This window comes from Variovorax humicola, from assembly GCF_037889915.1.
GTDB lineage: Bacteria > Pseudomonadota > Gammaproteobacteria > Burkholderiales > Burkholderiaceae_C > Variovorax > Variovorax humicola.
Genome location: NZ_JBBKZV010000016.1, coordinates 1 through 115,343 on the forward strand (window position 1 = coordinate 1; position 115,343 = coordinate 115,343).

At 67.3% G+C, this 115,343-nt stretch carries 89 protein-coding genes and 1 pseudogene (1 of these 90 running past the window's edge); 59 read left to right on the forward strand and 31 right to left on the reverse strand.

Translation table 11 applies throughout. The features are described from left to right. Window positions 1-123: 123 nt before the first annotated feature. Window positions 124-5,712, forward strand: a complete 5,589-nt coding sequence (locus tag WKW80_RS22175; protein ID WP_340365738.1) for a two-partner secretion domain-containing protein — start codon at window positions 124-126, stop codon at window positions 5,710-5,712. Here the strand turns inward: WKW80_RS22175 and WKW80_RS22180 are convergent. From WKW80_RS22180 to WKW80_RS22195, 4 genes are all read right to left on the reverse strand, one after another. Next, complete coding sequence (locus WKW80_RS22180) at window positions 5,709-6,497, reverse strand: hypothetical protein (RefSeq protein ID WP_340365739.1); 789 nt, start codon at window positions 6,495-6,497, stop codon at window positions 5,709-5,711. The two genes, WKW80_RS22175 and WKW80_RS22180, sit on opposite strands and share 4 nt — an antisense overlap. A gap of 7 nt (window positions 6,498-6,504) precedes the next feature. Further along, window positions 6,505-8,472 carry a hybrid sensor histidine kinase/response regulator gene (locus tag WKW80_RS22185; protein WP_340365740.1) on the reverse strand — a complete coding sequence of 656 codons (1,968 nt, stop codon included), beginning with the start codon at window positions 8,470-8,472 and terminating at the stop codon, window positions 6,505-6,507. Beyond that, window positions 8,469-9,515: an ABC transporter substrate-binding protein gene (locus WKW80_RS22190; protein ID WP_340365741.1), complete on the reverse strand. Its 1,047-nt coding sequence runs from the start codon at window positions 9,513-9,515 to the stop codon at window positions 8,469-8,471. Before WKW80_RS22190 ends, WKW80_RS22185 begins: the two co-directional genes overlap by 4 nt. Before the next feature lie 196 nt (window positions 9,516-9,711). Next, window positions 9,712-11,565, reverse strand: coding sequence for an ATP-binding response regulator (locus WKW80_RS22195; protein WP_340365742.1), 1,854 nt, complete (start codon window positions 11,563-11,565; stop codon window positions 9,712-9,714). Window positions 11,566-11,819: 254 nt separating this feature from the next. Here WKW80_RS22195 and phnD point away from each other — a divergent pair, with 254 nt between their 5' ends. From phnD to WKW80_RS22210, 3 genes are all read left to right on the forward strand, one after another. Next, window positions 11,820-12,854: a phosphate/phosphite/phosphonate ABC transporter substrate-binding protein gene (phnD, locus tag WKW80_RS22200; protein ID WP_422822950.1), complete on the forward strand. Its 1,035-nt coding sequence runs from the start codon at window positions 11,820-11,822 to the stop codon at window positions 12,852-12,854. Between the two features lie 57 nt (window positions 12,855-12,911). Next, window positions 12,912-13,361: an SRPBCC family protein gene (locus WKW80_RS22205; RefSeq protein ID WP_340365744.1), complete on the forward strand. Its 450-nt coding sequence runs from the start codon at window positions 12,912-12,914 to the stop codon at window positions 13,359-13,361. Window positions 13,362-13,846: 485 nt separating this feature from the next. Continuing rightward, window positions 13,847-14,230: a hypothetical protein gene (locus WKW80_RS22210; protein WP_340365745.1), complete on the forward strand. Its 384-nt coding sequence runs from the start codon at window positions 13,847-13,849 to the stop codon at window positions 14,228-14,230. A gap of 78 nt (window positions 14,231-14,308) precedes the next feature. Here the strand turns inward: WKW80_RS22210 and WKW80_RS22215 are convergent, their stop codons facing one another. Further along, a complete protein-coding gene (locus tag WKW80_RS22215) occupies window positions 14,309-14,560 on the reverse strand; it encodes a DUF3297 family protein (protein ID WP_340365746.1) in 252 nt (83 codons plus the stop codon). 83 nt (window positions 14,561-14,643) lie between these two features. Next, entirely contained in the window at window positions 14,644-15,273 is a 630-nt protein-coding gene (locus tag WKW80_RS22220; protein ID WP_340365747.1) for an SOS response-associated peptidase family protein, read from the reverse strand. Window positions 15,274-15,801: 528 nt separating this feature from the next. Here WKW80_RS22220 and WKW80_RS22225 point away from each other — a divergent pair. Then, window positions 15,802-17,280: an ABC transporter substrate-binding protein gene (locus WKW80_RS22225; protein ID WP_422822946.1), complete on the forward strand. Its 1,479-nt coding sequence runs from the start codon at window positions 15,802-15,804 to the stop codon at window positions 17,278-17,280. Window positions 17,281-17,313: 33 nt separating this feature from the next. On the opposite strand, the gene WKW80_RS22230 is transcribed toward WKW80_RS22225, so the two are convergent. The 9 genes and pseudogenes from WKW80_RS22230 to WKW80_RS22275 form a co-directional block, all read right to left on the reverse strand. Continuing rightward, on the reverse strand, window positions 17,314-19,428 hold the full coding sequence (locus tag WKW80_RS22230) for a S8/S53 family peptidase (RefSeq protein WP_340365748.1): 2,115 nt from the start codon (window positions 19,426-19,428) through the stop codon (window positions 17,314-17,316). 86 nt (window positions 19,429-19,514) lie between these two features. Further along, window positions 19,515-20,864: a phosphatase PAP2 family protein gene (locus WKW80_RS22235; protein WP_340365749.1), complete on the reverse strand. Its 1,350-nt coding sequence runs from the start codon at window positions 20,862-20,864 to the stop codon at window positions 19,515-19,517. 34 nt (window positions 20,865-20,898) lie between these two features. Next, window positions 20,899-22,695 (reverse strand): adenylate/guanylate cyclase domain-containing protein, encoded by a 1,797-nt coding sequence (locus WKW80_RS22240; protein WP_340365750.1) that lies wholly within the window; start codon window positions 22,693-22,695, stop codon window positions 20,899-20,901. Window positions 22,696-23,227: 532 nt separating this feature from the next. Then, window positions 23,228-26,731: a pyruvate carboxylase gene (locus WKW80_RS22245; RefSeq protein ID WP_340365751.1), complete on the reverse strand. Its 3,504-nt coding sequence runs from the start codon at window positions 26,729-26,731 to the stop codon at window positions 23,228-23,230. Window positions 26,732-27,082: 351 nt separating this feature from the next. Further along, window positions 27,083-27,271 (reverse strand): DUF2970 domain-containing protein, encoded by a 189-nt coding sequence (locus WKW80_RS22250; protein WP_340365752.1) that lies wholly within the window; start codon window positions 27,269-27,271, stop codon window positions 27,083-27,085. A 103-nt stretch (window positions 27,272-27,374) separates the two neighbouring features. Further along, window positions 27,375-28,580 (reverse strand): annotated as a pseudogene (locus WKW80_RS37360) (transporter substrate-binding domain-containing protein). A gap of 108 nt (window positions 28,581-28,688) precedes the next feature. Continuing rightward, the gene (locus tag WKW80_RS22265; RefSeq protein WP_340365755.1) at window positions 28,689-29,939 is read right to left on the reverse strand and encodes an NAD(P)/FAD-dependent oxidoreductase; all 1,251 of its coding nucleotides are present in this window, start codon (window positions 29,937-29,939) and stop codon (window positions 28,689-28,691) included. Window positions 29,940-29,971: 32 nt separating this feature from the next. Further along, complete coding sequence (amaB, locus tag WKW80_RS22270; RefSeq protein WP_340365756.1) at window positions 29,972-31,477, reverse strand: L-piperidine-6-carboxylate dehydrogenase; 1,506 nt, start codon at window positions 31,475-31,477, stop codon at window positions 29,972-29,974. Window positions 31,478-31,635: 158 nt separating this feature from the next. After that, on the reverse strand, window positions 31,636-32,769 hold the full coding sequence (locus WKW80_RS22275; RefSeq protein WP_340365757.1) for a saccharopine dehydrogenase family protein: 1,134 nt from the start codon (window positions 32,767-32,769) through the stop codon (window positions 31,636-31,638). A gap of 152 nt (window positions 32,770-32,921) precedes the next feature. On the opposite strand from WKW80_RS22275, the gene WKW80_RS22280 reads away from it, so the two are divergent. Genes WKW80_RS22280 through WKW80_RS22290 form a run of 3 tightly spaced genes read left to right on the forward strand, consistent with a single transcriptional unit; the run spans window position 32,922 to window position 34,428 of the window. Continuing rightward, the gene (locus WKW80_RS22280; RefSeq protein WP_340365758.1) at window positions 32,922-33,203 is read left to right on the forward strand and encodes a hypothetical protein; all 282 of its coding nucleotides are present in this window, start codon (window positions 32,922-32,924) and stop codon (window positions 33,201-33,203) included. Window positions 33,204-33,255: 52 nt separating this feature from the next. Next, entirely contained in the window at window positions 33,256-33,717 is a 462-nt protein-coding gene (locus tag WKW80_RS22285) for an Lrp/AsnC family transcriptional regulator (protein WP_340365759.1), read from the forward strand. Window positions 33,718-33,732: 15 nt separating this feature from the next. Then, window positions 33,733-34,428 (forward strand): aspartate/glutamate racemase family protein, encoded by a 696-nt coding sequence (locus WKW80_RS22290; RefSeq protein ID WP_340365760.1) that lies wholly within the window; start codon window positions 33,733-33,735, stop codon window positions 34,426-34,428. On the opposite strand, the gene WKW80_RS22295 is transcribed toward WKW80_RS22290, so the two are convergent. From WKW80_RS22295 to WKW80_RS22315, 5 genes are read right to left on the reverse strand one after another with little or no spacing between them, the layout of a single operon-like run. Next, window positions 34,409-35,623: a CaiB/BaiF CoA transferase family protein gene (locus WKW80_RS22295; RefSeq protein WP_340365761.1), complete on the reverse strand. Its 1,215-nt coding sequence runs from the start codon at window positions 35,621-35,623 to the stop codon at window positions 34,409-34,411. The genes WKW80_RS22290 and WKW80_RS22295 overlap by 20 nt on opposite strands. 2 nt (window positions 35,624-35,625) lie before the next feature. Next, window positions 35,626-36,756 carry an acyl-CoA dehydrogenase family protein gene (locus tag WKW80_RS22300; RefSeq protein WP_340365762.1) on the reverse strand — a complete coding sequence of 377 codons (1,131 nt, stop codon included), beginning with the start codon at window positions 36,754-36,756 and terminating at the stop codon, window positions 35,626-35,628. After that, window positions 36,740-38,347: an AMP-binding protein gene (locus WKW80_RS22305; protein ID WP_340365763.1), complete on the reverse strand. Its 1,608-nt coding sequence runs from the start codon at window positions 38,345-38,347 to the stop codon at window positions 36,740-36,742. Before WKW80_RS22305 ends, WKW80_RS22300 begins: the two co-directional genes overlap by 17 nt. 19 nt (window positions 38,348-38,366) lie before the next feature. Next, the gene (locus WKW80_RS22310; RefSeq protein WP_340365764.1) at window positions 38,367-39,533 is read right to left on the reverse strand and encodes an acyl-CoA dehydrogenase family protein; all 1,167 of its coding nucleotides are present in this window, start codon (window positions 39,531-39,533) and stop codon (window positions 38,367-38,369) included. 46 nt (window positions 39,534-39,579) lie between these two features. Beyond that, window positions 39,580-40,398 (reverse strand): IclR family transcriptional regulator, encoded by an 819-nt coding sequence (locus WKW80_RS22315; protein ID WP_340365765.1) that lies wholly within the window; start codon window positions 40,396-40,398, stop codon window positions 39,580-39,582. An 87-nt stretch (window positions 40,399-40,485) separates the two neighbouring features. Between WKW80_RS22315 and WKW80_RS22320 the strand changes: the two genes are divergently transcribed. The 21 genes from WKW80_RS22320 (at window position 40,486) to WKW80_RS22420 (ending at window position 65,865) form a co-directional block, all read left to right on the forward strand. Beyond that, window positions 40,486-41,697: an acetyl-CoA C-acetyltransferase gene (locus WKW80_RS22320; protein WP_340365766.1), complete on the forward strand. Its 1,212-nt coding sequence runs from the start codon at window positions 40,486-40,488 to the stop codon at window positions 41,695-41,697. A gap of 33 nt (window positions 41,698-41,730) precedes the next feature. Beyond that, the gene (locus tag WKW80_RS22325) at window positions 41,731-43,869 is read left to right on the forward strand and encodes a 3-hydroxyacyl-CoA dehydrogenase NAD-binding domain-containing protein (RefSeq protein ID WP_340365767.1); all 2,139 of its coding nucleotides are present in this window, start codon (window positions 41,731-41,733) and stop codon (window positions 43,867-43,869) included. Between the two features lie 24 nt (window positions 43,870-43,893). After that, a complete protein-coding gene (locus WKW80_RS22330) occupies window positions 43,894-44,871 on the forward strand; it encodes a Bug family tripartite tricarboxylate transporter substrate binding protein (RefSeq protein WP_340365768.1) in 978 nt (325 codons plus the stop codon). A 587-nt stretch (window positions 44,872-45,458) separates the two neighbouring features. After that, complete coding sequence (locus WKW80_RS22335; RefSeq protein WP_340365841.1) at window positions 45,459-46,439, forward strand: Bug family tripartite tricarboxylate transporter substrate binding protein; 981 nt, start codon at window positions 45,459-45,461, stop codon at window positions 46,437-46,439. A 39-nt stretch (window positions 46,440-46,478) separates the two neighbouring features. Then, window positions 46,479-47,294, forward strand: coding sequence for an SDR family oxidoreductase (locus WKW80_RS22340; RefSeq protein ID WP_340365769.1), 816 nt, complete (start codon window positions 46,479-46,481; stop codon window positions 47,292-47,294). Between the two features lie 24 nt (window positions 47,295-47,318). Then, window positions 47,319-47,861 (forward strand): cupin domain-containing protein, encoded by a 543-nt coding sequence (locus WKW80_RS22345; RefSeq protein ID WP_340365770.1) that lies wholly within the window; start codon window positions 47,319-47,321, stop codon window positions 47,859-47,861. Window positions 47,862-47,872: 11 nt separating this feature from the next. Continuing rightward, a complete protein-coding gene (locus tag WKW80_RS22350; RefSeq protein WP_340365842.1) occupies window positions 47,873-48,742 on the forward strand; it encodes an alpha/beta fold hydrolase in 870 nt (289 codons plus the stop codon). Between the two features lie 19 nt (window positions 48,743-48,761). Next, window positions 48,762-49,598, forward strand: coding sequence for an IclR family transcriptional regulator (locus WKW80_RS22355; protein WP_340365771.1), 837 nt, complete (start codon window positions 48,762-48,764; stop codon window positions 49,596-49,598). A 22-nt stretch (window positions 49,599-49,620) separates the two neighbouring features. Then, the gene (locus WKW80_RS22360) at window positions 49,621-50,460 is read left to right on the forward strand and encodes an SDR family oxidoreductase (protein WP_340365772.1); all 840 of its coding nucleotides are present in this window, start codon (window positions 49,621-49,623) and stop codon (window positions 50,458-50,460) included. Continuing rightward, a complete protein-coding gene (locus tag WKW80_RS22365) occupies window positions 50,453-52,162 on the forward strand; it encodes a thiamine pyrophosphate-binding protein (RefSeq protein ID WP_340365773.1) in 1,710 nt (569 codons plus the stop codon). The genes WKW80_RS22360 and WKW80_RS22365 overlap by 8 nt, the downstream gene beginning before the upstream one ends. Before the next feature lie 10 nt (window positions 52,163-52,172). Further along, a complete protein-coding gene (locus WKW80_RS22370; RefSeq protein ID WP_340365774.1) occupies window positions 52,173-52,973 on the forward strand; it encodes an aspartate dehydrogenase in 801 nt (266 codons plus the stop codon). Window positions 52,974-53,010: 37 nt separating this feature from the next. Further along, window positions 53,011-54,489: an aldehyde dehydrogenase gene (locus WKW80_RS22375; RefSeq protein ID WP_340365775.1), complete on the forward strand. Its 1,479-nt coding sequence runs from the start codon at window positions 53,011-53,013 to the stop codon at window positions 54,487-54,489. 145 nt (window positions 54,490-54,634) lie between these two features. Further along, a complete protein-coding gene (locus WKW80_RS22380) occupies window positions 54,635-55,606 on the forward strand; it encodes a VOC family protein (protein WP_340365776.1) in 972 nt (323 codons plus the stop codon). 11 nt (window positions 55,607-55,617) lie between these two features. Beyond that, on the forward strand, window positions 55,618-56,610 hold the full coding sequence (locus WKW80_RS22385; protein WP_422822948.1) for a Bug family tripartite tricarboxylate transporter substrate binding protein: 993 nt from the start codon (window positions 55,618-55,620) through the stop codon (window positions 56,608-56,610). A 55-nt stretch (window positions 56,611-56,665) separates the two neighbouring features. Next, a complete protein-coding gene (locus WKW80_RS22390) occupies window positions 56,666-56,884 on the forward strand; it encodes a recombinase-like helix-turn-helix domain-containing protein (protein ID WP_340365777.1) in 219 nt (72 codons plus the stop codon). Between the two features lie 36 nt (window positions 56,885-56,920). Next, window positions 56,921-57,958: a Rieske 2Fe-2S domain-containing protein gene (locus WKW80_RS22395; RefSeq protein WP_340365778.1), complete on the forward strand. Its 1,038-nt coding sequence runs from the start codon at window positions 56,921-56,923 to the stop codon at window positions 57,956-57,958. A gap of 98 nt (window positions 57,959-58,056) precedes the next feature. Further along, the gene (locus tag WKW80_RS22400) at window positions 58,057-59,025 is read left to right on the forward strand and encodes a PDR/VanB family oxidoreductase (RefSeq protein WP_340365779.1); all 969 of its coding nucleotides are present in this window, start codon (window positions 58,057-58,059) and stop codon (window positions 59,023-59,025) included. Between the two features lie 34 nt (window positions 59,026-59,059). Continuing rightward, a complete protein-coding gene (locus WKW80_RS22405; RefSeq protein WP_340365780.1) occupies window positions 59,060-60,181 on the forward strand; it encodes a porin in 1,122 nt (373 codons plus the stop codon). Window positions 60,182-60,211: 30 nt separating this feature from the next. Then, window positions 60,212-61,501, forward strand: a complete 1,290-nt coding sequence (locus WKW80_RS22410; protein WP_340365781.1) for an MFS transporter — start codon at window positions 60,212-60,214, stop codon at window positions 61,499-61,501. 63 nt (window positions 61,502-61,564) lie between these two features. Further along, window positions 61,565-64,759: a bifunctional cytochrome P450/NADPH--P450 reductase gene (locus WKW80_RS22415; protein ID WP_340365782.1), complete on the forward strand. Its 3,195-nt coding sequence runs from the start codon at window positions 61,565-61,567 to the stop codon at window positions 64,757-64,759. A 116-nt stretch (window positions 64,760-64,875) separates the two neighbouring features. Next, window positions 64,876-65,865, forward strand: a complete 990-nt coding sequence (locus tag WKW80_RS22420; protein WP_340365783.1) for an ABC transporter substrate-binding protein — start codon at window positions 64,876-64,878, stop codon at window positions 65,863-65,865. Window positions 65,866-65,972: 107 nt separating this feature from the next. Here the strand turns inward: WKW80_RS22420 and WKW80_RS22425 are convergent, their stop codons facing one another. Further along, window positions 65,973-66,956: an ABC transporter substrate-binding protein gene (locus WKW80_RS22425; RefSeq protein ID WP_340365784.1), complete on the reverse strand. Its 984-nt coding sequence runs from the start codon at window positions 66,954-66,956 to the stop codon at window positions 65,973-65,975. An 87-nt stretch (window positions 66,957-67,043) separates the two neighbouring features. Next, window positions 67,044-67,733: a dioxygenase family protein gene (locus tag WKW80_RS22430; RefSeq protein WP_479694159.1), complete on the reverse strand. Its 690-nt coding sequence runs from the start codon at window positions 67,731-67,733 to the stop codon at window positions 67,044-67,046. A 136-nt stretch (window positions 67,734-67,869) separates the two neighbouring features. On the opposite strand from WKW80_RS22430, the gene tssK reads away from it, so the two are divergent. The 28 genes from tssK to WKW80_RS22570 all read left to right on the forward strand — a co-directional run bounded on the left by tssK (window position 67,870) and on the right by WKW80_RS22570 (window position 104,704). Continuing rightward, complete coding sequence (gene tssK / locus WKW80_RS22435; RefSeq protein ID WP_340365785.1) at window positions 67,870-69,201, forward strand: type VI secretion system baseplate subunit TssK; 1,332 nt, start codon at window positions 67,870-67,872, stop codon at window positions 69,199-69,201. A gap of 12 nt (window positions 69,202-69,213) precedes the next feature. After that, on the forward strand, window positions 69,214-70,527 hold the full coding sequence (locus tag WKW80_RS22440; protein WP_340365786.1) for a DotU family type VI secretion system protein: 1,314 nt from the start codon (window positions 69,214-69,216) through the stop codon (window positions 70,525-70,527). Next, window positions 70,524-74,126, forward strand: a complete 3,603-nt coding sequence (tssM, locus tag WKW80_RS22445; protein ID WP_340365787.1) for a type VI secretion system membrane subunit TssM — start codon at window positions 70,524-70,526, stop codon at window positions 74,124-74,126. The genes WKW80_RS22440 and tssM overlap by 4 nt, the downstream gene beginning before the upstream one ends. After that, window positions 74,123-74,752: a type VI secretion system-associated protein TagF gene (tagF, locus tag WKW80_RS22450; protein ID WP_340365788.1), complete on the forward strand. Its 630-nt coding sequence runs from the start codon at window positions 74,123-74,125 to the stop codon at window positions 74,750-74,752. The genes tssM and tagF overlap by 4 nt, the downstream gene beginning before the upstream one ends. Window positions 74,753-74,977: 225 nt before the next feature. Continuing rightward, window positions 74,978-76,885 (forward strand): protein kinase domain-containing protein, encoded by a 1,908-nt coding sequence (locus WKW80_RS22455; RefSeq protein ID WP_340365789.1) that lies wholly within the window; start codon window positions 74,978-74,980, stop codon window positions 76,883-76,885. 69 nt (window positions 76,886-76,954) lie between these two features. After that, complete coding sequence (mltA, locus tag WKW80_RS22460) at window positions 76,955-78,625, forward strand: murein transglycosylase A (RefSeq protein WP_340365790.1); 1,671 nt, start codon at window positions 76,955-76,957, stop codon at window positions 78,623-78,625. A 179-nt stretch (window positions 78,626-78,804) separates the two neighbouring features. Next, window positions 78,805-79,560: a hypothetical protein gene (locus WKW80_RS22465; protein WP_340365791.1), complete on the forward strand. Its 756-nt coding sequence runs from the start codon at window positions 78,805-78,807 to the stop codon at window positions 79,558-79,560. Continuing rightward, entirely contained in the window at window positions 79,553-80,749 is a 1,197-nt protein-coding gene (locus WKW80_RS22470; protein WP_340365792.1) for a hypothetical protein, read from the forward strand. The genes WKW80_RS22465 and WKW80_RS22470 overlap by 8 nt, the downstream gene beginning before the upstream one ends. After that, window positions 80,746-82,746 carry a caspase family protein gene (locus tag WKW80_RS22475; RefSeq protein WP_340365793.1) on the forward strand — a complete coding sequence of 667 codons (2,001 nt, stop codon included), beginning with the start codon at window positions 80,746-80,748 and terminating at the stop codon, window positions 82,744-82,746. The genes WKW80_RS22470 and WKW80_RS22475 overlap by 4 nt, the downstream gene beginning before the upstream one ends. A 48-nt stretch (window positions 82,747-82,794) precedes the next feature. Next, window positions 82,795-83,352: a type VI secretion system tube protein Hcp gene (locus WKW80_RS22480; RefSeq protein ID WP_340365794.1), complete on the forward strand. Its 558-nt coding sequence runs from the start codon at window positions 82,795-82,797 to the stop codon at window positions 83,350-83,352. A gap of 20 nt (window positions 83,353-83,372) precedes the next feature. Next, entirely contained in the window at window positions 83,373-84,236 is an 864-nt protein-coding gene (locus WKW80_RS22485; protein WP_340365795.1) for a type VI secretion system accessory protein TagJ, read from the forward strand. Then, window positions 84,226-84,738 carry a type VI secretion system baseplate subunit TssE gene (gene tssE / locus WKW80_RS22490; protein ID WP_340365796.1) on the forward strand — a complete coding sequence of 171 codons (513 nt, stop codon included), beginning with the start codon at window positions 84,226-84,228 and terminating at the stop codon, window positions 84,736-84,738. Before WKW80_RS22485 ends, tssE begins: the two co-directional genes overlap by 11 nt. Before the next feature lie 17 nt (window positions 84,739-84,755). Continuing rightward, a complete protein-coding gene (gene tssF / locus WKW80_RS22495) occupies window positions 84,756-86,657 on the forward strand; it encodes a type VI secretion system baseplate subunit TssF (protein ID WP_340365797.1) in 1,902 nt (633 codons plus the stop codon). Further along, on the forward strand, window positions 86,633-87,718 hold the full coding sequence (gene tssG / locus WKW80_RS22500) for a type VI secretion system baseplate subunit TssG (RefSeq protein WP_340365798.1): 1,086 nt from the start codon (window positions 86,633-86,635) through the stop codon (window positions 87,716-87,718). Before tssF ends, tssG begins: the two co-directional genes overlap by 25 nt. A 40-nt stretch (window positions 87,719-87,758) precedes the next feature. Further along, on the forward strand, window positions 87,759-90,527 hold the full coding sequence (tssH, locus tag WKW80_RS22505; RefSeq protein ID WP_340365799.1) for a type VI secretion system ATPase TssH: 2,769 nt from the start codon (window positions 87,759-87,761) through the stop codon (window positions 90,525-90,527). Between the two features lie 33 nt (window positions 90,528-90,560). After that, window positions 90,561-91,484: a hypothetical protein gene (locus tag WKW80_RS22510; RefSeq protein ID WP_340365800.1), complete on the forward strand. Its 924-nt coding sequence runs from the start codon at window positions 90,561-90,563 to the stop codon at window positions 91,482-91,484. A gap of 35 nt (window positions 91,485-91,519) precedes the next feature. Continuing rightward, the gene (locus WKW80_RS22515; protein WP_340365801.1) at window positions 91,520-92,884 is read left to right on the forward strand and encodes a tetratricopeptide repeat protein; all 1,365 of its coding nucleotides are present in this window, start codon (window positions 91,520-91,522) and stop codon (window positions 92,882-92,884) included. 65 nt (window positions 92,885-92,949) lie between these two features. Continuing rightward, window positions 92,950-95,358 (forward strand): type VI secretion system Vgr family protein, encoded by a 2,409-nt coding sequence (locus tag WKW80_RS22520; protein WP_340365802.1) that lies wholly within the window; start codon window positions 92,950-92,952, stop codon window positions 95,356-95,358. Between the two features lie 16 nt (window positions 95,359-95,374). Continuing rightward, entirely contained in the window at window positions 95,375-95,911 is a 537-nt protein-coding gene (locus WKW80_RS22525; RefSeq protein WP_340365803.1) for a DUF6484 domain-containing protein, read from the forward strand. 14 nt (window positions 95,912-95,925) lie between these two features. Beyond that, window positions 95,926-96,978 carry a DUF2169 family type VI secretion system accessory protein gene (locus tag WKW80_RS22530; RefSeq protein ID WP_340365804.1) on the forward strand — a complete coding sequence of 351 codons (1,053 nt, stop codon included), beginning with the start codon at window positions 95,926-95,928 and terminating at the stop codon, window positions 96,976-96,978. Between the two features lies 1 nt (window position 96,979). After that, the gene (locus WKW80_RS22535) at window positions 96,980-98,044 is read left to right on the forward strand and encodes a beta-ketoacyl synthase N-terminal-like domain-containing protein (RefSeq protein WP_340365805.1); all 1,065 of its coding nucleotides are present in this window, start codon (window positions 96,980-96,982) and stop codon (window positions 98,042-98,044) included. Further along, a complete protein-coding gene (locus WKW80_RS22540) occupies window positions 98,045-98,911 on the forward strand; it encodes a DUF4150 domain-containing protein (protein WP_340365806.1) in 867 nt (288 codons plus the stop codon). 11 nt (window positions 98,912-98,922) lie between these two features. Beyond that, window positions 98,923-99,849 carry a type VI immunity family protein gene (locus WKW80_RS22545; RefSeq protein ID WP_340365807.1) on the forward strand — a complete coding sequence of 309 codons (927 nt, stop codon included), beginning with the start codon at window positions 98,923-98,925 and terminating at the stop codon, window positions 99,847-99,849. 20 nt (window positions 99,850-99,869) lie between these two features. Beyond that, window positions 99,870-100,634, forward strand: a complete 765-nt coding sequence (locus WKW80_RS22550; RefSeq protein WP_340365808.1) for a hypothetical protein — start codon at window positions 99,870-99,872, stop codon at window positions 100,632-100,634. 3 nt (window positions 100,635-100,637) lie between these two features. Next, window positions 100,638-101,909 carry a TIGR02270 family protein gene (locus WKW80_RS22555; RefSeq protein WP_340365809.1) on the forward strand — a complete coding sequence of 424 codons (1,272 nt, stop codon included), beginning with the start codon at window positions 100,638-100,640 and terminating at the stop codon, window positions 101,907-101,909. 5 nt (window positions 101,910-101,914) lie between these two features. After that, the gene (locus WKW80_RS22560; RefSeq protein ID WP_340365810.1) at window positions 101,915-102,097 is read left to right on the forward strand and encodes a hypothetical protein; all 183 of its coding nucleotides are present in this window, start codon (window positions 101,915-101,917) and stop codon (window positions 102,095-102,097) included. 4 nt (window positions 102,098-102,101) lie between these two features. Further along, complete coding sequence (gene tagH, locus WKW80_RS22565) at window positions 102,102-103,913, forward strand: type VI secretion system-associated FHA domain protein TagH (RefSeq protein ID WP_340365811.1); 1,812 nt, start codon at window positions 102,102-102,104, stop codon at window positions 103,911-103,913. A gap of 38 nt (window positions 103,914-103,951) precedes the next feature. After that, entirely contained in the window at window positions 103,952-104,704 is a 753-nt protein-coding gene (locus WKW80_RS22570; protein ID WP_340365812.1) for a PP2C family protein-serine/threonine phosphatase, read from the forward strand. A 509-nt stretch (window positions 104,705-105,213) separates the two neighbouring features. On the opposite strand, the gene WKW80_RS22575 is transcribed toward WKW80_RS22570, so the two are convergent. The 4 genes from WKW80_RS22575 to tssA form a co-directional block, all read right to left on the reverse strand. Continuing rightward, the gene (locus WKW80_RS22575; RefSeq protein ID WP_340365813.1) at window positions 105,214-105,699 is read right to left on the reverse strand and encodes an Hcp family type VI secretion system effector; all 486 of its coding nucleotides are present in this window, start codon (window positions 105,697-105,699) and stop codon (window positions 105,214-105,216) included. A 129-nt stretch (window positions 105,700-105,828) separates the two neighbouring features. Beyond that, entirely contained in the window at window positions 105,829-107,325 is a 1,497-nt protein-coding gene (gene tssC / locus WKW80_RS22580) for a type VI secretion system contractile sheath large subunit (RefSeq protein WP_340365814.1), read from the reverse strand. A gap of 37 nt (window positions 107,326-107,362) precedes the next feature. Then, complete coding sequence (tssB, locus tag WKW80_RS22585; RefSeq protein ID WP_340365815.1) at window positions 107,363-107,881, reverse strand: type VI secretion system contractile sheath small subunit; 519 nt, start codon at window positions 107,879-107,881, stop codon at window positions 107,363-107,365. A gap of 46 nt (window positions 107,882-107,927) precedes the next feature. Then, window positions 107,928-108,965, reverse strand: coding sequence for a type VI secretion system protein TssA (tssA, locus tag WKW80_RS22590; RefSeq protein ID WP_340365816.1), 1,038 nt, complete (start codon window positions 108,963-108,965; stop codon window positions 107,928-107,930). 71 nt (window positions 108,966-109,036) lie between these two features. On the opposite strand from tssA, the gene tssJ reads away from it, so the two are divergent. Then, on the forward strand, window positions 109,037-109,561 hold the full coding sequence (gene tssJ / locus WKW80_RS22595; RefSeq protein ID WP_340365817.1) for a type VI secretion system lipoprotein TssJ: 525 nt from the start codon (window positions 109,037-109,039) through the stop codon (window positions 109,559-109,561). Window positions 109,562-109,674: 113 nt separating this feature from the next. Here tssJ and WKW80_RS22600 read toward each other — a convergent pair whose 3' ends face one another. Both WKW80_RS22600 and WKW80_RS22605 read right to left on the reverse strand, forming a co-directional pair. Then, window positions 109,675-110,706, reverse strand: coding sequence for a type VI secretion system protein (locus WKW80_RS22600; RefSeq protein WP_340365818.1), 1,032 nt, complete (start codon window positions 110,704-110,706; stop codon window positions 109,675-109,677). A 1-nt stretch (window position 110,707) separates the two neighbouring features. After that, on the reverse strand, window positions 110,708-112,039 hold the full coding sequence (locus WKW80_RS22605) for a DotU family type IV/VI secretion system protein (protein WP_340365819.1): 1,332 nt from the start codon (window positions 112,037-112,039) through the stop codon (window positions 110,708-110,710). A 230-nt stretch (window positions 112,040-112,269) separates the two neighbouring features. Between WKW80_RS22605 and WKW80_RS22610 the strand changes: the two genes are divergently transcribed. Beyond that, window positions 112,270-112,950 carry a response regulator gene (locus WKW80_RS22610; protein ID WP_340365820.1) on the forward strand — a complete coding sequence of 227 codons (681 nt, stop codon included), beginning with the start codon at window positions 112,270-112,272 and terminating at the stop codon, window positions 112,948-112,950. A gap of 463 nt (window positions 112,951-113,413) precedes the next feature. Here the strand turns inward: WKW80_RS22610 and WKW80_RS22615 are convergent, their stop codons facing one another. The 3 genes from WKW80_RS22615 to WKW80_RS22625 form a co-directional block, all read right to left on the reverse strand. Continuing rightward, entirely contained in the window at window positions 113,414-114,595 is a 1,182-nt protein-coding gene (locus WKW80_RS22615; protein ID WP_340365821.1) for an amylo-alpha-1,6-glucosidase, read from the reverse strand. Continuing rightward, window positions 114,592-114,921 carry a hypothetical protein gene (locus WKW80_RS22620; RefSeq protein WP_340365822.1) on the reverse strand — a complete coding sequence of 110 codons (330 nt, stop codon included), beginning with the start codon at window positions 114,919-114,921 and terminating at the stop codon, window positions 114,592-114,594. The genes WKW80_RS22615 and WKW80_RS22620 overlap by 4 nt, the downstream gene beginning before the upstream one ends. An 83-nt stretch (window positions 114,922-115,004) precedes the next feature. Beyond that, window positions 115,005-115,343: the 3' portion of a LysR family transcriptional regulator gene (locus WKW80_RS22625; protein WP_340365823.1), read on the reverse strand. 624 nt of this gene lie beyond the right edge of the window; 339 of the gene's 963 nt are visible here — the last part of the coding sequence; the start codon falls outside the window, past its right edge — the gene reads right to left on this strand; its stop codon occupies window positions 115,005-115,007.

A 115,343-nucleotide genomic window follows, 5' to 3' on the forward strand; every position in this document is an offset into this window, starting at 1 on the left:
AACTTCTCGATCAACGCCACCGTCGCGTGGCGCGACGGCACGCCGCGGGCCACGACCGACGGCGGCGGGCATGACCCGCAGTTCTTCGTGCAGGCGCAGAAGAGTTTCTGAAGAAGGCCAGACATGAAGCAATTCAACAAGACTCCGGCGCTGCGGCCGCTCGCAATGTCACTCGTCTGCATGGGATGCGGATCGGCGTTCGCGCAGATCCCGTCGGGCTTTTCGACGACCTCGCCAAACCTCTCGATCGCGGGTGCCAACACTTCTGCGATCGTCGTCACGCAGCAGGGCACAAACGGTGGGCGCGACGTTGCGCAGTGGGCCACTTTCTCGATCGGCGTCGGCGGGTCGGTGGTGTTCAACCAGCCCGGCCCGAAGAGCGTGATCCTGAATCGCGTTCTGGGTGGCGGCGAGTCCAACATCATGGGCACGCTGCGGTCCAACGGCATCGTCTTCCTGGTGAATCCGAGCGGCGTGACGTTCTCGAAGAACTCGACCGTCAACGTGGGTGGCCTGGTGGCGTCGACATTGGCCATCAGCGACACGGATTTCCTGGCCGGCCAGTACAAGTTCGGTGGCGCCGCGGACAGCACCGGGATCGTGACCAACAGCACCACCATCAATGCCGGCTCCAGGGGCACCGTGGCGCTGATCGGCGCGGAGGTGCACAACGACGGCGTCATCAACGTGGCGCAGGGCTCCATCGGTCTCCTGTCGGGGCGCACGGCCCAGATCGGGATCGACGCGAATGGCGACGGGCTGACGACCTTCGCGGTTTCGGCGGACGCGGCCAAGGCGCTGGTCGAGAACAAGGGGACACTGCAGGCCGATGGCGGGCGCATCCAGCTGGTGGCCGGGGTCGACCTGAACGCGGTGGCGCAGACGGTGGTCAACCAGACCGGCACCGTACGCGCGCAGTCGATGAGCGTGCGCAACGGGGAGATCGTGCTGGACGGCGGCACGCAGACCGTTGCCGTCGGCGGCACGGTCGATGCGACCGGGGCGTCGCCGGGGACCAAGGGCGGCACCATCAACATCAACGGCGGCCCCGTCACGGTGACGGGGGTTGTCGACGCGAGCGGTGCGGCGGGCGGGGGCGCGGTGACAGTCGTCGGCAACACAGTGACCGCGGCAGAAGGCAGCAAGCTCAGGGCCGATGCGCTGGCCACGGGCAATGGCGGCACCATCGACGTGATGGGCGTCGATGGCGCTGGCGAAGGCGCCTTTGGCCACGTCGCAGCACACGGCACGATTTCCGCCAAGGGCGCTGGCGATGGCAACGGCGGTGCGATCACCACCTCGGCTTTCCAGGTGACGATCGGCAGCGATGCAGACATCGCGGCGAGCGGCGCCGGCGGGGGCGCCAACGGAAGCTGGAAGGTATCCGGTCAGGGCGACCTGCTCGTGCATCCCGACACGCAAGCGGTGAATCCCACGATCCTCAGTACCGTGGCGGTGGGCACGGTCGGGCGCGCCTTGGGCCGGGGAACCGACGTGACGCTGGAATCCCAGGCCACTGCCGGCCTCGACTCCCCGGGCTTCGGCGTGACCTTCGCGAACGGCACCAACCTGCTCAAGGATGCCGGCGGCACGGCCACCTTCACCGTCAACTCGAAGCGCAGCATCGTGATGAATGACAACACGAGCATCGTGTCGACCAAGGGCGCGCTGAACGTGAACTTCAACTCAGACTCGGCGGGGACCGCCGATCCTGACGTGATCGGGGCTTTTGGCGAATTGCCGCGGCGTGGCGCCATCGTGCTTGGCAGCCAGGTCGGCCCGGGCACGGACTTCGGCACGCCGGGTCCGGCCATCTCGACCAACGGCGGCAACATCAATTTCTATGGCCAGAGCGATCCGGTGAAGGGACGTGCCGTCAGCGACGTCATCCAGGCGGAAGGCGACGTGGCGACCGGTGCCGGGCGGCTGGCTTCGGGCATCGAACTGAATCGCGCCAACCTCTCGACCTGCACTTCCGGCCAGGACGCCTGCGGCGGCAGCGGCAGCATCAGCATGCGCGGCGAAGGCTATACGCGTGTGGCTTTGGCCGACAACGAGAGCACGTTCATGGAGGGCGGCTTCGGCGTCGCATCCTATGGCAGCACGCTCACCACCGGTGCCGGCGCGATCGACATCACGGGGCGCGGCGGCATCAGTGCCGTGGGCGTGGGCTTCACCTCGTTGTTCAACGGCGAGGGGACCGTGGCATCGACGGTGCGCTCCGGCAGCGGCGACATCAACCTGGTCGGCAGCTCGCGCAGTTGGCTCGCGAACGATCCGGTGGCCGACAGCATCACGGTGGGCCCCGGCATTTCCCTCAACAACACGACTGTCGCCACCGGCAGCAATGTCAGGATCGAAGGAACCGCCAGCGACAACAGTGCGCTGATGCTCAACCAGGACTACCTGCAGCGGATCGCGATACCGCCGCCCGAGGGCAACCCGCCCGCCAGCGGGTTCGCTGGCGTCCAGCTTTTCCGCAGCGACATCTCGGCCGGCGTGGGCAAGACGCTGACCGTAACAGGCCAGGCGGGCAGCCGTGACTTCTTCGCGGTCCTGCAGCCCGGCGAGGCGCCGCCGGTGGTGCAGCAGTTCGGCAACCCGACCGCTGTCACCGTGAACGGCGGCAGCTTGACGGCCGAGAGCGGGACGCTGACGATCAACGGGAAGGATGGCAGCGTCCTGTTGCGCGCCGTGTGCTGCAACGCAACCGGCGAAGACAACCCGCCGGGCCTGTCGCTGAGCACGGCGAGCAGCACCGGCCGCGGCGGCGACATCGACATCACGGGCCGAAACATCCAGATCGCGGGCGGGAACGGCGAAGGCTCCGCACCCCTCGTGGTCGACAGCAGCGGCGCCACGGGGGGCGGCACCGTCAACGTCCATGCCAATGCATTCGGCGACGCGCAAAGCAGCGGCGTGCTGGAAATCGACGACCTGAGTACGCTGCGCGTCAACGCCACCGGCGCGGTGGGCAATGCCGGCAGCATCTTCGCGAAGGGCGACAACACCATCAGGGCTTTCGGCACGTTCGAAGCCAAGGGCGGGGCCAACGGCGGCAACGGCGGCATGATCGAAACCTCGGGCGGCGCTTTCGAGGTCGCAGGCATCCGCGTCGATGCCTCCGCGCCGAAGGGCACGGCGGGTACCTGGCTGGTCGACCCCTACGATGTGACCATCAGCCCAGGCGTGGGCACCGGCACGCTGACGAATGGTGAGTTCACCCCGACGGCCGCGTCATCCATTCAGGATACGGACATCAGCAACGCGCTGAACGGCGGCACCGACGTCACGATCAACACGGGTACCGGCGGCCTTGCGATCGACGGCAACATCTTTCTGAATGGCGCGCAGATCCTCTACACCGGCGCCGGCACGCGCACGTTCACGCTCAATGCCAATCGCAGCATCCTCGGCTTCGGCAGCACCATCGCCTCTGCCGACACTGGCGGCCCACTGAACGTCGTGTTCAATGCCGATGCCAACAACAGCGCGGCAACCACGGGCGGCGGCCAGGTCAACTTCGGAGGGTCGATCTACAGCAACGGCGGCAATGTCACGATGAAGGGCGCGTGGGGCCAGCAAGGGAACTTCAATTGCGCCGTCTGCCTCGACTTCGCGCTGATCGACACGCGCGGCGGCAACCAGTCGATCATCGGCACCAACCTCTACACCGGTGGCACGGATGCCAACCCTGGCGGCAACGTGCAGCTGACAGGCCGTAGCGTGGTGCCGGGAAATGATTTCGCCCAGGTCACCGGCGCGGTCGACATCAACGGCACGATCATCTCCACATCGACCGGAAACGTCGACATCTTCGGCAGCAGCCTTTCCAGCAGCGGCATCGCGCTCTACGCCAACGACAACCCAACGGGCATCTTCACCACCAGCGGCGGCATCAGGCTCACGGGCATCGGCAGCTACACCCCCAACAGCTTTGCCGCGCCCGGCCATGGCGTGGTGGTCGGCGGGGTATTCAACACGACCACGCTTGAAACCGTCGATGGAGACATCGACATCAGCGGGCTGCGGCTGGCGGGCGGCGCCCTGTCGGGCGACGGCGTGCACGTCGGTGCCCGGGGATCGATCACCACCACCGGCGCCGGCAACATCACCATCACCGGCGAATCGCAGGGCAACGGTGCCGGCGTGGCCATCGAGCCGGCGGTACCGAACCCGTTCGCCGAGGGGCCGCCGCTGTTCATCGACGGCGGGCGCGTGACCGGCCACAACGTCGTGGTGCTGCGTGCCGCGAACGACGGCAGCACGGACGCGCTGCAGGTGGGCGCGCAGGTCCCCGGCCCCACCGTGAGCGCGGCGACCGTGCTGAACCTGCGCCCCGGCGGCGTCGACCTGCAAGGCCTGCCCGAGGCCTACGTGGCCACGCCGGTCGACCGCACCACCCTCCCGATGTTCCTGGGCGGCACGGCCGCGCAAGGCTTTGCGGTGGGAGCGGACGATCTCGCGTTGCTGCAAGCGCCGACCATCGTGGCGGGCAGCAATGCGCACGCTGGCGACATCAACGTGGTGGGCCCGTTGCTCCTGGCATCGAACCTCACGCTGCAGAACGGTGGCGGCGGCAACATCAACCTGACCGCGCCGGTGTCGGTGCCGCAACTCGGCCTCATCAGCGGCGGCAACATCACGCAGACCGCCGGCGCGCCGATCACGGCGAACAAGCTGCTGGCGACGTCGAGCGGCGGCAACGTGGTGCTGGACAACACGGCCAACAACGTCAGCGCCGACACGGTAGGCGGCGGCGCCGCGGGCAGTTTCACCTATGTCGATGCCGACAGCGTGGCGATCGGCGCGGTCACGGTCACGGGCTTCGATGCGGCCGGCAACCTTCCACAGCCGTTCGCCGCGACCTCGATGGCGGCTGACCAGGTGCTGGTGCGCACCCTGGCTGGCGACCTCGTCCTGGCCACCAATGTGAGCAGCACCACGTCGGCCGACCTGGTCGCCGCGGCCACCTTCCAGAACGCAGGCAGCTTCACCCTCAGCGGCGCGCCGTGGCGCATCTGGGCCAACTCCTGGGTCGGCGAAACGCGCGGCGGCCTGGCCGGATCCGGGCCGCGGCCCAACTACTACAACTGCGCCTACCTCGGCCTGTGCAAGGTGACGGTGTCGCCGACCGACAACCACTTCGTCTACACGCAGCAACCGACGGCCACTGTGATCATCGACAACGCGTCGCGCCAGGCCGGCACGGACAACCCGCCGTTCACGTTCAGCGTGACAGGGCTCATCCTCGGCGATACCAACGCGGCGTTCAGCGGCAACGCAAGTTCAGCGGCCGACCGCACCAGTCCGGCCGGTCTCTATTCGATCGACGGCATCAATTTCGTATCGCTTGCGGGATATGCGTTCAGCGTCGTGCCGGGCCAATTGACGGTGACGCCGGCACCACCACCGCCACCAGTGGAACCACCACCGCCACCCGCGAGACCACCACTGGCGCCGGTCGTCATACGGCGGACGGACTTCACGGCGCTGCCCAAGCCGGACGTGCTGCGCGAGGAACCCACCACGTATGTCTACGACCGCAACCTCGGCCAGGCGCCGATCTGCCTGGCCACCGGCCCGCTCGACGCCGACCGTGCGGAACAGGGCGGCGACATGCTCGCACGCGAATGGTCACGCGTGCGCTCGCGGCCCAACTTGCTGAACTGCGTCAGCACGGAGCGGCGCAACGGCTGCGCGGATTTCTAGACTCGTCCAGCGCGCACCTCGAGCGCGCGCTGCAGGTCGCCTGTGTACGTGCGCAACCCCTGGTGCTCCAGACGCGAATGCGTGTCCGCGAACACGCTGCCGCCGATCGATTGCCAGCGCCGACAGAACGCATAGTCCTCGGTCAGGTAGCGCCCGTTGCCGGGCTCGGCCATCACGTCGAAGAAGCGGTAGTGCGGCCAATCGGCGGCGCGCGTGTCGAGCGAACGGTCGGGCGTGTAGCGCAGTTCCGGCATGGCCGCGGCCAGCCGCGTGAACACCGAGCGCTCGATCAGCATGAAGCCCGTGGGCGCATCCAGCACCTCGACAAAGCCATCCGCATCGACCGTGCGGGCCTGCGCCAAGGCGTTGAGCGGGAACTGCGCGTGCGTCGCTTCGAAGTCGGCGCGCGTGCTGCCCGCGGGCAACGGCGCCTGCAGGCCGTCCACAGGCCATCCATCGGTCTTGAAGGGATAGATGCCGGCCACCACCTCGCGGCCGGCCCTCAGCAGGCGCAATGCAGCCTCGGGCTCGAAGCCGATGTCGGCGTCGATCCAGAACAGATGCGTCCATCGCGTGTCGGCCATGAACTCGGCCACCAGCCTGTTGCGCGCCCGCGTGACCAGGCTGTCGCCGTCGAGAAAGCGCGTCTGCATCGAGAAGCCATGGGTCCACGCCAGGTTGCCCAGCCCGAGCAGGCTGCGCACGTAGATCGACGTGAGCATGCCGCCGTAGTTGGGCGTGGCGATGAAGGGGCGGATGCCTTGGAGTGCGTTCAGGGGGAGCATGCGCCGATCATGCCGACACCGCGACCCGCCGCGTCGACAACAGCGCGCGCAGCTTCGCCGGCGCCACCGGCTTGGTCAGCAGCAAGACGCCTTCCTGGCGCAGGCGCTGCAGCACGTCGGGGCCGGTGGCGCCGGAGATCAGCACGGCCAAGGCTCTGGGCTGCAGGTTGCGGGCGCTGCGGATCACGGTCATGCCGTCGTCGTCGCCGGCCAGTTGCAGGTCGCACAGGATGGCGTCGAACGGGTTGCCGGGCTTGGCCAACAGCGCTTGCGCCTCGGCCGCGGTGGCCACGCAGTCGACGACGCAGCCCCATTGCGACAACAGCGTGCGGCTGCCGTCGAGGATGACCGGGTCGTCGTCCAGCACCAGGCAGTGCAGGCCGGCGAGCGGCGCCGGCGGCTGCGCCTCGGGTACGCGCACCGGCACGGCGACGGCTTCGGCACGCGGCAGCTTGAGCGAGAAGGTGCTGCCGGCCTGCAGGGCGGAGCGCAGCGAGATGCGGGTGCCGAGCAACGCGGCGATGCGCGCGCAAATCGCCAGGCCCAGGCCGAAGCCCTGGCGCCGGTCGCGCTCGGTGTTGGCCACCTGGTAGAACTCCTCGAAGATGCGCGCCTGGTGGATCGGCGCAATGCCCACGCCGTTGTCGCGCACCTCGATGGCAACGCGCTCGCCGCGGCGGCGCGCGACGACCATGACGGTCCGCTCGGGCGCATGCCGGATCGCGTTCGCGACGAGGTTGCCGAGCACGCGCATGAGCAAGGCCGGGTCGCTGCGCACGGCCAGTCCGCGCGGCTTCCAGATCAGCCGCACGTGCGCCTCGGCGGCCTGCGCCGCGTGCTGTGCCGCCAACTGGTCGAACAGCGCCTCCAGCGGCACCGTGGCCATGCTCGGCGTCAACACCTGCGCGTCGAGCCGCGAGATCTCGAGCAAGTCGTCCAGCAGCACGCCCATGAAGCCGGTGCTCTCCTGCAGCCGTTGGATGGCGGGGCGCTGGGAGGCGGTTGCCGTCGGCATCAGGCCGTCGATGAACAGGCCCATGGCATGCAGCGGCTGGCGCAGGTCGTGGCTGGCCGCTGCCAGGAAGCGGGCGCGGGACAGCGCGGCCTGCTCGGCTTCGGCCATGCGCTCCAACGCGACCGAAGTGGCCTCGCGCACGCGTTCCTCGCTGATCTGCTGGTTGCGCTGCAATCGTTCGGCAAGGCGGTTGATGTCATGTGCCAGCCACGCCAGTTCATGCCCGCGCGTGGGCGACTCCTTGCTGCCGACGACTTCGCAGCGCGCGTCGAATTGCCCGGCTTCCAGCTGCGCCACCGTGCGCGAGATGCGGCGCAGCGGGCGCGTCACGGTGCGCGCCATGTGGCGCACCGCGGCCCATGCCAGCAGCAAGGTCAGCAGTGCGATGCCGATGCCTGTCATGAGCGAAATAATCCGTTCCCGCGTGTAGGCGGTGGTGTCGCGGAAGGCCTGCACCAATCCGATCGGGGCCTGCCCGGCCGTGGTCGCGCCTGCGGGCGAGAAGGCCGCGGCCCGCGATGCTTCGCGCAGGGTGACGGGCGCGGTATAGACGCGCAATTGATCGACCGCAGCCGTGTTGCGCCCGGCACTGACGTAGACGCCGGCGCTGTTGCTGATCTCGATGCGCGTGACCTGGCCGCCGCGCAGTGCGGCGTTGGCGACGTTCTGCAGCGCCGGCATGTCGCCCGCGTAAAGGCTCAGGTCCGACATCGCGGCCACTTGCAGTGCCACGGCCTGGCCGTCGGCATTGAAGGCGGCGTCGAGCGCCGAGAGCCGGCTCTGCGTGAACCAGGTGGTGAGTGCCAGCGCGGCGACGGCGCAAGGCACCAGGCCCAGCCGCAGCAAGTCGTGCTGCAGGTTGCCGCGCACCTCCAGCGGCGTGCGCTGTTGCTGCAACGTCGCGGATACGGTGTTGTTCGCCGCGGCGCGGGCGGCCCGGGCGGGGCTGCGGGCCATCATCGAACCGCCAGGACACGTTCGGTCAGCTCGCGCTCGTCGGGCAGGCGCAGGCCCAGCGCCCGCGCAACGGTGGTGTTGACCCGCACCGTGGCCGGCGTGGCAGGTTCGACCAGCGCGGCGCCGCTGCCGCCGCCTGCTGCCACCTTGTTGCCCAGGGCGCGTGCCTGCTTGGCGAGCAGGGTGGGTGTCGATACCGCGGCCGCAAGGCCGCCGGAGCGCACCAGTCCATCGCTCGCGCCGAACACCGGCACGCCGGCCGTCGCGGCAGCGCGCAACACGGCGAGCGTGGCGGCCTGGTCGTTGCCGATCAGGTCGGGCAGTACCAGCAGTGCGTCGCTCTTCGGCAGCAGCGCCTTGATTGCTCCGGCGACCGAGCGTGCATCGGGCGCGTATTCGATCTGCAGGTCCCATCCCGGCGCGGCCCGTTGCACTTCGCGCAGCAAGGGGTCCGATTCGCTCGTGGCGACCATGCCCAGCCGGCGCTTGCGCGGCAGCACCGCGTCCACCAGTGCGATCTGGTCGGCCATGGCCGGGTCGCGCAACAACACGCCGACGCGGCGGTCGATCCGGCGCAGCGCAGGATGGCCCTTGAGGCCTTCATAGTCGAGGCGGCTCAGCATCGCGAGCACCAGCGGTTCAGTGCCGGGCCGGTCCAGCGCGGCCTTTGCGGCATCGAGGCCCACCGCGACGCAGATCGAATCGACCAGGCCGCTGCTGCTGCCATTGGCGTTGGCGTTGCTTCGCGCGCCGCGCGTGCGCACGCCGGCGAGCATCCGGTCGTCTTCCGCACTCGCGGACACGTCGGAGCTCGCGGCCGCGATGGCGACGGCCTCCGCGCCCACGCGCTCGAGCGCGAACCGGCCGCCCGGTTCTTGCGAGTCCTTCAACTGCCGCACAAACTCCGTGTGTGCCGGCAAGTCATCCGCCTGCAATACCGTGATCCCCATTGCGCGCGCCCGCATCGCGGGCAGCGAAGCCAAGGCCAGGCACAGCAACGTGAGCCATACCTTGCAACCGGCCGCGGTAATGGGTTTGGGGAACATGAACTGCACAGCAGTGGTAGTTAAACCCAATGTAAGGAGCGCACTGCGGTTGCGCGATAAGGCAGAGGAGTTATGTCTGCAAGCCCCAAGTTGGGCACCCTGCGGCAGCTTGAAGAAGCATCGGCCAATGGACCTATGGCCAACGCACTAGGGCACGCAAACCCCCTGTATCTGGTCAGCGCGTGGTCAGTCGACGTCAGTGGTCGGCGGCGCTTGCCAGGGCTGCAAGCTGCGCCGCGATGGCCTGCCGCAGCACGCGCGGCGACACCGGCTTGTAGAGCACCGCGACGCCCGCGCTGGCCACCTCGCGCAGCCGGTCGGGCTTGGTCTCGCCGGTCACCAGCAGGCGGGCTGTGCCCACGCCGATGCCGCGTGGATGTCGTTCCAACGCCGCCAGCACATCGAGTCCGTTGTCGCCCTCGCGCAGCAGCAGGTCGCTCACCACCACGTCGGGCGGGCGGTCCCAGTGGTCGGCCAGCGCCAGCGCTTCGTCGCGGCTTTGCGCGGCCATCACGTCGGCGCCCCAGTTCGACAGCACCACCTGCAGGCCTTCGAGGATGGTGCGCTCGTCGTCGATCACCAGCACGCGTACGCCGGCCAGGCTGCTTTCGTTTTCAGGAGTGGTGCCGCCGCTGATCACCGGGGCAGTCGCCTCGGCCGGCAATGCCGAGCGGACCATCACGCGCACGATGGTGCCGCGCCGCGGCACCGAGCTGAGTTCGACGCGCGTGTTGAGCAGAGTCGCCAGGCGTTGTACGGTGGCGAGCCCCAGCCCCATGCCGCGCGCGCCGGCGCTGCGTTGCGGCGCGATTTGAAAGAACTCCTCGAACACCCGCTTCTGGTGTTGCAGCGCGATGCCGACGCCGGTATCGCACACATCGATGCGCACGCCCTTGCCGCGTCGCCGCGCGCCGATCAGCACGCCACCCTCGACCGTATGGCGCAGCGAGTTCGACACCAGGTTGTTCAGGATGCGCGACAGCATCACGTAGTCACTGCGCACCCAGAGGTCGGTCTTGCGCACCACCAGCCGCAGGTTCTGCTGCTCGGCCACGGCGCGGAAGTTGCGGCTGATTTCATCGAACAGGCGGTCCAGCGGGAAGTCGATCCACTGCGGCTGCAGCACGCCCGCATCGAGTTGCGACAGGTTCAGCAGTTCCGAGAAAAGCCGATCGAGCGAATCCACGCATTCCTTGATGTGGCCGATGCGTTGCAGCTTCAGCGGGTCGGTCTCGCCGCTCGAAAGCCCGTCGGAGAACAACGTGAGCGCATGGAGCGGCTGGCGCAAGTCGTGGCTCGCGGCGGCCAGCAGCCGGGTCTTGGCCTGGCTCGCGACTTCGAGTTGCTGGTTCTTGCTGGCCAGTTCTGCCGTGGCCTGGAGGATGCGGCTTTGCAGCAGCCGCTGGCTCTCGACCAGGGCGCGCGCGGCCTGGTTGAAGCCGTGCTGCAGCCGTCGCACTTCGGTCGTGCCCGTGACCTGGACGCTGGCATCCTTGCCGGCGCCCAGTCGGTCCACCGCCTCGCCGAGTTCACGGATCGGCGCACTGATCCGCCGCGCGGCCCACCAAGCCGCCAGCCCGACGCCGATCAGGCTCGCCGCAAGCACCACGAACACGTTGAACCACACGCTGTTCTTGGCCTTCTGCACCGCGTCGAGGCTGATCTCCACCATCACCTTGCCGGTGGGGCTGCCGTCGTCGCTGACGACAGGGGCCACGACCTGCAGGCCTTCCGCCTTGCCCGACTCGGGGCTCGCCGCGTCGGCCACGATCTCGCCGTCGTGGGTCCAGATCTGCACGCGCTGCACCTGCGGCTGCGCGCTGCCGGACTGCGCGGCACGCAACAGGGCACGCCGGTCCATGCGCGCCAGCGGCGTCTGCGCCATGGCCGCCACCTGCAGCGCGACCGTCTGGCCATTGGCCCGCATCAGGTTGTTGACGCTGCCAAGATGCTGCCGGGTCAGCACCGCGATGGCGCCCATCGTGGCGACAATGGCCGGCAGCAAAGCCAGCAAAACCAGTTGCTGCGCCAGCGAAAACCGGGTGAGCATCCGGAGCGCCCGGGCGGGAAGGGCGGGCGAAGGAGAAGGAGCTGCAGCGTCAGGTGTCATCAACTGTTGCAGGTGTCAGGGGATAGTGAAAAACGTCACGAAGTGCTGACCCGGATGGTATTTAATTGTGGTCCCCGCCCTCCCCATTTGACCAGCCCCATGGGTCGGGCCCCTCTGCCGCTCCAACCATCGACCCTTTCATCGCCTCGGTCCGAAGACAGATGCAGGTTTCAATCGTTCGCCACATCGTGCCGATGGTCGCCCATCGCCAGGCCAGTTGGAGGCGCGTGGTCCTCGCCGCCGCGATGGCGTTCTGCCTCGGGTTGCTTGCGGCGGCGCGGCCCGCGTCGGCCGACGGCGCCACCAGCCCGACGGCGCCGGTGCGCTTCGGCATTCTGCCCCTTGGCGGCGCTTTCGAGTCGCGCAATGACTGGGAGCCGCTGCTGGCCGACATGAGCCGTGCGCTGGGCCGGCCGGTGTCGGTGCTGTCGGTCACCTCGTATGAAGCGCTGGAGCGCGCCATAGAGCGCGACGAGGTCGACATGGCTTTCCTGTCCGGCAAGATGGCGCTGGATACCGTCACCCAGCGGCGCATGAAGGTTGTCGCGCAGGTCACGCGCCATGATGGCCTGCCCGGCTACCGCGCAACACTGCTTACGCGCAAGGTTGGCGCGCCGACCACGTTGAAAGAGGTGCTCGACGATCCCGGTCGCTGGCGGCTGGCGCGCGGCGAGAGCCGATCGGTGTCGGGCTTCATCGTGCCGCAGCTTCAACTGTTCTTGCCGAACAAGATCGAGATGGAGACGCGCTTCAGGAGCGAGGTGGTCGGAACGCACCAGACCACCGCGCTCGCGGTCGCCAACGGCGAGGCTGACGTCGCGACCAACAACACCGCCGACTTCGAGCGCTTTACCCAGCAATTCCCGGCCGAGGCGCAGCGCTTGCAGACCGTGTGGCAGTCCGACCTGATCCCGCATGCGCAGATCGTCGTGCGGCGCGAGTACCCGGCAGAGTTCCAGCGCAAGGTCCAGGCGTTCCTCACCCAATACGGCAAGGCGAAAGGCCCGGCTGGCGACAGCGAGCGCGCTACGCTGAAGTCGCTGCATGACCTGGCGGGCTTCCTGGCGGCCGACAATGCGTCGCTGCTGCCCGCGGCCCGGCTGGCCTATCAACTGGCAAAGCAGAACGCGCTGACCGCGCAGTGGGTGAACGAGGCGGCAAAGCAGGCGCGGTTGCAGCGCATCGAGAGCGGGTATGCGCAGCAGTTGGCGGTATTGAAGGAACAGTGACCCGCCTCGCCTCGCGGCACTCCCATCGCCGAAACACAAGCTCCAAGGCAATCGCAAATGACTGATCAATCGACTTTCCGCTATGTCACCTACATCCGCAGCACGCCGTCGGCGTTGTGGCTGGCGCTCACCAGTCCGGAATTCACACGGCAGTACTGGTTCGGCATGGACGTCGTGTGCGACTGGAAGCTCGGTTCGCCCTGGCAATTGCGATTTGACGATGGCCGCATCGCGGACACCGGCGAAATCCTCGAGGTCGATCCGCCCAGGCGCCTCGTCATCCGGTGGCGCAACGAGTTCCGGCCCGAGATGAAAGCCGAGGGCTACTCGCGCTGCACGATGGAACTGGAGCCGATGGACGACGGCACGGTGAAGCTGACCATCACCCACGGCATCCAGCGTGCCGGCTCTGCTTTCATCGAGGCCGTGTCGGACGGCTGGCCGCGCATCCTGTCGAACCTGAAGTCGCTGCTGGAGACCGGGAAGTCGGCGTTGGCCAGCAAGTAGGCGCCATCGGCTGGACTTGGCGCTGAAAGTTGGCAATGGCCTGGAGGCAAGGCGGAGCGCTACCGCGTGGAACAGAACCGCGCAAGACCGATAGGGTCCATGCGGCAATGGGTGCTCGATGGCCCGCCGCGTGGCGAGCAGAGGCGCAGGCCCTTTTCGTAGTCGAGACGCCCCGTTGTAATAAGGGCACGACGGCGACCTTCGGATTCGGCAGTAAGTCACGGGATCTTTCATCGCACGCGAATGTCTGTCCGCATGGCGCCGGTGTCAGTGTGCGCTCGCATACACTGCGGTCGGTCTTGCGACCCGTCGCGTTTCTGCTCTCTCCCTGTGCGACGTGCGCGCAAGCGCTTGACCCGGCTTCGTGCCGGGTTTTTTTATCGAGCCATTCGAGCGTCGGAGCTCCGATCTCCCAGCCCGAGGGCTCGCCGTCGCACGTCCAGGGTTACGCCGGATTCAATCTCAACGGAAGCTTCTGACATTTCATGGCCATCGGTGAATCCTCTCGCGCAGTCGTCAAAGCGGTCGAGGCGACGACCTTGCCGCGACGGCGAACTCGCGGCAGTGCGCCGCGACGTCGCCCCGTGGCGCCCGGTGCGACAAGCAATCCTGCGACGCCTGCTCCTGCATCCCGGTCTCTTCGCAGGAACTGGCGGGCGACGCTGGTCGGCGCCTTGATCGGCTTTCTGATCGTTCTGATGCTCGTCATGAAGTGGCTCCTCGATTTCCAGGTCGCTGCCGCGGCAAAGCGGCACGAGGAAGAGATGGCCGCTCGTGCAGCAGCGGCGCATTGCTTTGAACTGGGGCCGCATCGCGCGGCAGAAGCTTGCCGGGCAGGCGAGAGGATCGACGACCTGTCCGCCCGGTGAAGCGCGGGCTTGCGGCACGGGCTGCCTGAAGGGGGGCAGCACGGCAGGTCGGGTCAAGCCAGGCGAGGCCAGGTCAGGTCAACGGTAATACACCTCCACCCGCCCCTTCAGCTTGATCAGTAGCGGCTTCCCCTTGCGATCGAGCGCGCGCCCGGCGGCTACCTTGATCCAGCCTTCGCTGACGCAATATTCCTCTACGTCGAGTCGCTCCTTGTCGTTGAAGCGGACACCGATGTCACGCTCGAACACGGCGGCGACGTGGTGCGGGCTGCGCGGGTCGATGGAAAGGTGGTCGGGAAGCGGTGGCGGAGTTTGAGCGTCTTCAGTCATGTACACGGATCCTTGATGGGTCCGCTATTTTCGACTACGGGTCGCTGCGAGGCAGCCGTCGACACGCTGAAGCCGGCGGTGGTCTACGAGGTGCTGCGCAGGGAAGGCCCATCCACGGGGGCGCGCACCAGCTTGCTGAGGTCGTAGGGCCGCAGGCATGCCGCCGCCTCTTCCACTGGGCAGTACAGCCAGTCATCGAGCCATCCTTCGCGCAGGAACACCGCACGGCGCTCGCCCGGTTTCTCCTCCGACGGCAATGTGAGCAGCGCGAAGCTCTCCACGCATTCGCCTTCGGGCGAGCGCCAGCCGTTCCAGAGTCCTGCGAGAGCGAGTGGTTGGCCGTCGGCACGCGTCACGCGCACCATGCGTTGGTCGTTCTCGCCCCGACGGTAGAGCGCGTCGGCCAGCACGATACAGCGGTGGCCCCGCTTCCAGGGCTGCAGGAAATCGCGTTCAGCGGCGGCCGATTCGCCACGCGCCTCGAAGGTGGCGGGGTAGTCCCGGTTGTTGGCGAACAGCGGAATGAGCCCCCACCGGCCTTGCGCCGCCTCGTAGCGCGAATCGGGCGACGCACCGCCCCGGTCACCGCGCGGGCGACGCACGAACAAGCCCCGATCGCCCGGCCGAACAAATGGTGCAGGTGCAGCACAGGCCAGTTGGAATCGCTGCTGGTAATGGCGCAGATCTAGCGCGGACTCGTAGACGATCGTCATGTGGTGGGTCGGAGGGGATTCCGGCTCGCGGGTGTGTGAGAGTGTCGCGATTCCGATTTTTACCGAGCCAGGTCGTGCCCGAACCGTCATTGATGCACACAATCCCATACTTTTTGCAGGTGGGCGGTGCACGGCAAGCGGCTTGCGAGAACAAAAGTTCTCCATTCGGTGGAGCAGTTCAAGCGGGCCGCCCGCAAGGTGGCGATGGCGCGCTCAACCAGCGGCTGGACGCTGACCGGCGCGCAAGGCATTCGCAGATCGAGACGGTCGAGCGCTCGATCACGATCGTCATTGCGTCAGATTGTTGATTTGGCAAAGCTTTGTAGCTACTCTTGCCCCGCGCGTTGAATTCTCGCGACGGGTCCAAAACCGACGCCATGCGGCAATTCGCATCGTGCATTGGAGGTTCCGATGATGGCGCGAATCCGGATCCAGCGATGTGTTCTTGCGGCCTGCGTTTGCATCCTCGCCTTGGCGGGCGGGCCTGTAGCCGAGGCGCAGGTTCTGCGATGGTCGAGCCAGGGTGACTTGCAGACACTCGACCCGTATTCGCAGAACGAGCAACTGACCAACTCCATCAATGGCCAAGTCTATGAGACGCTCGTCGGGCGCGACAGGCAATTGAATCTGGTGCCGTCGCTCGCGCTGGACTGGCAACAAGTGAGCCCCACGCTCTGGCAGATGCACCTCAGACCCGGCGTGAAGTTTCACGGTGGGCAGCCCTTCACGGCGGACGACGTCGTTTTTTCCGTCGAACGTGCGAAGGATCCTGCATCGGGCATCCGCGTCTACGCCTCCGCGCTTGGCCAGGTGCGCAAGATCGATGCCCTGACGGTGGAATTCGCACTGGCGCAAGTCAACCCCATATTCCTGGAGCATGCGGCCCTGGTCCAGATGATGAGCAAGTCCTGGTGTGAAGAGCATGATGCGGTGAAGCCCCAGGACTTCAAGGGCAAGGATGTCCGCTATACGACCTTCAATGCGAACGGCACCGGGCCCTACATGCTGGTGTCACGCGAGCCCGATGTGAAGACGGTGTTCAAGCGAAACCCGAACTGGTGGGGGCGCTTCGAAGGCAACGTTCGGGACGTGATCTACACGCCCATCAAGAATGACGCCACGCGCGATGCCGCGCTCTTGTCAGGAGAACTTGATCTGGTGCAAGACCCCGCGCCCCAGGATCTGGACAGGATGCGCTCGACCACCGGGGTGAAGGTGCTCGACGGCGCGGAAAACCGAGTGCTTTTCATTGGCATGGACCAGGCCAGGGACGAACTTCTCTACAGCTCCGTCAAGGGCCGCAATCCGTTCAAGGACGTCCGTGTCCGCCGGGCTCTCTATCACGCGATCGACATCGAGACGCTGCGTACGTCCATCATGCGGGGGCAAGCCATTCCGACCGGGGTGCTGTCCCCCTCGCCCCTTGGCGTTTTCAACGATCCGGAGTTCGAGCGTCGTCTTGCGTTCGATCTGGCCAAGGCGCGAGCCCTGATGGCAGAGGCGGGCTACCCGGATGGATTCGCGGTGACGCTCGACTGCCCGAACAACCGGTACATCAACGACGAGAAGATCTGTCTCGCGCTGGCCGCCATGTGGGCCCGGATCGGAGTGAAGGTGAACGTCAACGCGCAGCCGCGTGCGTTGTTTTTTCCAAAGGCCGAGAAGCTCGACGTGTCGATGTACCTGCTGGGGTGGGGCGGGGCGATCACCGATGAAGAGGTGACCTTGACGCCAGTGCTGCGCTCGCGGGGCGCCAATGGGGTGGGCTATTTCAACTGGGGAGACTACAAGAACCCGAAGCTCGACGAACTCGCCGCCGCTTCATCTGTCGAGCCGGATCCTGGCAAGCGGGCAGCCCTGATCAAGGCGGCGTTGCGCGAACACGGCGAGCAGGTCCATCACATCCCGCTGCATCGCCAGGTCATTCCCTGGGCGATGCGAAGCAATGTCGAGGCGGTGCACCGTCCAGACAACTGGCTGGAGTGGCGCTGGATCAGTGTCAAGTGAGGCGCGCGGCGCTCGACCGCGTCGTCCGGTACCTCAATGGCCGCGGACTACGGCGGCGGGGGGTGCAGTGGAAACAACCGTCACTTGCGCCTCACCCGCCCGCGCCTTCCCCGGCTTGATTTGCCGGCGCCTTTTTGCGGGGACGCCAGACGATTTCGGGGTCCATGAAGGACGGGCATCCGATGAGGCGGTCTCGTTCTTCTGATGCCTTGGCGGAATCAGAAAGAATTCCGCAGGATCGGGGGGGCGCCCAGGCGCGGGATTGGCCGCGCCCTGTGCCGGAGCGCCGCTGAGGGCTGCAGAGGAGCCGGCTGCCGCTTGCGCCGCACTCTTTCGTCGCGCCGAGGCAAAGTTGCCGAGCCTTTCGCGCAAGCCCTTGGCTGCCGGGCCCTGCGCAGTGACCCAGGCAACCGCAGCCGTCAATTGGGCCGCCGCGACAGACGTGCCGGCCAGGCTCTTTTGGGACCCGGTAAAGAATCCTTCGCCATCGCGCTCGCCGGCGCCGTAGGCGTCCGGCCCCCGTCGCATGACCTGGCGCGCATTGCGATCCGAAGGATTGCCCTCGAGGCCCGCGGACGAGTACGGGCTCGCGACATAAGCCGCACTCCCGTGCTTCGTCTCGTCTGCAGCACCCACCACGAACGTGTGCCTGCCGTTGGCCAGCGTTCCCAGCGATCCGCGCGAGTTGAAGTCCTGGCCGTTGCTCACGAACCCGTACTGCGGCCTGAAACCCGCCAACTCTCCGGGCAAGTCGCGCCGCTCTATCCACGCGTCGATCGTCAGTGGTCGGTCGCAGTTGTTGGTCACCGTCAGCTGCCACCGGCCGGCGGGCGCGGACGCCGTGCGCCCCGAATCACGCGTGTGCCCGATCGCGACCAGGACCATACCGCCGTTGCCGTTGGGTATTCTTCGCGCTCCCGTGGCGTTGACCACCACCGCGACCGCGTCGCCGTTGATCGACACTTTGCCGTCCTTGCCCGGCGCAACGCCGTGTGAACTCAGGCCTCCCGGGCCCTCGAGCGTGACGTTCAGGCCCAGATTCTTCTGCGCTGGCGCCAGCTCTGGCATCCATAGCTCCACGAAACTCTCGGTGGTGTCCTGAACATCGATGTCCCAGGCCAACGAGGCAGCGGATGCGGTCGACGCGATGATGCCGCCTGAGGCATCGAGAGTGAAACGCGCATGGCAGGATTTCGGCACGCCCGTGCCGTCGTCAACGACTCTCGCCCCATTGCCTGCGGCCACCACAAGGGTCAGCCGGTCCTTGTACTTCGCATTCGTCGCCAGTTCATCCATCGCGCGCTCCAGGATGGAACTGCCGTCATGGGGTCCGGCGAACGCGCCGAGGCTGAGATTGATGACGATCCTTGCATCGTCGTCTTCGCTCGCATGATCGAGGATGTACTGGATGCCATCGAGTACATACGCGGCTGCCCAGCGTCCACTCGTGTCCCGGAGCGCCGCGTCGGGCAATTGCACATAGATCACGGCGGGTCGGCTGTCTTCGCCGAGCGGGCTGTCGTTGGCCGGGTTTCGCAAGTCGGAAAGGATTGTGCCGAGCACGTGGGTTCCATGCGACCAATCGGAGTCCGCGGGAGTCGCATGCTGCAACTGGCTGTACAGGCTTCTCTCTTCGGCGATCCTTCGCCGGTCGTCGGCGCCCGTCGAACTGTCCAGATCGTCCAGGAGGGAGGCGATGTTGTCGAGCGCGGTCTTTCCCAGTTGGCGACCGTAGCCAGCTTCGGGGACGGCCTCCCAGCGTGGGTCCGCGGCGGACGGGCCTCCCTGGTCCCAGAACAAATCGATGCGGGATTTCGTGCCGGCGCAAAAAGCCCGGTTCGCAAACCCACACGCGCCATCGATCACGCCGACCACCAGCTTCTGGGGGCATCGTGCGTGACGGGGGCCGGACGACGCAGGTGCAGGTGCAGGTGCAGCGGCTGATCGTTGCGCGCCGACCGGCCACATGCCTGGCTCTGCCAATACGAAGTCGGCGATCTCGTTGAGCGCCTCAAGTGCTTCTGCAGTCGCCCTTATCCGCCCTGAGAAGAACCGCGTGCCTTCGATCAAACGTGCTTCCAGCAGCTGGTTGGCGACGAGGTCGGCGAAGTCACACTTTTCATGAAGTTCGCCGACGCAGCGAAGCATGCCTTCGCTCCAGATTGCGGCCGCGATGTATCGATACCTCGTTTCACGGGCCCAGACGAGGTAAGGGTCGAGCGCACGTGTCGGCGTCATTGGATAGCCTCTGCCTTGCCCTTTGGCCTGACCGCTGTCCTGACCGCTGACTTGCCATTTCGCTTGACCTCGAACCGGGCCTCCGACACGACCGCCGGTGCCGGGATCGGCCACTCCATCGTGGCTGCCGGGCCCCATTCGTCACAAGCCCTGTTCCATAGCCAGGTGAGCGCCGCGCTGGAATTGAAGATGGAGGTCTGTTGCGTAATCGTGCAGATCCCGTCCTCGTTCTTGCTCTCGTCCAGCGGATCCAGCTCACAACCTGTTTCGTTCAATGCGTTCGGCGTGAGCTTGTTGCTGATCTTGTCAACGGAAAGGGTGGCTCCGGGGAATTCGCCGATGAATGTCATCTTCGTGTTCTGGCAACGCGCCGCCAGGTAGTGCGCCAGCGTGGTGCCAAGCAGGCGTCCGGCGATCGTGTCGATAGGGGTGTGGAATCCCGCGACCTGACGGTTGTCCGCGATGCGCGCCGCGAGTGCAAGCAGCAATTTGCGCAGCTCGGTCTTGTCGGCCAGCGGATAGTTGCCTGACGTCATCAGCAGGTGCAGGATGTTCGATACCGCGAACGCCTCCGTCGCATGACCGCTCGGCAAGCTGGCGTGCCCAGGCGTCAGCAGTGCTGGAAAGACGCGCGGGCTGAAGTTGTGAGGTCTGGGCACCGCAAGCGCATGCTTGAAGCGCTGCTCCACGAGGCTGGCCATCGTCAGGGTCAGATTGATCAGCTCGATGGTGCGCGGCATGCGGTCCGGGTGAATCGGCAATGCCGCACACCAGAAGGCGAACGGCGGCACGACCTGACTGCCGATTTCGGTCAGCCTGTCCCGTGAAGCCACATCATCCGATTTCGGCATCAGCCGCGACGACGCAGCTTGCGCCACCAGCGCGCTCTGCTGGGCCAGCACGGCTTTCCTGGGCCTGCTCATCGCGATGACGGGCACCGGATTTCCCTGGACATCCGGAGAAAAAAGCGTCGCGAGGTCGCCCTTCACGCCGAAGCTGATCCCTGCCATCGCTTCAAAGGTCAATACCGTTGCGCGGCAGTCGGGTTGCCAGCGGATGAGCTGGCCAGCGTCATCGAGCGGGCTCGTGTACGCGTCCTGATCGTTGGCGTTGAAAAACTTGCCCGACAGCGACCACGTATCCGTCAGCACGTTCGACTTGACCAGGTACTGGCGCGTCGATTCGATGGCAGCGGTCAAGGCCGGGTTGACGATGGCACCCGCATAGCCGGTCAGGCCGTTCATCGCCGATGACGCGGATGACGCCGATGACGCGGACGATGCCGAGGACGCGGAGGAGGCCGAGGAGGCCGACGACGCGGAGGACTGTAGGGATTCGAGGCTCATCGCTTGTCTCCTGAGGTGATTTTTTCGAGTCAGGTCATGCCGGCAGGCCTGCCGTGCGCAGTGCGTCGACATACCTGTTGGTCTGGGTCGCCGCGCCACCGGGATAGCGGTCGAGGAATTTCGACGCGGTGAAACCCGGCTCGACGGACAGAAGTTCGCTCACGGTCTTTCGGGCCTCGTCCACCTGGCCGTCGAGGACCTGGGCGATCGCAAGAATGCGCAGCGTCGCGCCGTGCGCGCAGTTCGCGCGCAGCGAGCGTTTTCCGAAAGCAATCGCACCCTTGAAATCGCCCGCTGAAAGCATTGCGGTCGACGTGAAGTTGTCGTAGTAGTACTTCAGCGGATCGAGCGGAGACAGTCGCTGCGCGCGCATGGCGCAGGCTACGGCCTGCTCGCCCTGCTCGTCGTATGCGTGCAGCGCCGACTGGAACAGCCACGCCAGGCTCTCGTTCGGATTGGCCTGGATCGCCGCCGAATAGCGCTGTGCCGCCGTGACCAGGTCCTTCTTTATGTAGGCGCATACCAGGCCGTCGATCGCGAGTGCCAGGGAGTGCTCGGGCTCGAGATCCAGTGCCTGCGCGATCACGCCGCGCGCAAGCTGCGCGTCCAGCGTGCGTTCGGGCGACAGACCCTGCGCGAATCGCATGACGTGCCATTTGCCCAGCCATGCGCGCGGGGCTGTCGCCCGCGGATGCCGCTCGCACAGGTAGACCAGCATTTCCCTGGAACGCTCGAAGTCGCGGGAAGACAGTCGATGCATCATCGCGACGGCGCCCATCAGGATGGTGTAGCTCTTGAGGGTCGGGAGTGGATTCGTGACGCAACGATGCACCTCCGCGTGCACAAGTCCCTTGCAGATCTCGTTCGTCAGGCGATCCACCACAACGCTGCCGCCCGCGAGGGTATCCGCGACGCTCCCGTCGATCGCGTCGGCCCACAGCACCATCTTGGATTGACAGTCCACAAGAAGTGCGCGCACACGAACCTTGTCGCCCGAAATCGCGCAGGTCCCGTGCACCACGTACTGGCAGGACAGCGCGTTGGCGATTGCGTCGAGATCGAGCACGCGCGTGCGAAATGCGGCCGTGGACAAGCGTGAGATCACGTTGATTTGCGACGAGCGCGACAGCTTCGAAATCACGTCGTCGACAAGTGCATCGCCAAAGAACGCCGCGTCGCCTTCGACGGCATCGCCTTTTGCCACGAACGGCACGATCGCGATGGTCACGGCGTCGCCGGAACCGGCAGTGGAACCGGACCAACTGGCGGAATGACGGCCCAGTGCGCCGGCGCGGTACGCGCGCTGCGGTTCGGTGAAGTGCTTGAGATAGCAGTCCCCCAGGTCTTCGATGTCCGCATCGAACCCGGGAACGAGCGCGTCATGCGCTTCGGGGGAAATCACTACCTCATCGGCCCCCGCCAGTGTCGCCAGGCGTGCCGCCAGGTTCACGCCGGCGCCGTACACGTCCACGTCGTCCATCACGACATCCGCGTCATGCACGCCGATGCGCAGATGGATCTCCGCCGACGGCTCACGGCCGATGTTGTAGACGCGGATGCGTTGCTGCGCTTCCAGGGAAGCGTTGACGGCGCCAAGCACGGTATCGAACTCCATCAACATGCCGTCGCCGAGGCTCTTGACCATGCGTCCGCGATGCTGCGGGATGATGTTGTCGCGAACCTCGACCACGAATCTTCGCCAACGGCCGATGAAATCGTCTTCGTGCTGGAGTGTCAGTCGAACCGACTCGACGACATCCAACACCACGATCGCTCTGCGAACGCGGACGAGCTCGGGGAAGGGCGAAATTTCCTCGATCGGCTTCAACATGATGGAGAAACCTCGTTCCTGTTGCATCGCCATTGTGGGGGAGGAACCGGCAGAGCAACAAGCATGGGATCGTCGACAGGCGTGCGTCCGAGCGCGCTCGCCAGCGCCTTGCCGAGCGTGTCCGTGGCGATGTACGGGCATGGCCAGCCGCCTCATATCAGTTTTTCACCACGCCATCGCGCGACCCGCGCGACGCATGAAACCAGGACGCGCACGGCAAAGTCTGTTCGTGGGCACCCGCGTAACCGGCTTTGCCGGGCCCCTGGGTGCGCCCCATCAAGGGGGGGAGGCGCCGCAGGCGCTCGGGGGTGGTTCACATCACCCGAGCCGCATGAAATCAGGTCGAGCACTGCGAAGTCTGTTCGTGGGCACCCGCGGAACCGGCTTTGCCGGGCCGCTGGGTGCGCCCCCTGGAGGCCCCTGGAGGGGGAGGCGCCGCAGGCGCATCGGGGGTGTTTCATTCCACCGGCTTTGCCGGGCCGCTGGGTGCGCCCCCTCGGGGGGAGGCGCCGCAGGCGCTTCGGGGGGAGTGCTACCTCCACTCCAACAGCAAGTCCTTTGCCTGCACCCGATCCCCCGGCTTCACCAGCACGCGCTCGATCACGCCATCGCGCTCGGCCACGATGTGCGTCTCCATCTTCATTGCCTCGAGCGACACCAGCGTCGCGCCGGCGTGGATCGCCTGCCCGGCCTGCACCGGCACGGTGACGATGGCGCCCGGCATCGGCGCGCCGACATGGCGCGGATTGCCCGGCTCGGCCACCTCGCGCTTGAGCGCCGCATTGGCGGCGCCGGCCTTGGCCACCTGCACCGTGCGTGACTGGCCGTTGAGCTCGAACTGAACCTTGACCGCGCCGGCTGCCTCGTCGTCGTGGATGCCCTGCAGGCTCACCAGCAAAGTCTTGCCGGGATCGATCTCCAGCGCGACCTCGTCCTGCAGTCGCAGGCCGTAGAAGAAGGTCGGCGTCGGCAACACCGACGTGTCGCTGTGCGCCTGCAGGTGCTGGTGGAAGTCCCGTGCCACCTTCGGGTACATCAGGGCGCTGGCAAGCTGGCAATCGTCGAGCGGCATGCCGGCGTCGCTTGCGGCCTGCGCGCGCGCTGCCTCCAGGTCGACCGGCGGCAGCGCATCGCCCGGGCGGTAGGCCACCGGCGGCGCGTCGCCTTCGGCCAGCTTGAGCACCTTGCGCGACAGCGCGGCCGGAAAGCCATCGGGCGGAAAGCCCAGTTCGCCCTTGAACAGCGACACCACCGATTCGGGAAACGAGACGTCATGCGCCGGGTCCGCCACGTCGGCTGGCGTCAGGTCGTTGGCGACCATCATCAACGCCATGTCGCCGACCACCTTCGACGTCGGCGTGACCTTCACGATGTCGCCGAACAGGCGGTTCACGTCGGCATAGGCCTGCGACACCTCGGTCCAGCGATGCTCCAGTCCGAGCGAACGGGCCTGCTCGCGCAGGTTGGTGTACTGGCCGCCGGGCATCTCGTGCCGATACACGTCGGCGGTGCCTGCGCGGATGTCGCTTTCGAACGGCGCGTAGAAGCGCCGCACGCCTTCGAAGTACGTCGATGCGGCGTGCAGCGAGTGCTGCGACAGGCCCGGGTCGCGCTCGCTGTGCGCCAGCGCCGCGGCCATGCTCGACAGGTTGGGCTGCGAGGTCAGGCCGCTCATCGCGTCGAGTGCGCCGTCGACCGCATCGCAGCCGGCGTCGACCGCGGCCAGCACCGACGCCGACGCGATGCCGCTGGTGTCGTGCGTGTGGAAGTGCACCGGCAGGCCGGTCTCCTCCTTCAGCGCCTTGACGAGCGCGGCGACGGCGCGCGGCCGGCAGATGCCCGCCATGTCCTTGATGGCCAGGATGTGCACGCCCGCCTTCTGCAATTCGCGCGCGATGCCGACGTAGTAGGCCAGGCTGTACTTGGGCCGCGAGGGATCGAACAGGTCGCCGCTGTAGCAGATCGCGCCCTCGCACAACGCGCCGGATTCGAGCACCGCATCGATCGAGACGCGCATGTTCTCGACCCAGTTGAGCGCATCGAACACGCGGAACAGGTCGACGCCCGAACTGGCCGCCTGCTTGACGAAGAAACGCACGACGTTGTCGGCATAGCTGGTGTAACCGACGCCGTTGGCGCCGCGCAGCAGCATCTGGAGCAGGATGTTGGGCACCTGCTCGCGCAACTGCGCCAGGCGCTGCCATGGGTCTTCCTTGAGGAAGCGCATGGCCACGTCGAAAGTCGCACCGCCCCAGCATTCGAGCGACAGCAACTGCGGCAACTCGCGGGCGTAGAAGGGCGCGATCGGCAGCATGTCGGCCGTGCGCATGCGCGTGGCGAAGAGAGACTGATGGGCGTCGCGCAAGGTGGTATCGGTCATGAGGACAGGCTTGCTGTCGCGCATCCACTGGGCGAAGCCGTTGGTGCCCAGTTCGCGCAGCCGATCTCGCGAGCCGCGCGGAATCGGCGTCGACAGGTCGACCTTCGGCAGCACCGGCTTGATGAACGGCAAGTCCGGAAGCTTGCGGCCTTTCATCTCCGGATGGCCGTTGACCGTGACGTCGGCGATGAAGCCGAGCAGCTTGCTGGCGCGGTCACGCCGCTTCGTGAACTCCAGCAGCTCGGGCGTGGTGTCGATGAAGCGCGTGGTCACCGTGCCGGCCGCGAAGTCCGGGTGGTTGATGACGTTCTCGAGGAACTGCAGGTTCGACGCGACGCCGCGGATGCGGAACTCGCGCAGCGCGCGGTCCATGCGCTGGATCGTCTCGCGCGCGGTCGGCGCCCACGCCGTGACCTTGACCAGCAGCGAGTCGTAATACGGCGTGATGACCGCGCCGCCGTACGCCGTGCCCGCGTCGAGCCGGATGCCGAAGCCGGCCGCGCTGCGGTACGCACTGAGCCGGCCATAGTCGGGCAGGAAGCCGTTCTCCGGGTCTTCGGTGGTGATCCGGCACTGCAGGGCGTGGCCGTTGAGCTTGATTTCCGACTGCGGGGGCACACCGGTGGCGCGCGCCGTCACGCTGCCGTCCTCAGCGGTTTCGTCCTCCCGCAGGCCGATGCGCCCGCCCTGGCTGATGCGGATCTGCGCCTTCACGATGTCGATGCCGGTGATGAGTTCGGTCACCGTGTGCTCGACCTGGATGCGCGGATTCACCTCGATGAAATAGAACTTGCCGGTGTCCGCGTCCATGAGGAATTCGACGGTGCCGGCATGCGTGTAGTCGACTGCGCGCATCAGCTCGAGCGCGCTGTCGCACAGGCCCTGGCGCGTTGCCTCGTCGAGGTAGGGCGCCGGCGCCCGTTCGACCACCTTCTGGTTGCGCCGCTGGACGGTGCAGTCGCGTTCGAAAAGGTGTACCACGTTGCCCTCTGTGTCGCCAAGGATCTGCACCTCGACGTGGCGTGCCCTCTGCACCAGCTTCTCGAAATAGACCTCGTCGTTTCCGAACGCGGCCAGCGCCTCGCGGCGGGCCGCGGCCAGCGCGCCCTCCAGTTCGCCTTCCCCCTGGATCGCCCGCATGCCGCGCCCGCCGCCACCCCAGCTGGCCTTGAGCATTACCGGATAGCCAACCTCGGCGGCCATGCGCTTGCATTGCGCCAGGTCGAGCGGGAGCGGCGCCGTGGCCGGCATCACGGGCACGCCCGCGGCCACGGCGGCGTTGCGGGCGGCCACCTTGTTGCCGAGGGTGCGCATCACGTCCGGGCGCGGGCCGATCCATTCGATGCCGGCATCGAGCACTGCCTGGGCGAAATCGGGGTTCTCCGACAGGAAGCCGTAGCCGGGATGGATCGCGTCGACCCGCGCGGCGCGCGCCACGCCCAGGATGGCGTCGATGTCGAGGTAGGCCGCCAGCGGCTTCTTGCCCTCGCCGACCAGGTAGCTCTCGTCCGCCTTGAAGCGGTGCAGCGCCAGCCGGTCTTCGCGGGAGTAGATCGCCACCGTGCGCATGTTCATTTCGGACGCCGCGCGCATCACCCGGATGGCGATTTCGGAGCGGTTGGCGATCAGGACGGAGCCGATGGGTTTTGCGAGCATGGGGTCTTTCGTGGGCGGCAAGTGGGGGGGCAGCCGTGCCCCAGCAGCAAGTGTGCCTGCCTCAACGCAAAAGCGACCGATTCGCGGGGCCCAACGCATCGCGGCGCGACGCCGCTGGGGGGCGTCTCATCTGCAGCGACGGGCAACCCCGGGCACTGGCAGGTGTAGGCAAGCTCCGCCGAAATCCGGTCATGCCATTCCTTCGGAGGAGCAGGCAAGCCCGTCGATCACGCCGACGAGGCTCGCCAGCGGATCGCCCAGCGGCTCGCCGACCGGTCGGCCGCCGCGGATTCTCCGGCGGCCGATTTCATGGCCTAGCCTCGAATCCTGATTCCCGGCGCTGGCGGGCCGCTATGGTGCCGCGGCGAACCGGGCAACCGCGATGAGGCCACCGACCAGCAGCAGCACCAGGACCAGCGCGACGCTCACGAGGGTCAGGATGCTGATGTTTTCAGTGCGCGCCTGGGCATCGGCGCGGCGGCCACCGAGCCCGATGAAGCTCCACAGGACGGCACGAACGGAACGAGGAAGAACTGTCATGGTTCTGAATATCGCGCGTCTGCAGGCAAATAAACAGATGCAGATTGCGGCGAATTCTGCGTATCAGTTTGCCGCGCTTCGTGTAGCGTCCTGCATGACACGATCACTTCCCCTTGGGAAACCACTTCGCATACAGCTTCTCGTAGGTTCCGTCGTCGTAGATCTCGAGCAGGGCCTCGTTGATCGGCTTGCGCAAGGCGCTGCCTTCGGCGACAGCGATGCCGTACTTCTGGGGACGGAAGATCGGCCCCACGACGCGCACTGCGCCGTTGCCCAGCGTCGCGGCCCAGTACTGCAGGGTTGGCGCATCGAAGACCACGGCCTTCACATCGCCCTGCGCCAGCAGGCGGATCGCGTCGGGCCCGTCGGTCATGGGCACGAAAGGGAGGCCGCGCTGCGTCAGGTAGTCCGCGGCGACTGTGCCGGTGACGGTCGCAATGGTCTTGCCGGGCAAGTCGTTCTCATCCTGAATGCCGGTCTGCAATCGCTGGACGGTTTGCGTCGAGGTCACGGTCGCGGTCAACTGCGCGACCAGCACCACCCCCAGCAGCCACATCGCGCCCACCGCAACGCGCTTCCACGCGCGCGACCCTTCCCGGTCCCCGTGCTCGCCGGTGGAAAAGATCAGCATGATTCCCCACAGGCCTTCGCCCAATGCCCTGGGATAGGACTTCTGGAAGCTCGGATTCCTGTGCCGGCGCTCGATCAGCAGCAGGACGTTGGCCAGCACGAAGATCAGGATGGCGGCGACGCCGAAGAGTTCTCCCAGCGCCAGCCACGGGAACGATTGAAGCGATGCGAAGAGGGGACTCTTCTCGGTCGCGCTCACCATGATCCGCAACCCGGAGTCGAAATACGGGTGCGAGAAATCCAGCTACTGCTCGCGCTCGGGCGTCATCGTGATGGCGGCGATCGCCACGTCGGCGTCGCCTGTGCGCACCGTCTGCAGCAGGGCGGGCAAGGTCGGCACCGGGTGCCATTGATAGTCGACGCGCATGCGCCGCGCCACCTCGCTCCAGAGGTCGATGCTGAAGCCCGCGGGTGGGTCGACGTCCGGCAGCACGAAAGGCGCGATGGGCTTGATGGCCACACGCAAGGGGCGGCCCGGCATCGGCCTGGCCGTGGCCGACCACGCCGGCAGCGCCACAAAGCCCAGCGCCAGCGACATGGCCAGCGCGGCAGTACGGAGCAACGACGCGAGCGTTTGCCGCACAGGGAGGACGTGCACCGGGAGGACGTGCACAGGGAGGACGTGCACCGGGAGGACGTGCACAGGGAGGACGTGCACAGGAAGGACGATTCGCACCATCGACTGCCTCAAGAGTTGGAGCCCGTTGCCCCATCGATCGCAATTGTCCCGGCATGCGCCGGGGCTGCACGGATATTTGCGTTCGGCGTTCGACCGGGGCGTGCCCGATCAGAGGAAGCGTGATGCGCGAAACGGCGCCGGGTCGAAGGGGCACGCTTCGCCGGCCATCATGGCGCCCAGCAGCGCCGCCGTACCCGGCCCGGTGCTGAAGCCGATGTGCTGGTGGCCGAACGCGAGCCACAGGCCCGGATGGCCAGGGCAATTGCCGATGATCGGCCGGCTGTCCGGCAGCGTGGGACGGCTGCCGAGCCAGGCGTGCGGCTCGAGCCGGTTTTCCAGCGGAAAGGCCTGCCTTGCGGACCGTTCCGCAAGATCGAGCTGGACGGAGTTCCCGGGCGCGTCGCGCGCTGCCAGTTGCACGCCTGTGGACAGGCGCAGGCCCTGTTCCATCGGCGACAGGACGTAGCCACCGCCGGGGTCGTAGATGGGGTGCGTGAGCCTCGCGTTGCCGGCGGCACCGTAGTGCATGTGGTAGCCGCGCTCGAAGGCCATAGGCACGCGCAGGCCCAGCGTCTTCTTCGCGAACTCGCGTGTCCAGGGACCGAGTGCCAGCACGACGCGCGCAACCTCATGCGCGGGGCCGTTGTCCTCGACCACGCGCCACGCTTCGGCTTGCGACCTCTCGATATTGCCGATGAGTGCCTGCCGCATCTTTCCGCCGCGCGAGACGAACAGCCTGGCATAGGCCTCGACCACCTGGCCGGGACTGTCCACCGACGATGCATCCTTGATCCAGAGCGCGCGCGGAAAGATCGGCTTGAGGTCGGGCTCGAGTTCAGCCAGCTTGCGCGCATCGAGTGCTTGCGTGGCGACGCCGAACTTGTCGAACGCCTCGCGCAAGAGCCGGCTGCCGGCAAACGCTTCCTCGCTGCGGTAGAGGAAGATCCAGCCGCTGTTGCGCAGCCGATGCATGGCGCCGGCCTCGGCCAGCAGCCGTTGGTGTTCCCTGGCCGACAGCCGGATCAATGCATCGAGCGCGGCGGCGGTTTCCTCGAAAGCGCTCTTGCGCGCCCTCCACAGGAAGCCCAGCGCCCAGGGCAGGTTCCTTGCCATGAACACCGGGTCGTAGCGGAAGCTGGCCGAGTCGTTCTTCAGCAGCCTCGGCAGCGAGGCCCACAGCCCGGGGTTGTTGAACGGCACCAGCGAACTGCGCGCGATCACGCCGGCATTGCCATACGAAGTCTCGCGCCCCGGCGCCACGCGGTCGAACAGTGTGACGTCGCAGCCGCGCCGCTGCAGTTCGAGCGCACAAGACACGCCGACGATGCCGGCACCCAGGATCGCAACAGTTTGGTTCATCGATGGCGAGTGTCGCTCGGAACTGCAGGGGCTCAGGCGAAGGTGATGCCTTGCGCCAGCGGCAGTTCCTTCGAGAAGTTGATGGTGTTCGTGGTGCGCCGCATGTACTGCTTCCACGCGTCGGAGCCGCTTTCGCGATCGCCGCCGGTTTCCTTCTCGCCACCGAAGGCGCCGCCGATCTCCGCGCCGCTCGGGCCGATGTTGACGTTGGCCATGCCGCAGTCGGAACCTGCAGCCGAGATGAAGGTTTCCACCTCGCGCATGTCATTCGAGAAGATGCACGACGACAGGCCTTGCGGGACGTCGTTGTGGATCTCGATGGCGTTCTCGAAGTCGTCGTAGGTGATGACGTAGAGCAGCGGACCGAAGGTCTCGTGGCGCACGATCGCGGTCTGCGCGGGCATGTCGACGATGGCGGGACGCAGGTAGTAGCCGTTCGGAAACTCCTTCTCGAGCACGCGCTCCCCGCCGGCCAGCACCTTGCCGCCCTGCTCCTTCGCAGCGGCGATCGACTGCTGCACCGCATCGAAGGCCTGCTGGTCGATCAGCGGCCCGACCAGCGAGCCGGCGGCGAGCGGGTTGCCGATGCGCAGGTTGGCGTAGGCCTTCAGCAGCTTCTGCAGCAGCGCATCCTTTACCGAGCGATGCACGATCAGCCGGCGCAGCGAGGTGCAGCGCTGGCCCGCGGTGCCCACGGCGCCGAAGAGGATGGCGCGCAGCGCCATGTCGAGGTCCGCGGCCGGCGTGACGACCATCGCGTTGTTGCCGCCGAGCTCGAGGATGCGCTTGCCGAAGCGGCTCGCGACCTTCGGCCCGACGGCCCGGCCCATGCGTGTCGAGCCGGTCGCGGAGACCAGGGGAATCGACGGGCTTTCGACCAGCGCTTCCGCCAGCGGCGCACGGCCGATGACGATCTGCGCCAGTCCCTCCGGCGCCTTGTCGCCGAAGCGCGCGATCGCCCGCTCCAGTGCCTTGAAGGTCGCGAGGCCCGACAGCGGCGCCTTCTCCGACGGCTTGAAGATCACCGGGTCGCCGCACACCAGTGCCAGCGCCGCATTCCATGCGAACACCGCGCTCGGGAAGTTGAACGCCGTGATGATCGCGACCGGCCCGAGCGGGTGGTACTGCTCCATGATGCGGTGGCCCGGCCGTTCCGACACGATCGTCTTGCCGTGCAGCTGGCGCGATTGCCCCAGCGCGAACTCGCAGATGTCGACGCCTTCCTGCACCTCGCCGAGGCCCTCCTCGATGATCTTGCCGACCTCGATGGAGACGATCCAGCCGATGTCCTGCTTGGCCTTGCGCAGCTCCTCGCCCCACAGCCGCACCAGCTCGCCGCGCACCGGCGCCGGCACCAGGCGCCACTTCAGGAAGGCGGCCTTCGACTTCGCGATGATGGGGTCGACCTCGGCGGCCGGCGTCTCGTGCAGGCGGGCCAGCTCGGCGCCGTCGACGGGCGAGCGCACGGCCAGCGAGCCGCCCTGGTATTCGCCCGGCGCGATGCCGCAGCGCCGGAAGACGGACAGCAAATCACTCATGATGTTTTCCTTGATGCGTCGAAGAGGACATTGAGGTCGTGGTGGATCTGCAGCTGCACGAGCACATCTGCACCGCGCATGGGTAACTTCATTTTCATCATTGACAAGGAGGTGAGCGACGCCGGGCTTGCCTGCTGGGCGCCGCGGAAGAGCGGCTGTCAGGCGTGCGCGAACTCGCCGTGCGCGGCGGGTCTCGACGAGGCGCCGAGGCCCGCGTAGTAGTGGCCGACGCGGGTCGCGAGGAACTGCTGCAGCGGCGCCTGTTCCTGGCCGATGAACCCGCTGGCGGGCAGCTTGCCCTGCAGCAGCAGTTCGAAAACGCCGACCACGCCGGCGGCGGTCGTCAGTTCGATGGCGGTGCGCTCCTTGCCGCGCAGCGGCGCGCCGAACACGCGGCACACGCGCGTCTCCTGCTCGAAGCGGCCGTCGCGCAGTCCCGACGCCGAGGCGAACAGGATCACGACATCCTCGCGGCTGTGCGGCACCGCATGCTCGAGGACCTGGCGCAACAGGTCGCGGCGCTCGATCAGGCGCAGGTCGTGCAGCAGGAAGTCCATCGCGTCGCGGTGACCCGGATAGCGGATGGTCTTGTAGTCGAGGTTGCGGACCTTGCCCTTCAGCGTCTCGCACAGGGTGCCGAGCCCGCCCGAAGTGTTGAAGGCTTCGAAGGCTTCGGCGTCGAGCGTGAAAGTCTCGTGGCCCTCCAGCGGCTGCACCGACAGGAGTTGCCCGTTGACGATCGCATCGCACGGGTTGCAGTACTCGTTGATGACGCCGTCTATGCTCCAGGTGAAGTTGTAGCGCAGGCTGTTCGTCGCGTTGCGCGTGAGGGCGCCGACGCGCAGGCGCAGGTCGTAGAGCTCGTCGAAGTGGCCCGCGAGATGGCTGCCCAGCATGCCGATCACGCCAGGCGCGAGGCCGCATTGCGGCATCAGCACCGAGGTCGCTTCCTTCGAAATCTCGCGGATCGCCTTCGTGGCCGCCACGTCTTCGGTCAGGTCGAAATAGTGCACGCCGCACTTCGCCGCCGCCGTCGCCACGCGCTGCGCGAGATAGAAAGGCAGGCAGTTGATCACCGCCGAATGCGCCGACAGTTCCGCGCGCAAGGCCTCGTCGCTTTCGACATCGAGCGCGATGCGGCGCACCAGCGTGTCGTTGTCATGGCCGTTGCCGGGCTTCACGTCGGCCAGCGAGACGGGCAAGCGGTGGTACTCCGCAATCATGTCCGCCACCGTGCCACCGACCTTGCCCGCACCCAGAACCAGTACCTTGCCGATCTTCAGTTTTGCCATGTCGTTTCTCCTTTGGGCACGCTGGCCCGATGAGGAAACTTTAGGAGCGAGTGCTGGCAGTTGGTAGAGCGCAGAACGGCGAAACAGGCGCAGCGTTCGTCGAACTGACGAGAGGCTTCGCCGGTTGCGCGTAACGGAGTGAAGCCGCGAGCATGCCCATCACCGCAAACAGGCAGCGCAGGAATGCGAAGCTTTCCGACGCGCGCGGCAATGCGGCTGAAGGCGCCGACGTGCCGACCCTCCGCGGCTCGCAGCAAGGGCGCCCGGCGGCGGCATGTTCGTCTGGGTTCGTGCGCCGGGCCACGGTCCGCCTCTTGTTCGCCAGCCAGGACGAAGAAGGCATCGCGCTCGGCGTTGCGCGACTGGAAGCGGCGTGGTGCTCTATGAAGCGGCTCGACCAAATCCTCGCGACCGAGCAAATCCCCGCGACTTGAAGCCCATGGAGCAACGCGACAATTGATATCTTTCTTGCTTCAGGGCCGACCCATGGATCTTCGACTCGACGACCTTGACCGTCACCTCCTGGCGCTGCTCCAGGCCAATGCGCGGGAGTCGGCCGCCAACCTCGCGCGCAAGCTGAAGATCGCCCGCACCACCGTGGTCGCGCGCATCGCGCGGCTGGAGCGCGAAGGCATCGTCGCGGGCTACGGCGTGCGGCTGGGCCAGCGGCCGGAGCAGGCGGCCGTGCGCGCGTTCTGCGGGCTGAGCGTCAACGCCAAGAGCGCGTCGGCCGTGATCCGGGCACTCGAGCGTTTGCCGGAGGTCGAGGAGGTGTGGGCCGTCAGCGGCCAGTTCGACTACATGGTCCTGCTGCGCTGCGACACGCCCGAGCAGTTGGACAAGCTGCTCGATCAACTGGGCCAGATCGACGGCATCAACCAGACCCAGACCTCCATCGTGCTCAGCCGCAAGATCGACCGGCGCAGCGCGGTCACCCACAGCGCTTAGGCGCGCTTCCCGGCGATGGCGACAAGTTCCCCGAAGATCCTCGGTGTGCTCATGCTCGACACGCGGTTCCCCCGGCCGCCCGGCGACATCGGCAACGAGGAAACGTTCCGCCGCCACGGCATTCCGGTGCGCTACACGGTGATCCGGGGCGCATCGCCGCAGCGCATCGTCAAGGAGGCCGATCCGGCATTGCTGCGGCCTTTCGTGGATGCGGCGGTGCAACTGGCCGGGCAGGGCGCGGCGATGATCACGACGAGCTGCGGATTCCTGGCGGCCTGGCAAGGCGTTCTTTCCGAAGCGGTGCCGGTCCCCGTGGTGACTTCCAGCTTGCTGGCCTGCGGGAACTTCGCGCGGCCGGGCATCGTGACCTTCGATGCGGCTTCGTTGAACGAAGGCATCCTCAAATCGGCCGGCGTGCCCGAGTCGACGCCGTTGCAGGGTGTGCAGCCCGGCTGCGAATTCCATCGCCGCATCCTCCACAACGAGCCGCAACTCGACCTCGTGGAGGCGAGCCGGAACGTGGTGGATGCGGCACGGCGGCTGGTCGACCTGTTTCCGTCGGTCGAGGACATCGTGCTGGAGTGCACCAACATGCCGCCCTATCGCGACGCCGTCGCGCAGGCCACCGGGCGCCGTGTGCACGACATCGAGACGCTGGTGGCGGCGCATTGGAAGGCTTGCGCCGCCCCTGTCACGCTGCGTGGCGGATGACGCCCAGCTCGGTGAAGTAATCGATCTGTTGCGCCGTGCAGCCTGCTTCGGCGAGCAAGGCCCGGGTGTGCTGGCCCTGGGCCGGCGGCGGGCTCAGCTCGCGCGCCGGCGCGGCCAGGTCCGCGCTCACGCCCTTGAGCACCTGCACGGTCATTCCTTTGGGCCCGGCATAGCGGTGCGTGAGCGGAAGCCCTTGCGCATGCGAAGCGGTCAGCGCTTCTTCCACCGTGGCGACCGGGCCCAGGCACACATCCCATTGCCGGCCCAGCTCGGTCCAATCGGCGGCGCTGCGAGTCATGAACAACGCGGTCAGGCGCTCGCGCACCGCGGCCCGGGTTGAAGCGTCGCCGTGCAATTTTTCCGGGAGCAGCGAGGCCAGGTCGTCCAGCCCGGCGTGGCGGCAGAAGGCCTGCCAGAACTTGTGCTCCAGCGCGCCGAGGCTGATGCGCCGGCCATCGGCGCAGGCATAGATGCCGTAGAACGGATTGCCGCCGGTCAATGCACCCTGGCCGAATTCGGGCTGCGCCTCGCCGTTGGCGGCGGCGATGGTGGCAAAGGGCAACAGCGCCATCGCGCCATGGGTGATGGAGATGTCGATGAAGCGGCCACGGCCGGTGGTGTGCCGTTCCAGCAGCGCGGCCATGATGGCGATGACGGCCGAATACGAGCCGCCGACAAGGTCGCCCAGCAATGCGGGCGGCAATGGTTCGACCTCGCTGTCCGTGCGCTGCGTCAGCAGCCCGGCCTCGCCCTGGTAGTTGATGTCGTGCCCCGCCAGCGCCGCCTGGGCGGCGTGCTGGCCGTAGCCGGACATCGCGCAGTAGATCAGCCGGGGATGGCTCTGCACCAGCGTGACGTAGTCCAGCCCCAGCCGCTTCATCACGCCGGGCCGGAAGCTCTCCACCAGCACGTCGGCGTTGCGCAGCAAGCGCAGGAACAGCTCGCGGCCCTCGGCGCTTTTCAGGTCGATGGCCACGCTGCGCTTGCCGGCATTGCTGGCGGTGAAGGCCGCGCCCAGGCCGCTGCTCTTCAGGGGCGGCGAATGGCGCGCATAGTCGCCGGCGCCCGTGTCCTCGACCTTGACGACGTCGGCGCCGTAGCCGGTGAGGACGAAAGTGGCGTAAGGGCCGGGAAGCAGCCGGGTGAGGTCCAGCACGCGGACGCCCGACAGGGGCAAGGCAGCCGAAGCGTCCATCTTCACAGCCCCCGCGAGATGATTTCCTTCATGATCTCCGAGGTGCCGCCGTAGATGCGCTGCACCCGGCTGTCCACGTAGGCGCGCGCGATCGGGTATTCGCGCATGAAGCCGTAGCCGCCATGCAGTTGCAGCATTTCATCCACGGCCTGGCCCTGTGCCTCGGTGGCGTAGAGCTTGGCCATCGCGGCCATGTCGGGGTCGAGCTTCTTCTCGAAGTGCAGCGAGATGCAGTGGTCGACGAAGACGCGGCAGGCCACTGTCTTGGCCTTGAGTTCGGCCAGCTTGAAGCGCGTGTTCTGGTGGTCGAAGATGGGCTTGCCGAAAGCCTTGCGGTTCTTGGTGTAGGTGATGGTTTCTTCCAGCATGGCTTCCATCACCATCGGGCTGCGCACGGCAATCATCAGCCGCTCCTGGGCCAGTTGGTGCATCAGGTAGCCGAAGCCCTTGCCTTCTTCGCTCAGCAGGTTGCCGACGGGCACGCGCACGTCGTCGAAGAACAGTTCGCAGGTGTCCTGCGCCTTGAGGCCGATCTTCTCGAGCAGCGGGCCCTTGGTGAAACCGGGCGTGCCGGCTTCCACCACGATGAGGCTCATGCCGCGCGTGCCGGCGTCGGGGTCGGTCTTGCACACGACGATGACGATGTCGGAGTTCAGGCCGTTGGTGATGAAGGTCTTGGCGCCGTTGATGACGTAGTGGTCGCCGTCGCGCCTGGCGGTGGTGCGCACGGCCTTCAGGTCGCTGCCGATGCCCGGTTCGGTCATGGCAATGGCGCCGACCTTTTCGCCGCGCGCCATCGGCGGCAGCCAGCGCAGGCGCTGTTCCTCGGTGCCGTAGGCGAGCAGGTAGGGCGCCACGATGTCGGAGTGCAGCGGAAAGCCCGGGCCGCTGGCCAGCACGCGCATCAATTCCTCGATGACCACGATGGAGTGGCCGAAGTCGCCGCCGCCGCCGCCGTAGGCTTCGGGAATGGCGGGCAGCAGCAGGCCTTCGCGGCCGGCCTTGAGCCAGGTCTCGCGCGGCACGCAGCCGGTCTTCTCCCAGGCGTGGTGGTGCGGCGCGATCTCGCGCTCGACGAACTTGCGAACCTGGTCGCGGTATTGCTCGTGGTCTTCTCTAAGTGCGGTTCGCATGGGTGTGGTCCTGGGGGGTGGCGGCGTTGGCGTATCGGGAGATCAGCAGGCGCTTGTAGAGCTTGCCGTTCTCGAGGCGCGGCAGCGCGGGCATGAAGTCCACGCTGCGCGGGCATTTGAGGTGGCCGATGTGCTGGCGGCAGTAGGCGATGAGGGTCCGGGCCAGGTCCGGGGAAGCCTGGCGCGCGTCGTGCAGTTCGACCACGGCTTTCACTTCCTCGCCGAACTCCGGATGCGGCACGCCGATCACCGCCACGTCGGCGATGCCGGGGTAGGTGGCGAGCAGGTTCTCGATCTCCTGCGGATAGATGTTCACGCCGCCGGAGAGGATGAGGTCGGTGCGCCGGCCCGAAAGGAACAGGTCACCGTCCGCGTCGACGTGGCCGATGTCGCCGAAGGTGGCGCAGCCTTGCGCGTCATAGGCCGCGGCGGTCTTGCCGGGGTCGTTGTGATAGGCGAAGCGCGGCGTGCCCGAGAACCAGATGCGGCCCTGCTCGCCGGTCGGCAGCTCGCGCCCTTCGTCGTCCTTGACGTGGATCGTGCCGAGTTGCGCGCGGCCCACGGAGCCGGGCTTCTTCAGCCATCCGGCGCTGTCGATGGCCGTGAGGCCGATGCCTTCGGAACCGCCGTAGTACTCGTGCCAGATGGGCCCCCACCAGTCGATCATGCGTCGCTTGACCTCGGGCGGGCAGGGCGCCGCCGCATGGATGGCCACGCGCATGCTCGACAGGTCGGCCTGCGCGCGCACCGCGTCGGGCAGGGCCAGCATGCGGATCATCATCGTCGGCACCCACTGGCTGTGGGTGGCGCGGTATTGCGCGATCAATTGCAGGGCGCGTTCCGCGTCGAAGCGGCTTGCCAGGATGTTGCTGCCGCCCCAGTCGATGTTACGCATGCTGCTGCGCAACGGCGCGGCATGGTAGAGCGGCGCCATCGTGAGGTAGACGCTGTCGGGGCCGAAGCCGAAGAATTCGCGCCACACGACCGCGTCGTACGCATCGCGGAAACGGTCGGCGAACGGCGTGAGCGGACGCTTGATGCCCTTGGGACGGCCTGTGGTGCCCGACGAGTAGAGGAAGTCGCGCCCCACGCTTCGCTGCGGCAGCGGCGCGCCGGCGGTGAACGCGGCGGCCTCTTGCGTGAATGACGCGAAGCCGGGCGCCTCGCCATCGAGCAGGTAACGCATGCCAATCCATGCGCCGTCCTCCGTGCCTGCCGCCACCAGCGGCAATGTCTTGCGCGTGGCCACCAGCAGCCGTGCGCCGCAGTCCTGCAGGATGTAGTTGACCTCCGCGGCGTGCAGGTGCGTGCTCACGGGCGTGTAGTACAGGCCGGCGCGGCGCGAGCCCCAGGCCAGGGCGAACAGGTCCGGGTGGTTTTCCATCAACAGCGCAATGCCGTCGCCTTCCTGCAGGCCCAGGCCGATGAGCCATTGCGCCGCCACGCTGGCCCGGGCGTCGAGCTCGCGGTAGCTCAGGCTGGTGACGGCATCGCCGTCGATGAGGCGCACCGCGATCTTGTCGGGGCGGGCCTGCGCCCAGTGGGCCAGGCGATCGATGACGCCGGGGTCGAAGGTGGCGGGTGTCTGCATGCGTTGTCTCCAGCGGGCTTCAGTAGGACTTGGGCAGGCCCAGCACCTTCTCGGCGATGAAGCACAGGATGAGCTGCGGGCTGATCGGCGCGATGCGCGGGATCAGGCTCTCGCGCAGGTAGCGCTCGACGTGGTATTCCTTGGCATAGCCGTAGCCACCGTGCGTCATCACCGCCTGCAGGCAAGCCTGGTAGCCGGCCTCGGCGCCGAGGTACTTGGCGCTGTTGGCCTCGGCGCCGCAGGGCAGGCCGCGGTCGAAGCGGTCGGCCGCCTTGAGCATCATCAGGTTGGCGGCTTCAAGGTTCATCCAGCACTCGGCCAGCGGGTGCTGGATGGCCTGGTTCTTGCCGATGGGGCGGTCGAACACCACGCGCTCGCCGGCGTATTGCGCGGCCCGCTGGAGCGCCACCTTGCCCAGGCCGATGGCCTCGGAGGCGATCAGGATCCGCTCCGGGTTCATGCCGTGCAGGATGTAGTGGAAGCCCTGGCCTTCCTCGCCGATGCGGTCTTCCACGGGCACCTTCAGGCCGTCGATGAAGAGCTGGTTGGTGTCCACCGCCTTGCGGCCCATCTTGTCGATCACGCGGGCCTCGACGAAGCGGCGGTCGATGTCGGTATAGAACAGGCTCAGGCCCTCGGTGGGCTTCTTCACCTTGTCCAGCGGCGTGGTGCGCGCCAGGATCAGCATCTTCTCGGCCACCTGGGCGGTGGAAATGAAGACCTTGGAGCCACTGAGCACATAGTGGTCGCCTTCCCGCAGGGCCTGCGTCTTCAGCCGCGTGGTGTTGAGGCCGGCGTCGGGCTCGGTGACGGCGAAACAGGCCTTTTCCTGGCCGGCCACCAGCGGCGGCAACATGCGCTTCTTCTGCTCGTCGCTGCCGAAGATCACCACCGGCTGCAGGCCGAAGATGTTCATGTGCACGGCCGACGCGCCCGACATGCCGGCGCCGGAGGCGCTGATGGTCTGCATCATGAGCGCGGCCTCGGTGATGCCCAGGCCCGAGCCGCCATAGGCCTCCGGAATGCAGATGCCGAGCCAGCCGGCGTCGGCCAGCGCCCGGTGCAGTTCGAACGGAAAGCCGCCTTCCTTGTCCTTCTCGAGCCAGTACGCGTCGTCGAACTGGCTGCAGATGCGCGCGACGCCGTCGCACACGGCTTGTTGATCGGGGGAAAGGTCGAAATTCATGGGTGACAGCAGGGAGTGGGAACAAGTAAAGAGGAGGGAGGCCGGCTCAGGTCGAATGGGGCGAGGGTGCGCCCAGCGCCGCCTCGATGCTGCGTGCCAGCGCGGCCAGGCGCGGGCCCACGTCGTCCACCAGTTGGCCCGGCTTCAGCTCGAAGCTGGACGCGGCGCAGGCAAACACATAGATCTCGTCGGGGCTGCCCGCCGCGCGCAGCGGCACGGCCACGGCTTCGGTCTGGCGGTCCAGGTCGCCATGGCTCATGCAGAAGCCACGCTCGGCCAGGTCGCGCCGCGTTTGCTGCAGACGATCGGCCAGCCAGTCGCCTTGCTCGGCATCGGCCTCGCGCACGCTGTCGATGTAGCGCTGCGCCTGCTCGGGCGGCAGGGCGGAAAGGTAGGCGCGGCCGGAGGCGGTGCGCGACATCGAGATGTGGCTGCCCATGGCCGGACGGACCGTCACGCAATCCTTCGACTGCGCGAGTTCGATGAACACCAGGTCGAGGCCCAGCCCCAGGCCCAGCGAGACCTGCGCGCAAACCCGGTCGGCCAGCGCCTGCATCGGGCCGAAGGCGAGCTGGCGAATGGAGACGCGGGCCAGCAGCGGTGCGGCCAGGCGGCCGAGGCCGGGTGCGGGCATGAAGCGTCCGGTCAATTCCTCGTAACGCAGCAGCCCGGCTTCGGTGAGCGTGGTGATCAGCCGGAACAGCGTGGGCTTGGGCAGGCCGGTGACTGCCATGAGCTCGCGTGCGGTGAGCGCCGGCGTATCGACCTTGAACGCCTGGAGGATGAGGATGCCGCGGGCGAGCGCACTGCCGCCCGACTTGTCCACGTCGACTTGATCTTCTTGAGAACGAGACTCTTGATCCATTTTTATATCCAGTTTGTCGATTATGAGCAGAAAAATTGACTTCTGTAAATTAATACGAGACACTGGTTTCGTTTTTAGGAGAAAACATTGTCCGAAGCCCTGATTTTTGACGCCGTGCGGACGCCGCGCGGCAAAGGCAAGCCAGGTGGTGGCGCGCTGTATGAGACCAAGCCGATCGATCTCGCGGTGACTTTGCTGGAGGCGTTGCGGGAGCGCAATGCGCTGGACCCGAGCCGGGTCGACGACCTGATCATGGGCATCAGCTCCGCCGTGGGCGACCAGGGCTCCTGCATGCCGCGCATCGCGGCGCTGTGCGCCGCCGGCGGCTGGACGCAGGTGCCAGGCATGGCGCTGCAGCGCTTTTGCGGCGCGGGGCTGGAGGCGGTGAACCTGGCCGCGGAGAAGGTGCGGTCGGGCTGGCATGACCTGATCGCGGCCGGCGGCGTCGAATCGATGTCGCGCCTGGGCCTCGGCGCCAGCGGCGGCGCCTGGATCTACGACCCGGCCACCAGCCTGAAGATCGCTTATGTCCCGCAGGGCTTCAGTGCCGACATGGTTGCCGCGCTGAACGGCTTCGACCGCGACACGCTCGATGCCTTCGCGCTGCGCTCGCAGAAACTGGCCGCGCAGGCGCGCCGCGACGGCCATTTCAAGCGCTCGCTGGTGCCGGTGCGCGATGCCAACGGGCTGACCGTGCTCGACCATGACGAGTACATCCGCGAGGAAACGACGTTGGAATCGCTGGGCTCGCTCAAGGCGGCTTTCGGTGGCGCCTCGGGCGTGGCCAACGCCGTCGTCGCACGCCAGCGCTACCCGGAACTTGACCGCATCGCGGCCGTGCATACGGCGGGCAGCTCGTCGGGCATCGTCGACGGCGCCGCGCTCACGCTGGTCGGCAACGAGAAGATCGGCAAGGAACTCGGCCTCACGCCGCGCGCGCGCATCCTCGGCACGGGGCTGGCGACGGTGGAAGCCACGCTGATGCTCACCGGCCCGGTGCCGGCCACGCAGAAGGCGCTGGCCAAGGCCGGCCTGAGCGTGGACCAGGTCGACCTGTTCGAGGTCAACGAAGCCTTTGCCGCCGTGCCGCTGCACTTTGCCAGGACGCTGGGTGTGCCGATGGACAAGATCAACGTCAACGGCGGCTCGATCGCCATGGGCCATCCCATCGGCGCGACCGGCGCAATCATCCTCGGCACCCTGCTCGACGAACTGGAACGCCGGCAACTGCGCTATGGCGTGGCGACGCTGTGCGTGGCCGGCGGCATGGGCGTGGCCACGGTCATCGAACGCCTCTGAACGAAAGCATCGCACCCCATGGAAAACCTCCGCATGCAAGCCCCCATCCAATACCACCGCGCTGACGACGGCATCGTCACGCTGACCTTCGACGCGCCCGGGCAGAGCGTCAACACCATGACCGACACGATGCGCGAGTGCCTCGCGCAGCGCGTGAGCGAACTCGAAGCGGCCAAGGACGACGTCACCGGCGTGATCCTTAGCTCCGCCAAGGACACCTTCTTCGCGGGCGGCGACCTCAAGCGCCTGTACGACATGCAGCCGGCGGACGCGGCCCGTTTGTTCGAAGCCACCGAGCGCGGCAAGAACAGCCTGCGCCGCCTGGAGAAGCTCGGCAAGCCCGTGGTCGCCGCGCTCACCGGCACGGCGCTCGGCGGCGGCTTCGAGATCGCGCTCGCCTGCCACCATCGCATCGCGCTGGACAAGCCCAAGGCCCAGTTCGGCCTGCCCGAAGTCACGCTGGGCCTCATGCCCGGCGCGGGCGGCGTGGTGCGCCTGAACCGGCTGCTCGGCCTGGCCGCGAGCCAGCCGTACCTGCAGGACAGCAAGCTGATGTCGCCCGCCGAGGCGCTCAAGGCCAAGCTGATCCACGCGGTGGCATCGACACCCGAAGACCTGGTTGCACAGGCCCGTGCCTGGATCCTGGCCAACCCGACGGCGGCCCAGCCATGGGACACGCCCGGCTACAAGCCGCCCGGTGGCTGGACCGACGCGCCAGAGGCCAAGCGCTGGATCTCCACCGCGGCCGCCCAGGTGCGCGCCAAGACGCGCGGCTGCTATCCCGCGCCGGAAGCTGTCGTCTGCGCGAGCCTGGAGGGCATGCAGGTCGACTTCGACACGGCCAGCCGCATCGAGACGCGCTACTTCGTGCAGCTCGTCACGGGCTCGGTGTCGAAGAACATCATCGGCACCTTCTGGTTCCGTGCCAACGAGATCAAGTCCGGTGCGCAGCGGCCTGAAGGCGTGGAGAAGAAGCCGGTCAAGACACTGGCCGTGCTGGGCGCCGGCATGATGGGCAAGGGCATCGCCTACGTCGCGGCCACGCGCGGCATCGACGTGTGGGTGAAGGATGCAACCCAGGCGCAGGCCGAAGGCGCCATCGCCGCGGCCGACAAGCTGCTGGCCAAGCGCGAGGAAAAGGGCGAGCTCGACGCGGCCAGGCGCCAGCAGACGACCGCCCGCATCCATGCCACCGACCGCTACGAAGACCTGGCCCACGTCGACCTCGTGGTGGAAGCCGTGCCGGAGAACCCGGCGCTCAAGGCCGACATCACGGGCAGCGCCGAGCCGCTCCTGCGCGGCGACGCCGTCTGGGCCTCCAACACCTCGACCTTGCCCATCACCGGGCTCGCGAAGGCATCGACGCGGCCCGATCGCTTCATCGGCCTGCACTTCTTCTCGCCGGTGCACCGCATGCAGCTGGTGGAAGTGATCAAGGGCGCGCAGACCTCGAAGGAAACGCTGGCGCATGCGCTTGACTTCGTGATGCAGCTGGGCAAAACGCCCATCGTCGTCAACGACAGCCGCGGCTTCTTCACCAGCCGGGTGTTCAGCACCTTCACGCGCGAGGGCGTGGCCATGGTGGGCGAGGGCCAGGACCCGGCCAGCATCGAGGCGGCGGCCATGTTCGCGGGATTCCCTGTGGGACCGCTGGCCGTGCTCGATGAGGTGAGCCTCGCGCTGTCGTACAACAACCGGCTGGAAACGCTCAAGGCCAGCGCGGCGGAGGGCCGGCCGATGCCGGCCCACCCGGCCGACGCGGTGATGGAGCGCATGCTCGGCGAGTTCGGCCGCAAGGGCCGCGCCGCGGGCGGCGGCTTCTACGACTATCCGGAAAGCGGCAAGCAGTTCTGGCCCGGCCTGGCTCAGCACTTTGTTTCCGGCGGACAGTTCCCGCAGCAGGACAAGCAGGACCGGCTGCTGTTCTGCATGGCGATCGAATCGGTGCGTATCCTGCAGGAAGGCGTGCTCGACAGCGCCGGCGACGGGAACATCGGCTCGGTGCTCGGCATCGGCTTTCCGCGCTGGACCGGCGGCGTGTTCCAGTTCCTCAACCAATACGGCCTCGACAAGGCTGTCCATCGTGCCGAGTACCTCGCCGAGCACTATGGCGAGCGCTTCGCGCCGCCGCAACTGCTCAAGGACAAGGCCCGCGCCTGCGCCGCGTTCTAGTCATTCATTCAAGGAATCCAGCAAATGATCCGTATCAAGAACCTGCTGACCGCGCTGTTGGTGATGGCGGCGGCCCTGCTTGGCGCGCCGGCCGTGGCGGCCGACTATCCGAGCCGGCCGATCAAGATCATCGTGCCCTACGCGGCCGGCGGCACCATCGACGTGATGGCGCGCACGCTTGCGCCCAAGCTCGGCACCGCGCTGGGCCAACCGGTGGTGGTGGAGAACCGTCCCGGCGGCGGCACGATGATCGGCGCGGACGCGGTGGCGCGCGCCGATGCCGACGGCTACACGCTGTTCCTCGGCTCGAACGCGGCCTTCACCATCAGCCCGCAGATCATGCCGAAGATGAACTACGACCCGCTGCACAGCTTCGCGGCCATCGGCACGCTGGCCGCGTTTCCGAACCTGATCGTGGTCAAGCCCGATTCGCCCTACAAGAACCTGGCGGAAATCGTGGACGCAGCGCGCAAGGATCCCGGCAAGCTGAGCTATGCCTCGTTCGGGGTCGGCAGCACCGCCCAACTGTCGGGCGAGGCGATCAAGGTCATGGCCGGCGTGGACATCATCGAAGTGCCCTACAAGAGCGGCGCGCAGTGCGTGCAGGCCGTCCTGGCGAGCGAGGTGACTTTCGGATTCGACACGGCCGTGGGCTCGGTGCAGCGCGTCAAGGCGGGTCAGTTGCGCGCGCTGGCGGCGACGTCCGGCACGCGCTTGAGCGACCTGCCGCAGGTGCCGTCCATCACCGAAGCGGGCTATCCGACGGCCGAGGTGATTGCCTGGGTCGGCATGTTCGCGCCCGCGGCCACGCCGGCGCCGGTGCAGAAGACGCTGGCGACTGCGCTGCAGAAGCTGATGAACGACCCGGAAGTCAAGCGCCAGTACGCGTCCCTGGGCGTGCAGGCCAACTACACCGATGGCGAGGCGACCATGAGGATGATGCGCAGTGAATACGTGCGCTTCGGCGTGCTGGTCGAGAAGGCCAAGATCAAGGCGCAATAAGGCGCGCGGCGTGCTTGTCTTGCGGGCTGGTATTCCTCCGGCCCCAGGATGAGCACGCTGCGCTTCAAGCCATCCAGGCGGTCCTTGCCGGCAACCCCTGGTTCAATAGTCGGACGCGGAATTCCTTCCGCGCCGCAAGTCCGGCAACCACGTTTCCCAGTTCACCTCGCGGCCCCCGCGGCCGGCCGAGGACTTCGACACCATGTCCATCCGCGAAATCCGTTCGCGGACTGGACGTGAAGGAAGACACCGGCGCACCGGTGAATCTCAGCTAGACGACTTGTAGTGATCGACCGAGCCGCTTGAGGCGCCTCGATGACGCCCCGACCCTCAGTGCATGGGCCGAGGGCGGCCGATCTGCCTGCGACGCGGCTCGCGTTTCCATTTGTCATGCAAATTGAACAAAGGGTTTATCCCTATGCGCGGCTGGCCGGCAAACCCTAAACTTCGCTCTGTCGTTTCACAAATAAAACAATGTTTCATTAGTGAAACCAGCGGGTCCAGGAATTCCAGTCCGACGCTCCCTCCCCGGATTTCCGCAGACCGGCTTTCAGTTCGCACCCTTTTTCGCACAGGTCGCAACCATGATGAAGCAATCACGTCGCCAGGTTCTCGCACTCGCAATGTCCGCCGCCGCTGCTTGTGCCGCCGCGCCGGCCTTGGCCCAAAGCTACCCGTCCAAGCCCATCACGCTGGTGGTGGCCTACCCGGCAGGTGGTGACACCGATGCGCTGGCCCGCCTGTTCGGCGAAAAGCTGTCCACCCGCCTCGGCCAGCCCGTCGTGGTCGACAACCGGCCCGGCGCCAGCGGCGTCATCGGCAGCAGCTACGTGGCCAAGGCGCCCGCCGACGGCTACACGCTGTTGCTGGCGCCCAGCACCTTCTCGATCGCGCAACTGGTCTTGAAGACCAGCAGTTCGGCCGGCTACGACGTGTTGAACGGCTTCACGCCGATCATCGAAACGGGAACGCTCCCGCTGTTCCTGGTCGCGGGTTCCGGCGCCGGCATGAAGACATTCAAGGACGCGGCGGCTGCGGCAAAGACCCAATCGCTGTCCTACGCCAGCCCAGGCAGCGGCTCGCCAATGCACATCCTCGGCGAACTCGTCAACAAGACCGTTGGCATCGACCTGCATCACGTGCCGTATCGCGGCGTGGCACCGGCCGTGAACGATGTGCTGGGCGGCCACGTGCCCCTCACCTACATCACGCTCGGCCCTGTGGCGCCTTACATCCCCGGCGCGAAGATGGTGCCGCTGGCCGTGGCTGACAGCAAGCGTTCGCCGCTGGCACCCAACGTGCCGACCTTCGAAGAGCTTGGCTACAAGGGCCTGGAAGTGGGCGCGTGGCACGGTGTGTTCGGGCCCAAGGGCATGCCGGCCGATGTGGTCAAGACGCTGAACGCGCACTTCAACGAAATCCTGAAGATGCCCGACGTGGTGTCGCGCATGGCCACGCTGGGCGCTATCCCGCTCGGCGGCGCGCCGGAGACGCTCGCGAAGACCAATGCCGCCGACTACGAGCGCTTCGGCAAGGTCATCAAGGACCTCGGCATCCAGGCCGACTGACCGGCACCCGACCCGCATCCGAGCCAACGCCAGGACACCATGACCGACATCAAAGCAGTTCCCGATCTCGACAGCCTGCAAACGCTGCTGAACGAGTTGCCCACCAACCTCCTCGCCGGACGCCGCGTGCTGGTGACGGGTGCTGCCCGTGGCCTGGGCCTGGCGTTTGCCAAGTGCATCGCCAAGGCCGGCGCCAGCGTGGTGCTGGCCGACATCCTGGCCGACCTGGCGCAGGCCGAAGCTCAGGCGCTGCGCGAAGCGGGCTTCACGGCCCACGGCGTGGCGCTCGACCTGTGCGACCCGGCGTCGATCGAAGCCTGCGCGGCCACCGCGACGCAACTGCTCGGCGGCCTGGACGGGCTGGTCAACAACGCCGCGATCACCAACTCCGGCGGGCGCGACGCGCATGCGCTGGACATCGCGGTGTGGGACCTCGTGATGGACGTCAACGTGCGCGGCAGCTGGCTCATGAGCCGCGCCTGCCAGCCGGCGCTGGCCCAGTCGGGCCGCGGCGCCATCGTCAACCTCGCCTCCGACACGGCGCTGTGGGGCGCGCCCAACCTGCTGGCCTACGCGTCCAGCAAGGGCGCGGTGATCTCGATGACGCGCTCGCTGGCGCGCGAATGGGGCGGCGACGGCATCACGGTCAACGGCGTGGCGCCCGGCCTCACGCTGGTCGAAGCGACCGAATACGTGCCCATGGCGCGCCACCAGAAGTACCTGGAAGGCCGCGCAATTCCCCGCGAACAACAGGCGGTGGACGTCTGCGGCGCGGTGCTGTTTTCCCTTTCCGGCCTGTCGCGCTTCGTGACGGGCCAGTTGCTCGCCGTCAACGGCGGGTTTGTGATGCATTGATTTTTTCGACCAAGGAGTTTCCCGATGAGCGATCTATCCGAACAAAAAGGCATCGACCAACCGAGCTGGGCGCGCCCCGACGGCTCGAGCTTCGAGCAGTGGATGACCAGCCGCGTCGCGCGCTTCTCGACGCGCAAGTACGACTGGAACGCCCTGAAGTTCCAGGCCGACTACGACCCCAAGTTCCGCCGCGCGCAGATGCGCTACATCGGCACCGGCGGCACGGGCGTGGCCAGCGACATGAACACGGTTCCCGCGGAGAACTTCACCTTCTCCACGATGGTGATTCCCGCCGGCCACGAAGGTCCGCCGCACCTGCACACCGACGTGGAAGAAGTGTTCTTCGTGCTGCGCGGCAAGCTGAAGGTGGTGCTGACCACGCCTGAAGGCGATCGCTTCGAGACCGTGCTGAGCGACCGCGACCTGGTCTCGGTGCCGCCGGGCGTGTACCGCGAGGAGATCAACATCGGCGACGAAGACGCGCTGATGTGCGTGATGCTGGGCGCCAAGGTGCCGGTCACTCCGACCTATCCGGCCGACCACCCGCTGGCCAAGATCAAGCGCTGAGAGAGGCAATGATGAACGACGCCGCCGTGATCCAGACGCCCGCGCTCCCGCCCTCGGAGCTCGAACGCCTCGATGCGCGCTTCCCGGCGCGCAGCGTGGCGGTGCGGGGTGGCGCGGTGTCGGTGCGCGAGTGCGGCAACGGCCCGGCCATCGTTTGCCTGCACGGCATCGGCTCGGGCGCCGCTTCGTGGCTCGACACCGCGCTGCTGCTGGAAGCGGACGCACGCGTCATCGCATGGGACGCGCCGGGCTATGGCGAATCGACGCCGGTCGACGCGGCGGTGCCCACGGCGGCCGACTTTGCGGATCGCCTGCATGGCCTGGTCGATGCACTCGGCCTGGCGTCGTTCGTGCTCGTCGGACATTCGCTCGGTGCGCTCACCGCGGCTTGCGCAGCGCGCCCGGGTTCGTCGCTTGCAGCGCGCATCCGGCAACTCGTGCTGATCAGTCCGGCCGGCGGCTACGGTGCGCCGTCGCGTGCCGAAGCGAGCCAGCGTGTTCGCACGCAACGTCTCGCGACGCTGGACCAGATCGGGATCGCCGGCATGGCCGCGCAGAGCGCGGCCCGGCTCCTGTCCGAGGGTGCCGGCACGCAGGCCCGCCAGTGGGTGCGCTGGAACATGGCGCGCCTGAACGAGTCGGGCTACCGACAGGCCGTCGAACTGCTGTGCGGCGGCGACCTGCTGGCCGAACTGCCGCCGGCGATGCCGGTGCGCGTGGCCGTGGGAGAGCGCGACGTCGTGACGACACCGGAATCGTGCCGCGAGGTCGCCGACGGGTGCGGCGTTGCGCTCGAACTGATCGCCGACGCGGGGCATGCCAGCTACGTCGAGCGACCGCAAGCCGTCGCCGCGCTGCTGCGCGACGTGCTCGCCACCTGATCAACACCTAGGAAACGACATGACCAACGAAGTGATGGACGAAGGCGCGGACCGCTACAACGTGCCCGCGCTCGAACGCGGACTGCGCGTGCTGTGCGAGTTCAGCCGCGAGAACCGCACGCTCTCCGCGCCCGAACTTTCGCGCCGCTTCGACCTGCCGCGCTCGACCGTGTTCCGACTGCTCACCACACTGGAGAACATGGGCTTCGTCGAGAAGACCGATGGCGGGCGCGACTATCGCCTCGGCCTGGCCGTGCTGCGCCTGGGCTTCGAATACCTGGCCTCGCTCGAACTCACGCAACTGGGCATGCCTTTGCTGCAGCGCCTGTCGGATGAACTCCACACGCCTTGCAACCTGGTGGTGCGCGACGGCCGGCACATCGTCTACGTCGCGAAGGTGGCGCCGCCATCGCCCTTCACGAGTTCGGTCACCGTGGGCACGCGCCTGCCGGCACACGCCACGGTGCTCGGCCGCGTCCTGCTGGAAGACCTGACGCTGCCGCAACTGCGTGCGCTCTATCCGGAGGACAAGCTCGAAAGCTTCTCGCCGCGCACGCCGAAGACGGTCAACGAACTCTTCGACATGGTGCAGGGCGACCGCCAGCGCGGCTACGTGCTGGGGGAAGGCTTTTTCGAAGCCAACATCTCGACCGTGGCCGCACCGGTGCGCGACCACAGTGGCCACATCGTGGCTGCGCTGGGCGCCACGATCACCTCGGGCTCCATCGAGGAGAGCCGCATCGCCGAAATGGTCCTGCGCATCCGCAGCACCGCCGACGACATCTCCGGCTTGATGAACTACTCGCCCGCGGCCGCCAGCAAAGTGGTTCCGCTGCGCGGCGGCGACCGCGCCTGAGCGCGACCGGACTGACCCGACCATGACCTCATCGCTCATCACTTCAAGCTTCTTCGCGCCCGACGCCCTGGCCGGCCGCGTGGCCGTGGTCACCGGCGGCTCCTCGGGCATCGGCCTGTCGACCGTCGAGCTGCTGCTGGACTGCGGCGCTGCCGTGGCGCTGTGCGGGCGCAACGCGGAGCGGCTGGACCGCGCCGTGGCCGGCCTGCGTGCCACGCGCCCGCAGGCCAGGCTCTTCGCGCAGACCTGCGACGTGCTCGACGGCGACGCGGTGCGCAGCTTCGCGGCGCAGTCCGAAGCCGCGCTCGGCCCCGCGTCGATGCTCGTCAACAACGCCGGGCAGGGCCGCGTCTCCACCTTCGCCGACACCGACGACCGGGCCTGGACCGAAGAGCTGCACCTGAAGTTCTTCTCGGTAATCAACCCGACGCGCGCCTTCCTGGCGCAGCTGACGGCGCAGCGCCAGGCGCTCGGCGATGCGGCCATCGTGTGCGCCAACTCGCTGCTGGCGCGCCAGCCCGAGCCGCACATGGTGGCGACCTCGGCGGCACGCGCCGGCCTGCTCAACCTGGTGCGCTCCCTGGCCACCGAGTTCGCCCCGCAGGGCGTGCGCGTCAACGGCATCCTGATCGGCCTGATCGAGTCGGGCCAATGGCGCCGCCGCTTCGAGGCGCGCGAGGACAAGGCGCTCGACTGGGCCGCGTGGAGCGGCCAGCTCGCGCACGACAAACACATTCCGCTGGGTCGCCTGGGGCTTCCATCCGAAGCCGCACGTGCGATTCTTTTCCTGGCAACGCCGCAGTCTTCCTACACGACGGGCAGCCATCTCGACATCTCTGGAGGCCATTCCCGCCATGCGTAATTCAAACAACCCCGTCACCGTCGGCGCAGTCGTCGCGGCCTTCCTCGAACAGTGCGGCGTCAAGGCTGCGTTCGGCGTGATCTCGATCCACAACATGCCGATCCTGGACGCGTTCGCGCAGCGCGGCGCGATCCGCTTCATCTCGGCACGCGGCGAAGCCGGCGCGGGCAACATGGCCGACGCCTATGCGCGCTCCACCGCCAGCCTGGGCGTGTGCATCACCAGCACCGGCCCGGCCGCGGGCAACATCGCCGGCAGCATGGTCGAGGCGCTGACCGCCGGCGCACCGCTGCTGCACATCACCGGCCAGATCGAGACGCCGTACCTGGACAAGGGCATGTCGTACATCCACGAGGCGCCCGACCAGCTCACCATGCTCAAGGCGGTGTCCAAGGCGGCCTTCCGGGTGCGCAGCATCGACAACGTGCTGGGCACCCTCAAGCGCGCGGTGCAGGTGGCGCTCACGGCCCCGACCGGCCCGGTCAGCGTGGAGATCCCGATCGACATCCAGTCCGCGCTCACGACGATGCCGGCCGACCTGTCGCCGCTGCCCGTCGAAGCGGCCGTGCCCTCGCAGGCAGGCCTGGACGCATTGGCCGCGGACCTGGCCAAGGCCAGGCGCCCGATGCTGTGGGTCGGCGGCGGTGCACGCCATGCAGGTGCCGCCATCCGGCGCCTGCAGAAGCTGGGCTTCGGCGTCGTCACCACGACGCAAGGCCGCGGCACGGTGCCTGAAGACGATGCCGGCTCGCTCGGCGCCTACAACATCCAGAAGCCGGTCGAGGCGCTCTACCAGACCTGCGACGCGATGGTCGTGGTGGGCTCGCGCCTGCGCGGCAACGAGACGCTCAAGTACGAACTCAAGCTGCCGCGCCCGCTGTACCGCATCGACGCCGACGGCGCTGCCGAAGGCCGTGGCTACGCCACCGAAGCCTTCGTCTGCGGCGACTCCGCGCTGGCCCTGGACGGCCTGGCCGACCGCCTCGAGGCTGCCGGCTACAAGGCCGACCCCGCGCTGCTGAAGGACCTGCGCGCCGCGCACGACCAGTCCGTCGCCACGCTGCGCGACGGCCTGGGCCCGTACGCCGAGCTCGTCAAGCAGATCCAGGCCATCGCCGGGCGCAACTTCAACTGGGTGCGCGACGTGACCGTCTCCAACAGCACCTGGGGCAACCGCGAACTGCGCGTGTTCGAACCCAGCGCCGGCGTGCACGCCACGGGCGGAGGCATCGGCCAGGGCATGCCCATGGCGATCGGCGCGGCCATCGGCGCGACCGAGACCGGCTCCGGGCGCAAGACCTTCTGCCTGGCCGGCGACGGCGGCTTCATCCTGAACCTGGGCGAACTCGCCTGCATGGTGCAGGAGCAGGCCAACATGGTGATCGTGCTGATGAACGACAAGAGCTACGGCGTCATCAAGAACATCCAGGACGTGCAGTACGGCGGCCGGCGCTGCTATGCCGAGCTGCACACGCCCGACTACGAGCTGCTGTGCAGGTCGCTGGCGCTGCCGCATGCGCGCGTGAAGAACCTGGACGAGCTGAAGGGCCGGCTGGCAACCGCCGTGGCCACGCCGGGTCCGTTCCTGCTGGAGATCGACATGCTGTCCATCGGCGGCTTCAAGACCACCTTCGCCGGCCCGCCGACCAACACCATCACGCAGATCCCCGCGCTCGGCACGGCTGCCGTCGCCGGCAAGTGAGCGCACGGCCATGATGCGCGTTGCACTCATCGGCTGCGGTGCCATCGGCACCTCGATGCTCGAACTGATCCAGGGCGATGCGACCCTGGCGGTCGTGGCCATCGTCGTGCCGGACTTCGGCGTGGCGGCGGCGCGCGCGGCCGTCGCGACCCTGGCGCCCGGCGCCGAGGTCGTGACCAGCGTGCCCGCTGCCGGCATCGACCTGGTGGTGGAAGCCGCCGGCCATGCGGCCATCGAGGCGCACGTGCTGCCGGCGCTCAAGCGCGGCCTGCCGTGCATCGTGGCATCGGTGGGCGCGCTGTCGGCCGCCGGCCTGGCCGAGCAGCTCGAACAGGCCGCACAGGCGGGCCAGACCCAGGTGCAGCTGATCGCCGGCGCGATCGGCGCCATCGACGCACTGGCCGCTGCGCGCGCCGGCGGGCTCGATGCCGTGCGCTACACCGGCCGCAAGCCGCCGCAGGCCTGGACCGGCACGCCGGCCGAGCAGGGCCGCGACCTTGCCACGCTGGCGCTGGAAACGGTGATCTTCGAAGGCAGCGCCCGCGAGGCCGCATCGCTCTACCCGAAGAATGCCAACGTCGCTGCCACCGTGTCGCTGGCCGGGCTCGGCCTGGACCGCACCCGCGTGCGCCTGATCGCCGACCCCGGCGTGACCGAGAACGTGCACGTCGTGGAGGCTGAAGGCGCCTTCGGCAGCTTCGAGCTGACCATGCGCAACAAGGCGCTGGCGGCCAACCCCAAGACCTCCGCACTCACCGTCTACAGCGCGGTGCGCGCCATGCGCAACCGCGTTGCGCCCATGGCGATCTGAACCATTGCGACCTGAACCAAAGAACCGGGACCTCACGATGTTTTCTTCCGAACTCCTTCCCGTCAACATCGCAGGCCAATGGCGCCTGGGTGGCGGCGATGCCTACGAGAGCCTGTATCCGGCCACCGGCGAGCCGATCGCACGCCTGAACGCGGTGAGCGTCGCCGACGTCGACGAGGCCATCGAGCGCGCACACCACGCCTTCATGACCAGCGGCTGGGCGCAGAAGCTCCCGCACGAGCGCGCCGCGGTGCTGCACCGCGTGGCGCACCTGATCCGCGAGCAGGGCGAAACGCTGGCGCAGAAGCAGCGCCTGGACAACGGCAAGCCGATCAACGAGACGCGCGCCCTGGTGGCCAGCGCCGCGGGCACCTTCCAGTTCTTCGCGGCCGCGCTGGAGACGCTGGAAGAAACCATCACGCCCTCGCGTGGCCCCTTCGTCACGATGAGCGTGCACGAGCCGATGGGCGTGGTCGCGGCGATCACGCCGTGGAACTCGCCGATTGCGAGCGAGGCGCAGAAGCTCGCCCCCGCGCTGGCCGCGGGCAACGCCGTCGTCGTGAAGCCGGCCGAGGTCACGCCGCTGATGGCGCTCGAACTCGCCCGCATCTGCGAAGAGGCCGGCGTGCCCAAGGGCATCGTCAGCGTGCTGCCGGGCAAGGGCTCGGTCATCGGCGACGCGATCACCAAGCATCCGCTCGTGAAGCGCGTGTCCTTCACCGGCGGCACCACCACCGGCAAGCACATCGCGCACATCGCGGCCGACAAGATGATGCCGGTGTCGCTGGAGCTCGGCGGCAAGTCGCCGACCATGGTGCTGGAGGACGCGGACCTCGACCATGCGGTGAGCGGCGTGCTCTACGGCATCTTCAGCTCGTCGGGCGAATCGTGCATCGCGGGCTCGCGCCTGTTCGTTGCGCGCTCGATCTACGACGAATTCCTCACGCGGCTGGCCGAGGGCGCGAACGCACTGCGCGTGGGCGACCCGGCCTCGGAGCAGACGCAGATGGGCCCGCTGATCACGGCCAAGCACCGCGAGGGCATCGAGCGCTATGTGGAGCTGGGCGTGTCCGAGGGCGGGCGCATCCGCACCGGCGGCGTGCGCCCGCACGGCAACGGCCGCGACAAGGGCTATTTCTACACGCCGACCATCCTCGAAGGCCTGACCAACAACGCGCGCATCAGCCAGGAAGAGATCTTCGGGCCGGTGCTGGTCGCGATGCCCTTCGACAACGAGGAGGAATTGATCGCGCAGGCCAACGACAGCGTCTACGCACTGGCTGCCGGTGTCTGGAGCCGCGACTTCAAGCGCGCCTGGAAGCTGGGCCGCGCGGTGCAGGCCGGCACGGTCTGGGTCAACACCTACAAGCAGTTCTCGGTGTCCACGCCGTTCGGCGGCTGGCGCGACAGCGGCCTGGGCCGCGAGAAGGGCCGCGAAGGGATCTTCCAGTACATGGAGCAGAAGAGCATGTACTGGGGCACCAACGAACAGCCGCTGCCCTGGGCAGGCATATGAAACACCCCCGAAGCGCCTGCGGCGCCTCCCCCTCCAGGGGGCGATACCAGCGGCCCGGCAGAGCCGGTTCCGCGGTATCCCTGGAATTTGACGGCGACGGTTTGATGCGTCGCGAGTCGCGCGATAGCGCAATGGAGAAATTGAAATGAGCGTCCTTGGCATTGACCAGATCACCTATGCGGCAGACGACCTGCCGACCAGCAAGCGCTTCTTCGCCGACTGGGGCCTGGCCCTGAAGGCGGAAGCCGCCGACGAACTCGTGTTCGAGTGCCTCAATGGCTGCCGCGTCGTGGTCGCGGCGTTGGACAAGCCCGGCCTGCCCGCCGGCATGGAAGAGGGCCCGACGCTGCGTGAAGTGGTGTGGGGCGTGGAGAGCGAGGCCGACCTGGAGCGCTACGCCGCAGCGATCGCGAAGCAGCCCGGCTTCGTCGACGCCAGCGTCGAGGGGGCGCGCCGCATCGGCTGCACCGACCCGAACGGCCTGGCCGTGCGCCTGCAGGTGAGCCGCAAGCGCGCGGTGGAGGTCGATTGCGGTGCGATGAACACCTGGAACACCAAGCCGCGCGTCAACCAGCCCGCGCCGATCTACGAGCGCGCCACGCCGATCGAGGTCGGCCACGTGGTGTTCTTCGTGAGCGACGTCGCGGCGACCAGCGCGTTCTATCGCGACAGCTTCGGCTTCGTGTCCTCGGACAGCTACCCGAACCGGGGCGCCTTCATGCGCTGCGCGCCGGAGGGCGGCCACCACGACCTGTTCCTGCTGCAGCTGCCTTCGGGCAAGCGCGGACTGAACCACGTGGCCTTTACCGTACGCGACATCCACGAGGTGTTCGGCGGCGGCCTGCACTTCTCGCGCCGCGGCTGGGAAACGCAGCTCGGCCCGGGTCGCCATCCGGTGTCCTCGGCGTACTTCTGGTACTTCAAGAACCCGGCCGGCGGCCTGATCGAGTACTACGCCGACGAGGACCAGTTGACGGCCGACTGGCAGCCGCGCGAGTTCGAGCCGGGTCCGACGGTGTTTGCGGAATGGGCGGTCGACGGCGGCCTGGACGGCAATACGCGCCGCCAGAAGAATGTCGATGGCCCGCAGGGCAAGTTCCTCACCGAAAAGAAGTGAAGCACCCGATCATGAAACTCTCCTCGCCATTCCGAGCGCTTGCCACCGCAGCACTGATGGTTGCGGCGGCCACTTCCGTGTACGCGCAAAGCGACGCGCAGAAGCAACTCGCCTCCGACCGCTTCACCATCATCTCGCCGTTCCCCCCGGGCGGCCCGGTCGACGTGCTGGCGCGCATTCTTTCGGAAGGCCTGTCCAGGCGCTACGGCCAGGCTGCGGTGGTCGAGAACCAGGTGGGCGCGGCCGGCAACATCGGCATGGACAAGGTCAAGCGCGCCAAGGGCGACGGCCACACGCTGCTCGTGGTGCCGGCTGGCAACCTCACGATCAATCCGAGCCTGATGCCGGGCTTCCCGTTCGACATCGACAAGGACTTCGTGCCCGTCACGATGCTGGCAAAGGCGCCGAACGTGCTGGTCACCTCGCCGCAGTCGGGCATCAAGAACGTCAAGGACCTGGTGGCGCAGGCCAAGGCCAAGCCCAACACCTTGTCGTATGCGTCGCCAGGAGTCGGCAGCGGCCTGCATCTCGCGGGCGAACTGTTCAAGCAACAGGCCGGCGTCGACGTGTTGCACGTGCCTTACAAGGGCACCGCGCCTGCGCTCAATGACGTGATGGGCGGCGCCGTTCCGCTGATGTTCAGCAACCTGCCGGGCACGTTGCCCTTCATCAAGAGCGGCAAGCTGGTCGCGCTCGGCGTGACCGAAGCCAAGCGCACGCCCGTTGCGCCGGAGATTCCGACGCTTGCCGAGCAAGGCGTGCAAGGCGTGACCGTCACCTCCTGGTATGGCCTGCTCGCACCCGCCGGCCTGCCGCCGGCCGTCGCCGAACAACTTGCGAAGGACGCGGCCGAGATCCTCGCCACGCCCGACGTGCGCGAGCGGCTGAAGACCCAGGGCATGACCGATTCCACGATGAAGCCCGCCGAGTTCGCCGCCGCCATTCGCACGGAGACCGCAGTGTGGGCTCCGATCATCAAGTCCCGCCACATCGTGGCCGAGTAGCCGCGGCTACGAACCTCATTTTTCCTGCCCCCCATTCATTCCGATGGAGCGAACCATGACCGACCGTTACCTCGAACCAAACCAGGCGCGCCAACGCCCCACGACCACCTACGAAGACCTCTTGGGCGACGCGATCGAGCGCGCCTTCGCGGCCGGCGTCCATGACCTGCCCGGGTTGGTGGAAGCACTCAACCGCAACGGCCTGGCCAACCCCGATGGCCTGCCCTGGACCGAGGCGAACTACCGCGAAGCCATGGCCGTGCTCGGCGCCTGATCGATTCGACACCCCCTATTCAAGAGGAACACCATCATGACCACCCCCCACGATGACCCGGTCGACAAAGTACTCGAAGCCGGCCTGAAGGATCTCTGGTACCCGATCTGCCCCTCGGGCTTCATCAAGGAGTCGCCCGTCTCGCTGCGCCGCCTGGGCCGCAAGTTCGCCTTCTGGCGCGACCACGGCGGCAAGCTGCATGCGCTGGAAGACCGCTGCCCGCACCGTGGCGCGCCGCTGTCGCAGGGCGTGGTGCTGGGCGACCGCCTGTCGTGCCCGTATCACGGCGTCGAGGTGCGCTGCGACGGCGTCGTCATGCGCGTGCCCGGCAGCCCCGGTTGCAAGCTCGAAGGTTCGCAGGCCACGCGCTTCTTCCACGTGGAAGAAAAGGCCGGCGCCGTCTGGCTCTACAACTCCTCCGAATCGGTCGACACGCCGCCCCCGCTGGAACTACCCGAGCAGCTCACCAACGACACCGAGTATTCCGGCTTCCTGTGCTATGCCGAGTGGAAGGGCGACTACCGCTACGTGCTGGACAACCTGATGGACCCGATGCACGGCACCTTCCTGCACAAGCAGTCGCACTCGATGGCCGAGGGCGATTCGACCGCCAAGTTCGGCATCCGCGCGACCGACACCGGCTTCGTGTTCGAGAAGGAAGGCCAGCGCAACGTCAACTTCGACTGGACCGAATGGGCCGACACCGGCCTGCACTGGATGCGCCTGGAGATCCCGTACCCGAAGACCGGCGGCCCCGGCGGCAACTTCATCATCATCGGCAGCTACACGCCGATCTCCACGACGCTGTCGTGCGCCTTCCACTGGCGCGTGCGCAAGCTGCCGCAAGGCTGGGAGCGCGACACCTGGCGCTTCCTCTACAAGAACCGCCTGGAGGCGCGCCACTGGCACGTGCTGGAGCAGGACCGTGTGCTCATCGAGAACATGGAGCCCGACGCCAACCAGCACGAGCAGCTGTACCAGCACGACCTGGGCATCGTGCGGCTGCGCCGCCACCTGCGCAACTTGGCGACGCAGCAACTGCAAGCCAAGGAGCCGGCCACGGCCACGGCCTGACGCCACACCCGCGAACCCATCCGCGAACCCTACCTGCGAATCCATCCGCGAATCCATCCGCGAACCCATCCGCGAACTCACCTGCGAGGTCCTCCGCCATGTCATCCCCTACGCTGAACGCCCTGGTGCACACGATGCGCTATGAAGCGGACGGCATCGTCAGCGTCGAGTTCCGTCCGGCTACGCCGGCCGTGGACTTCCCCGCCTTCGAGGCCGGCTCGCACATCGACCTGCATCTGCCCAACGGGCTGGTGCGCAGCTACTCGCTGTGCAATCCGTCGACGGACCGCCAGCGCTACGTCGTCGGCGTGCTCAACGACCGCAAGAGCCGGGGCGGCTCGCGCTACGTGCACCAGCAACTGCGCGTGGGCATGACGCTGCCGATCTCGGTGCCGCGCAACAACTTCAAGCTGCAGGAGGAGGCGGGTCGCTCGGTGCTGGTGTCCGGCGGCATCGGCGTGACGCCGATCTGGTGCATGCTGCAGCGCCTCGTCGCGATCGGCCGGCCGGTGGAGCTCATCTACTGCGCGCGGGCCCGCAAGGAAGCCGCGTTCTGCGAAGCCATCACCGCGCTGGCTGCCGAGAAGTCGGTGCAGCTGACCTGGCACTTCGACGAGGAAAAGGGCGCGCCGCCCGATCTCGCCGCGCTGCTGGCCGGCAAGGGTGCCGACAGCCACTACTACTGCTGCGGCCCCACGCCGATGCTGGACAACTTCGAGAAGACCTGCGAGCAGCTGGGCTACGCCAACGCCCACATCGAGCGCTTCGCCGCCGTGCACGTGGAGGCGCCGAGCGCCACGCAAAGCTATGTGGTCGAGTGCGCGAAGAGCAAGAAGAGCGTCGAAGTGCCACCGGGAAAATCGATCCTGGACAGCCTCATCGATGCCGGCATCCACCCCGACCACAGCTGCAACGAGGGCGTGTGCGGGGCCTGCGAGACGAAGGTGCTGTCGGGCGAGATCGACCACCGCGACGGCATCCTGACCAAGGCCGAACAGGCGGCCAACAAGACCATGATGATTTGCGTGTCCGCTTGCAAGCGCGGCCCGCTCGTGCTCGACATCTGAGCCGACGCCACTTCCCAAAACCAAGAGAGAAAAAATGAAGAGAACTGTTGTGGCCGCGGCCGCATGCCTTGTCGCGTCCGTTGCCTGCGCGCAGTCCAGCGTGACGCTGTTCGGCGTGGTCGATGCCGCCGTCACCTATACGACCGGATCGGGGCCAGCCTACACGAGCAGGTGGCAGCTCACCAACAGCGCCAACTCGTTCAGCCGCCTGGGTTTCCGCGGCAACGAGGACCTCGGCGGCGGCCTGTCGGCAAGCTTCTGGCTGGAGGAAGGACTGCAGAACGACACCGGCACCGGCTTTGCGAGCAACACCAACAACCAGCTCAACGGTACCCTCGGCGCCGGTACCCTGACCTTCAACCGCCGCTCCACGGTCAGCCTCTCGAGCAGCACCTGGGGCGAGTTGCGCCTGGGCCGCGACTACACGCCCACCTTCTGGAATACCGCGATCTTCGACCCCTTCGGCACCGGCGGCGGCATCGGCGCGAACCAGCTGTACTTTTCGGGCCTGGGCGGCCTCGCGGCGCCCACCGGCACGCGCGCGTCCAACAGCGTGGGCTATTTCCTTCCGGCCAACCTCGGCGGCTTCTACGGCAGCGTGATGTACGCGGCGGGCGAGAACGTCTCGAACTCGACGCTGCCGCCCGCCACGCCAGGCGCCTTGCCGGTATCCAACAAGAACGACGGCAACTACGGTGGCGTGCGCCTGGGCTACCAGTCCGGGCCGGTGCACGTGTCCATCGCCACGGGCCTGACGACCTATGCCACGGGCGACCTGCGCGTCTCGAACCTGGGCGCGTCCTGGACCTTCGAGCAATTGATGGGCTTGCGCATCATGGGCGAGTACTACGTCGAGTCGCTGGGCGCCGTCGATGGCCGGGGTGGGCTGCTGGGCTTCAGCCTGCCGGTGGGCGCGGGCGAGATCAAGGCCTCGTATGCGCGTTACGTGCGCGACCCGGTGGGCAACGTGCCCAACCCGACGTCCTCCAAGCTCGCGCTCGGCTACGTCTACAACTTCTCCAAGCGCACCGCCGTCTACGCCACCGTCGCACGCCTGACCAACAGCAACGGCGCATCGCAGGCACTGGGCGGCGTCTCCACGTCGCCCAACCACGCATCCACCGGCGGCGAGTCCGGCATGCGCGTCGTTTTCTAAGCTCGCCCCACTACCCAGAGGACCGCAGCAATGCAAGCCAAGACATTTCGCTGGTATGGCGTCATCACGCTGTTCGTGATCGTTGCCATTTCCTACATCGACCGGATCAACATCGCGGTGTTGATCACCGATCCCGGCTTTCTCGCGCACATCGGCATCGAACGTGCCGACCGTGTGAGCCAGGGCTTGCTGGCCACGGCCTTCATGGTCGGCTACGGCATCTCGGCCTTCGTGCTGACGCCGTTCTGCGCGGCCCTGTTCGGCGTGCGCAAGAGCCTGATCTTCGGTCTGATCCTCTGGGGCGGCGTGACATTCATGACGCCTTGGTTCGACGGCTACGGGCTGGTGCTGGCTTCGCGCATCCTGCTCGGCGTGTCGGAAGGCCCGCTGTTCTCGCTGGCCTCGTCGTACATCAAGGCTCACTATGAATCCCGCGAGAACGGCAAGCCCAATTCGTTCGTGAACATGGGCACCGGCCTCGGCCTGGCGGTCGGCTATCCGTTCATCGGCTACCTGCTGGCAAGCTACCACTGGGAGACGTCGTTCTACGTGCTCGGCCTGGTGAACATCGCGATCGGCATTCCGCTGGTACTCGCGTTCGTCCACATGCCGGCAAACTACGCAGCCATGAAGAGGCCCGAGTCCGTCGGTGCCGCATTCCAGCAGGTGGGCGAGATCGTCAAGGGCGCGCTGCACACCCGCTACCTGATCCTGATCACCGTGCTCACGGCGGCGGCGCTGGCCTACCTCTGGGGCAGCAGCAACTGGCTGCCGACCTACCTGAAGGAGGCGCGCGGCTTCTCGCTGCGTGAGATGGGCTGGCTCGCCTCGCTGCCGCAATATGCGACGGTGCTGGCGGTGCTGGTGGGCGGCGTGGTCATCGACAAGATCGAGCGCCGTCACGTGCCCTTCATCTTCATGGCGGCGAGCGCGGGCGTGGCCCTGTCGGTGCTGCTGGCGATCAATGTGCACGACCCCTACACGGCAGCGTACAGCCTGATCGCCGCGAACTTCTGCTGGGGCCTGATGAGCCCGGCCATTCCCAGCACGGTGCAGTACTGCTCGCGTCCCGAGCACGTCGCCAGCGCCTTCGGCGTGGTCAACGGCACGGGCAGCCTGGTGGCCGGTTTCATGCCGGCGCTGATGGGTGGCGTGATCAGCGCGATGTCGACGGGCGCGGGCGCGACGGCGGGGTCCGGGTTCTTCGCCGGGTTCGCATTGCTGATCGGCACGCAGCTCGTGGTGTTCGTCTGTGGCTTCGTGCTGTGGGTGCGGGAGCGCCAGGCGGAGATGCCGGGCATGAACGCCAACCCGGCCTGAGGTGTTCGCCGGGTCTCCATTGGTGCATGATCCTGCCGCAGGTCATACCAATGGAGATGTTTCATGAAGTCCAAGCGTCCGGGGAAATCCGTCGTTCCGCAACCGCCGATGAAGCTCCTCCTCGGCAACCTCGGAGAACTCGATTCCAAGGCGCCCATCCAGAGCATGATGCGCCTGGCCCGGGAATACGGCGGCATCTACAAGCTCACCCTGGCCGGCAAGGACGTCCATGTCGTCAGCTCGCAGGAACTGGTGAACGAACTATGCGACGAGTCGCGCTTCGTGAAGCGCATCAGCGGGCCGCTCAAGCACATCCGTGACTTCGCGGGCGACGGCCTCTTCACCGCCTACAACAGCGAGCCCAACTGGGCCAAGGCGCACCGGCTGCTGATGCCGGCCTTCGGCCCGATCGGGGTGCGCTCGATGTTCGACCGCATGGTGGACATCGCCGACCAGATGTTCGTGAAGTGGGAGCGCTTCGGGCCGTCGGGCGTCATCGACGTGACGGACAACATGACCCGCCTCGCGCTCGACACGATCGCGCTGTGCGCGTTCGACGTGCGCTTCAACAGTTTCTACCAGAACGAGATGCATCCCTTCGTCGCGGCGATGGGCTCCGCGCTCGAAGAGGCGGGGCAGCGCGGCAGGCGGCCGAACGTCGTCTCGGAGCTGATGGTCGGCACCCGGCGGCGGTACGAAGCAGACCAGAAGATGCTGGCCCGCATCGCCGGCCAGCTCATCGTCGAGCGGCGGGCCGATCCGAAGGGCCTCGAGAAGAAGGACCTGCTCAACGTCATGATGAACGGCGTCGATCCGGTCACGGGCGAGAAGCTGTCCGACGAGAACATCCGCTTCCAATTGGTCACCTTCCTGATCGCGGGCCACGAGACTACCAGCGGACTGCTGTCCTTCACCTGCCAGTTGCTGGTGGAGAACCCCCGTGTGATGCTGAAGGCGCAGGCCATCGTCGACGAAGTGCTCGGCAACAACATGCCGCGCGTGGAGGACCTGGCGAAGTTGCGCTACATCGAGCAGATCCTCATGGAATCGCTGCGGCTCTGGCCCACCGCGCCCGCGTTCTCGGTCAAGCCGATCGAGGACACCCTGCTGGCCGGCAAGTACCCGCTCAGCTCGCGGGACACGGCGTTGGTGCTGGCGCCGTCGCTGCACCGCGACCCGGCGGTCTGGGGCGACGACGCCGAGGAATTCCGGCCCGAGCGCTTCGAGCCGGAACAGGCCGAGAAGCTGCCGCCGAACGCCTGGAAGCCGTTCGGCAACGGCGTGCGCGCCTGCATCGGCCGGGCGTTCGCGATGCAGGAATCGCAGATGGTGATCTCGATGATGCTGCAGCGCTTCGACATCATGCTCGACGATCCTTCGTACAAGCTCGAAGTCGCCGAGACACTGACCATCAAGCCGCACGGTCTGCTGATGCGCGCACGCCGCCGCGGAACCGGCGGCTTCGCGCTGCGAAGCGCCATCCCGGCCGTCAAGCAGAGCCTGGTCAAGGAGCAGCCCGAGGAAGTGCAGCTGCAGGACGATGCGCCGCGCCTGGTCGTGCTCTACGGCAGCAACACCGGCTCGAGCGAGATGTTCGCGCGGCGCATTGCCGCCGATGCGCCGCGGCAAGGCTATGCCGCCACCGTGGCCGAGCTGGACGACTTCGCGGGCACGCTGGCCGCGGGGATGACGGTCGTCGTCATCACGGCGTCCTACGAAGGCCAGGCGCCGGACAACGCGAAGAAGTTTGTCTCGTGGGTCGAAGCACGCGCGGCGGGCGAACTCGCGGACCTGCGCTTCGCGGTGTTCGGCTGCGGCAACCGCCAGTGGGCCCGGACCTACCAGGCGATCCCGAAGCGCATCGACGCAGCCTTCGCCGCGGCCGGCGGCAAGCCCCTGCGTCCGCGTGGCGAGACCGATGCGGGCGGCGACTTCTTCGGCGCCTTCGACAGCTGGTATGAAACCCTCTGGGACGATATCGGCAAGGCGTTGGGCCGCGCCGTCGCCGACAAGGCGCCCACGCCCACCTTCGACGTGGAGGTGCTCACCTCCGGACGCGAGCGGGCTTTGCAACTCCACGAACTCGAGCAGGGCGCGATCGTGGAGAACCGCGAACTGGTGAACACGGCCCGGCCCGGCGCGCGCTCCAAGCGCCACTTGCAAATCGCGCTGCCGGAGGGCATGCGCTACAAGAGCGGCGACTATCTCTCGGTGCTGCCGCGCAACCCCGAGGCCATCGTCGCCCGCGCCCTCGCGCGATTCGGCCTGGCCAGCGATACGCAGATCGTCATCCACCGACAGCCGGGCGCAGCCGCCACGCTGCCGGGCGACTACCCGGTGGCTGCGTACGAGGTGCTCTCCGGCTATGTGGAACTGGCGCAGCCTGTGACGCGAGCGCAGGTCGCCCAGCTTGCGGAGGCCACGCCGTGCCCGCCCGAACGCAAGGAGCTCGAGCGGCTCGCGGCCGAGGAGGTCTACGAAAAGGAAGTCCTGGGCAAGCGCGTGAGCCTGCTGGAACTGCTCGAGCGAGCGCAGTCCTGCGACATCGGCCTCGCACGCTTCCTGGGCATGCTGCCCACGCTGCGGCCGCGCCAGTATTCGATCTCGTCGTCGCCGCTCGCCAACGAGGCGGAGGCGAGCCTGACCATTGCCGTGCTCGACGTGCCGGCGATGTCGGGCCACGGCAGGTTCGAAGGCGTTGCGTCTTCCTACCTTGCGCGGCTGCAGGCGGGTGACCGGCTCTCGGTGGCGGTGCGGCCATCGCAGTCGGGTTTTCATCCGCCGGTGGATCCGCGCACGCCGATCGTGATGGTCTGCGCCGGCACCGGCGTCGCGCCGTTCCGCGGATTCCTCCAGGAGCGCGCCGCGCAGAAGGCCGCTGGCCGCGACGTGGGCCGCGCGCTGCTGTTCTTCGGCATCGACGATCCGGATGTCGACTACCTCTACCGTGACCAGTTCGCCAAATGGGAGGCGGCGGGCGTGGTGGAGATGCGGCCCGCGTACTCCGCCCGCCCCGAAGGCGACGTCATGTTCGTCCAGCATCGCGTCTGGCAGGACCGCGCCGACATCGGGGCCATGTTCGCCGCGGGCGCGCAGTTCTACGTCTGCGGCGACGGCAAGTACATGGCGCCAGCGGTGCGCGAGACCTTCCTCAAGATGTACCAGGGCGCAACCAGATGCGACGACGCGACGGCCCAGGCCTGGGCCGATCGCATGGAACACGAACACGGGCGCTACGTCTCGGACGTGTTTGCGTAGCGCGGGGCAGGAGCGCAACCAACCCGCGACCCACCGCGAGCAACAGTCGCAAAATATGTCGCCTCGACCGGTGCGTGCCGCGCTGGCCCATACCGGTCTTCCGCAAGGAGGCCCCGATGAAGTGGAACAGGTGGTGGTTGTTGCTTGTCTGCGCGCTGACGCTGGCTGTGGGCCCGCTGGTGGGAGCGCAGGCGCAGCCCAGGAAGATCCCGCGCATCGGCTATCTGGCGGCCGTCTCGGCCACCGCCGACGCGCCCCGCCTTGAGGCATTCCGGCAAGGGCTGCGCGAGCTTGGCTATGTGGAAGGGCAGTCCATCCAGATCGATTACCGCCACGAGAGCCTCGACCTGCAACGATTGCCCGCCCTTGCCGCCGAACTGGTCCGAAAGGACGTCGACGTGCTGGTCGCAGTCACCTCCAACGCCGCCGTGGCTGCGAAGAAGACCACCTCGACGATCCCGATCGTGTTCATGGGCGTCACGGATCCCATTGGCGCCGGTCTTGCCGAAAGCCTGGCGCGACCCGGCGGCAACACCACTGGCATCACCAACGTGGCGGGCGCCCTGGCCGGCAAGCGGCTCGAGTTGCTCAAGGAATTGAATCCCGCGGTCAGCCGCGTGGCGGTGCTGTGGGACCCCAGGGCGCCAGGATCCATACCGCAATGGGAAGCCAGCCAGGAGCCTGCACAGAAGTTGCGGCTTCAGCTCTACTCGATGCAGGTCAGCAACGTCGATGGCTATGTGGCTGCCTTCAGGGAGGCAGTGAAGGCTCGCAACAATGCCGTGTGGATCACGCTGAACCCGGTGGCCAACTCCAACCAGAAGCTGATTGCCGAACTGGCGATCGACAGCGGCTTGCCGTCGATCTGCGCGCGCAGCGACTATGCCGAAAACGGTTGCCTGATGGCCTACGGACCCGGCTATCAAGTCGAAGGCAGCGATGGCGCGCGCTATGTCGACCGGATCCTGAAAGGTGCCAAGCCGGCCGACCTGCCGATCCAGCAGCCGACCCAGTTCGAGCTGGTCATCAACCTGAATACCGCCAACCGGATCGGCCTTCTCGTTCCGCAATCCCTGCTGGACCGTGCGGACAAGATCGTGCGGTGAGTCGTCGTCTCGACACTGGCGTACCTGCATGCCCGTCAGGAAGATCTGCACCAGGGCCGAGGTGAAGAGTGCCATCGATATTGAGGCATGTCGGGATTTGCTGCTGGCTATTGGATGAGTCGATCCGCACGCACGAGCAGCGATGGCGGGATCGTCAGCCCGATCGCACTGGCCGTCTTCAGGTTCAGTACCAGCTCGAAGGTGGTGGGCCGTTCGATCGGCAGGTCCGCGGGCTTGGCACCCTTGGCGATCCGGTCGACGTACGAAGCGAGTCGCGCATAGGAATCGACCAGTCGCGGCCCGTAGGTGCAGAGTGCGCCGCTGTCCGCGAAGACCGGCCAGCCCGACATCACCGGCATCTTGCGCGCAGTCGCGAAGTCGATGATCTGGCGCCGGTTCGCCACCGCGAAGCTGTCGCTGAAGATCGACAGCGCGCGCGCCGGCGATGCGGCCATGGCCTCCAGCGACGATGCCAGCTCATCGCGCGTACGCACGGGAAAGTACTGCACCTGCAGGCCGAGTTTCCGGGCCGCACCGTCGGTGTATTCGCGCTCGATTTGCGAGCCGGCGTGTTCAGGGTTGGCCACGATGGCCACGTCGCGCAGGGCCGGCACCATCTCGCGCAGGATCTCGAGCAGCTTGCCGTTGATTTCGGCGGCCAGCAGCGTCAGGCCCGTCATGTTGGAGTCGGGGTGCGCAAGGCTCTTTGCAAAGCCGGCGGACACCGGGTCGCCGCTGAAGACATAGGCCACCGGCACGTTCAGCGGAATGTTGCCGACGACGTTCACGGCCGGCCCGCCCTGGGCCAGCAGGATGTCGACGGGCATGCGCTGGAGTTCCGCGACCAGTTCGGGGACACGCTCCACGGAATCGTTGCCGTACTTGAACTCGATGGCGAGGTTGCGGCCTTCGATATAGCCCAGCTGCGCCAGCGAAGCGCGCAGCGCCGCAACCACCGGCGCCAGGCTCGCGGCGGCCTGCGCCGTGACCCATCCGAGGCGCAGCACCTTGTCGTTCGAGGCGAGTGCCCGTGCGCTGTTCTGCATCAAAGCAAGGGCAAACGCGGTGCCCAGGACCGTGCGTCGTTTCATGGCGCGAGCGTGCGCTTTTCAACGAATGCACGCAAGGTACAAGCGCACTCGCGCAGCGTTGAATACGACCGGAGGCCTCGAGTGGACTCAAGCCGCCACGTAGATCGGAAAGCTTGCCTTCCATCCGTCCGCCGCACGCTCGAACGGAACCGTGACCGCTGCACGCTCCGATTCGGACAGGTTGCGCCAGACGAAGTCGCGCGCATTGCCCGGCGCGCCCGCCATGTAGAGCTGCGTGGTCAGCAGTTCGCGCTGGCCGAGCTTGACCTTCACGTGGATGTGCGGGGTGCGGCCCGAATAGGCCACCGGCCGGATCGTGCGGAACCGATAGCGGCCCTGCGCATCGACGGCCACCTTGCCGAAGCCCTGGAACGCGCGGGCGGCGCGGTCGCCGCCGTCGGCGGGGTGGTGGTAGTGGCCGGCCTCGTCGCATTGCCAGATCTCCACTTGCGCGCCCGCGAGCGGCCGCCCGTCGAGGTCGGCGACAGTGCCATCGACCCAGGTGGGTTCAGCCGCGCCGTAGGTCAGCGAGCCGTTGTGCAGCAGGTCGCTGTCGGTGTCGGCTGGCAGGGCGACCGGATAGAACGGGCCTTCGGTCTGCGCGGGCGTGGCGCGCCGCGCGGCCGGCGGTTGTGCACGCGCGCCGAGCCACATGGCGGGCAGCGCGACAAACGCGGCGGAGAGGGTCCGCCGCGGCAGACCCCGGGGGTGGTGTGTGGCGTTCATCGCCATGAGAGTCGAGGTCGTGCCGCTGCGTTCCATGCGATGCCGATGCATTTTCACGAGGTTTCCCTGATAGACCCTTCGCACTAGACCGCCCTCCCGCCGCTAAGCCATTAGCCAGATTTGCCGCCTTGCCCAAAGCATCGGAAACTGGGAATTTCTGGCAACCCTTGCCGTTGACGGAGCGCGGATGAGTTGGCGAACAAAAGTGGTGTGGAGCGAGGGGATGCTGTTGCAGCCCCAGCACCTTCAGCAGAGCGAGCGCCACGCAGACCATGCCCGGCACCTCCTGCTGCGCACCACCACGCCCTACGCATGGGGGTTCTCCGAACTCGAAATCGATGCCGCCGCGCTCACGCTGGGCAAACTTGCGCTCGTGCGCGCGGTAGGCATCTTCGGCGACGGCACCGTGTTCGACATGCCGGCCATCGACCCGCTGCCCGAGCCCATCGACATTCCGCCGACGATGCGCGAAGAGGCCGTGGTGCTGGCCTTGCCGCTGCGCCGCGCGGGCGCGCGCGAGGCCGATGCCGAAGGCTATGAAGACCTGGTGCGGCATCGCGTGCTCGAAGTCGAGGTGCCCGACTCCAACACCTCGGGCGATCGAACGGCGACCGTGCAGCTCGGCGCGTTGCACACGCGCCTCATGCGCGCGAGCGACACCACGGATGCCTGGACCACGATCAACGTCGCGCGCGTCGTCGAGCGCCGCGTCGACAACCAGGTCCAGCTCGACCGCATGCAGATACCGCCGCTGCTCGACGTGGCGGGCCACGCGGTGGTTCGCGCCTGGCTCGACGAGTTGCTGGGCCTGCTGCGCCAACGCGGCGAGGCGCTCGCCGGGCGCATGACGCAGGGCGGCACGGGCGGCGTGTCGGAGATCGCGGACTTCCTGCTGCTGCAAACGGTCAACCGCAACGAGCCGGTGTTCGCGCATCTGGCGAAGAGCGCCATGCTGCATCCGCAGCACTTCTTCGAGCAGGCACTTGCGCTGGCCGGCGACCTCGCGACCTTTCGGGATTCGCGGCGCGTGGCGCGCTTCGGGCCGTACATCCATGACGACCTGGCAATGAGCTTCCGGCCGGTGATGGACGACCTGCGGCGCAGCCTGTCGATGGTGCTCGAGCAGTCGGCCATCCGCATCGACCTGCACGACCGCGGGCGGGGCGTGTCGGTCGCGATGATTCCGGACGTCGAACTGCAGCGCAACGCGACCTTCGTGCTCGCGGTGATGTCGAACATGCCGAGCGAGGCCTTGCGCGCACGCTTTCCGCTGCAGACCAAGATCGGGCCGGTCGAGCGCATCCGCGACCTCGTCACGCTGGCGCTGCCCGGCGTGGCGATCACGCCGATGCCGGTGGCGCCGCGGCAGATTCCGTTCCACACGGGCGCCAACTACTTCGAGCTTGAAACGCGCAACAGCGATCTCTGGCGCCAGCTTGAAAAGTCGGGTGGCGTCGCGATGCACATCGCGGGCGATTTCCCCGGGCTCGACATGGCGTTCTGGGCAATCCGCAGCTAGCGGGAGACCACGATGAGCACCCCGGATCCGTTTGCCGCGTTTGAGTCCGAGCGCACCATCATCAAACCCAAGCCGCGCCTGCCGGGGCAATCGCCGCCGCCACCTTCGGGCGGCGGTGGTGGCGATGCGCCCGCGGTCGACATCGGCGAGCTGGGCCTGCTCAATCCGCTGGTCTCGGCGGCCGGCAAGTTGCTGGCGCTGACGGCGCGGCTGCGTACGCTGGTGCACGCGCCCAACGTGCCGGCGTTGCGGGCATCCACGGCCGAAGCGGTGAACCAGTTCGATGCCACCGCGCGGCGCGCCGGCGTGTCCAACGAATCGGTGCTGGCCGCGCGCTACGTGCTTTGCACCGCACTCGACGAAGCCGTGGCCAACACGCCGTGGGGCGCGCAGGCCGGCTGGAACAAGCAGGGCCTGTTGATCCAGTTCCACAACGAAGCGGTCGGTGGCGAGAAGGTGTTCCAGTTGCTCGCCAAGCTCGCGCAGGACGTGCCGAAGCACCGCCAGTTGCTGGAACTCATCTATTGCACGCTGGGCCTCGGCTTCGAGGGCCGCTATCGCGTCGTCGAGAACGGCCGTGCGCAACTCGACACCGTGCGGCAGCGGTTGGCGGAACTCATCAGGAAAGACCGGCCGCCGCTCGAAGCCGACCTGTCGCCGCATTGGCGCGGGCAGGGCGCGGGCACGACCAAGCTGCGGCATGCGCTGCCGCTGTGGGTGTTCGCGGCGGCGTTCGCATTGCTGCTCGCGCTGGTGTGGTTCGGCCTGCGCATCTCGCTCAACAACCGCTCCGACAGCACCTATTCGGCCGTGTCCTCCCTGCGGGTGCCCAACGTGCAGATCGCGCCGCCGGCCATCATGGCCAAGGCGCCGCGGCTCGCGAAGTTCCTGGAGCCCGAGGTCAAGCAGGGCCTGGTCACGGTCACCGACGAAGCCGACCGCAGCGTGGTGCGCCTGCGCGGCGATTCCTTCTTCGGCTCCGGCAGCGCCGATCCGATGCCGCAGTCGCTGCCTGTGCTGAAGCGCATCGGCGACGCGCTGGCCGAGGTCAAGGGCGACGTGCTGATCACCGGCCACTCCGACAACCAGCCGATCCGCTCGCTGCGTTTCCCGAGCAACTGGCACCTGTCGGCGGCACGTGCCGATGCGGTCAAGGCCGCCTTGTCCGCGCAGGTCGATCCGGCCCGCATGCGCTCCGACGGCAAGGCCGATGCGGAACCCGTCGCCCCCAATGACACGCCCGCCAACCGCGCTCGCAACCGCCGCGTGGAGATCGTGCTGCTCACCGAAAACGCCGGGGTGGCGAAGGCGGAGGTGAAGCAATGAAGACGCTCTTCGGCTGGATATTCAGCCCGGTGCTTCTCACGATCCTCGCGCTCATCGTGGTGAGCGTGCTGATCTGGTGGGTCGGCCCGCTGATCCATATCGGCACGCTGACGCCGCTCGAAAGCGAACTCTGGCGCTGGGTGACGATCGGCGTCATCGTGTTCGTGGTGCTGTTGCGCGCGGTGCTGCGGCGCTGGCGTGCGCGCAGTGCGAGCAAGGCGCTGACCGAAGGCTTGATGAAAGCCCCCGCCGCCGCGAGTGCCGGCGAGCCCGAGAGCGCCGAGCAGAAGATCCTCGACACGCGCTTCGGCGAGGCGGTGGCCACGCTCAAGCAGATGCGGCTGCATGCGGCCGGCAAGAAGCCGGGCCTGCGCGACTGGCTGTCGCTTTCGGGTGGCAGCTATCTCTACGACTTGCCCTGGTATGTGTTCATCGGCGCGCCGGGTGCGGGCAAGACGACGGCGCTGGTCAATTCGGGGCTTTCCTTTCCGCTGGCCGACAAGTTCGGTCCGGGCGCGATCCGCGGGGTCGGCGGCACGCGCAATTGCGACTGGTGGTTCACCGACGAGGCCGTGCTCATCGACACGGCGGGACGCTACACCACGCATGACAGCCACCAGTCCGAGGACAAGAGCGCATGGGAAGGCTTCCTCGGCCTGCTCAAGAAGTCGCGCCCGCGCCGGCCGTTGAACGGGGTGTTCCTCACGGTGAGCGTGCAGGACCTGCTGAGCCAGAACACCGAGGCACGCACCACGCTGGCCGCGTCGATCCGTGCGCGCCTGCTCGAACTCGACGGCAAGCTGACCACACGGCTCCCGGTGTATGTGCTGGTCACCAAGAGCGACCTGCTCTATGGCTTCAGCGAATACTTCGCCGATCTCGGCAAGGAGCAGCGTGCGCAGGTGTTCGGCTTCACGCTGTCGCCGGACGAAGGCGTGCAGTTGGCGGAGCAGGGCGTGGGCGCCGCGTTCCAGCGCGAGTTCGGCCTGCTGCACGACCGCATCAACAACGGCCTCGTCGACCGCATGCAGCAGGAGACCGATGGCACGAAGCGCGCGGCGATCTTCGGCTTTCCCGCGCAGTTCGCATCGGTGGGCCCACTGCTGCAGGACTTGCTGGACCAGGTCTTCACCGGCTCGCGCTTTGCGCAGCCGCCCTGGGTGCGTGGTGTGTACTTCACCAGCGGCACGCAGGAAGGCAGCCCGATCGATCGCGTCATGGGCAGCCTGGCAAGAAGCTTCGGTCTCGAACGCGCGATGCTGCCGCCACAGAAGAGCAGCGGCCGCAGCTACTTCCTCACCGCGTTGCTGAAGGAGGTCGTCTTCCCCGAGCAGCGCCTGGCCGGCGCCGACGTCAAGCTGGAACGCCGCCGCAACACGATCCGCCTTGCCGCCGTGTCGGCCATGACGCTGGTCACGCTGGCATTGCTGGCCGGATGGGGCTACAGCACCTGGCGCAACCTCGACTACCTGAAGTCGGTCGACGCGCGCATCGACCCTGCGAAGAAGACCCTTGCCGCGGTGCCGTCGCGCGTGCAGAACCTCATCGAAGTGGCGCCGGTGCTGCAGGGCCTGCGCAACATCTGGGAGACGCCGGAGAACGGCAATGGCGATGCGCCCCTGTCGATGGGCCTCGGCCTCTACCAGGGCGACAAGCTCGATGCGGCGGCCATGCTGGCGCATCAACGCGCGCTCAACGAGGTCTTCCTGCCCCAGTTGGCCAAGCGCATCGAGGACCAGCTTCGCACCGCGCAGAAAGACAACCTCGAGTACACCTACGAGGCGCTGAAGACCTACCTCATGCTGCACCAGCCGGACCGCTTCGACGCCGATGCGCTCAAGGCATGGATCACGCTCGACTGGAGCCGCAGCATCGACCGCGGCGTGCCCGAGGACCAGCGCAGGCTGCTCGAAGACCAGCTCGACGTGCTCATCGCGCAAGGCCCGCCGCGCTCGCCGCTGAAGATGGACGAGAACCTGGTGCGCAGCGTGCGCGCCATGCTGGCGAGCTATCCGCTGGAGCAACGCGTGTTCAGCCGGCTCAAGCGCAAGCGCATCACCAAGGACATTCCGGACTTCAGCGTGGCCACGGCCGCAGGCCCATCCGGTCCGCTGGTGTTCGAGCGCATCAGCGGCAAGCCGCTGACCGACGGCGTGCCCGGCATGTTCACCTTCGACGGCTATCACAAGCGCTTCCAGGCCGAGGTCACGGTGCAGACCGCGCTGCTCGCCAAGGAAGACCCGTGGGTGCTGGGGCTGGACCGCGGCACGGCGGACATCGCGAGGGACGTGGCCGGGCTCGGCGCGCTGACCGATCGCGTGCGCCGCCTCTACCTCGAGGAATACGTGAAGGTATGGGATGCGCTGCTGGCCGACGTGCGCGTGGTGCGCGGCGCCGGGCTCGACAAGAACATCGAGACGGCGCGCATCCTCTCGGCCAACCCCTCGCCGCTGGTGCTGTTCCTGCGCGCGGTGGTCAAGGAAACGACGCTGATCCCGCCGGAAAACGCCAAGGACGTGGTGTCCAAGGCCGCCGACACGGTGCGCAATACGCGCAAGGGCCTGGAAGACCTTCTCGGCGGCGACCCCAACAAGCCGGCGCTGGCGCCCGGCAAGCGCATCGAGAGCATCGTCGACGACCATTTCGAGGCGCTGCGCAAGTTCGTCACGCCGGCCGCGCCCGGTGGTCCCGCGCCGGTCGACGACTCGATCAAGGTGCTGAACGATGTCTATGTCTACCTCACGGCCGTCGACACGGCCGTCAAGGGCCGGACCTCGCCGCCGCCGGGCGACGCGGCCGGCAGCATCAAGGTCACGGCGAGCCGCATGCCGGAGCCTGTGCGCTCGATGGTCGAGAACCTGAGTCAATCGGGTGCCTCTCAGGCGCGCGCGGCCGAGATCGGCAACCTCGCGCTCGACCTCAAGCCGGTGACCGACTTCTGCGTGCGCGCCATCGCGGGCCGCTACCCCTTCGTGCAGGCCAGCAAGCGCGATGTGCTGCCCGATGACTTCGGTGCGTTCTTCGGCCCGGGCGGCCTGATGGACGACTTCTTCCAGAAGCGGCTGCTCGCGCTGGTCGACACCAGCACCAAGCCGTGGCGCTACAAGCCGGTCGCGGACAAGCCGGCCGTCAGTGCCGCGTCGCTGGCCCAGTTCGAGCGCGCCGCGCGCATCAAGGACATCTTCTTCCGGGCCGGCGGCAAGGGACCATCGATGCGGTTGGACTTCAAGCCGGTCGAGATGGACGCCAGCATCACGCAGTTCGTGCTCGACGTCGACGGCCAGCTCGTCAAGTACGCGCACGGCCCTGTCGTGCCGATGGCCGTGCAATGGCCGGGTCCGAAGGGCAGCAACACGGTGCGCATCGAAGTGAGCCCGCCATCGGCCAGCGGTCCCTCGGGCATGGCGGTCGACGGACCGTGGGCCCTGTTCCGTGCGCTCGACGACGGCCAGCTTGCCGCGGGCGATGCACCGGAAAAATTCTTCATCACCTTCCAGATCGGCGCGCGCACCGCGCGTTTCGAAGTGACGACCAACAGCGTGCAGCATCCGATCCGACTGAAGGAACTGCGCGAGTTCCAATGCCCGGAGGGGTTGTGAACGACCTCCAGTCGCTCAAGGTCGGCAGCGTGCCGGGCTGGTTCGGCAAGCTGCCGGGCATCGGCGACTTCGCGCACCGGCGCTTGCCGGATGCGTTCCGCGCGCAATGGGATGCGTGGTTGCAAAGCGGCCTGTTGAGCCTGCGCGAACGGCATGAGGCCGACTGGGTCGAGCGATTCCTGGAAGGGCCGCTGTGGTTCTTCGTGCTTGGGGAGCAGGTGGTGGGGCCACAGCCGTGGCTGGGCGTGCTGATGCCTTCGGTCGACAGCGTCGGGCGGTACTTTCCGTTCACGATCGCGGTGGAGCTGGACCTGTCGCACGACATGCCCGGGGACGAGGCCAGCGCGAGGATGCGCCGCTGGTGGTCGCTCGCCGCACGGGCCGCGCTCGAAGGGCTGGAGCAGGATCTCGACGCGGCCGGCTTCGATGCGGCTCTGGCGCGCTTGTTCGACACGGAACTGCCGGTGTCGGAGGCGGCGCAGCCGGTGCAGATCCCGCGCTCTGGCCAGTCGGCCTGGAGCAGCGACCCCGATGCGTTCGGCGTACTGCCGATGATCGTGGCCGGTCTGCCGCGCGATGGGAAGTTCGAGGCGCTGTTCGGGTTCGAAGCGGAGGCTGTGAGATGACTCCCCCCCGAAGCGCCAGGATGACTCCCCCCCGAAGCGCCTGCGGCGCCTCCCCCTCGAGGGGGCGCACCCGGTGGCCCGGCGAAGCCGGTTCCACGGGTGCCCACGAACAGACCAGGATGACTCCCCCCCGAAGCGCCTGCGGCGCCTCCCCCTCGAGACTTCGCCGTGCTCGTCCTGGGATCATGCGTCGCGGAAGACGCTTCAGCGTCATGGGACACTGAAATGAGCGATGAGACGTTACGCCCCGACGATGCGGACGATCGCACGCAGGTCGTCACCGGCCCTACGCTGACGCCGGGCGCGCCTTCCCCGGCGCCGGTTGCAACGCCACCTGCCGACGAAGTCACTTCCGTCGCGCCCGCCGCCGGCGCCACCGCCACCGCGCCGCCGGCGCCGCCCGCGTCGTCGTCGGAGGCTGGCGTGCTGCCGCCGGGGGCGCGCATTGCCGATTTCGAAGTGACGCGGCTCATCGGCCAGGGCGGCTTCGGTGCGGTCTACGAGGTGTGGGACCACAAGCTCGAGCGCGTGGCCGCGATCAAGGAATACCTGCCGATGTCGCTGTCCACGCGGCAACTCGACGGCAGCGTGGCGCCGATGTCGGAGCGGCAGCGCGAGACCTTCGACCAGGGCTTGAGCAAGTTCCTCGAAGAGGCCCGCCTGCTCGCCAAGTTCGATCATCCGTCGCTGCTGAAAGTCATCGACTACCTGCGCGACCGCGGCACCGCCTACATGGTGATGCCGCTGTACCGCGGCGACACGCTGCGCCAGGCGCTGCGCGACATGCCGGGCGGCGTCGACGAAGCCTGGCTCCTGCGCATCCTCGACGGCGTGACGCAGGCGCTGCAGGTGATGCACAACGCCAACTGCTACCACCGCGACATCGCGCCCGACAACATCATGCTGCTCGAAGGCTCGGGCAGGCCGGTGGTGCTCGACTTCGGCGCCGCGCGCCGCGTCATTACCGACATGACGCATGCCATCACGGTGATCCTGAAACCGGGCTACGCGCCGATCGAGCAATACGCCGAGATGCCCGACATGACGCAGGGCGCGTGGACCGACGTATATGCGCTGGCAGGCGTGATGCACGTCGCGGTGACCGGTCGCGCGCCGCCGCCGTCGGTGGCGCGTCTGCTGTCCGACAGCTACGCGCCGCTGGTCAACAACGAGGCGCTGCGCCAGCGCTACAGCGTGCAGTTGCTGTCGACCATCGATGCCGGACTCGGCGTGCGGCCGGAACAGCGGCCGCAGTCGATGACCGAGTTGCGCGCGATGCTCGGGCTCGACGGCGCGCAGACGATGATGCCGGCCGCCGGTGAACGGGCGCCGACGCCGCCGGCGGTCAGCCGGCCGGTGCCGTTGGGCACGTCGCCGGCGCCGCTGCCCGCCTCGGCAATGCCCGCGCCCTCGGCCGGAAAGGGGAAGGCAATCGCGGCCGCGGCGGTGCTGGGGCTGGCGGTGCTCGGCGCCGGCGGCTGGTGGTGGTCGCAGCAGGGCGCGGGCGACAAGACCGGCGATGACGGCAAGATTGCCGCGGCACCCTCGCCGGGCGGCACCACCGCCGCACCGGAACCCGCGCCCGCCCCGCCGCCGCCGCCTCCACCACCACCGCCTCCGCCGACAACGCCGCTGGAGTCGATGCAATCGATGGCCCGCGGCGCCGCGCCCGGCTTCGACGTGGTCGCCACGCCGAAGAAGGCCGATGTGCTCATCGGCAAGGACAAGCTGTCGTTCGAGGTGCGCAGCAAGCGCGACGGCTTCGCCTACGTCTACCTGCTGTCGACCGACGGCGGCATGTACCTGCTGTTCCCCAACCTCCTCGACAAGTACAACAAGGTCTCCGCCGGTAGCGCCATCACGCTGCCGCGCGCTTCCTGGCCCATGGATGCGGGTGGGCCGGCCGGCACCGACCATTTCGCGGTGCTGGTGAGCGAACACGAGCGCGATTTCGGCGCTACGGGCATCCAGAACGATGGCGTGTTCCCCAAGTTCCCGCTGCCGGTGCTCGCCGCGCTGGAAGCCGCACGCGGCAACGGACCGCCACCACTGCTCGGCAAGCCTGTATGCGCGCCGAACACCACTTGCAACGACGTCTACGGCGTCGGGCTTTTCAAAATCACCGAGAAGTAATCGTCTGCAGAGCGTCGGCCCGTGCACCGAAGCCCGGGCCGCTTCTTCTTCAGCACCAAGGAGGTTTTCATGAACAACCTGTCGCCCCCGGTCCGACCGTTCGCCTGTCGGGTCGCCGTTGGTGCCGTTGCGGCCGCCGTGACCTGGCTCGCCGGTTGCGCCTCGGCCCCGCCTGGCACCAGCACGACGACGGCATCTACCGCTCCGGCGCCTACTGCGCCGGCCCCCGCCGCGCCCGCCAGCGCCGCGCCCGCCACTGGCAGCACCTTCAACATCGGACCGGTGACGGATCCGGCCTTGCGCCCGTCGACCTCCGGCATCGGCGGCTCGGCCAGCGTGGCAGGCCAGGCGCGCACCTTCTCCACGCAACTGGCCACCTACACGGCGGTCGGCTACGACGCGCTGCCGGGCTGGGGACGTGACGATTTTTCCGAAGGCTGGCCGGCCTTCCTGGGCAGTTGCCGGGTGTTGATCGGCCGCGGCGCGCAGTGGAAGGAAATCTGCGATCGCACCCGGTCGGTCGACCCGAAGAACAGCGCGGCCATTCGAGGCTTCTACGAGCGCGAGTTCACCGTCTACCAGATCCGGGACGACGACCGCCGGCCCGACGGCGTGGTCACCGGTTACTTCGAACCCGAGATCACCGGCAGCCGCAACTATTCGCCGCCCAACATCTATCCGGTGTACGGCACGCCGGAGGACATGCTGTTCCTCGATGCGCGCAAGCTGCCGCCCGGCAACGCCACCGTCGCCGCGCGGGTGCAGGGCCGCGATGTCGTGATCCAGACCGGCGCCTTCAACACGCGCGACCTCGGCTCTCCCGGGCTCTATTCGCTCGACCTGTCGGCCGTCACGCGCGACACGCTCGACCGCAAGGTGCGCCTGCGCGCGCAGGGCCGGCAGCTGCTGCCGTACTTCACGCGCGAGGAAATCGAAACGCGCGGCGCGCCGAATGCGAAGGTGCTGGCATTCGTCAACAGCGCCACTGCGTTGTACGAGATGCAGATCCAGGGCTCGGGCCGCATCCGCATGGCCAACGGCGAGATCATCCGCGTGGCCTACGCGGAGCAGAACGGCCAGCCTTTCCGCCCCACGCTGGCCCAGAACAAGAACGGCCAACCCGCGAGCAAGGTGCGCACGCGCGGCGGCGCGATCGAGCTGGAACTCGACAACGACGATGACGACACCGGCAGCGACAACACGGCCGGCATCAGGGTGCGAGGCTTCACGCTGGCACGGCCGGAACAGAGCGGCGCGGTGATCGTGCCGGGGCGCGCCACGACGGGCCCCGTCATCGGCTCCGGCATCAAGGACCCGAGCTATGTGTTCTTCAAGGAATCGGCCGGCGGCGCGGGTGGGCCAGTCGGTGCCTTCGGCGTGCCGCTGCAGGCGGGCAGGTCCATCGCGGTCGATCCGCGCAGTACGCCGCTGGGCTATCCGGTGTTCGTGTCGACGCGCCAGCCCGGCACCGGCGAGCCGATGCAGCGCCTGACCATTGCGCAAGACACCGGCGGCGCCATCCGCGGCGCGGTGCGAGCCGACTATTTCTTCGGCAACGGAACCCAGGCCGCGACGCAGGCGCGCCGCATGAAGGAGCGCGGCCAGCTCTGGATCCTGTTGCCGCGCGGCCAGGCCGTGGCGGCGGCGTCCAGCTCGACGGTGCGCACGCGCGGCGGTGCCGTGGGCGCGGACTTGCCGCAGTGCCTCGTGCCGGTGGAAGGCCAATGCGTCGATGATTGAAACACCCCCGAAGCGCCTGCGGCGCCTCCCCCTCAAGGGCCTCGAGGGGGCGCACCCGGCGGCCCGGCAAAGCCGGTTCCGCTGGTGCCCACGAACAGAGCTTGCATTGCTCGTCCTGGATTCATGCGTTGCAGGTCCGGGCGAAGCCCTCTGCGCTGCGGGGCGTTGGATGAATTGAGATGCAGGAAACCCTCTCGTCCGAGCAAAGCGTCGAACTGGTGCGCCTGTGGCGTCGCCGGCAGACGCTCGGGCCGCAGGAGATGGGGCGCATGTACGGCATCGTCGGCGGGGCGCTCGAGGGCTGCAATCCGCCGGAGCTGCATGTGCTCGGCGAAGGGCGGCAGGAACTGGTAGCGCAGTTCATCTATGTGAAGGTGCTGCGGCTCGATGCCGACCCTGACGACGCCGAAGACAGCGGCCGCGGCGGCGACAACCACAGCGCCCCGTCGAGCGCCTTCGCGCTGTGCGCCTACTTCCGCCGCTATCTCATCGACTGCACGCGCGCCAGCAGCTTCCGCCGCAAGCTGTCGATCGGCGACCAGGTGACGGAGGCGCAGCTCGAAGACCAGCTTGGCGCCGACAGCGACGGGTGCGACGAGCTCACCGACCATGGCCTGAGCGGACAGGCGGTGCAGGCGGCTGCGCGCGCCTTCATCGCGTCGCTGCCGGAGCCGGAGCGCATCCTGCTGTGCGAAGGCTTCGGCCAGGAGGCTCCGCTGTCGGGCGTGGCATCGCGCCATGCGATCGCCTCCTACCACTACCGCGCGGGCCGGCTCGGCCTGGTCCACAAGCGCGAAGGGCTGCCGACCGACTACGCGCGCACCACGCTGGGCCAATGGATCACGCAGACGCTGGGCATCGCCATCGAGCCCGGCAACATGGGCGTGATCCTTCAGGTTTTCAAAATCCTCGGTGTTGAAGCGTCTTATGCCTGAAGACATAGCCATTTCAGGACACCTCGCGATGCACATCGACCTCTGGCCCCCGCTCAGCCTCATCCGCGACGCATTCGAGCGCGACCATTCCGGGGCCGCCGATGCGGCCGTCGCGCCGCCGAACGGCAAGCCTGCGGCCTCCACCCAAGCGACCCAATCGCTGCAATCGCTGCAATCGCTGCAACCACCGCCCTCACGCATTGCCGAAGATCTCCTGCTTCCCCTGACCGAATTGGCACGGCGCCGCGAGGCCGTGGCCCAGCGGGCTTTTCCGGCCCGCTGGGCGCCGGGCCGCCTGTTGAGCATCGTGCACGAGGGGCGGCTGCTCGGCGTGCTGCTCGACAAGTGCATCGGGGGCGATCGCTGGCAAGGCTGGATGGCGACCGGCGAGGCCGACTGGGCCGGCGCGTTCGACGTGCTGCTGGAGCCGGGAGACGAACCCTTCGAGCCGCTGTTCGGCATGGTGCAGGCCTGGAACCCGGTCACGCTCACCGCTGCGCCGCAGCTCTGTGCCCGCGTGCAGGGCGAACTGTCGGCCACGCGGCTCGCCGCGATCCGCGCGGTGCACGACGAATGGGCCACGCAACAGCCGCTGGGCATCGATGCCGCGCCGGGCCGGATTGCCCTGCGCACGGCGGGTGGGGTGTTCTCGGTCCTGTCGGGCACGCCGCTCGGCGACGGCGATCCGCGCAGCGAATACCAGGCGCTGTACCGCGATGCTGCCGCGAGGCTCGGCACCTCGCTGTTGACCGCGGCCGCGCCAACCGGGCCGCCGCCGCAATCGAGCGCGCCAGCCGACGAACCAGGATGGGGCGCACGGCTGCGCAAGTGGCTCGGTGCCGATTGGGTGCGCCCGGCATTTGCCTTGCTTGCATTGATGGTCGTGGTGCAGAACGTGGGCTTGTTCAATCGCCGTCCGGTCGAGGATGAAGAAGTGCGCTTCCGTTCGGTGGCGACGGAGCCCGCGTCGCCACCGGTCGCCAACCTGGCGGTGTTGTGGAAGCCCGGCGTCACGCTGGACGCTGCCGGCCGTGCGCTGCGCGATGCCTCGGTCGAAGTGGTCGGCGGACCCGACCTCACCGGCGCATGGCAGTTGCATGCGGCCGATCCTGTGAACGCGCTCGCCGCATTGCGGGGCTCCGCGCTGGTGCAGTCCGTGCGCATGGCCGAGGCGCCGGGAGCGAAATGATGCTGTCGCCGTCGCGCCTTCCGCTCTGGCTTGTCGCTGCGCTGCTCGTCGCAGTGGCTGTGCCGGCGTGGAGCGCGCAGCGGGCCTTGCTGGTGGGCGTGTCGGAACTCGTCAACCAGCCGCAGGCGCTCTGGCTGCAGGCGCCGCGCAATGACGTCGCGCTGATGCGGGAGGTGCTGCTGAAACAGGGTTTTGCCGCGCCCGACATCACGGTACTGGCCGACGGCGTCAACGGCGCCGGGTTGCCCGATGCGCAGCGCATTCACGAAGCCTTGAGCCGCCTTCTCGAGCAGTCGAGGAGCGGCGATTTCGTGCTGCTCTACTTCTCCGGCCACGGCACGCGCCTGCGCGATGCGAAGAAGGCCTACCAGGAGCCCGACGGCCTGGCCGAGAACTTCCTCGCGCGCGACGTGCGCGGCCAGGTCGGCGTCGACACCACGTTGCCCGGCGGCGTTCGAGACGTGGAATTCGATGCCTGGATCGGCGCCTTCCTCGCGCGCAACGTGTTCGTGTGGTCGGTGTTCGACACCTGTTCGGCGGCCTCGCTCACGCGCAGCGCGAAGACGGCGAATGTCGAGCAACCGGTCGACGACGAAGTGCGCTTCCGGGGCATCCAGGTCGATCGGCTCGCGCGTGGCGATGCACCACCAGCGGCTGCGGCGGCCGTGCCGCCGGTGAGCAACATCGCACGCGCCCGCTACGTCGCGTTCTTCGCATCGGAAAGCCACCAGGTCACGCCCGAACTGCGGCTGCCGCGCAAGGACCGCAACGCTCATCCGCAAGGCCTGCTGACCTGGGCCGTGGCCGAGACCCTGCAACGCAGGCCTGCCACCTGGCGTGACCTGTACAACGGCGTGCTGGCGCTCTATCCGCCGGTCATCGAGGAACTGGAGGCGCGCTTTCCGGAGCGCGAACTGCCGTCCCCCGTGGCCGAAGGCAACCTCGACCTGCCGCTGTTCGCCAACAGCCTGCAACCCCTGTCGACCCGGCCGGTGTGGAACGCCCAGCGCGTGGGCGATCGCCTCACGCTGGCGGTGGGCCGGCTGGACGGGCTCGACGCGCAGCAGCCGGTTCGCGTGCTGGCCACGCTCGCCGACGGCACCGTGCGCGTCGCGCCTGCCGTGCTGTCGGAAGTCGCATTGGGGAGTGCCCGCCTCGACGTGCCGCCCGCACTGGCTTCACTGGCCGGCGCGACTTTCTGGGCCATCACGCCGGTGGACGCACCCGAGTCCGTGGCCTTGCACGTGCGTGCCGACAAGCCCTTGCCCGCCGGCATGAGCCTCGCGTGGCCGGCCGCGCTGCGCGCCGTGCGCGACAACAGCGATGCCGACGTGCGCTGGACCGATCTCGGCGCGGCCGGGCAAAGACTGGAGTTGCTGTCCTCCACACTTGCCGCCGCCGTCACGACGCCCGATGCCACGCTGCCCGATGCGGCCGCGCTTCGGCAGCGCCTGCAAGCCCTGGCGCAACTCAAGTGGCTGCTGCAACTGAACACGCTCGCCGGCGACGGGCAACTGGACGGCTTCGATGCGCAACTCGAAATCCGCGATGGCGACCGCCTCGTGCGCAGCGCGCCCGCCCGCGAGGCCGACGGCAAGCTGCCTGCGCCCGCCGGCACCGAACGCGCGGCGCTGTCGGTGCGCAACACCAGCGGCCAGTCGCTCGACCTGGTGATCGTCGCGCTCGATGCACGCGGCGGCATGCAAACGGTGTTCCCCGAGGAAACCAGCGAAACCAACCGCTTCGAACGCGGAACGCCGCAAGCCCCGGCTGCCAAGCGATTCAACCTGCCGCCGCTCGATGGCGGCGCCCGCCTGCTGGTGCTCGCCAGCCCGGCCGCGCCATGGAGCGCGCCGCGCATGTTCGGCCTGCGCGGCCAGGAGGCGGAAGCGGCCCAGCCCGAGGTGCGCGTGCGTGGCCTGCCGCAAACAGTCAAGGAGCGGCAGGTGTATGCCGCGATGGTCCGATGGCCCGGCGACGCGCCGGCCGCCAAGTAGATACGACGACATGCGACGACATCGATACGACGAAACGAGGAGAACGAAATGAGCTTCAACCAGGATGGAAGACTCGACCCCGACGAGGCGCTGCGCCTGCTCGACACCCTGTCGGACGAATCCGGCCTGGACTTCACCATGCTGCTCGAAAGCAAGGGCGCGGTGGTCGAGGGTGAATCCGACCGCAAGTTCGAGGACGGCAAGAAGCGCATGGCCATCGGCGGCTATCACTACTGCACCGACATCGTCATGCCGCCCGGCGGGAGCAAGGGGCAGATCCGCAGCAGCATGCTCGTCGTGGTGCGCCACAGCGATGCCGCGACGGCATCCATCGCCAGCATGCTGAAGAACCAGGACACCGACATCACCGCGACCATCTCGGTGTTCAAGGCCGGTGGCGACGTTTCCAAGGACCAGCAGCCGATGCTCGAACTCGTGCTCACCGAGGCGCGCGTCCATACGCAGTCGCTCCTCACCGGCGGCAACCCGAAGCGGCCATGCGAGATCGTCTATTTCAATTTCCGCAAGATCGAAATCCGTTCGGCGCCGCAACTCGACACCGGCCTGCGCGGCGCGGTGCGCACCTGCGTGCTGACCAAGTCCTGATCCATTCGAAAGGCACTCCCATGACACGCTCCGCCGAACTCCTCCTGGCCAACGACCCGGCCGGCGCCCTCAAGGCCCTCACCGACGAGATCAAGGCCAAGCCGGCCGACAGCAAGCTGCGCGTCTTCATGGTCCAGTTGCTGTGCGTGCTGGGCCAGTGGGAGCGCGCACTCAACCAGCTCACCGTGGCGGCGGAACTCGATGCTCTCGCGGTGCCGATGAAGCAGGTCTACGGCGACGCGATTCGATGCGAGGGCCTGCGCGCCAACGTCTTCGCCGGCAAGAAGACGCCGATGGTGTTCGGCCAGCCCGACGAATGGCTGGCGCTGCTGATCGAGTCGCTGTTGCGGCGCGGCATGGGAGAGAACGAACTGGCCGGGCAGTTGCGCGAGCGCGCCTTCGACGCCGCGCCGGCGGTGGGCGGCACCATCGACGGCACGCCCTTCGAATGGCTGGCCGATGCCGACATGCGCATCGGCCCGGTGCTGGAGGCCTTCGTCAACGGCAAGTACTACTGGGTTCCCTTTGCGCGGCTGGCCGCGGTGCGGCTCGAGCCGCCGGAAGACCTGCGCGATTGCGTCTGGATGCCGGCCAACCTGCTGTTCGAGAACGGCGGCGAATCGCTGGCGCTGATTCCCACGCGTTACCAGGGCACGGAGAAGAGCACCGACGGCGAATTGCTGCTTGCCCGCAAGACGGAGTGGAGCGAACTGCAGCCCGAGGTGTGGGCCGGGCTCGGGCAACGCATGCTCAGCAGCGATGCCGGCGACCATGCGCTGATGGACGTGCGCGAGATCGTCTTCGGCGACGAATCCTCGGCGAATGCCTCCGCGGCGCCTGCCGCCACGGCGCAGGAAGGCACCGGGGACAGCGGTGGCTTCTGAGCAGCTCGCGCAGGAGCGCCTGCAGCCCTCGCTGCTCGATCGCCTGATCGACGACGCACCCAGCGAGAAGCGCGAGAGCGACGACAAGCGCACCCTCACCAGGCAGGCGTTGCGCCAGGCGGTGCTGCGCGACCTGTCGTGGCTTTTCAACGCGACCGCCTTCGGACTTGCCTATGAAGACAAGCGCTATCCGAACGCGGCGCGCTCGGTGCTCAACTACGGATTGCCTATGCTGTCCGGCCAGTTCACGTCCTCTGTGCAGCGTGTCAGCATGGAACAGGCTTTGAAGAATGCGATCCTGCAGTTCGAGCCGCGCATCCTGCCTCGCACCCTCGAAGTGGAACTCGTCATGGAAGGCTCGGTCCTTGAATCCCACAACCGCATTGGCCTCAAGATCCGGGGCATGCTCTGGGCGCAACCCGTGCCGCTGGAGTTCCTGATGCGAAGCCGGATCGACCTGGAAGAAGGGCGTTTCGAAATAGAGGACGTCACGGCTCCATGAGTCGCCGGGTGTAAGCCATGGACCCGCGCCTGTTGAGCCTGTACGAGCAGGAGCTTCGCTACTTTCGCGAAAGCTCCGCCGAGTTTGCGCAGGCCTTTCCCAAGATCGCGCGCCGGCTCGGATTCGACGGGCAGGAAGTCGCCGATCCGTACGTCGAGCGGCTCATCGAAGCCACCGCCTTTCTCTCCGCGCGCGTGGGCCTCAAGCTCGACGCCGAATACCCGCGCTTCACCGGGCATCTGCTCGACATCGTCTATCCGCAGTTCATGGCGCCCACGCCCTCGATGGCGGTGGTGCAGATGGCGGTCGACCCCGACGATGCCGCCCTGGCCGTCGGCCCCACGCTGCCGCGCGGCAGCGGCATGCGTGCGCGGCAATCGGCGGGGCAGAACACGTATTGCGAGTTCCGCACGTCGCGCGCGCTGCGCGTGTGGCCGATCGAAGTGAAGCGCGCGCAGTACTTCACCTATGCGCCCGACCTGCCGCTGGCCCAGCATCCGCAGTCGCGCGAGATCCGCGGTGGCCTGCGCATCGCGCTGCACGCCACGGCCAGCCTCAACTTCAACCAGATCCCGCTCGATGAGTTGCTGATGCACCTGGGCGGCGCCGAGGACGTGGCCTGGCAACTGCACGAGTGCCTGCTCGGCAAGCCGGTGGGCGTGATGGTGCAGCCGCTCGGCGCGAATGGCCTGCCTTCCGGCGCGAGCGCCAGCGCCATCCGCAGGTTGCCGGGCAATGTGGTGGAGCCGGTCGGGTTCGGCGATGACGAGGCGCTGTTGCCGGTCACTGCCACCGGCTTCTCCGGCCATCGGCTGGTGCAGGAGTACTTCGCGTTTCCGCAGCGCTTCCAGTTCGCGCGCATCACCGGCCTGCGCGAAGTGCTGGCGACGATCACGGTGCCCGACGTGGAGATCGTGGTGCTGTTCTCGCGTGGCGACGCCGCGCTGGAAAAGCTGGTGAGCGCCGACAACATCCAGTTGCACTGCGTGCCCGTCGTCAATCTCTTCCACAAGCGGCTCGACCGCGTGGCGGTGACCGAGGGCGTGAGCCAGTTCCACCTGCTGGCCGACCGCACGCGGCCGCAGGACTTCGAGGTGCACACCGTGACCGAGGTGATCGGCCATGGCACGCCCGGGGCCGACGAAGCGCCGGAGCAACTCTTCAAGCCTTTCTACGCCGCCTTCCACGGCGACCGCCACACGCATCCGGCCTACTACACCACCACGCGCGAACCGCGCATGCAGTCGGTGCGCCAACGCGTCGAGGGCCATCGCAGCAGCCACATCGGCTCCGAGGTCTACATGCAGATCGTCGACCCGCAACAGGCGCCGTTCTCCGGCTCCCTGCGGCAGTTGGCGGTAACGGCACTGGTCACCAACCGCGACCTGCCGCTGCTGATGCCGCTCGGCCGCGACAACGACTTCGACTGCATCGACTCTTTCCCGGTGCAGCGCGTGCGCATGGTGCGCGGCCCCTCGCGGCCGGTGTCGCCGGTAGTGAGCCAGGGGCTGGGCTGGCGCGTGATCGACCACCTTGCGCTCAACTACCTCTCGCTGTCCGACAGCACGCCGGAGCAGGGCGCCGCCGCCCTGCGCGAGATGCTGATGCTCTATGCGGTGCATGCCGACGACGTGCGCCAGGGGCAGGTGCGCGGCCTGCTCTCGGTGCGCTCGAAGCCGGTGGCGCGCCGCTTGCCGCTGGCCGGGCCGATCGCGTTCGGGCGGGGCCTCGAAGTCACGCTGGAAGTGGACCGCGGGGCCTTCCATGGGCACAGCGCCTTCCTGTTCGGCGCGGTGCTGTCGCACTTTCTCGCGCGGCATGTGGAGGTCAATCATTTCGTCGAGACGGTGCTCAGCGTGCAGGGCCGCGGCGAGACCATGCGATGGAGGCCGATGTGCGGGACACGCCAGATTCTGTAGCCCCTCCCGCAGCGTCTCATCGCGAAAGCGTCGGCGAGCGCCTGCATGCGATGTCGGGCCAGCCGTGGAACTACGACTTCTTCGCGGTGATGAGAAGGCTGGAGGCGCTCGCCGCGCCGAAGCCGCGCTGGGGCCATGCGCTGCTGCCCAGCGCCGAAGCCGTGCGCATCGGGCAGGAGCCGTCGCTGTCGTTTGCTCCTGCGAGCCTGAGCCGCTTCGAGCCCGCCACCGCGCATTCGCCGCCGCGTGTGCGCCAGCAGTTCTTCGGCTACCTTGGCCCCAACGGACCGCTGCCGGTGCACCTGAGCGACTTCATCCGCGAACGCACGCTCAACCATGCCGATCCGACCTGGCTGGCGTTTCTCGACACCTTCGGGCATCGCTTCTCGCTGTACTTCTACCGGGCCTGGGCCGAGTCGCGGCCTGCGGTCGGGCTAGACCGGCCGGGCGAGGACAGGTTCCGCCAGCGCGTGGGCGCGCTGGTCGGCATCGGCACCGCCGCGCGGCAGTCGCGCGACGAGATCAACGACGACGCACGCCTGCACTTCTCGGGCTGGCTGACGCGCAACGTGCACTGTGCCGAAGGCGTCGAGTCGGTGCTGTGCAACTACTTCGGCGTGACGGTCAGGCTGGAGCCGTGGGTCGGCCACTGGATGCGCCTGCCCACCGAGGAATTGACGCGGCTCGGCCGTGGTGGCGCCTCGCGCTCGATGGGCATGGGCGCGATGCTCGGCCAGCGCGCCTGGGATCGGCAGCATCGCGTGCGCCTGCACGTGGGCCCGCTTTCGCTGCAGCGCTACCGGGGCTTCCTGCCCGGCGGCAAGGCGCGGCCCGAGTTGCTGCGCTGGATGCAGCAGTTGCTAGGCAACGAGCTCTACTGGGACGCGCAGTTGATCCTGCGCAAGGAAGAAGTGCCCGCCACGCGGCTGGGCCGGCACAAGGGCAATGCACCGCGGCTGGGCTGGGTCTCGTGGCTCGGCCAACGGCCACGCGATCGCGATGCGGCCGACGTGCGCATCGACGGCGATGCACTGACTGCGCGCGCGGTGGCCCTTCAATAACCGATGACGCCGATCGTCATGAATCAACACGGAGCACACCATGAGTGAAATCAGCCGCACCGCCTTGTTCGGCAAGCTCAACTCGCTTGCCTACAAGGCCATCGAGGGCGCGACGGTGTTCTGCAAGATGCGCGGAAATCCCTATGTCGAACTCGAGCACTGGTTCGCGCAACTGCTGCAGGCGCAGGACTCCGACCTGCATCGCGTGATCCAGCATTACTCGCTCGACATCTCGGCCATCTCGAAGGACATGACGGCCGCGCTCGACCGCCTGCCGCGCGGGGCCACCGCCATCAGCGACTTCTCGCCGCACATCGAGAACGCCATCGAGCGCGCGTGGACCTACGCCACGTTGCAGTTCGGCGAGGCGCAGGTGCGCACCGGCTACCTCCTCATCGGCATGCTCAAGACGCAGAGCCTGCGCAACCCGCTGTTCGGTCTGTCGAAGCAGTTCGAGAAGGTCAAGGTCGAAGACCTGTCCGACAACTTCGTGAAGATTTGCGACCCCTCGCCGGAATCGAAGATGCGCGCGCAGGACGGCACCGGCATGGGCAGCGGCGCCCCCGGCGAAGACACCGGCGCGATGGCCCCGGCCGCCATGGGCAAGGGCGATGCGCTCAGGAAGTTTGCTGTCGACCTCACGGAGAAGGCGAAGAAGGGAGAGATGGATCCGGTGACCGGGCGGGACGAGGAAATCCGCCAGATCGTCGACATCCTGATGCGGCGCCGCCAGAACAACCCGCTGCTGACGGGTGAGGCGGGCGTTGGCAAGACGGCGGTGGTGGAAGGCTTCGCGCAGCGGCTGGCCCGCGGCGACGTGCCGCCGCAGTTGAAGGACGTGAAGCTGCTGACGCTGGACATCGGCCTGCTGCAGGCCGGCGCCAGCATGAAAGGGGAGTTCGAGCAACGCCTGCGCCAGGTGATCGACGAGGTGCAGGCATCGCCCACGCCGATCATCCTGTTCATCGACGAGATCCACACGCTCGTCGGCGCGGGCGGCGCGGCCGGCACGGGCGATGCGGCCAACCTGCTGAAGCCGGCGCTCGCGCGCGGCAACCTGCGCACCATCGGCGCGACGACCTGGGCCGAATACAAGAAGTACATCGAGAAGGACCCGGCGCTGACGCGGCGTTTCCAGGTAGTGCAGGTGCCGGAGCCGGATGAAATCAAGGCCATCCTCATGCTGCGCGGCGTGGCCAGCGTGCTCGAGAAGCACCACCGCGTGCAATTGCTCGACGAGGCCATCGAGGCAGCGGTGAAACTGTCGCACCGCTACATTCCGGCGCGCCAGTTGCCCGACAAGGCGGTGAGCCTGCTCGACACGGCGTGCGCGCGCGTGGCCGTGTCGCAGCACGCGATGCCGCCCGAGGTGGAAGACTGCACGCGGCGCATCGAGGCACTCACGGTCGAAGCCGAGATCATTGCGCGCGAGGAAGCCATCGGCATCGACGTGACCAGGCGATCCGCCACGGCGCAAGGCCTGCTCGCGGAGGCGAAGGCGGAACTCGAAAAGCTCAATGCGCGCTGGAAGGAAGAAAAGGGCCTGGTCGACAAGCTGCTGGATCTGCGCGGCAAGCTGCGCGCGGGCAACAAGCCGGTCGATGTACCCCCTCTCCCTGCCGGAGAGGGCGGGGGTGAGGGCGGCGGCGCCACGACGGCCGCAGCTTCATCCACCGCCGCACCCTCACCCCAACCCTCTCCCGAAGGGGGAGGGAGTGAAGACCGCGCCGCGCTGCTGGCCGAACTGCATGAGCTGCAGGGCAAGATCTCGGCCGTGCAGGGCGAGACGCCGCTGATCCTGCCTTCGGTCGACGCACAAGCCGTGTCCTCCGTGGTCGCCGACTGGACCGGCATCCCGGTCGGCCGCATGCAGCGCAACGAACTCGAAACCGTGCTCAAGCTGCCGCAGTTGCTGGCCCAGCGCGTCATCGGCCAGGACCATGCGATGGAGATGATCTCCAAGCGCATTCAGACTTCGCGCGCCGGCCTCGACAACCCGAGCAAGCCCATCGGCGTGTTCATGCTGGCCGGCACCTCCGGCGTCGGCAAGACCGAGACCGCCATCGCGCTCGCCGAGTCGCTGTATGGCGGCGAGCAGAACATGATCGTCATCAACATGAGCGAGTACCAGGAGGCGCACACCGTCAGCTCGCTCAAGGGCGCGCCGCCGGGCTACGTGGGCTACGGCGAAGGCGGCGTGCTGACCGAGGCCGTGCGCCGCCGGCCCTACAGCGTGGTGCTGCTCGACGAAGTGGAGAAGGCGCACTCCGACGTGCACGAACTCTTCTTCCAGGTCTTCGACAAGGGCTTCATGGAGGACGGCGAAGGCCGCAGCATCGACTTCAAGAACACGCTCATCATCCTCACCACCAACGCCGGCACCGACCTGATCGCCAGCATGTGCAAGGACCCGGAGCTGATGCCCGACCCCGAGGGCATGGCCAAGGCGCTGCGAGACCCCCTGCTGAAGATATTCCCGCCTGCGCTGCTTGGCCGGCTGGTCACCATTCCGTACTACCCGCTCAGCGACGCGATGCTCGGCGAGATCGTCAAGCTGCAGTTGAACCGCATCAAGAAGCGCGTGGAAGCGCGCTACCAGATTCCGTTCGAATATGGCGACGACGTGGTCAAGCTCGTGGTCAGCCGCTGCACAGAAAGCGAATCGGGCGGCCGGATGATCGACGCCATCCTCACCAACACCATGCTGCCCGACATCAGCCGCGAATTCCTGAACCGGATGATGGAAGGCAAGGCGATCGAGCGCGTGCATGTCGGTGCCGCGGACGGCAATTTCAGCTACACGTTCTGAGTCGAACCAACGACCCCACGAAGGAGCCACGCCATGCCCGGATTCACAAAACCCACCACGCTGCTGCGCAAGGCCGAAGTCGGATTGCGCAAGGCCGTCGGAGCACACGTTCCGGCCGACCCGCGGCGCGGGTTCACCGACCACATGGAAGTGCTGTCGTCGCAATTGATGATCGGCTACAAGAAATATCCGGCGGCAACGGGCTATCCGAGCGATGCCATGAAGGCGGCAGCCGTGGCGGCCACTGCCCTGGCGGCGCGCGTCATGCGCAAGGTGAACGACGAGTTTGCCGGCATTCTGATGCTGCGCCGAAAGGAGTCCGCCCTGATGCAGGAAGTGCTGGAAGCGCACTTTCACTTGAGGGCGGGCGACGATGCCGGTGGCACGCTCAAGAGCAATGTGGTGGACCGGAAGTTCTCCCTGAAGGCCGTCGTCGAGAAAGACCGGCGCTGGGTGCTGGAGAAGATCCGCCAGAACATGCTCAGCCTGAGCTTTCACCTCAACACAGGTGTCTACCTGATCGACATCGACGCCAGCCGGCGCGATATAGGAAGCGGGCAGGACATCAACCCGGCCGACGCCGACGATACCGAAGAGGCTTACGTGAGCCACACCAAGACGAAGTACGACGCGAACACCTGGCGCGCGACGAACTACAAGGCAGTCAGCAACTCGATCAGCGGATTCCGCAAGGGCGAAATGCACGTCTCCCTGGAGGTGCTCGAGACCTACTCGGCGCTGAGCTATGCCCGGGTCATCATTCATGAGGCAACCCACAAGTACCTCTGCACCGCCGACGAGGCCTACGCACACCAGGACACCTACGCGGGCAAGAGCCTGGCGCAGATGCTGAACAACGCCGACAGCTACGCGTGGGCGGCCATATCGCTCTACTGCGGCGCCCTGAAGATGGGCGACCCTTCCGACGTGCCCACCGATTGGGAGCAATGCGCTTGAAGACGGCAACGATGGCCCGCACAAGAATCGGCCGCATGAAGCCTCCTCCGGGCTTCAGGCCCGCGAAGCAGGTAAGCCTCGACGACGCCCTGAAGCTCGCGATTGCCATGCATCGCGCCAACGGGCTGGACGATGCCGAGAAGGTCTATGGGCGCATCCTCGCGGTGGCGCCGGACCATGCCGACGCATTGCACTTCATGGGGGTGCTGCAGCACCAGCGCGGCCACGACGAGCAAGCCCTGCGATTGATCCGCCGTTCGATCGAATTGAACGGCAGCCTGCCGGACTGGCACAACAACCTCGGCAACGTGCTGCTCGAATCCGGCCGCATCGACGATGCGGCTTCGGCGTACGAGGAAGCCGTGCGGCTCGGACCGGATCGCGCCGACATCTTCAACAACCTCGGCGTGCTCCGGCGCGAACAGAACCGCCACGAAGAATCCGAGGCCGCGTACCGGCGCGCCATCGAACTGGATCCCAAGTACATCGATGCGCACACCAACCTCGGGAGCCTGTTGCATGGCTTGCTGCGCAGCGAGGAGGCGCTTGAGACTCTGTGCAACGCACTGGTGCTGAAGCCGCGCCACGGCAGGGCCCGCCAGGCGCTGGGCATGGCCTACTACATGCTCGGCCGCTTCGACGAGGCGGCGCAGGTGTACCGCGACTGGCTGAAGGACGAGCCCGGCAGCCCCGAGGCGCAGCATCACCTCGCGGGGTGCTCGGGCGAGGCCGTGCCCGCCCGCGCCGCCGACGCCTACGTGGAAAGCGTGTTCGACGGCTTCGCCGAGAGCTTCGACGCCAAGCTGGCCATGCTGAGCTACCGCGCGCCGGCGCTCATCGCCCAGGCCCTGCCCGACCTGATCGGCGAGCCCAAGGGCACGCTGGCCGTGCTGGACGCCGGTTGCGGCACCGGCCTGTGCGGCCCGCTCCTCGCGCCCTATGCGCAGCGCCTGGTCGGCGTCGACCTGTCGGCCCGCATGCTGGCCCGGGCCAAGCCACGCAAGGTGTATGACGCGCTGCACAAGGCCGAACTCACCGCCTTCATCGAGGGCGAGGCCCCGCAGTCGTACGACCTCATCGTTTCCGCCGACACGCTGTGCTATTTCGGCGAGTTGGCCCAGGTGACGCGCGCCGCCGCGCGCGCCCTTCGGCCGGGCGGCTGGCTGGTCTTCACAGTCGAATCCATCGAGGACGGTGAAGCGGCAAACGAGAACTTCCACCTCAACCCGCACGGGCGCTACAGCCATCGCGCGGACTACCTGCGCGAGGTGCTGGCCGCAGCCGGCCTCGTCGACGGCGACGTGCAGCCGGCGCACCTGCGCATGGAAGCGGCGAAGCCCGTCGAAGGCTTCGTGGTCTCGGCGCGCGTGGCCGCCGCGGCGGGCGCCGCACCAATCTGAGCACATCATGCGAAACGCCGGCGTCTCATTCGTCCTGATGGCATTCCAGCATGGAAAGCAATGCCATGGCGACTGACCTCCAGTTCCTCATCAAGAGCGATTCGCCCGCCAACGGCGACCTGATGTTCTGGAGCATCGTCGGCCAGGAGTCGCTGTCGCGCCCGTCGGCCTATGAACTCACGGTGCTGTCGACCAACGAGAAGATCGACGCGAAGGACATCCTCGGCCACGCCTTCGACGTGGTCATCGAGTTCGCCGACAAGGACGGCGCCAAGCACGAGCGGCATTGCCAGGGCCATGCGGTGCGCTTCATGCGCCGCGGCAGCGTGGGCCGCTACTTCGAATACCGCTTCACGCTGCGCTCGTGGTTCTGGCTGCTCACGAAACGCCTCAATTCCCGCATCATCCAGGACAAGGCGGTGCTGGACATCCTCGACGCCGTGTTCGAGGACAGCCCCATCAAGCGCTTCAAGAAGATCAAGTCCGACAAGGTCATCGGCTCGCACAAGCCGCTGCGCTACAGCGTGCAGCATCAGGAGAGCGACTACGACTACCTCTCGCGCCTGTTGGAAGACGAAGGTATCTACTACTGGTTCGACGCGCACGATGCGCCCGGCACCATGTACCTGGCCGATGCCAGCGACGTCGCGCACAAGAAGCTGCCGGTGCACGACACGCTCAACTACGTTCCCTTCGGTACGAGCGAGGCCCGCTTCAACGAGATCAGCCACTGGGTCGATTCGCGCCGGCTCGACACCGGCAAGTACGACTCGCGCGACAGCGACTTCAAGGCGATCAAGAAGAAGCTCAACGCCACCAAGGGCGATCCCGACACGCACGAGTTGGCCGACCTCGAGGCCTTCGAATTCCCTGGCGGCTTCTTCCGCAACGACGACACCGACGACGATGCCAAGGTCCGCATGGAAGAGCTGGCCGCGCGCCGCCGCGTGAACTGGGCGACGACGCGCTGGCCCGACATCGCCGCCGGCATGAACTTCAAGTTCCACGGCCACCCGATGGGCGACCCGGACACCGACTACCTTTGCGCCGCCTGCACCTTCGTCGTCACGCATCCGGGCTACGAAGGTCTGGGCGAGCACGACGGCAACGTGCAACGGCAAGGGCAGGTGCTGCTGGACCTGCTGGACGAAGACCCGATCAACGCGAAGTGGCTCGAAGCGCTGCACGACCTCATCCGCGGCACGCCCGACCTGATCGCGCCCACGCGCGGCAACAGCGCCTTCCTGCTCACCGCGCTGCCGGCCGACACGCCGTTCCGCCCGCCGCGCCTGACCCCGCGCGTCGTCATGCCCGGTCCGCAGAGCGCCATCGTGGTGGGCCCTGCCGGCGACGAGATCCACGCCGACGACTTCGGCCGCGTGAAGGTCCACTTCCATTGGGACCGCTACGACAAGAGCAACGAGAAATCCACCTGCTGGGTGCGCGTGTCGCAGCCCTGGGCCGGCAAGGGCTGGGGCGGCTACTTCATCCCGCGCATCGGCCAGGAAGTCATCGTCGACTTCCTGAACGGCGACCCCGACCGCCCCATCATCATCGGCCGCGTCTACAACGACGACCAGCCCAAGCCCTTCGCCGCGCACACGCAAAGCGGCTTCCGCACGCGCTCCACGCCCGGCGGCAGCGCGGCCAACTGCAACGAGTTCCGCTTCGAGGACAAGAAGGGCAGCGAGCAGGTCTACCTGCATGCCGAGAAGAACCAGGACATCGAGGTCGAGAACGACGAGACGCACTGGGTCGGCCACGACCGCAAGAAGACCATCGACCACGACGAGACCTCGCACATCAAGCACGACCGCACCGAGACCGTGGACAACAACGAGACGATCACGGTGCATGGCATGCGGACAGAGACGGTCGACAAGGACGAGACCATCACCATCCACAAGAACCGCACGGAGACGGTGGACCTGAACGAGAACATCACGATCGGCGTGAACCGCACCGAGAGCGTGGGCTCGAACGAGTCGATCACGATCGGGGCGAACCGGTCGATCACGGTGGGGGCGAGCGAGACCGCGACGGTGGCGACCCAGCGCACGCACACGGTCGGCGCGAACGAGACCATCACGGTGGGCGCTGCACAGGAAATCACCATCGGCGCCGCCCAGGCGGTGACCATCGGTGCCGCGCAGACGGTGAGCGTGGGCGCGGATCAATCGACCAGCGTGGGGGGCGCGATGTCGACCTCGGTGGGCGGCGACGAATCGCGCGACGTCGGCGGCGGCCGCACCACGAGCGTCGGTAAGGACGATGGGCTCACGGTGGCGAAGAACCTCACCATCAGTGCCGGCGACTCCATCTCCATCAAGACCGGCGACGCCAGCATCACGATGAAGAAGGACGGGACCATCACCATCAAGGGCAAGGACATCACGATCGAGGGCTCGGGAAAGATCAACGTCAAGGCGAGCAGCGATGTGGTGGTGAAGGGCAGCAAGGTTGGAATCAACTGAAAGGCAGGGTCGAGACATGGGTGCTGGCGAAAGTCCGTTCAAGCCGTTCCCCGAAGCGGACCTTCAAAGCGATCTGCAGGCCCTGTTGGCACGTCCGCGTGGGCCGGGCGCATTGCCCGCCGCACCCGGTGGTGCCGTGTCCACCGCACGCTTTCATGGCTTCGACTTGCGGGATGCGCCAGTCCTGAGCGGGCTCGCGCACTTCCCTGGCGAGTTGGTGACTGCCCGCACGACTGTGCCGCTGCGCCGCGCCATGATCGGCGCCACCGTGCTGGTGCTGCACGAAGACGGTGACTGGACGCGCCCGATCGTCGTCGGCGTCTTGCAGGAAGACGGCGCGCATGAACCGGTCGCAGCGCCTGCACTCTCATTCGACGTGCAGGCCGATGGCGAGCGCCTCACCTTCACCGCCGAGCGGGAAATCGTGCTGCGTTGCGGCGACGCCAGCATCACGCTCACGCGCGCGGGCAAGGTGATCATCGAGGGCAACTACATCCTGAGCCGGTCCACGGGCTACAACAAGATCAAGGGCGCGGCGATCGATATCAACTAGGCCTCGCATTTCCCATGTGGCAAGTCGACAACCGCACCCCCTTCGCAGCCGAGCGCGGCTGGGTTCGTGATCGCAATGGCGCCGAGATCTGGCTGGTGGCCGTGAAGGCCACCTTCGACATCCTGCCCGATGGCTCGACCGAGGTTGCGAAGGATCAGCCGCCCGTGCTGCGCATGCCCGAATACCATGGCGAACCCGCCAAGAGCAGCATCAAGTACGAGGCCGACTTGGTGCTCACCAAGAAAACCACCGACATCATCGTCGTGGGCCATGCCCATGCCCCGGGCGGGAGGGCCGTGACTGAACTGGATGCGGGCTTCAGGGTGGGCCCCGTGCAGAAGATTCTGCGCGTCTATGGGGACCGCCAATGGGGAGCCACGGGTCCGACCAGCCCAGAGCCTTTCACACGGATGCCAATCGTCTATGAGCGCGCTTTCGGCGGCGTTGACTCGAGGTCGGCGCAGCCGGAAAGGGACTGGGATTTGCGAAATCCCGTGGGCTGCGGCTTTGCGGTGAAGAAGGCGAATCTGGACGGCATGCCGGTGCCCAATATCGAGTCTGCCGACCGCCTCATCCGCGCGTGGGACGATCGGCCCGCGCCCGCTGGATTTGGAGCCATTGGCAGTCATTGGAGCCCGCGCGCATCGTTCGCCGGCACCTACGACGACGCGTGGATGAAGAATCGCTCGCCCCTTCTGCCCGACGATTTCGACGACCGCTTCTTTCAATACGCGCCGGCGGAACAACAAGCGCCGCAGTTTCTGATGGGCGGGGAAACCGTCGCGACCCTCAACCTGTCGCCGACCGGAAATCTGCGCTTTGCCCTGCCCAGGGAATACCTCGGCTTCGAGACCCAGTTCTACGATGGCACGCGCGAATTCCACAAGCTGCGCAAGCTTCACAGCGTGATCCTCGAGCCAGACTTTCCGCGGGTTTCCCTGGTGTGGCATTCGTCGTTGCCTTGTCATTTCAAGGTCCAGAAACTGAAGCGGACCCTCGTCACGCGCAAGACCGGCCTGAGCCCGGATGCCGGGGTTGACGATGAGGCCGAGTTTGAAGGGGCCTGATGTGAGCAGCAGTGCCCCGATATTTGTTGCAGCGCTTGGCGCGACCACGCCGGTGGGCCGTGACGCCTGGTCGAGCGCTGCCGCTGTGCGCGCCGGAATCAGCGGTTTTGCCGAGCATCCATTCATGGTCGACACCGTTGGCCAACCGATGCGCGCAGCGCTCGCGCCGTGGCTGGACATCGACCTGATGGGTGTCGCGCGGCTCGAGGCCTTGCTCCTTCCGGCCATCGACCAGGTGTTGGCACCCGTCCTCGAGGAACATCCCGGCGCGCTGCGGATGGCGCTCTCGCTGGGATTGCCGAGCCCGCGACCCGGCCTCGCGCATGACGTGCGCCAGCAGATCACGAAGTCAGTGCAGCAGCGGTACCCGAAGATTTTTTCGGCGGTTGCGACCTTTCCGAACGGCCACGCCGCCGGCCTCCTGGCGCTGGACGCCGCGGTGAAAAAGGTTGCCGAGGGCGCATTCGACGCCTGCGTGGTGGCCGGCGTCGACTCGTACATCGAACCCACGACACTCGAATGGCTTGAGGCCAACGATCAACTCCACGGCGCAGGCCCGCTCAACAACGCGTGGGGCTTCATTCCGGGCGAGGGCGCTGGCGCGCTGCTGATCGCGCGGCGGGAGGTGGCAGAACTCCTGCGGCTTGATCCGCTTGCCAGGGTTCTCGGCGTTGGCACCGGTTTCGAGGCCAACCGGATCAAGACGCAGACGGTGTGCATCGGCGAAGGGCTCACACAGGCATTCCGCGGTGCGCTGGCCGGACTGCCGGACGACTTCAGGATCACGGACGTCTACTGCGACCTGAACGGCGAGCCGTATCGGGCCGACGAATACGGGTTCACTGCGCTTCGCACCAAGGAGGCATTCGAATCCGCTTCCGACTTCGTGGCGCCCGCCGATTGCTGGGGCGACGTGGCGGCGGCGAGTGCGCCTCTTCATCTCGTCCTGGCAGCAATTGCAGGCGCCAAGGGTTACGCCAATGGCAACGTGGCTTTCGCATGGGCCAGCGCCGAAGGCGGCGAGCGCGGTGCCGTGCTGATGGCCACCACCCGTGGGAGCGCCTAGATGCCCGTCACGATCAAGGTCAACGGCGTATCGAATTCGCTCGTGCACAAGGGCAGCAACGGGATCTCCATGGCGACCATCCCCGATGTCTGCAAGACTCCTTCGCCTGCCGGGCCGGTACCCATCCCGTACCCGAACATCTCGCAGTCCGCGACATTGGACAAGGGCACGACCACGGTCAAAGCCGACGGCGGGATGATGATTGCCACCAAAGGGTCGGAATACTCCCTGTCGAACGGCGACAACGCCGGCGTGGCCGGCGGCGTGAAGTCGAGCACGTTCATGAAGGAGTCCACCTGGATCCTCTATTCCTTCGATGTGAAGATGGATGGCCAGAACGCATGCCGGCTCACCGACAAGAAATTCCAGAATCACGAGAACACGGCCGACCTGGCCGGCAACCTGCAGATTCCGGTTGGCGTACCGCCCGAACTCCAGGCCATCGCTGATTGCTGCAACAAGTCCGTCGATTGCCTGCCGCCCGACAGCGGTAAAAAATGCACGGCGCGCGGAACGCAGAAGCACAGTTGCTGCCAGGACGCCATCAATCGCGAGAAAGCGAAAGGCAATTGGGACAACGTCACGCCGGAGGAATATCACCCGCCGACCAAGACGATGGATGCCAGCCGGCTCGATGTGCAGATCCGTGCCGGAGCAACTGGCCAAGGGGCCACCACCCACATCTTCGATTTCAAATTCAACTGCACCAAGAAGCCCGCAATGTCGGCCGCCCAGAGACGCAAGTACCGCAAGCGCTTCACGGGCGCGAAGATTGACATCGTGGGTTCGCGCGGCCTTCCCAACAATGCGTCCAAGGCCAAGAAAGCCGCGGCCTGTCCGGGCGCGCAGGCACGAAGCAGTTGCTAGGAGTTCATCGCATGGCAGACATCAAGCCTCTGGAGCTTTCGGATCCGGCATCGGGGACTGTCGACGTGCGCAATGGCGTCACCTTGACCTATTTCCTGGAGCAGTTCGTGTTCGAGTGCAGCGACGCGTTGACCGCTGTCTTCGACCTTTTCGTGGCGGGCACCCGGCCCGGCATGCTTCAGTGGGCCGTCGTGAATGCAACATCCGAACAATGGCGGCCGGTCGATGAAGCGGTTATCAAGCGGATGCGCGACTCCCTGGCGCCCGTCGGTGCGCGCAAGCGCAAATTCACCGCCTTTCGCGTCAACGACTTCGGCGACGAGGCACCGCAATACGGCTTCACGCTGGCAGACCGGGACAAGGACAAGGACCAGCCCGATTCGCTCACCCTGGTGCAGATGACGTTTCCTCCGGTGGTCGTGGACGAAGCACACGTGGAGAATCTGTGCGGTTTCATCGACCAGTGCACGGCCTTGCTCAAGCCGGTGTCCGGCTACTGCGCGCCGAGCCTTCTGCCCAGCGAATCGCGCCAGTCCGTAGCGCTTGCAAAGATCGCGGGCATCGCGCTTCGCCATCCCGGCTACGACGTGGCCGTCAACGACCTGACGCAACTCGACATCGGGCACAAGGTACGTGGTGCGCGGTGGATCACCCTGCTCGGCCCGGCCTTGCAGGAGCGGTTGGGCGGTATTGAACAAGTGAGGAGGGCCTTGCCCAAGGAAATCGAAGTGCGCGACGTTGCCGGAACTGCCACGATCCGCGCCGGGAAAACACCGGAACTCGGGGACCGCAACCAACAGGTCGACACGCCCCTTCTTCGAGACGTGGCCCGCCTCCTCGAGCCCATCACCCTGTTCGGTGAAGTCGACATGTTGTCGAATTTCGCCAATTTCGATGACAACCTGTTGCGACGCTGGGAACGCAGGTTCCTTGACTGACAGCACGAACGCCTGACGCGATGATCGCCACTGGATACAACCTGCCGTTTCGCTTTACGCATTCCGACGGGCCCTTGTCGGGCCAGCCAGTGGCCATTCGCATTCGCACCGGCGCCCAGGATACGGACGGACGGGTCGTGGGCGCCATGCGCCTGTTTGCCAGGCTCGCGATGACCGGCGCACTCGGTGGCGACCACGCATCCCCGCAGCCGTCATTCCGAATCGCCATGCAGCCGACCAGCAGCGACCAGGATTTGAGGTTCCAGGTCGAGAACTGTCGCATCGCCGCGGAAGCCTGGGTGGTTCTGTGCCATCTGCTGCTGAAGGTTCACCAGAGCGTGCCGATCATGGCGGTGGACGTTCTTGTGCAAGGCGACACGGCGCCGGTCCCCTTGATGGCGTCCGCGGAACTCAAGTCCACATATCCCGGCGTCGCCTTGATGCTTCCGTTCGTGCTTGACGACCTGGAGCCCGAAGGCGGTGGCTACAGCTTCTTCATCACCCTGAAGTCGCCGCTCGCGCCCGACAACGAGGCAACGCTGAACGCAGCGCTGGAGGTGTGGTTGCAGGCGGTCCTGAACGGAGGCTACGCATTGGCGCCCCTCGATCCCGCGGCCTGTTACGTGGAGCCCTACGGCGAGGGCGTTGATGCCTACGAGACAACCATCGAATGGGCTGTATTCAAGCTTCGCGCGGATCCCGCAGGCGCAATCAACGGCTTGGTGAACCAGTTGGCCCGCTTCCACTTCCGTTGCCAGTCGATCCATGCCCTGGAAATCGGATAGGCCATGGTGAACGCTGCGCTGCATCCGATACCGGCGGTTATCGAACAACACGCTGGCGAGAGCGCGCATTTGTGCCACGTGCGCTCGACGTTGGTCGACGCGCCGCACGTCAGGCTCGGCGAATTGCGTCGCATCGACAGCCGCCTTGCCGCCCATCTCGATGGATTGGCGGTGGCAGGTGCATTCGGCAGGAAGGTGTGCGAGGCCGCAGTCCTTGCCAAAACCGCGCACGGTGAAGTCTTCGCGGCAATTGCACGGGCAATCGAAGACGGCGACACGGGGCGCCTCGACCAGTTGCTGACGCTTGCCGAAGCCAACTTGCAGGTGCAAGCGGGTGCCCTCTTTGCATTCAATTGGGTTTCGGCGCAATGGTTGAAGGGCATCACGCGCGGCCTGTTGGATTCGTCGAGCGCGTTCAGGCGCCGGGTTGGCATCGCTGCCTGCGCATCTCACCTGGTTGACGCCGGTCCGGCGTTGACATCGGCGCTTCATGATGCCGATGCTCCGTTGCGCGCAACGGCCCTCCGGGTGGCGGGCGAAGGTGGTCGATCCGATCTTCTGCCGCTCTGCCTCGGGGCATTGACCGACGACGATGCGGAGTGCCGTTTTCAGGCCATCCAGTCGGCGGCGCTGCTGGGCGATCGGCGGGCCGCCGTTGCCGCACTGCGAGACTTCGCACTGGAGCGCGGCCCGTATCGCGCTCGGTCGCTGATGATCCTGCTCAAGCTCGCGACGCCGGCGCAGGCGGCGGCCATCCTCAAGGGTCTGTCCGACAGTGAACCCGATAGCCGTGTGTTGATCCGCAGTGCCGGTATTGCCGGCGATCCCCAATGGGTGTCCTGGCTCATCGGCCGGATGGACGACGCACGATTGGCGCGGCTTGCAGGCGAATCGTTCAGCACCATCACTGGACTGGACCTGTCATCGCCCGGGTTCGCAGGCGAGCCTCCGCAGCCCCTGGACCCGGTACCCGCGGACGACCCTGAAATCGAAGACATCGCCGTGGACGAAGATGACGGCTTGCCTTGGCCAAGCCCGCCGAAACTGCAGGCGTGGTGGTCGGCCAATGCACACCGGTTCCAGGCCGGGGCGCGCAGCTTCCTGGGTGCACCGCCATCGCGCGCGCACTGCCTGAAGGTGTTGGGAAGCGGCTACCAACGCCAGCGCATCGCGGCTGCGCAATTCCTTTGCATCCTTCAACCGGGCACCAAGCTCTTCCCCACCAGCGCCCCCGCCTGGCGCCAGCAACGCTGGCTCGACACCATGGGAGCCTGATCCGCATGGCCGCCCAATTCATCCTCGCGGTGCTCGCCGCCGTCTTTTTGCTGGCAGCCCTCTGGCGCTTCTCCCGCGAGGGATTCAAACTCGGTCCGGCGAGCCGCACCTGGTTCCTGGTCGCGCTGATCTTCGGCGCGGTGTCCGCCTGGTTGTGGTGGTCCGGCGTCAGGCCGGCTTTGCAATGATTTCGTGGAGGCACAGGCCGTGATCAATGTGGTGGTTGTCAGTCATCGCGGCGCGCCGGTCGGGCAGCCCATGTCGGCGCAGTTCGGGCCCGCTGGCGGCACCATCGGGCGCGCGCCCACCAATACGCTGGTACTGGACGACCCCGACCGCACGGTGTCGCGCGTGCATGCGCAGGTGGAGTGTCGGGGTGGCAAGTTCTTCATCCTCGACCGCGGCAGCAATCCGCTGCAAATCAATGGCCAGCCGCTCGGCACGGGGCGCGAGGCCGCGCTCGGCGCAGGCGACCGGCTCGTGGTCGGCGGCTTCGAACTCACGGTGCAAGGCGTCGGTGGTGGTGCAGCGGCAACCGCACCGGCGCCCGCTGCCGCCAGCGCGCCGCGACCCTCCGATGACGACCCTTTCGCCGACCTGCTCGCCGGCCTCGGCTCGCCCACGCCGCCCGTTGCCGCCCCCTCCGCCAAGGGCGCGAGCCCGTCTTCGCGCGCCCAGCCCGATTCATTGCCGTTCCCCGATCCGATGGCGCACCCCGCCGGCAAGCCCGGCGGCGGTGCGCCAATCGACGACCCCTTCGCCGACTTGTTGGGCCCGGGCGCCGCACCGCCCCCCGCCGCCAGCGGGTCCGACGACTTCTCCGGCCTTGGCCTGCAGGCCGGTCCCCCCAGCAGCATCGAGGACTTGTTCGGCGGCCTCGGCGGCAGCGGCCCCGGCAGCGATCCTTTCGGGGACTCGCCGCTCGGCGCGCCGCTGCTGCAGCCGAACATGTCGTCGAACGTCGACCCGCTCGCAGCCTTGCAAGCCACGCCCAAGCCGGTCGCACCGCCACGCAGCGACCACCTTCCGATCGGCCAGTTCGGCTACACGCCGCCCAAGGGCGTCGTCCCCTCGGGCGCAAGCAGTGGCGGTTCGCTGATGGACGATCTCGGCCCGGCGCCAGCCGCGCCGGCGCCCTTGTTCGACGACTTGGCGGGCAAGCGGATCGCAAGCCCGTCACCGGACGCGCAACAGGCGGCCGAAGCCGATGACGATGACCCCTTCGCCAACCTGATACCGGGCCCGCCGCCCGCGCCGCCCGCGCCGCCAGTTGCCGCATTCGTCAGTCCACCGGCCGTCGCATCACGCACCGCCCCAGCCGCTGCACCACTGGCTGCACCTGTCGCCGCATCACGCCCCGCGCCGGCAGCACCCGCCCCGGTCGCCGCGGCCGGACCCGCCGCCGCAACCGCCTCCGACGACGTCCTGTTCGCCGCCTTCCTGCGCGGCGTCAACAGCAAGCACCAGATGCCCACGGCGCTCACCCCCGAGCTCATGGAGCGCATCGGCGCCCTATTGCGCACGGCGGCCGAGGGCACGCTGCAACTGCTCCACGCGCGCACCGAGGTCAAGCGCGGCGTGCAGGCCGAGGTCACGATGATCGCGGCGCAGGCCAACAACCCGCTCAAGTTCTCGCCCACGGCCGAAGTCGCGCTGGCCCACCTGCTCGGCGCCGGCGTGCGCGGCTTCATGGGCCCCGAGGAAGCAATGCGCGACGCCTACGACGACCTGCGCGCCCACGAGTTCGGTGTGATGGTCGGCATGCGCGCCGCCCTCGCGCACGTGCTCGCCCGCTTCACGCCCGCGGAGCTCGAAAAGAAGATCGTCGCGAAATCCGCGTTCGACGCCCTGTTCACCAATCGAAAGGCCAAGCTGTGGGATGAGTTCGTCGCGCTGTACGGCACCATCGCAGCCGAAGCCGAGGACGATTTCCACAGCCTGTTCGGCAAGGCGTTCGTGCAAGCGTATGACGAGCAGATGGCGCGCCTGAAATCGGGCCGCTGAAAAACAACAGCGAGGAGCACGGGGTGGAGATTGAAATCGTGACCTTGTCCAAGCAAGGCGGGCGCTCGTACAACGAAGACACCTACGGCCACTGGAACGATGACCGCTACGTGATCTGCGTCGTTGCCGATGGTGCCGGCGGCCACGGTGGCGGCGACGTGGCCGCGGCCGTCGTGCGCAGCAGCGTGCTGGCCACCTTTGCGCAGAGGCCGGGGCTCGATGCCGGCCTGCTGCGCAACGTCGTCGAGCGCGCCAACCTCGACGTGGTGGCGCGCCAGGCCGAGGGCGGCAAGCTGTCGGAGATGCGCTCGACCGTCGTCCTGGCCGCAGTCGACCTGCACGAGAACACGGTGGCCATGGCGCACTGCGGCGACAGCCGCGCCTACGTGTTCCGCGCTGGCGCGCTGCTGACGCGCTCGCTCGACCACAGCCTGGTCCAGCAGATGGTGGCGGGCGGCATGCTCGACGACGAGGGCGCGCGGCTACACCCGCAACGCAACATGCTGCTGTCGGCGCTGGGCTCCGTCGAATCGGCGCCCGAGATCGGCATCTCGCGCCCCATGCCGCTGACCGCGGGCGATGTGATCCTGCTGTGCTCGGACGGCATCTGGGAGCCGCTGGGCGACGCCTGCCTGAGCGAAACGCTGCAGGCCTCGCGCAATCCAAGCCAGTGGATCGAGCAAATCGACGCGCAGGTCAGGAGCCGCGCCAAGCCCGGCTACGACAACTACACCGCCCTCGCGCTCTGGGCGCATGACGACGATGACGTGACGCAGATGTTGCCGCCTTGAGGCCAGTGGCACGCGACCCCCCAAGCAAGCGAAAAGGGCCTGGATGACCAGGCCCTTTCACAATTCACCACTCGGACCAGCCCGTTCCCCGGGCCTGCCCGCTACCGCGCGACCCGTGGCGCATGAATCCAGGACGAGCACGGCGAAGTCTGTTCGTGGGCACCCGCGGAACCGGCTTTGCCGGGCCGCCGGGTGCGCCCCCTTGAGCAAGCAAAAAGGGCCTGGATGACCAGGCCCTTTCACAATCCACCTCTCGGACCAGCCCGTTCGCCGGGGCGGCCCGCTATCGCGTGACCCGTGGCGCATGAATCCAGGACGAGCACGGCGAAGTCTGTTCGTGGGCACCCGCGGAACCGGCTTTGCCGGGCCGCTGGGTGCGCCCCCTAGAGGGGGAAGCGCCGCAGGCGCTTCGGGGGTGGTCCATTTCCCCCGCGGAACCGGCTTTGCCGGGCCGCTGGGTGCGCCCCCTTGAGGGGGAGGCGCCGCAGGCGCATCGGGGGTGTTTCAATTCACCCGAAGGCCACATTTTCCGCGATGTTCCAAGCCGCGGTCTTCTTGCCTTCCCCGGCGCCTTTCTTCGACTGCGGGTCGTACTCGAACTTCACCTTGGCGAAATTGAGCGTGACGTTCTCGGTGAGCCTGTCTTCGCCGCCGCTGCCGCCCGTGCTGATGCTGCTCACGATCAGCTCTTCCATGGTGATCGTGATGTATTCGAGCGGGTTGTCCCCGGCCTTGCGGACCACGAGTGTCGCTTCGTCGATGTGCGTGCCCTTGCAGCAGGCCAGGATCAGCGCATGCGATGCGCCGTCCACGTACTTGGTGAACGAGAGATCCTGCACGTTCACCTTGCCCGCGCCGCCGCCGCCGCCGGTGTGGGTGGTGCCGCTTTGCGACAAGCCCCAACTCCAAGCCAGCACGTCGATTTCCTTCTTGTGCTTGGCATCGACAGACTCGCCGTCGACACCCTTGATCTTGATAAACATGTCTACAGCCATGATGGTCACCTTTCAGTTGAGGAGTGAAAAAAAACGGGCTTGCTTGCAGTTGTCGCCATCGGCAGATTCGCCAGGTAGCTGTTGAGAAAACGAGTCAGCCTCCCTGATTTCAAATGCCGCGCGAACTCGTCAACCGCCTTTTGCGGAAGGCAGCTTGGACACCAGACGCAGGGACACCGTGAGCCCTTCGAGCTGATAGTGCGGCCGCAGGAAGAACTTCGAGGTGTAGTAGCCCGGATTTCCCTCCACCTCCTCCACCACGACTTCGGCGGCAGCCAGCGGCTTGCGCGCCTTGGTTTCTTCTGACGACGTGGACGGGTCGCCGTCCACGTAGTTGGTGATCCACTTGTTGAGCCAGCGCTCCATGTCCGCGCGCTCCTTGAAGCTGCCGATCTTGTCGCGCACGATGCACTTCAGGTAGTGCGCGAACCGATTGCAGGCAAACAGGTAGGGCAGGCGCGCGGCCAGGTTGGCATTGGCCGTGGCGTCGGGGTCGTCGTACTCGAAAGGCTTCTGCAGCGACTGCGCGCCGATGAAGGCCGCGAAGTCGGAGTTCTTGCGGTGAATCAACGAGAGCAGGCCGGCCTTCGACAGTTCGGCCTCGCGCCGGTCGCTGATGGCGATCTCGGTCGGGCACTTCTGGTCGACGCCGCCGTCATCGCTCGGGAAGGTGTGCAGCGGCAGGCCTTCCACCGCGCCGCCCGACTCGATGCCGCGGATGCGCGAGCCCCAGCCATAGAGCTTGTACGAACGGTTGATGTTGGTGGCCATCGCATAGGCCGCGTTGGCCCAGGCGTAGTGGCTGTGGTCCGCACCGGCAACGTCTTCCTCGAAGTCGAAGTCCTCGACCGGATTGGTCTTGGCGCCATACGGCGTGCGCGCCAGGAAGCGCGGCATGCACAAGCCGATGTAGCGCGCATCGTCGGACTCGCGCAGCGAGCGCCAGCCGGCGTATTCGGGTGTCTGGAAAATCTTCGTCAGGTCGCGCGGGTTGGCCAGCTCCTGCCACGACTCCATCTGCATCAGGTGCGGGCTTGCGCCGGTGATGAAGGGCGCGTGCGCGGAGGCTGCGATCTTTGCCATCTCGCCGAGCAGCTCCACGTCGGGCGGGCTCTGGTCGAAGTGGTAGTCGCCGACGATGGCGCCGAAAGGCTCGCCGCCGAACTGGCCGTACTCCTGTTCGTAGACCTTCTTGAACATCGGGCTCTGGTCCCAGGCCGCGCCCTTGAATTTCTTGAGCTGCTTGTGGAGATCCTTCTTGGAGATGTCCATCACGCGGATCTTGAGGTTCTCGTCCGTCTCAGTGTTGTTCACCATGTAGTGCAGGCCGCGCCAGGCACTTTCGATCTTCTGGAAGTCCTCGTTGTGCAGGATCTTGTTGATCTGCTCGGAGAGCTTGGCGTCGATGGCCGCGATCATGGCCTGGATCGACTTGGTCACGTCCTTGCTGATGACCTGGGTGTTGCTGAGCGCCTGTTGCGCCAGCGTGAGCACCGCGGCCTCGACCGCGCTCTTGGCTTCGTCGCTGCGCGGCTTGAACTCTTTTTGCAGGAGCGACGAGAAGTCGCTCCCTTCCAGCGCAACGTCTTTCAGTGCGCTCTGCTGCTCGAGTGCTTCGGTAGCCATGGTGCGTTCTCCTGGTATGCGGTGATAGGTTCAGTCGTCACGCGGCAGGCGCGGCGTCCTCGGGCTTCTTGCTGGCGGCCAGTGTCTTCAGCAGTTCGGGGTTGTCCAGCACCTTGGCCAGCAGGTCTTCGGCGCCGCCCTTGCCGTCCATGTAGGTCACCAGGTTCGACAACTGCGTGCGCGCTTCCAGCAGCTTGTTCAGCGCATCGACCTTGCGCGCCACTGCGGCGGGGGAGAAGTCCTCCATGTTCTCGAAGGTAAGGTCGACCTTGAGTTCGCCTTCGCCGGTCAGCGTGTTGGGCACGGAGAAAGCGGCATGCGGCTTCATCGCCTTCATGCGCGTGTCGAAGTTGTCGACATCGAACTCGAGGAACTTGCGGTCGGCCACCGGAATGACCTTGTCCGGGTCGGCCGGCTTTCCCGACAGGTCGGCCAGCACGCCCATCACGAAGGGCAGCTGGATCTTCTTCTCGGCGCCATAGAGCTCGACGTCGTATTCGATCTGGACGCGCGGCGCCCGGTTGCGGGCGACGAATTTCTGACTGCTGGTGGCCATGGAAGTAACTCCTTGCGTTGGAAGTAGCGGACCGCTGGAAAGAGGATCACTCAGACGACGGGCGCGGGCCCGTCACGAGTTCGATGCTGTCGATCGCGTTGGGGGCGAGGTCGTTCATGATCTCGAAGAAGCTCACGCCGATCAACCGCTTGGCGCGCTCGATCAGCAGGGGCGCCGGGTTGCCCGGTTCGGTTTGCTCCAGGAAGCGGATCACGCGATCGAGCGTGAGCAGCGCGTCCTGGCGGCTGTTGATCTCGCCGCGCGGCGCGGCGGGCCGGCCGCCCGCGGGGGCATCGCCGCCGCCCGCCTCGCCGGCTTCTGCTTCGGGCTCCGCCTCGGCGCCGTCGCCCATCACGGCCGTGCTGGCGGTGCGCAGAACGATGCCGATGCGGCGCAGCGGATCGAGGTCGATCGCGTCGCCCAGCCCGGTGCGCTCGACCAGCAGCGTCTGCAGCGCGGACACCTGTGCCACGATGCCTTGCAGCATCGGCATCGTCTCCGGATGCTCGGCATGGATCTCCGACAGCGCGCCGTGGACCTGGGCCGGCGAATAGCCGGCGCTGTTGCCCACCGGGGTGAGCAGGTTGTGCGCGATCGCGATGTCGCGAACCTTGATCGGCCCGACGCCGCGCGAAACGCCCACGCTGGCCTCGTAGAAGTCGCGCAGCACCATCGTCTGCTGGGTCAACGGCGCGAGCGCGTTGAGGCGCATCGTCGGGTCGTTGTCCTCCTCGGCATCGAGCATTGGATGTATGCCGTCCCAGAAAGTGTCGAGCAGGCCGGTCAGCAATTTCAGGCCCAGGCTGAAGCCAACCACGCCCTGCATCCGCGTCGACGCGCGCAGCAGCAGCATCGCCAGGCGCACGTCCTTGGCACGATGCAGCAGTGCCTGCGCCTGCTCCGACACCAGGCGCCACTCGGGCTCGACCGCCGGGATCACCTTGTCGCCGAATTGCTGTTCGGGCTTGCCCTGGGCAGCCGTGTCCAGGGCGGTGAAGGCCGGGTCATGTTCAAGGTCCTCCCCCACCGGCGATGCCTCGCTGATGGGTGCTTGCAAGGCCTCGACGAGTTCGGGAGTCAGCATGTTGCCTGTTCAAATTGACTGGTGATAATCAAAGATGCTTCTGGACCGGTCAATGCAACGAAGGGAATAGCATGAGACTCCTCGGCACACGCCGTTTGCCCTATGGCAGCAACGCGGTTCTGGCTTCGTTGCTGGTCGGGCTTGCGCTGGCCGGATGCGCAGCCAAGCCGCCGCCGCCGCCGGTCACGACGCCCATCGCCATGACGATCACGGCCGGCCCCGACGCCAACCCCGACGTCAACGGCCGCTCATCGCCGATCACGGTGCGCGTGTATGCGTTCAAGACCACCGCCGCATTCGAAAGCACGGACTTCTTCACGCTGTTCGACAAGGACACCGCCGTCCTGGCTGCCGATACGGTGCAGCGCGAGGAGATGCTGTTGCGCCCCGGCGAAAGCAGGAAGCTGCAGATGGTGCTGCCCGCCGATGCCAAGGCCTGGGGCCTGATGGGCGTCTACCGCGACCTCGACCGCGCCCGCTGGCGCGAGGTTCGTCCGGTCGAGGCGGGCAAGGGACAGATCGTGACGGTGACTGTCGGTGCGCGGCAGATGAAGATCGACACGGTCGCCGCGCCACCGCCTGCGCCTGCGAAGTAGGCGGGTGTTCATTGGGTAGCCTTCGTGCTTCGCACGGCGGTGCGAGCGCCTTCGGGCGGCTCCGCCCGTGTTCGCTCTGAGGCGCAAGCTTGCTTGGGGCGGCCGTGTGGCGCTCATGACCCCCGGTGCAGCCGTGCCAGCGACTGGTCCGCGGGCAGGAAGTGGTGAAGCAGGTCCGAACTGAAGGCGGCCTGGGTGTGCGGGGACGCGGCGCCGGTGAGATAGAGGCCGCGCCAGAAGAAGGCGGCCTTGCTGCCGTCCGGCTCGAACAGCTTGCCCGCCAGCTCGCGCAACGCCGGTTCCAGCGCAATCAGTTGTTCCACCCAGAGATGACTCGCCAGCCGCGCGGCCGGCGCCTCGGACTGCTCGCGCAAAAGCCCGGCGCCAAGCGCACGCAAGCGGGCCGACAGCCCGGCGAACAGTGCATCGAACTGCTCGACGGCCGCGTCGCCCGAGGCCTCGGGTTCGCTTTCAGGGTCGTGCAGGCGATGGCCGAGCGCCTGGGCGAGCAGCGGCGGCGGCAGCGCCCCGCACACCTCGGCATGGCCGGCCAGGCGTTCGAGTCCGGTGACGACCAGGTACACGGGCAAGCGCAGTTCCAGCAACTGCGTCGTCTCGCGCAGCACACGCTTCAGGCGTTCGGCCAGCGGCCCCAGTGACTGCGGCGACTGCAGCAACTCGCGCGCGTCCACGCACACCACGATGCCGTTGAGCGGCAGCGCCGGCCGTTGTTCCGCCAATGCCATCAGCGCGCGCAGCCAGAGGCCGCGGGCCCGCTGCCCGATGATGCCGTTGCTCACGGCGGCCGGACCGAGCGCAATCGCGGCCATGGCCGGACGCGCCAACGCCTGCCAGAACATCCACGGCTGCGCCTCGATGGCCAGCAGCCCCGGCAAGTTGGCGGCGGCGTTGCCGATGAACATCAGCCAGGGCTTGCTGAGGTCCGCGGCGCCCGCTTCGGACAGCGCCGGCGGCAATGCGGCAAGCGCAGTGTCTGCGTCGTCGATGTCGGATTGCGCGAGGAGCCTGCGCAATGCGCGCAGGCGGTGCGAGCGGCGGCGCCCCAGCGTCCACCACCACAGCAGCGCAAATGCGACGGCGCAGGCCGCGGTCAGCAGCCAGAAGCGTTGGGGCAAGGCCGTCATTTCATCGTTCTGTCGTGTGCAGGAATTCGAATTCGGCGATCAGGCGCTCCGGATCCCTGTGGGCCGAAAGCGATTCGCGCAGCTGCTGCAGGTATTCGGAGGCCAGTTCGAACGGCGGCCGGTCGATGTTCTCGCTGAAGGGCGCGGGCGAGGAGAGTGCCGTCACCATCACCGTGCCGAACGGCGGGCTGACCAGCCAGCTCGCAGGCACATCCGCGCCGATCTCGATGCGCTCGCCGGCAGCGAGACGCCGCGGGGGGCGGCCCGCATTGAAATGCAGCACCGAGCCATCGGCAGTGAAGTAGTCGACCCAGACATAACCTTCGTAGTTGGGCTGCGTGACCTGCAGCAATACCGGGTCGCCTTCGCGCAGCCGGCCGTTGTGCGCGGTGCTGGGGAACACGGTCAGCCCCAATTGCCTGTCGCGGTTGCGCATCTGGTAGGGCTTCAGCATCGCGACTACTTCGCAATACGGCCACACCCGCAATGCGAGCTCGACGTGCGTGGACCGCACGCCCGGCATGGCCGCCACGTCACGCTGCACGCGCTCGACGTCTTCCGCCTTGGACACGAAACCACGCACTTCGGCCATGCCGGTGTCGGTCACGGTGGCCTGCAGGTCGGCGCATGCGAAGGCCTGCAGGCGGGTGTCGACGCGTTGCGCCAGCGTCGTCGAAATCTCTTGCGGGCGGACCACGAACAGCCAGAGCAGCATGGCCAGGGGCAGCAGCAGCATCATCGCGAAACCGGCGCGCAGCAGCGTCCTTTCGCGGCGCTCCGGACTGAGCGGGCCTGGCGGGTCCTGCGTGGAATACGGTTGCGGCGTGATGCGCTCCTGCGCCGTCTCGCCCAGGGCCAGGGGCGGCGTGGCCAATTGCTGTCCATGCAGCGCCTTCAGCTTGCCGAGCTCGCCGCTGTCGCCGTTCTCAAAGTAGTACTGGCCGCGAAAGCCGTGCGCCATCACATGCCAGTAGACCTCGCGCAGCTCGTCGTCCTCGGCCTGCAGCGACGAGAGGTGATGGAAGAATTCGGTGTGCGCGTTGTTGGAGTTGTACAGCTGCACCTGCAGCGGCGCCGTGCGCGCATGCCACGCAGGGCGGCGCGCAAGGATCTCGTCGAGCCAGGCGACCAGCGCGAACGAAGCCGACTCGACCCGGTCGGCCGTCTGCCCGGCGGCAATCGCCCGCGCGCGCGCCTGCTCCAGCAGGGCCAGCATCCGGCGCTGGGGCTCGTCCACCGGCGAATCCGCAAGGCCGGCGTGGATTGCGACGTCCAGTTCGAGGCCGAGCGAGAACAGGGGGTGGAAAAAGTCGAGCAGGCGATGGCGATGCATGGCTGCTCGCGGCTATCCTTCGTTGGCGTGAGCTGGGTGCTTGCGCCGGCGTGGTTGGCACATGCTCCGTCCCGTCCGTATTAGAGGAAGTGCCGCAATTCTTTCAACCGCCCGGGGCGCGCACCATACTGCGTGGGGACTATGCCGTTCGGGCGGCGCCGCGGCTTGCCGCAGGGGCCAAAGGCCGCTATCTTCAGTGTTGAGTTAACAATTGCCGCCGGGGGTGCGCCATGAAAATCCTGATCGCCGACGACCACCGGCTCGTCATCGAAGCGGTCAAGGCCAAGTTGTCCGAGCTGGAGCCCGCCATTGAATTCGTACTCGCCATGAGCGTGGACGAGTTGCTTGCAAGCGCTTCCGATGATCTCGACCTGGCCGTGATCGATCTCAACATGCCGGGTGCCGAGGGCCAGGCGCACATCGAGGAAATCCGCCGCCGCCATCCCGCGGTGCCGGTCATCGTCCTGTCGGGCTACGAAGACCCGACGGTGATGCGCAGTGCGCTCGAAGTGGGTGTGCTCGGCTTCATTCCCAAGGCCTACTCGCCCGAAGTCATGATTTCAGCCGTGCGGCTGGTGCTGGCCGGCGGTGTCTACGTTCCGCCGCTGATGCTGTCGGCCGTGCCGCCGGGCATCATGCCGGGCGTCGCCAACGTCGGCGCCGACGCCGCCGTGCCGCGCGCCGGCAATGCCCAAACGCTCGAACACCTGCGCAAGGTGCTGACCGAGCGGCAGGTCGAAGTGCTTCAACTGCTCTCGCAAGGCAAGCCCAACAAGCTGATCGGGCGCAGCCTCGGCATCAGCGAAGGCACCGTGAAGATTCACCTCGCAGCCATCTTTCGCGCGCTCAACGTGCGCAACCGCACCGAGGCGGTGGTGGCGGCGCAGACGCTGACCGAAGCGCAGACCTGAGCTAGACCTGACCCCCCCGAAGCGCCTGCGGCGCCTCCCCCTCGAGGGGGCGCACCCGGCGGCCCGGCAAAGCCGGTTCCGCGGAGGAAATGGAACACCCCCGAAGCGCCTGCGGCGCCTCCCCCTCGAGGGGGCGCACCCGGCGGCCCGGCAAAGCCGGTTCCGCAGGTGCCCACGAACAGACTTCGCCGTGCTCGTCCTGGGTTTCATGCGTCGCGGATCACGCGCAGAAGGTGCTTGGTCGCCCGAGACAGCGGGCTCATGGTCGAGGTGGCGGGGCGTATAGAGTGCCGCCCCTCTGACACGGGCATTCGTGCGGACATGCGGGCAGGAAATCGAAGTCGACGCGCTTCACGCCAATGCTCTTGACCGGGCTGCAGGCCAGTGCGACCCAGGAAGTGCGTGCCCAAGCTTCATGCTGATGCCATTGCGTCAACGCCAAGGACGTAGGCTGCAACCTTCCTCACGCCGACCCGGTGCCCTGCAGCGCGCGCCTGGCTAGCAGGAAGGCCGCCGCGTTCCAGCTCTGCCCGGCCATTCCCATCGGCGCCAATGTCTTGCCATGGAACCACTCGGTGAAGCGCCAGTCTCCGTGTTCATTGGCACGCGCAAGGCGGCCCAGTTCCGTCCAGGCCAGCTCGCGCAGGCCCAACTGCGCGAGTGCCATCACCCAGAAGCCGCCGACGAAGGGCCAGATGCCGCCGTTGTGATACTGGTGCACGATGTTCTGCTGGTGCCGCCCCATGTACGGCCGCCACAGTTCATGCTGGCGCGTCAGTGGGTGCAGCACGACGCGCACAGGCCAGGGCTCGCTCGCACGCGCCGCGATGATCGTGTCGACGATGCGCCGCGCCATGTCCTGATCGGCGAGTCCGCTCTGAATCGCGAGCACGTTGCCGAACACATCCCCCTCGTCGCCGACCACCGAGAGGTTGACGAAACTGAGGTACATCCCCGGGTCCTGCCGGCCGCGCCGCGCATAGTGCCGCAGCAGGCGGGCCCGGTGGTATTCGGGCAGATCCTGCTGGAAGGGATTGAACAGGTGGTTGAAGTGGTAGAGCGTCTCCTGGGCATGGTCCAGGGCGAAGCGGCGCTTGACGTCGTACCAGAGCGCGTTGGTGTAGAGCACGTAGCCCGAGCGCGGCATGATGTCGGCCCAGTCGCTGGCCTCGTTCTGCTGCAGCAGCCGGAAGTGCTGATGCTCCTGTGCCAGCAGCCAGGCGATCGCGCGGCGCACCTCGCCGTCCCAGTGCGCAGGGCCGACGCTGCCATGGCGGCGCAAATGGTCCACCGCGATCAGCCACCACAAGGTGGCGTCGATGCAGCCCAGGTACCAGAAGTCGGCATCCTGGCCTTCCGGGTCGACGTACTTCGGAATCTGCCCGTTGGCCGCCTGCTGCGCCGCCAGCGCGTCGAGGCTTGCCACCGCGCCTTGCTCCAGCGCCGGATTGCCGCTGCCGCACATCGCCATCACGCAGATCGCCGCGTCGCGCCCGAAGATGCGCGTGTAGCGCCGCGCGACCGCCGCATCGGTGCGGCTGGCGGCCAGGATGCCGTGCGGAGTGAGGTTGGCTTGCAGGAGGTCCAGCGACGCTTTCGAGCAGGTGTCGATCAGTGCGAGGGTGGGGGCGTCGAGAGCGGTCATGTGACGCTCTGGGCGCTTGATCGAGGCGGCGTCAGGCCCTCTTTGGCCATCGCCTCCCTTGAGCCGAGCGGTCGGCCGAACTCGGCATCGAAAGCGCGCTCCGCCTGCTCGCGAATCATCTTCGAGCTGCCCTGCATCTTGTGGACGACCACGCGCCGATGGAAGTCCCGAAATGGCGCGTCTGAAATGTTGATGCCGATGCCGTCCAGTTTCATGCACACGTTCCAGCACACGTTGATGGAAAGTCCGGTCTCGAGTTGCTTGAGTTGCTTGAGTTGCTTGAGTAGCTTGAGTAGCTTGATGTCATACGGGACTTGACGGTGCATGAGCGGCGGCGGGATCTTTTGATGGTTCCAGGCTTGGCCACGGAGTTTCGCCGACCGGAGCAGCAATTCGATACCGCGCGACTTCAGGGCGCGCCGGCGCCCGTCGTTCCCGCCAGGGGCGCATGTGCCCGGCCGACTTCCGCAATCACGGCGCGCAGCCATCGGTGCGCGGGCGCCTGGTGCGCGCGCTCGTGCCACAGTTGGTAGAAACGCATCGTCGGAAAGCCCGGCGGCGTCTGCAGGATCACCAGCCCCAGCGACATCGCGAAGTGCTCGGCAAAGTGGCGGGCCGTGGTGAACACCAGGTCGGTGCGCGCCACCACATGCGGCGCCAGCCCGAAGTAGGGCACCGACACGCGCGCGTCGCGGGCTACATGCAATTTCGCCAGGTGCGTCTCGACCACGCCGCGGTGCAGCCCCGA

What these genes read in the sequence shown, in the direction of transcription:
- WKW80_RS22175 (WP_340365738.1), top strand. Translation starts at nt 124, where the DNA reads ATGAAGCAATTCAACAAGACTCCGGCGCTGCGGCCGCTCGCAATGTCA.
- WKW80_RS22180 (WP_340365739.1), bottom strand. Translation starts at nt 6,497, where the DNA reads ATGCTCCCCCTGAACGCACTCCAAGGCATCCGCCCCTTCATCGCCACG.
- WKW80_RS22185 (WP_340365740.1), bottom strand. Translation starts at nt 8,472, where the DNA reads ATGATGGCCCGCAGCCCCGCCCGGGCCGCCCGCGCCGCGGCGAACAAC.
- WKW80_RS22190 (WP_340365741.1), bottom strand. Translation starts at nt 9,515, where the DNA reads ATGTTCCCCAAACCCATTACCGCGGCCGGTTGCAAGGTATGGCTCACG.
- WKW80_RS22195 (WP_340365742.1), bottom strand. Translation starts at nt 11,565, where the DNA reads ATGCTCACCCGGTTTTCGCTGGCGCAGCAACTGGTTTTGCTGGCTTTG.
- phnD (WP_422822950.1), top strand. Translation starts at nt 11,820, where the DNA reads ATGGTCGCCCATCGCCAGGCCAGTTGGAGGCGCGTGGTCCTCGCCGCC.
- WKW80_RS22205 (WP_340365744.1), top strand. Translation starts at nt 12,912, where the DNA reads ATGACTGATCAATCGACTTTCCGCTATGTCACCTACATCCGCAGCACG.
- WKW80_RS22210 (WP_340365745.1), top strand. Translation starts at nt 13,847, where the DNA reads ATGGCCATCGGTGAATCCTCTCGCGCAGTCGTCAAAGCGGTCGAGGCG.
- WKW80_RS22215 (WP_340365746.1), bottom strand. Translation starts at nt 14,560, where the DNA reads ATGACTGAAGACGCTCAAACTCCGCCACCGCTTCCCGACCACCTTTCC.
- WKW80_RS22220 (WP_340365747.1), bottom strand. Translation starts at nt 15,273, where the DNA reads ATGACGATCGTCTACGAGTCCGCGCTAGATCTGCGCCATTACCAGCAG.
- WKW80_RS22230 (WP_340365748.1), bottom strand. Translation starts at nt 19,428, where the DNA reads ATGCTTCGCTGCGTCGGCGAACTTCATGAAAAGTGTGACTTCGCCGAC.
- WKW80_RS22235 (WP_340365749.1), bottom strand. Translation starts at nt 20,864, where the DNA reads ATGAGCCTCGAATCCCTACAGTCCTCCGCGTCGTCGGCCTCCTCGGCC.
- WKW80_RS22240 (WP_340365750.1), bottom strand. Translation starts at nt 22,695, where the DNA reads ATGTTGAAGCCGATCGAGGAAATTTCGCCCTTCCCCGAGCTCGTCCGC.
- WKW80_RS22245 (WP_340365751.1), bottom strand. Translation starts at nt 26,731, where the DNA reads ATGCTCGCAAAACCCATCGGCTCCGTCCTGATCGCCAACCGCTCCGAA.
- WKW80_RS22250 (WP_340365752.1), bottom strand. Translation starts at nt 27,271, where the DNA reads ATGACAGTTCTTCCTCGTTCCGTTCGTGCCGTCCTGTGGAGCTTCATC.
- WKW80_RS22265 (WP_340365755.1), bottom strand. Translation starts at nt 29,939, where the DNA reads ATGAACCAAACTGTTGCGATCCTGGGTGCCGGCATCGTCGGCGTGTCT.
- amaB (WP_340365756.1), bottom strand. Translation starts at nt 31,477, where the DNA reads ATGAGTGATTTGCTGTCCGTCTTCCGGCGCTGCGGCATCGCGCCGGGC.
- WKW80_RS22275 (WP_340365757.1), bottom strand. Translation starts at nt 32,769, where the DNA reads ATGGCAAAACTGAAGATCGGCAAGGTACTGGTTCTGGGTGCGGGCAAG.
- WKW80_RS22280 (WP_340365758.1), top strand. Translation starts at nt 32,922, where the DNA reads ATGCCCATCACCGCAAACAGGCAGCGCAGGAATGCGAAGCTTTCCGAC.
- WKW80_RS22285 (WP_340365759.1), top strand. Translation starts at nt 33,256, where the DNA reads ATGGATCTTCGACTCGACGACCTTGACCGTCACCTCCTGGCGCTGCTC.
- WKW80_RS22290 (WP_340365760.1), top strand. Translation starts at nt 33,733, where the DNA reads ATGGCGACAAGTTCCCCGAAGATCCTCGGTGTGCTCATGCTCGACACG.
- WKW80_RS22295 (WP_340365761.1), bottom strand. Translation starts at nt 35,623, where the DNA reads ATGGACGCTTCGGCTGCCTTGCCCCTGTCGGGCGTCCGCGTGCTGGAC.
- WKW80_RS22300 (WP_340365762.1), bottom strand. Translation starts at nt 36,756, where the DNA reads ATGCGAACCGCACTTAGAGAAGACCACGAGCAATACCGCGACCAGGTT.
- WKW80_RS22305 (WP_340365763.1), bottom strand. Translation starts at nt 38,347, where the DNA reads ATGCAGACACCCGCCACCTTCGACCCCGGCGTCATCGATCGCCTGGCC.
- WKW80_RS22310 (WP_340365764.1), bottom strand. Translation starts at nt 39,533, where the DNA reads ATGAATTTCGACCTTTCCCCCGATCAACAAGCCGTGTGCGACGGCGTC.
- WKW80_RS22315 (WP_340365765.1), bottom strand. Translation starts at nt 40,398, where the DNA reads ATGGATCAAGAGTCTCGTTCTCAAGAAGATCAAGTCGACGTGGACAAG.
- WKW80_RS22325 (WP_340365767.1), top strand. Translation starts at nt 41,731, where the DNA reads ATGCAAGCCCCCATCCAATACCACCGCGCTGACGACGGCATCGTCACG.
- WKW80_RS22330 (WP_340365768.1), top strand. Translation starts at nt 43,894, where the DNA reads ATGATCCGTATCAAGAACCTGCTGACCGCGCTGTTGGTGATGGCGGCG.
- WKW80_RS22335 (WP_340365841.1), top strand. Translation starts at nt 45,459, where the DNA reads ATGAAGCAATCACGTCGCCAGGTTCTCGCACTCGCAATGTCCGCCGCC.
- WKW80_RS22340 (WP_340365769.1), top strand. Translation starts at nt 46,479, where the DNA reads ATGACCGACATCAAAGCAGTTCCCGATCTCGACAGCCTGCAAACGCTG.
- WKW80_RS22345 (WP_340365770.1), top strand. Translation starts at nt 47,319, where the DNA reads ATGAGCGATCTATCCGAACAAAAAGGCATCGACCAACCGAGCTGGGCG.
- WKW80_RS22350 (WP_340365842.1), top strand. Translation starts at nt 47,873, where the DNA reads ATGAACGACGCCGCCGTGATCCAGACGCCCGCGCTCCCGCCCTCGGAG.
- WKW80_RS22355 (WP_340365771.1), top strand. Translation starts at nt 48,762, where the DNA reads ATGACCAACGAAGTGATGGACGAAGGCGCGGACCGCTACAACGTGCCC.
- WKW80_RS22360 (WP_340365772.1), top strand. Translation starts at nt 49,621, where the DNA reads ATGACCTCATCGCTCATCACTTCAAGCTTCTTCGCGCCCGACGCCCTG.
- WKW80_RS22365 (WP_340365773.1), top strand. Translation starts at nt 50,453, where the DNA reads ATGCGTAATTCAAACAACCCCGTCACCGTCGGCGCAGTCGTCGCGGCC.
- WKW80_RS22370 (WP_340365774.1), top strand. Translation starts at nt 52,173, where the DNA reads ATGATGCGCGTTGCACTCATCGGCTGCGGTGCCATCGGCACCTCGATG.
- WKW80_RS22375 (WP_340365775.1), top strand. Translation starts at nt 53,011, where the DNA reads ATGTTTTCTTCCGAACTCCTTCCCGTCAACATCGCAGGCCAATGGCGC.
- WKW80_RS22380 (WP_340365776.1), top strand. Translation starts at nt 54,635, where the DNA reads ATGAGCGTCCTTGGCATTGACCAGATCACCTATGCGGCAGACGACCTG.
- WKW80_RS22385 (WP_422822948.1), top strand. Translation starts at nt 55,618, where the DNA reads ATGAAACTCTCCTCGCCATTCCGAGCGCTTGCCACCGCAGCACTGATG.
- WKW80_RS22390 (WP_340365777.1), top strand. Translation starts at nt 56,666, where the DNA reads ATGACCGACCGTTACCTCGAACCAAACCAGGCGCGCCAACGCCCCACG.
- WKW80_RS22395 (WP_340365778.1), top strand. Translation starts at nt 56,921, where the DNA reads ATGACCACCCCCCACGATGACCCGGTCGACAAAGTACTCGAAGCCGGC.
- WKW80_RS22400 (WP_340365779.1), top strand. Translation starts at nt 58,057, where the DNA reads ATGTCATCCCCTACGCTGAACGCCCTGGTGCACACGATGCGCTATGAA.
- WKW80_RS22405 (WP_340365780.1), top strand. Translation starts at nt 59,060, where the DNA reads ATGAAGAGAACTGTTGTGGCCGCGGCCGCATGCCTTGTCGCGTCCGTT.
- WKW80_RS22410 (WP_340365781.1), top strand. Translation starts at nt 60,212, where the DNA reads ATGCAAGCCAAGACATTTCGCTGGTATGGCGTCATCACGCTGTTCGTG.
- WKW80_RS22415 (WP_340365782.1), top strand. Translation starts at nt 61,565, where the DNA reads ATGAAGTCCAAGCGTCCGGGGAAATCCGTCGTTCCGCAACCGCCGATG.
- WKW80_RS22420 (WP_340365783.1), top strand. Translation starts at nt 64,876, where the DNA reads ATGAAGTGGAACAGGTGGTGGTTGTTGCTTGTCTGCGCGCTGACGCTG.
- WKW80_RS22425 (WP_340365784.1), bottom strand. Translation starts at nt 66,956, where the DNA reads ATGAAACGACGCACGGTCCTGGGCACCGCGTTTGCCCTTGCTTTGATG.
- WKW80_RS22430 (WP_479694159.1), bottom strand. Translation starts at nt 67,733, where the DNA reads ATGCATCGGCATCGCATGGAACGCAGCGGCACGACCTCGACTCTCATG.
- tssK (WP_340365785.1), top strand. Translation starts at nt 67,870, where the DNA reads ATGAGTTGGCGAACAAAAGTGGTGTGGAGCGAGGGGATGCTGTTGCAG.
- WKW80_RS22440 (WP_340365786.1), top strand. Translation starts at nt 69,214, where the DNA reads ATGAGCACCCCGGATCCGTTTGCCGCGTTTGAGTCCGAGCGCACCATC.
- tssM (WP_340365787.1), top strand. Translation starts at nt 70,524, where the DNA reads ATGAAGACGCTCTTCGGCTGGATATTCAGCCCGGTGCTTCTCACGATC.
- WKW80_RS22455 (WP_340365789.1), top strand. Translation starts at nt 74,978, where the DNA reads ATGAGCGATGAGACGTTACGCCCCGACGATGCGGACGATCGCACGCAG.
- mltA (WP_340365790.1), top strand. Translation starts at nt 76,955, where the DNA reads ATGAACAACCTGTCGCCCCCGGTCCGACCGTTCGCCTGTCGGGTCGCC.
- WKW80_RS22465 (WP_340365791.1), top strand. Translation starts at nt 78,805, where the DNA reads ATGCAGGAAACCCTCTCGTCCGAGCAAAGCGTCGAACTGGTGCGCCTG.
- WKW80_RS22470 (WP_340365792.1), top strand. Translation starts at nt 79,553, where the DNA reads ATGCCTGAAGACATAGCCATTTCAGGACACCTCGCGATGCACATCGAC.
- WKW80_RS22475 (WP_340365793.1), top strand. Translation starts at nt 80,746, where the DNA reads ATGATGCTGTCGCCGTCGCGCCTTCCGCTCTGGCTTGTCGCTGCGCTG.
- WKW80_RS22480 (WP_340365794.1), top strand. Translation starts at nt 82,795, where the DNA reads ATGAGCTTCAACCAGGATGGAAGACTCGACCCCGACGAGGCGCTGCGC.
- WKW80_RS22485 (WP_340365795.1), top strand. Translation starts at nt 83,373, where the DNA reads ATGACACGCTCCGCCGAACTCCTCCTGGCCAACGACCCGGCCGGCGCC.
- tssF (WP_340365797.1), top strand. Translation starts at nt 84,756, where the DNA reads ATGGACCCGCGCCTGTTGAGCCTGTACGAGCAGGAGCTTCGCTACTTT.
- tssH (WP_340365799.1), top strand. Translation starts at nt 87,759, where the DNA reads ATGAGTGAAATCAGCCGCACCGCCTTGTTCGGCAAGCTCAACTCGCTT.
- WKW80_RS22510 (WP_340365800.1), top strand. Translation starts at nt 90,561, where the DNA reads ATGCCCGGATTCACAAAACCCACCACGCTGCTGCGCAAGGCCGAAGTC.
- WKW80_RS22515 (WP_340365801.1), top strand. Translation starts at nt 91,520, where the DNA reads ATGAAGCCTCCTCCGGGCTTCAGGCCCGCGAAGCAGGTAAGCCTCGAC.
- WKW80_RS22520 (WP_340365802.1), top strand. Translation starts at nt 92,950, where the DNA reads ATGGCGACTGACCTCCAGTTCCTCATCAAGAGCGATTCGCCCGCCAAC.
- WKW80_RS22525 (WP_340365803.1), top strand. Translation starts at nt 95,375, where the DNA reads ATGGGTGCTGGCGAAAGTCCGTTCAAGCCGTTCCCCGAAGCGGACCTT.
- WKW80_RS22530 (WP_340365804.1), top strand. Translation starts at nt 95,926, where the DNA reads ATGTGGCAAGTCGACAACCGCACCCCCTTCGCAGCCGAGCGCGGCTGG.
- WKW80_RS22540 (WP_340365806.1), top strand. Translation starts at nt 98,045, where the DNA reads ATGCCCGTCACGATCAAGGTCAACGGCGTATCGAATTCGCTCGTGCAC.
- WKW80_RS22545 (WP_340365807.1), top strand. Translation starts at nt 98,923, where the DNA reads ATGGCAGACATCAAGCCTCTGGAGCTTTCGGATCCGGCATCGGGGACT.
- WKW80_RS22550 (WP_340365808.1), top strand. Translation starts at nt 99,870, where the DNA reads ATGATCGCCACTGGATACAACCTGCCGTTTCGCTTTACGCATTCCGAC.
- WKW80_RS22555 (WP_340365809.1), top strand. Translation starts at nt 100,638, where the DNA reads ATGGTGAACGCTGCGCTGCATCCGATACCGGCGGTTATCGAACAACAC.
- WKW80_RS22560 (WP_340365810.1), top strand. Translation starts at nt 101,915, where the DNA reads ATGGCCGCCCAATTCATCCTCGCGGTGCTCGCCGCCGTCTTTTTGCTG.
- WKW80_RS22575 (WP_340365813.1), bottom strand. Translation starts at nt 105,699, where the DNA reads ATGGCTGTAGACATGTTTATCAAGATCAAGGGTGTCGACGGCGAGTCT.
- tssC (WP_340365814.1), bottom strand. Translation starts at nt 107,325, where the DNA reads ATGGCTACCGAAGCACTCGAGCAGCAGAGCGCACTGAAAGACGTTGCG.
- tssB (WP_340365815.1), bottom strand. Translation starts at nt 107,881, where the DNA reads ATGGCCACCAGCAGTCAGAAATTCGTCGCCCGCAACCGGGCGCCGCGC.
- tssA (WP_340365816.1), bottom strand. Translation starts at nt 108,965, where the DNA reads ATGCTGACTCCCGAACTCGTCGAGGCCTTGCAAGCACCCATCAGCGAG.
- tssJ (WP_340365817.1), top strand. Translation starts at nt 109,037, where the DNA reads ATGAGACTCCTCGGCACACGCCGTTTGCCCTATGGCAGCAACGCGGTT.
- WKW80_RS22600 (WP_340365818.1), bottom strand. Translation starts at nt 110,706, where the DNA reads ATGACGGCCTTGCCCCAACGCTTCTGGCTGCTGACCGCGGCCTGCGCC.
- WKW80_RS22605 (WP_340365819.1), bottom strand. Translation starts at nt 112,039, where the DNA reads ATGCATCGCCATCGCCTGCTCGACTTTTTCCACCCCCTGTTCTCGCTC.
- WKW80_RS22610 (WP_340365820.1), top strand. Translation starts at nt 112,270, where the DNA reads ATGAAAATCCTGATCGCCGACGACCACCGGCTCGTCATCGAAGCGGTC.
- WKW80_RS22615 (WP_340365821.1), bottom strand. Translation starts at nt 114,595, where the DNA reads ATGACCGCTCTCGACGCCCCCACCCTCGCACTGATCGACACCTGCTCG.
- WKW80_RS22620 (WP_340365822.1), bottom strand. Translation starts at nt 114,921, where the DNA reads ATGCACCGTCAAGTCCCGTATGACATCAAGCTACTCAAGCTACTCAAG.